Here is a 113,648-nt window from a genome sequence, read left to right as displayed (position 1 = left end):
GGTCGGTGCTGCGATCTTCGCTTTCAGCCTATATGCCATGGCGCTCGGTGCGCCGCGCTGGCTTGGCGCCATCACCCCCATTGGCGGGACGCTGCTGATCATCGGCTGGCTGGTTGCCGCGATCGCCTTCTGGCGCGGGCGGGAAAACGGCGCCTGAACGCGGCTCCCCGCCTCACACCCGATCAACAGGAACAATCAGCGGGCCGTCCTGCGTTTCCTGATAGAAAGCCCGGATGCCGAAGCCGGCGGCGAGCCTCTCGGGCGTCAGCACCTTGGCGGGCGGGCCATCGGCGGCAATTTTCCGCGCATTCAGCAGCACCAGCCGGTCGCAGTGACGCGCCGCGAGCGTGAGATCATGCATCACGACAACGAGGCTCATGCCGCCTTTCGCGAGCGATTGCAGCTTCTGCATCACATCAATGGCATGGCCGGGATCGAGGCTGCTTGTGGGCTCGTCGGCAAGGAGGAGCGACGGTTCCCCCGCAAGCGCCCGGGCGAGCAGCACCCGCGCCCGCTCGCCGCCCGAAAGCTGCCCGATCGGGCGATCACGAAACGCCAGCACATGGCAGCTTTCCATCGCGCGGGCAATCGCGGCGTGGTCCGCCGGCGTCGGCGTCTGGCGCCATTTGAGATGCGGCAGGCGACCGAGCGAGACCAGCATTTCCACCGTAATATCCCAGAAAACCGGGCTGTTCTGCGGCAGGTAGGCGAGGCGCTGGGCCCGCGCCCGCGCCTCCATCCGGCTCGCGATCTCGCCCTGAAGCCGGATTTCGCCGCCCGAAGGCTTCAGCAGCCCGGCGATAGCTTTCAGAAGCGTCGTTTTGCCCGAGCCGTTGGCGCCGATCAGCCCGACAATCTCCCCCTTTGTGATATCGAGATCAATCCCATCCAGCACGGATTTTCGCCCATAGCCGGCCTTGAGCGCGCGAATGCTGAGCTCGCTCATGTGATCCGCCCCCTCTCGCGCAAGATAAGATAGAGAAAGAAGGGCGCGCCGATCAGCGCCGTGAGGACGCCGAGCTTCAGCTCCCGCTCCGGCGAGAGGAGGCGCACCGCGACATCGGCAGTCAGCAACAGCGCCGCGCCGCCAAGCGCGCTTGCAGGAAGCAGCGCGCTCGGCCGGTTGCCGACGAAGCGGCGAAGAAGATGCGGCACCACCAGCCCGACGAAGCCGATCGCGCCTGCAACCGCCGTCGCCGCCCCAACCGACAGCGCCGTGCCGAGGATCAGCCGGTTCTGCACCTTCGCGAGGTCGAAGCCGAGGGTCGCCGCCGTCGCCTCGCCAAGGGTCAGGGCATCGAGCGCCCGCCCGGTGGTGAGCAGCAGTGCCCAGCCCGCCAGCATGAAGGGCGCGGCGAGCCAGACATGATCGAAGCTCCGGTCATTCAGCGAGCCCATCAGCCAGAACATGATCTCCATCGCCGCGAACGGGTTTTCCGCCATATTGAGGGCAAGCGCGGTCAGCGCGCCGGCGAAACTTGTCACCGCAACACCGGCGAGGATGAAGGTGAGCGGGCTGCCGCCTCGCCCGGCGAGAAGCTGCACGGTGAGGACGCCAAGCCCCGCCCCGATCATGCCACCGAGCGGCAGGGCGATAGGAAAAAGGCTGGCAAGACCGAAATAGAAGGCGACCACCGCCCCGAAGGATGCCGAGGCGGAGACGCCGACAATCCCCGGTTCGGCCAGCGGATTGCGAAGGAACCCCTGCATCGCCGCGCCGCATAGGCCGAGTGTCGCGCCGATCATCAGCGCGAGAAGCGCCCGCGGCAGGCGCACCTCCTGAAAGATCAGAAGCTCGATTGCATCGCCGCCTTCAAAGAGAAGGGCCAGAAAATCCGCCGCCGACCCGAGCGTACGCCCAACCAGGAGCGAGGCAACAAATGCGAGCAGCACGGCCACGCCGAGGACCGTCAGCAATAGCGCGTCAGCCGGCGCACCTCTCGCCTCTGCTTTCGTCACTCAAGGTCCTCCCAACTGACGCGCGGGGCGGAAAAATGCTCCAGCCGGAACGCGTGAAGGCTCCGGATCGCTTCCGCGACGCGCGGCGTGCCGCAGACCCAGGCGGTACTGCTTATATCGCCCGCGAGCTTGCCGGCAAAGGCTTTCTTGAGCGCCGGATGATGCAGCTTTTCGGTCGCGAGCGAGGGGGTCCGCGGACTCTCCCCCTCCCCCGTGATGACGACATCGGGATCGGCGCGGATCAGCCGCTCAAGCGGGATCTGGCCGTTGCCGGGAATGTCAAGGACGCCGGCGAGATTGCGAAAGCCGGCGGCGCGAAGGATTGCGCCGGCGAGCGTATCATCGCCGGAGGTGAGGCCATTCGCCCAGTAAAGCGCGGCGATCGGCGCGTCTTTGGGCGGCGCTCCGTCATGCCCGGGCGGCAGCGCCCCCTCGAACGATGCGATCAGCTGATCGCCCCGCGCCTCTTCGCCAATGGCATCGGCAAGGCGGCGGATAGCCGTGCGGACATCGGCAAGCGTATGGGCGAGCGGGAATTCCAGCACGTTTAGCCCGAGCTTTTTCAAAAGCTGGATGGTCGCGCGGGTCGTATATTCGCCGGCGAGGACGAGATCAGGCCGGAGGCGGATGATTTCCTCGGCCGAACCATAATTGACGGGAAAGCGCATCGCCTCCTCCGCCATGGCGGAGTTTTCCGGATCCCGCGCAAGGAAGCTGAGCGAGAGGATCGCCTCCGGCTCCGCCATCTGCATCAGCAACTGATCGGTGCAGACATTCGTTGAGACAATGCGCGCGGGCTTTGCCTCCCCGGCGCGCGGCAGCAATGCCGCCCCGAGGAGGAGGAGAAGCCCGCCAAGGCGGGATATGCGACCCCGCCCCGCCATCTCAGTAGGGCCCGAACTTCAGCTTGAAGCCCGCATAAACGGCCGCCCCCGGCGCGCCGTAGCCGTAAATCTCCTGATATTTCTCATTCAGCAGATTTTCGCCCCTGACATAAAGCTCGGCGCCGTCCGCAACCTCATAGGATGCGCCAAGGTTGACGAGCGTATAATCACCGAGGGTGACGGTACGCATCGCGACGGGGAAGAAGCTGTCGAACACCGTATCCTGCTGCGCCCCGTTATACTGGATGCCGAGATTGATATTGGCGGGGCGTCCCGCCACATCGAAGCGGTAATTGCCGGTCAGGCTCGCGATATGCCGCGCCCGGCGGGGCAGCTCAATGCCGTTCGCATCCTTGCCGTTGGTGAAGGTATAGCTGGCATCCAGGCGAAGGTTTTCCACGGGCTCGGTCGAGGCGGTAAATTCGATGCCGTCGATATGGCTCGTGCCCGGAAGGTTGACGGCGGTATTGCCGCTCCCGGTAATCAGGTTCTTGATGCGGTTGTTGAAATAGGTCACATCCAGAATAAGCCGGTCATCCAGCAGCGACTGCTCAACGCCCGCATCCCAGCCGAGCCCCTCCTCTGGTTCGAGATTGGGGTTGCCGGTAAAGCCCGGCGTCGATCCGTAAAGATCGAACAGAGTCGGGTTCTTCACGGCGCGCCCGATGCTCGAATGCAGCCGCGTGCCGCTGCTGTCGAAAAGATAGGCGGCGGTGCCGCGCCAGGTCACCTGATCATCAAAGAGATCGTCATTGTCGTCATAACGCAGCGAGCCCGAGAGGAACAGGCTGTCCCACAGGCTGACGCGATATTCGCCGGAATAGCCGTAATTGACGACGCTCACCGTATTGGGGCCGGAGAAGCCGCTCCAGGTATACATCTCCTCCTTCTCGCGCTCGGCGGCGAAGCTTACCGTGTGGCCGGCATTGGCGACATCGGGCGTCGCGAAGGTGAAGTTGGTGAGATAATCATATTTGATGCGCGTCCCGTCCGAGACGAAGTTTGTGACGCTCGCGCCGTCCTTGAAATCGGTGTTGTCGCTGCTGTAGGCGGCGCGCAGCATATGATCCCAGGCGCCGTCCAGCAGCTTGAGCTTGCCGCTCGCCATGCCGTATTTCTGCGTCGAGCTGGAGCGATCCCCGCTATCCACCGCGCCAACCACCGCGGCCGAGCCGTCAAGATTGGAATCACTCTCGATCAGCATCCCGCTGAGGTTGAACTCAAGCGCCTCGATCGGCGTGAAGCGCGCCTTCAGCTGCGCCGTGGTGTTGGCGTATTTGTCCTTCTCCCAGTTGCCGGCGCGCTCATCGGCGACCGAAATCCCGTCGGTCAGCAGCCGCTCGATGCGGCCCGTAACGGCGAATCTCTCCGCGCCATAGCCAAGGCTTGCCTCCGCGTTTTTGGTATTGAACGAGCCGAGTTCCGCCCGTGTCGCCGCCGTAAAGCCCATCTCCTGCTCTTTCGTCACGATATTGACGACGCCGCCGATGGCGTCGCTGCCGTAAAGCGCGCTTTGCGGGCCGCGCAGTACCTCGATGCGGCCAATCCCGGTGGTGAGCAGGTTGTTGAAATAGAATTCCGAAGTGGAGGCCGGGTTGTTCATCTCGATCCCGTCGATCACGACAAGGGTCTGGTTGCTTTCCGCGCCGCGGATCCGCACCTGCGTGATCTGCCCGAGGGGACCGCTCCGGCTGACGGCAACACCGGGAACAGTGCGGAGCGCATCGGATGTTGCCCGCACCTGCCGCTCTTCCAGCTCCTTCGCGGTAATCACGGTGACGGCGCTACCGACCTCTTTCGCCGCCGTTGGCGTACGGCTTGCCGAGACGACGATCCCCTCCTCAAGCGCAGCGGCGATGGTCTCTTCGGCAAGCGCGGCGGCGGGGCTGAGCGGGAGAAGCACCGCGCCCGCGATCAGCGCCATCCGGGAGACGGATTTCAGCAGATATTCTTTTCTTTTTTCATCTTTGAAGACGGTCTTCATAACTGGTTCCTCTTGCGTATCAACGACTAGGCAAGGGCAAACAGCAAATGCCGCTTGCGCCTGACGACGAAGAAATGAGAGGCTGCGCGGACGGCACAATGCTCCCGCAGGGAGCAATGAATGACCACAATGGCTCAGGAGGAAAAAGGACGCCCGAACCCGACAGCAACGCATTTCTGCGCGTCACCACAAACGGGTATCCGTTCCGCTGGCACACCCCGTACCGCGGTCGAGCGACGCTGGCAATGGCAGGTCTCCTGGCTCGCAGGTCCCAGCGCGTCCCAACCTTCCCAGTTTCCCAGTGGTTTTCGCGGGCGCACTCTCTGCTTACAGTTGCGGGGGCAGCCAGGGCTTCGGCGAGGCATCAAACCGCCGCGCCGTCCCTGTTCCCTTTCTCATCCCTTGCGGGGAACCATCGCTGCCGCCAAACTGCCTGAGCGGCGATTTGAAGTCAAGCGCACTTTGCGACGCGCTTTGGCGTTCGGCCCGGCGCATCGCCGCTTGTCGATTTTGTCATGACTGTGTTAAGACGAGGCGATATATATCGCAATGCGGCGTCAGATCGCCCGGCAAGCCGACCGGCGCGGCTTTTCTCCAATCGCCCTGCTCCGTCACCTCGCGGCGGGTATGCGCGCGGACCGAACAAAACTCTATCGGAGGTTTAAGATGATGTGTGAGCGGAACCTATTGCAGCCCCTGTCCGGCGTCCTCGTGGCCGCGCTTCTCGGCCTTGGCGGCCTTGCCCTGCCGGCGCAGGCGCAAACAGCCGAGACGGGCCGACAGCTCACGCTCGAGCTCAACAACGCCAAGCAGGTGGAGAGCGGCTGCCGCGTCAGCTTCATGTTCCATAACGAGCTTGGGCAGCTGGTCGAGGATATCAGCATGGAGGTCGCCATCCTCGACAAGATGAGCATGTCGCAGAATTTCCTGCTGATCAGCACCGGCCGCCTCACCGAAGGCAAGCGCCGCGTCCTGCAATACGACCTGCCGGAGCAGTCCTGCGATGAGATCGGCACCATCCTGATCAATGATGTCTCCTCCTGCGAGGTCGGTGAGATGACGCCGGCCGACTGTCTCGATGCGCTCCGGCCGTCGAGCCGGGTTGACATCAAACTCAGCCTCTAAGGCGCTGATTTTAAAAGGCAAAGCGCCATGCTCGATTATGTTCTGTCGCTGAATGAAAAGGGTGGGCCCGTCGTCACGATTCTGCTCGTCCTCTCGGTCGCGGCGCTCGCCATGGCGCTCTACAAGCTCTGGCATTTTCACCGCCTCGGCATCGGCCGGCATGACGCCGCTCGCGATGCGCTTACCCTTTGGCAGACGGGCGGTCCCTCGCCCGCGGCGCTCGCCAAAATCGACGGCAGGCCGGGCCCCCTTCCCGTCGCCCTCGCCCATGCGATGCGCGGGATGCTCTACCATCCGGAGAAGGGCAAGCTGGTGCGCGAGGATATCGACGCCGTGGCCGGGCGCGAGATTGCCGCCGCCCGGCGCGGTCTCCGGCTGATCGAGACGGTTGCCCAGGTTGCGCCGCTGCTTGGCCTTTTCGGCACCGTGATCGGCATGATCGATGCGTTTCAGGCGTTGCAGGCGGCGGGCGCGATGGTTGATCCCTCGGTGCTCGCGGGCGGCATCTGGGTCGCGCTGCTGACCACCGCCGTCGGCCTTGCCATCGCCATTCCCTGCTCGCTGATCGCCACCTGGTTCGATGCCCGCATCGAGCGGGAGATCGAGACGATCGAGGAGATGGCGACCGCGATCCTGACCGGCAGCCTGACCGCGACGGGCGGAGCGGCCGAGCGCCGCAGCGAGCGCATCGCGGCGGGATGACGGGGCCGGTATGCGGATCGAACGGCCGAGACGGCGCGCGACCCTGATCAGCCTGACATCGCTGATCGATGTGATCTTCCTGCTGCTGCTCTTTTTCATGCTGAGCACCACCTTCACCCGCTTTACCGCCTTCGATCTTTCCGCCGCCGCGACGGGCGAGGAGGCGCCGCCCGCCGAGGCCGTGCTGATCATCCGCGTGATGGAAGACGGCGCGCTCCTTGTGAACGGGGAGCCCGTAACCCCGACCGGCATCGAGGCCGCGGTTGACCGCTTTATCTTGCGCGGTGCGACCCATGCCGTCTTGCAGCCGCGCGGCGATGTCAGCGTAGAGACCCTTGTCGAGACGCTGGAGCGGCTTCAGAAAACGCCGCTCCGCTCGGTTTCGCTGGCGCGGTGAGCCATGAAACTCTCGATCCGAAAAAAGCCGGCAACGCTTGCTGAAAACACCATCCCGCTGATCAATGTGGTGTTTCTGATGCTGATCTTTTTCCTCATCGCCGGCAGCCTCGCCGCGCCGCTCGCGCCGGGTCTCGCGCCGCCCGAAACGGCGAGCTTGCCGCCCGCGCCTGCCCGCTCCGACGTGGTGCAGATCGCCGCCTCGGGCGAGATCTACTATCTCGGCGAGACGCTCGGGCGGGAGGCGCTGCTCGCGCGGCTCGCAGAAATCGGCCCGCCCGACATCCAGCTTATCGCCGACAAGGCGCTGCCGGCCGACGACCTGCTTGCGCTTCTCGAAGCACTTCGCGCCGCGGGGCATGGGAAAATCCGCCTCATGACGCTTGCGGTCGCGCCATGAGGCGGCTGTCGCAAGGCCTGCTTTTTATCGGCCTCTCGCTCGGCCTGCATTTTGCCCTGCTCGCACTCTTTCAGGCATTCACCCCCCCCGAGGCGCGGCAGGAGCGTTCCATCGGCGGCGTTGCGCTGCATGTCGGCTCGCTTGCGAGCATGAGCCGCCCCGTCGCGTCGCCGCCGCAATCCGCCCGGCCGGTTCCTGCGGATGCCGTGCCGATTGCCGCCCCGAGACCAGTCGCGCGAAAGAATGTTGTGAGCGCGCTTCGGGCGCCGGAGGCGGTGCTCCCCTCCCGCCCGGAACGCACGCACATCGCTGAAGCCGCGCCGCTTGAAGAAGCGGTAAAAGCACCGCCGCCGCCTGTTCCCGCCCAGAAAGAACTTGCGCCGCCCCGCACCGACATGGCGCACGAGGCACCGGCGCCCGCAGAGACGCGCTCGGTTGCGGCAGCGGCCGGCGGGCGCATCGCTGATCCCTCCGGCGCGGCTGATCGCATGTCCGGCAGCGGCGGCGTTCGCGCCACATCCGGCGGCGGCGATGCGATCAGCGACTATCGCGGCCGCGTCCGCGACAGGCTGGTGCGTAACAAGCATTATCCCGCCATGGCGCAGCGCTTCAACATCCAGGGGGTGGTGACTTTCACCTTCAGCCTGACGCGGGACGGGGCGGTCAGCGACCTTCGCATCACGCAGTCCTCGGGCCATGCGATGCTTGACAAGGCGGCGATCCGGACGGTCGAGCTTTCCGCGCCGTTTGAGCGTTTTCCCCCAGAATTCACCGCCGAGCGGATGGAATTTCAGTTTCCGATGACCTTCTCGCTTGATTGAGCGCAGAGGCTCCCGCCATCCGGGTCCTTGCCGCGCGACAATTCTCCTGTCATGATCGCGAGAGCATGAGGGAGGACGCGATGACGGGGGAGATTAGCGAGCATTATTTTGCAACGGCGCGGCACGGGAGCTTTTATCTCGCGGCGGGGCCGGAGGATGGCCCGCTGATCATTTTCCTTCACGGCTGGCCGGAGCTCTCAATCAGCTGGCGGCATCAGCTGCCGCTTTTCGGCCATCTCGGCTTTCGCGCCATTGCTCCCGATATGCGGGGCTACGGCCGCTCCCGCGTCCATTCGCATCCCTCGGATTACGCGCAAAGCGCAATCGTCGCCGATATGCTGGAGCTGCTGGATGGACTTGGGCGCTCCTCCGCCATCTGGGTCGGGCATGACTGGGGCAGCGCGACGGTCTGGGCGCTGGCGAGCCATTACCCCGAGCGCTGCGATGCTGTTTTGAGCCTTTGCGTCCCTTACGCGACGCTCGAGCGCGGGCTTGACGCCTGCCTCCCCCTTCTCGACCGGGACATGTATCCGGAAGATGAGTTTCCCGTCGGGCAATGGGATTATATCCGTTTTTATGAGGAGCATTTTTCCCGCGCGACCGAGGTATTCGACGCCGATCCCCTCCGCACCGTGAAGGCGCTGTTCCGCGCCGGGCGCGCCCGCGCAACGCCGCGCCCCTCACCCACCGCCTTCATCCGCCGAAACGGCGGCTGGTATGGCGGCGCCGATGCCGCGCCCGACCTGCCGCTCGATACCGCCGTGCTTAGGCCGGCGGACCTCTCCGCATATGCGGCCGCGCTTGCCCGGAACGGCTTTGCGGGGCCCGATTCCTACTATATGAACAACGAAGCCAACGCCATTTACGCGGCCAAGGCCGTGAACGGCGGCAGGATCGACATGCCGGTGCTCTTCCTCCTCGCCGAATATGATGAGGTGTGCGAATGCGTCCGCTCGCGCCTTGCCGAGCCGATGCAGGAACTTTGCGATGATCTCACCATCCGCCGCATCGCCTCCGGCCATTGGATGGCGCAGGAGAAGCCGCGCGAGGTGAATGCCGCCCTGCTCCGCTTTCTCGCGGTCAGGCTGGCGCATCTCTGGCCCGGCGAGGGCGCAAGTTAACGTAAAGGTTTAAGTTAAATCTTGGGTTTCAGGGACGACAAGTCGTCGCCGTATCGTTCGACTTTGCGCGCTCACGGCGGATCGGGTCGCCCTTCTCGGTAACAATGATATCCATTGGAATATCATGGGGTTGCGGGAAAATGCTGGAAATCTTCGTCAGTGAATAGCCAACGCCGATCGTCATCGGCCGCGGGCTCATCAGCGACAGGGTCCGGTCATAAAAGCCGCCGCCATTGCCGAGGCGGTAATTCTCCGCATCGAAGCCGACAAGCGGGACAAGTATGATCTCGGGCGTGAGTTCGGCGCCGTCCGCGGGGACAGGTATCCTCCATATTCCGTCCACCATCACGCAATCAGGCGTCCATTCACGAAAGAGAAGCGGCTCATTCTTTCCCGTCACCACCGGGAGAGCCACGCGGGCGCCGCGCGCAACGGCGCTACGCATCCAGGGTTGCAGGTCAAGCTCGTTGCCGAGCGGCGAATAACAGGCAATGATGCGGCCGGGCGCAAGGTCGATCAGCTGATCGAGCCGTTGCTGAACCGCCTCCGCCGCGGCGCGTCGCGCGGCCGCGGGCAGATTGAGGCACGCTTTTCTCAGCTCCTGCCGCTTCGCTTTGCGGAACCTCGCAACATCAAGGGCCGTCTGGGCATCAACGCCCGAAAAACCGCCATATTCATTGTATTCAAGTTCGTGAGCGAAACAGGGAGGGGAAGAAAATCCGCGTATAGAGCCGCCATCGTTTCCCATGCCCAATATTGTATCAGCAAAGCGCTATATTTGCAATCGATTTTTACAACCGGCATATGTGGGCAAGAGCCTCCGGCCGATTTTTCCGCCGCGCCGCCCACCGCCCATTGCGATGCATTATGTGACGGGCACCCCTATTTGCCGCCAATTTGTTTGCTTTCTAACAAGCGTTTGCTTATGCCTCAGGGGAGCGCGTCGGGCGCGCCCATGTTTTTGAGCACAATGTCATAATTTTGAGGATAGAAGTCACATGTCGGAGCTTACAATCGGTATCATCATCGGCAGCGTTCGCGAGAAATCGGAATCGGCCCGCATCGGCGCCTATGTTGCAGCACGCCTTCGCGCGCTTGAGCCTGAGATTTCGATCGAGATGTTTGATCTGCGCACCCTGTCCGTCCCGCTCTGGCATGAGGATAAATGGACCGCAGGAAGCGAGATGCAGTCCTTCTGGAAACCGCTCTCAACGCGGCTGAAAACGTGCGACGGCTTCGTTGTCATCAGCCCTGAATGGGCCGGCATGGCGCCCGCGCATCTCAAGAATTTCCTGCTGATGTGCGACGGCGGCGAGCTTGCGCACAAGCCCGCGCAGCTGATCTCCATCAGCTCCGGCATGGGCGGCGCCTACCCCGTCGCTGAACTCCGCATGAGCGGTTACAAGAATAATTTCCTGATGTGGCTGCCCGATCATATGGTGCTCCGCCAGGTGGCGAGCCTGTTCGCGAGCGAGACGCCGACGCCGCTCGATGTGGAACTCACCGCGCGCATGGACTATGGCCTCGCGTTCCTCACCGAAACGGCGAAGGCGCTCGGCCCGGTGCGGAACCGGCTGCAAAATATCAAGCTCTACAAAACCGGAATGTAAGATATTAAAAACGGTGTTTAACCTGTTGCGTTATCAGGATAAACACCGTTTTTTTAAAGCGTGCCTAGAAGCCTGCCGCCTGCATGCCGTCGTCAACCTCGATCGAGGCGCCGGTCATGAAATCGGAACCCGGTCCCGCGAGCAGCAGGAGCGGCGCATCCAGCACCGCGGGGTCGCCGACCCGCTTGCCCGGCAGCTTCGCGATCAGCCGCTTGCCGCCGTCGGTTTCCCAATAGAAATTATTCAGCTCCGTCACGATATAGCCGGGATTGAGGCAGTTGACCTGGATGTTATAGCGGCCCCATTCATTGGCGAGCGAGCGCGTCATATGCTCGACGGCGGCCTTCGACATGTTATAGGCGACATTCTGCTTGAGAACGCGCTTGGCGGCGATGGAGGCGATGTTGATGATCTTGCCGCCCTGCCCGTGGCGGATCATGCTCTGCCCGACGGCCTGCGCGACGAAGAAGGCACCGTGCGCATTGGTCATCATCACGGCATTGAAATCCTCGGGCGTGACATTTTCCGCCGCCGCCTGGATGCTGATGCCGGAGTTGTTGACGAGGATATTGATCGGGCCGAGTTCGGTCTCGGCGGCCTTCACCGCCTCCTGAACGCTTGCAACGTCCGTAACATCCATGCGCACCGGTAGCGCGCGCCCGTCGAACGCCGCGATCTCGCCCGCGAGCGCCTCCAGCCGGTCCGTCCGCCGCGCCGCGAGCGTGACTTTTGCGCCGGCGCGGGCAAGGACTTCGGCAAAACGCTTGCCAAGCCCCGATGATGCGCCGGTGACAAGCGCGTGTTTACCCTCGAGTATGTGAGGTGCGGTCATAAAAAAACTCCTGATCCCTTACCGATAAATCCAACTTTGCGGTGCCCATGATTTCGCGTTCACCCGCTAAAATCAAGGCGGCATTTGCCGCCATCGGCGATTTCGCGGCATCCCCGGGCGGGATGATTTTTCGGAAAATGCCCCGCTCCTCACCTATTTTTAATCTTTGGGGCGTAAGTTTCGGGAACGCTAGGGAGGTTTTGATGCGCTATATCGCCACACTTTTGCTTGTCTCGGACAGCGCGTCCACGGCACTGGAGCCGCTTCTGATCTCGGCGGGCTATGGCATCATTCGCTGCCGCTACGGCGAGGTGATGGGCTCGAAAGTCGATGATCAAACGTTTGATCTGATGATTTTGGACGGCGAGAATAATTCGCATGGCGTCGATGTCCGCGATATCGCCCGCAAATTCCGCCGCCGTGACTTTCCCCTGCTGCTGGTGAGCGCCGCGGATATCCGCTGCCGTATCCAGACCATTTCGCCGGGCTATTGCCATGACGAGCTGCTGGCCCGCGTCGGCGCGCTCATCCGGCTTCGCCATATGGAACAGGAGCTTAACCGCCGCATCCATACGACCGAGAGCTACGGCGTCGATATCTCCAGCGTCTCCGCGCCCGAAGCCGAGATTGGCGATGCCAATGTGCTGATCGTCGGGATGCAGACGATGCTGCTCGGCAATGTGCTGCTCAGTCTCGATACCCGCACCAATATCCACATCTGCAAGCATTCAGGCCGCGCGATCGAGGAATTGCGGCGCGGCACGTTCGATGCGGTGATCCTGTCCGGGGTCGGGCTCGATGACAGCAACCTTCGCCTTTGCGCCGATATCCGCGCCGATTCGCGCCTTTTCAATCTGCCGGTGGTGATGGTTCTCGAAAATCCCGGGCAGCGCGCCGCGGCCTATCAGCACGGCGTCTCGGATATCGTGCTGCATGGCAGCGAGATGGACGCCCTGCCCAACCGGCTTGGCCTGCAGATCCGCCAGCACCGCTACCGTCTTGCCATCCAGACGCTGTTTCGCGTGGCCAAGCCCTTTCCGGTGGTCGACGGGCCGACGGATCTTTATTCGGCGGGCTTTATGCGGGCCCATCTTGCGTTGCAGTTCCGCGACTGCGCGGCCCAGAACAAGGTTCTCAGTATCGCCTCGCTGATGGTTGAAAATCTCGCCGAAGTGACGGAGGAGCATGGCTTTCCCGCCGCCGATCAGCTGCTGCGCCAGGTCGGCTCGGCGCTCGGCAGCCTGATCCGGGGCGAGGATTTCTGCGCCTCCCTGACGCGCGGGCAGTTCCTGATCTCGCTCCCCGGCGCCCGGCGGGCGGAGGCCGATGTCGTCCTTCGGCGCCTCGAAGGCGTGCTGCGGAGCACCGATTTCGCGCTTGTTCATGCCGCCGCCCCCGCCCCGACGGCCGTTCGCGCCGCAATCCTCACGGGCGTTGCCGAGGTGCGCCCCGGCGATGATATCGAGAGCGTCATCGCGCGCGGGCTCAGTGAGCCCTCCCGCGCCGCCTGAGCGATCGCCGCCGGATTAATTTCCAACGCTTCTTGCCGCGCCCGCGCGCCGGCCCTATAGTCAGGAGATGAAAATAGATATTATCTCCGATACCGTTTGCCCGTGGTGCTTCATCGGCAAGCGCAAACTTGAAGCGGCGCTTGCGGCGCGGCCCGATCTTGCGGTCGAAATCGCCTGGCACCCGTTCCAGCTCAATCCTGAAGTGCCCGAAGGCGGGGCCGACCGGGAAACCTTCACGGCCCGGAAATTCGGCAGTGCGGAGCGCGCGAAACAGATCTATGATAACGTCAAGATCGCCGGTCAAGCCTTTGATATTGATTTCAAATTCGATGATATCAAGCGCACGCCGAATACGCTGAATTCGCACCGGCTGATCCGCTGGGCGCATACCGCCGGTTGTCAGGATGAGGTGGTCGAGATCCTGTTCCGCCGCTATTTCCTGGAAGGTGAGGATATCGGAGATGCGGAGGTGCTGGTCGCAACCGCGCGCGAAGCCGGCATGGACGCCGATCTCGTCGCCGAGCTGCTGGCAAAAGACGCCGACAAGGATCTTATCCGCACCGAGGACAGCCGCGTCCGTGAGATGGGGATCAGCGGGGTTCCCTTCTTTATCATCGATGGCCGCTACGCGCTCTCGGGCGCGCAGGATCCGGACGTTTTTCATTCCGTGTTCGATAAAATCGCCGCCGAGGATCTGGCGGGCGGCGCGCCGGAATAGGCCGCCTCAGGCGGCTTTCGCGACTTTCACCAGGTTTTCGGCGAGCCAGAGCACGCCTTTCAACCGGTCTTCCGGGTGGCGCCAGTCGCGGCTGTGGACGAGCTTGTGATCGCTCCTGAGCTTGGTTGAGCCGGGCGCGCGCGAGATGAACTGCACAAGACCGGCCGGATTGTCGAAGCGGTTGCCGCGGAAGCTCAGCACCGCGCCCTTCGGCCCGGCCTCGATCTTCTCGATATTCGCCTCGCGGCAGAAATGCTTGATGGTCATCACCTCGATGAGGTGGGAGACCTCATCCGGCAGCGGGCCGAAGCGATCGACAAGCTCGGCGGCGAAGGCGTTGATCTCGTCGAGCGTCTCCTGCGCGGCGATGCGCCGGTAAAGTTCCATCCTGAGATCGAGATCGGCGACATAGCTTTCGGGGATCAGCACGGCCGCGCCGATATTGATGCTGGGCGACCATTTGTCCGCCGTCTCCACCGCCGCGCCAAGGCCGCTGTCGCGGGCGTTCGCAACCGCCTCCTCCAGCATCTCCTGATAAAGCTCGAAGCCCACCTCGCGGATATGACCCGACTGTTCATCGCCAAGGAGATTCCCGGCGCCGCGGATATCGAGATCGTGGCTCGCCAGCGTAAAGCCCGCGCCGAGAGTGTCGAGCGACTGCAGCACGCGAAGGCGCTTCTCCGCCGCGTCGGTCAGGCGCTTTCTCGGTGGCAGCGTAAGATAGGCATAGGCCCGCGTCTTGGAGCGGCCGATGCGCCCGCGGATCTGGTAGAGCTGGGCAAGGCCGAACATATCGGCGCGGTGCGTGATCAGCGTGTTGGCGGACGGGATATCAAGGCCGGATTCGACGATATTCGTCGCCACCAGCACGTCATAGGCGCCGTCATAGAAGGCGTTCATCACGCTGTCGAGCTCTTTTGCGGCAAGCTGGCCATGGGCGGTGACATATTTCACCTCCGGCACATGCTCGCGGAGGAAATTGCCGATATCGGGTAGATCCGCAAGACGCGGGCAGACGATGAAACTCTGCCCGCCGCGATAATGCTCGCGCAGCAGCGCCTCGCGCAGCACGACGGGATCGAACGGCAGAACGAAGGTGCGGATGGCGAGGCGATCAACCGGCGGCGTCGCAATGATGGAGAGATCGCGGATGCCGGTCATGGCAAGCTGCAGCGTGCGCGGGATGGGCGTTGCGGTGAGCGTCAGCACATGGACATTGGCGCGAAGCTCCTTCATCCGCTCCTTATGGGCAACGCCGAAATGCTGCTCCTCATCAATGATGACAAGGCCGAGATCCTTGAAGCGGATGGATTTGGCGAGCAACGCGTGGGTGCCGATGACGATATCAACCCGCCCGGCGGCGAGATCGGCCTTTGTCTGGCTCGCCTCCTTCGCCGAGACCATGCGCGAGAGCTGCGCGATGCGCACCGGCAGATCCTTGAAGCGCTCGCGAAAGCCCTTGTAATGCTGACGCACCAGCAAGGTGGTCGGCGCGACGATTGCGACCTGCTTCCCCGTCATGGCGACGGTAAAGGCGGCGCGAAGCGCAACCTCGGTCTTGCCAAAACCGACATCGCCGCAGATCAGGCGATCCATCGGCTGCCCGCTTGCGAGATCATCCAGGGTATCATCAATCGCTTTCTGCTGATCCTCCGTCTCCTCAAATGGGAAACCGGCGCAGAATTCGGCATACAGCCCATCGGGCGGCGTGACCACCTCGGCCTTGCGAAGCTGCCGTTCGGCGGCGATGCGGATCAGCTGATCGGCCATTTCCATGATCCGCTTTTTCAGCTTGGCTTTCCGCGCCTGCCAGCCGGAGCCGCCGAGCTTGTCGAGCACCGCGGCGCTGTCGCTGCCGCCATAGCGCGACAGCATCTCGATATTTTCGACCGGCAGGTAGATCTTGTCGCCCCCCGCATAGAGCAGCGTCACGCAGTCATGCGGCGCGCCGGAAATTTCGATGGTGGTCAGCCCCTCATACTGCGCGATGCCGTGATCGACATGGACGACATAGTCGCCGGGCGAGAGCTGCGAGGCGGCGGCAATGAAATTCTCCTGCCGCTTCGAGGATTTGCGCGGCCGCACCAGCCGGTCGCCGAACACATCCTGTTCGCCGATGACGACGAAACCCGGGGCTTCAAACCCCGCTTCGATGGGCAGGACCGCGAGCAGCGGCACATTTGCGCCGGTCGCCTCATCAAATGTGTCGATCTCGCGAAGCGGCGAAATCCCGTGATCGCTGAGGACAATCTTGTTGCGGGCCCGCGATCCGTTGCTGAAGAAGCTGAGGATGACATGCTTGTTGTCGCCAAGCTGCGCAATGATATGGCTTTTCAGCGCGGCATAGAGGCCGCCGTCCTGATGCGCCGCGCGCTCGGGCGCAAAATCGCGGCCGGCGCGGCCGCCGGCATCGATGACCGTCTCCTCCGCCGCGCCGCTCGCAAAGGGCGAGAGCTGGCCGACGCCGCGCGTCGCCAGGGCCGCCTGCCATTCGTCACGGGTGAGATAGAGATATTCCGTCGGCAGCGGCTTGTAGTCGCCGCCCTGCGCCGCGCGCGCTTCCTCGCGCGCCTCGAAATGATCGCGGATCGTCTCAATGCGCGCCTCTTTCGCCTCCTCCAGCATATGATCGAGGAACAGCACTGCCTCGGGCAGAAAGTCGAAGAGCGTCGCCATATGCTCGTGAAAGAGCGGCAGCCAATGTTCCATGCCGGCATGGCGGCGCTTCTCGCTGACCGCCTCATAGAGCGGATCGTCCCCCGTTACCGCGCCGAAAAGCTGACGATAGCGGGAGCGGAAGAGCGCAACTGACGTATCGCTCAGGAGGAATTCAGACGCGGCGGTGAATTCGAGCTTATCGAGCGTGCCGATGGAGCGTTGAGTGAGCGCATCGAAACTGCGGATGGCATCGACGGTATCACCGAAAAGATCGAGCCGGACGGGATTTTCCGCGCCCGGCGGAAAAATATCGATGAGGCCGCCGCGCACCGCGAATTCGCCCGGCTCCATCACCGTGCCGATGCGCGAAAAGCCGTTGGCCACCAGATAATCGATGAGCGCCTTTGCCTCGATCCGTTCACCGACGCGGACGCTCAGGCGGCTTCCCGCCACCATGGCAACCGGCGGCACGCGCTGGGTCAGCGCGTTCAGCGTGGTGAGGAAGATGCGGGGCTTTTCGCTTTTCTCGGTCATGCGGCCGAGCGCAGTCATGCGCCGCGCGACGATCTCGGCGTTTGGTGAGACGCGGTCATACGGCAGGCAGTCCCAGGCCGGAAAGCTGATGACCTCGACATCGGGGGCGAAGAAAGCGAGCGCCGCCTCGCTTGCTGCCATGCGCACGTCATCACGAAGGACGAAGAGAAGATCGCGATCCGCGCTTCGCGCAAAGGAGCCGAGCAGCCAGGCGTCATAGCCCTCTGGCACCGACTCCAGCCGGAAGGCCGCCCTCTTCTCCGCCAGAACCTGAAGGCGGCGGCAGAGATTTGCAAGATCGGGTCCGTTCATCAACTCTCAGCTTTTGCGCGCCAGATTGTTCTGGCCGTAATCCATCAGCTTGTCCATGACGCTGGAACGATACTCCGCCGGCACCGGCTCGCGCCCGACCGCCCAGACATAGATATTGGGGTCCCCGGCATCGAGCAGGGATTCGTAAATATCAAGCTCATCAGCCGTGAAACCGTCCAGATATTTGCGGGCGAAACCGCCGAGCAGCAGGTCCGTCTCCTTCATGCCGGTATAGAGCGAGCGGTGAATGAGGCGTTTACGGCGGATGGCAATATCTTCGGTCATGGGCTTCTTTATCTCATTGGGATGGGTAGCATATAGCCTGTCTCGCCGGCCCTGTCAGCAGTTAGTCGCAATTTTCCAGCGATTTCGATGCGGCATTGACCTTGCCGGGCGCGGCCCCCACAATGGCGCCAAACAGCAGCGGCGGGGGATGCGTGCGACCTGAGATTCTGTATCAGCTTTTTTCTCCGGCAACCCGGCTGAACGGCATCGGGCCGCGCACGGGCGCGCTGATCGAGAAGCTCGCCGGGCCGAATATCGTCGATCTGCTCTGGCACCTGCCGAGCGGCCTGCTGACGCGGGAGCGGGTCGATCATCTCTCGGCCGATTATCTTGAGCGGCAGATCGTGATCCGCGTCACGGTGGAGCAGCATTTCCCCTCCCGCAATCGCCGCGCGCCCTATCGCATCAGTACCCGCGCCGGGGGCGATGCGCTCACCCTCACCTATTTCAACGGCCGGGAGCAATATCTCCGCCAGCAGCTCCCGGAGGGGGCGGAGCGGCTGGTGAGCGGGCGGCTTGAGGAATATGGCGGCGCCTACCAGATGACCCATCCCGATCATGTGGCGCCAATTGAAGCGGCGGACAGCATCCCGCTCAATGAGCCGGTCTATCCGCTGACGGCGGGGCTGGTGAATGCCACCTTCGTGAAGGCGGCGCGGCAGTTCCTTGCCACCCTTCCCGAGCTTCCCGAATGGCTCGATCCGGCGCTGCTGGCGCGCGAGAAATGGCCGGGCTGGAAGGAAAGCCTTCTCGCCGCGCACCATCCCAGGAGCGAGGAGGATCTCGCGCGCGATGCGCCGGCGCGCGCCCGCCTTGCCTATGATGAGCTGCTCGCCAACCAGCTTGCGCTCGAGCTGGTGCGGCGGCGGATGAAACGCAAGCCCGGGCGCGCCATGGCGGGCGATGGCCGGCTGTATGACAAGATCAAAAGCGCACTCCCCTACCGCTTGACGGGCGCGCAGATGCAGGCGCTCACTGAAATCACGGGTGACATGGCCGCGCCGCACCGCATGCTGCGGCTCCTTCAGGGCGATGTCGGGAGCGGCAAGACGGTGGTCGCGCTCCTTGCCATGGCGGTGGCGGTCGAGACCGGCGCGCAGGCCACGCTGATGGCGCCGACGGAAATCCTCGCCCGCCAGCATTTCAATGCCATCCAGCCGCTCGCCGAAACGGCAGGGCTGAAAACAGAGATCATCACCGGTCGGCTGAAGGGCAAAAAACGGAGCGAGGTGCTGGAGCGGCTGGAGCAAGGCAAGATCGATATCGTCGTCGGCACCCATGCGCTTTTCCAGGAGGATGTCCGCTTTCACGATCTCGGCCTTGCCATTATTGATGAGCAGCACCGCTTCGGTGTGCATCAGCGCCTCAGGCTCAGCGCCAAGGGGCGCGAGGGCGGCGGCGTCGATGTGCTGGTGATGACCGCAACGCCGATCCCGCGCACCCTCGCCCTCACCGCCTATGGCGATATGGATATTTCGGTGATCGCCGAGAAGCCGCCGGGCCGCCAGCCGGTGGAGACGCGCGCCATCGACCTCTCGCGCCTCGACAGCGTCGCCGAAGGGCTCGAGCGCAAGCTGGCGGCGGGGGAGCGCATCTATTGGGTCTGCCCGCTGGTGGAAGAATCGCAGCTTCTCGACGTCGCCGCGGCGGAGGAGCGTTTCGAGATGCTGCAGCATCTTTACGGCGATCGCGTCGGGCTGATCCACGGCCGCCAGAAGCCTGAGGAAAAGGATGAAACCATGCGCCGCTTTATGGCGGGCGAGATCAGTATCCTGGTCGCAACAACGGTGATCGAGGTTGGCGTCGATGTGCCGGAGGCGACCGTCATGATCATCGAGCATGCGGAGCGCTTCGGCCTTGCCCAGCTCCATCAGCTGCGTGGCCGGGTCGGACGCGGGCAGCTTCCCGGTGTCTGCCTGCTGCTCTATGCCCCGCCGCTCGGGGCCACGCAGAAGGCGAGGCTTGCTATCCTACGCGAAAGCGAGGACGGCTTTCGCATTGCCGAGGAGGATTTGCGCCTTCGCGGAGCGGGCGAGCTTTTGGGCACAAAGCAAAGCGGCCTTCCCGAGTTCCGTCTCGCCGATTTGCAGGCCCATTCGCGGCTGCTTGCCATCGCCCGCGACGATGCGCGGCTGATTTTGGAGAAAGACCCCGAGCTTAAATCGCCGCGCGGAATCGCGCTTAAATTCCTGCTTTATCTTTTCGAGCGCGACGCGGCGATCCAGAATCTCTCAGGCTGAGGGGGAATCGGGCCCGTCCGCTGCGGGTTCCGAAGGAACCCTGGCGCTCTCCGCTTCCCTTTCGCGCATTTTTTCCGTCACATTTTCCGGCCAGATCATGCCGGCCGAGATAATCAGCTTGATCCCCGCCTCCACCGTCATGTCGAGAAAGATAATGTCGCGCCGTGGCATGAAGAGGAGAAAGCCCGAGGTCGGGTTCGGCGTCGTCGGCAGGAAGATGCTGATCACCTCGTCATCGCTGATATCACTGATCTCACCCCGCGCGCTGCTGGTGACGAAGGCAAGCGCCCACAGCCCTTTGCGCGGATATTCGATGAGCACCACCTCGCGGAACGAGGTGCCGGATTGCGCCATCATGGTTTCCATGATCTGCTTCAGCGCATTGTAGATGGTGCGGATGATCGGCATGCGACCGACGATCCGCTCGCCGAACGAGAGCAGCGTCCGGCCAAGAAAGTTGGCCGTAAGAAAGCCGATCAGGATGAGCGCGACCGCCGAGATGACAACACCGAGCCCCGGCACGCTGAAGGGCAGATAAGTCTCCGGGTTGTACCGCGCCGGGATGAGCGGCGTGATATTGGCATCGACGAAGGTTACGAAGGCGTAGATCAGGTAGATGGTGATCGCAATCGGCGCGGTCACGACAATGCCCGTCAGGAAATAGGTTCGCAGTCGCGTGAGCGGTCGGACTTTCTGCGGCGGATCAACGAGAATGGTTTTTTTGCCGCCGCTACCGGGGGCGTCGTCGGGATTGGATTTTTTAAACATTTGTCCAGAACTGATTTAAAAAACGGCGAAAAATCAGGGCGATAGCCCATATCCGTCAGCAAGGGGGAGAGTATCACGAAGAGGTAATGCTGTCTTATGAAATTTCTGTAAGATGAGAGAAGCGCTTCCTTCCCGGACCGGACGCGGCGGGCGCGAGAGGGCGATCGCCCCGCGCCTCCTCCTTCCGCGCGGCAAATATTTGCAGAAATTTTGCCCGCCGCTCTTGCCAATTGCAGTTGAAAGTTGAACTATCTCGCGATCAAACGGGAGAATTTGAGATGCGATTAAAAGATAAAGTAGCGATCATCACCGGCGCAGGCTCGGGCTTTGGCAAGGCAATGGCGGAGCTGTTCGCGAGCGAGGGCGCGAAAGTCGTGGTGAGCGATCTGAACGGCGCAGCGGCAACTGCGGTCTGCAAGGGCATTACGGATGCCGGCGGCAGCGCCATTTCGGCGGAATGTGATGTGACGAGCGTGGCCGATCTCGACGCGATGACAGCGGCGACGCTGAAGGCGTTCGGCAGGGTTGACGTGCTGGTGAACAATGCGGGATTCCCGCAGCGCAACGGCTCGATGTTCGATGTCGATGAGGCGACATTCGACAAAATCTTCAACGTCAATGTGAAGAGCCTCTATCTCACCACGAAGACGATTGTGCCGCATATCCTTGAGACGAAAGGCAATATCGTCAACATCGCCTCGACGGCGGCGCTCAGCCCGCGGCCCGGCCTCACCTGGTATAACGCGAGCAAGGGGGCGGTGGTCACCATGTCGAAATCCATGGCGCTCGAGATGGCGCCGAAGCAGGTGCGGGTCAACGCCCTCTGCCCGGTTTTTGCGAGCACCGGTATGTCGGTCGAATTTATGGGCGGCGTCGATACCGAGGAGATCCGCGCCAAATTCGTCTCCTCCATCCCGCTCGGGCGCGAAAACACCCCGCGCGATCTGGCTCACGCGGCGCTCTGGCTGGCCTCCGACGATGCCTCCTTCATTACCGGCGTTGCGCTTGAAGTGGACGGCGGGCGCTGCGTCTGATCCCTGCCCGTTCGGGAGATAAAAGATGAGCGAAGTAAATGCGCCGCGTCAGAAAGTGATTTTCCTCCCGCCCGGCGGCGGGCGGCGCTATGACATGGGCGGGATGCAGAGCATTTTCTTTGCCGATGAAGCGGAGACGGGCGCGGAATACTCCATCTCCGAATGGCGGCTCGAGCCGCAGACGGAAGGCTCCGGCCCGCATGCCCATGAGACGGAAGATGACATCTTCTTCGTGCTGGAAGGGGTGACGACCTTCTGGCTCGATGGGAAGCGGCAGGATGCGCCGGCCGGCAGCTTCATTCGTGTGCCCGCAGGCGTGACGCATGATTTCGCCAATCTCACGGACGCGCCGACGCGCTTTCTCAATCTCTATATCCCGGGCGGGTTTGAGCGGGACATGCCCGCGATTGTCGACTGGTTCGCGAAAAATCCGCCCGCGAAAGGGTGAAAAGGATAAAAAAGACGGCGGGCCTTGTGGGCGCGCCGTCCTTATTTTAGCGAGTAGCTGCCCTACTCTTTCACGTCAGCGGCAACCTGCATTTTCACGATGATGTCCGGCTCACCCGGGACCATGCCGCTTTTGCCGACGCCCTTCTTGATGAGATCGACATATTCCATCCCCTCAATCACCGTGCCCCAGACGGTGTATTTGCCGTCGAGGAAATGGGAATCGGCGGTGACGATGAAGAATTGGCTGTCGGCGCTATGCGGGGAGTTTGCCCGCGCCATCGAAACCGCGCCCCGGACATGCGGCGCGTTGTTGAACTCCGCCCGCAGCTTGCGGCCCGAGCCGCCCGTGCCCGTGCCGGTCGGATCGCCGGTCTGGGCCATGAAATCCTCGATCACGCGATGGAATTTGACGCCGTCATAAAAGCCCTCCCGCGTCAGCTCCTTGATCCGTGCGACATGGTTGGGGGCAAGGTCGGGGCGCAGTTCAATGACCACCCGGCCGTAAACGAGATCGAGATAAAGCGTGTTTTCAAGGTCGGCGGCGCTCGCCGTGGAAAGCGGCAGCGCGCCGGCAAGGGCAAGCCCGAGAAGCATAAAGATCCGCGACAGGAATTTTGAAATCATCCGTTCCCTCGTTGGTTTGACTTGATTGCTCCGCTTTTTGCCATTTTGCCGCCGGGGCGTCCATAATTAAAACCGTCAAATGCTAAATAACGGCTTTTTTAAAAGCGCTTAAAAAATGAAAAACTGTGTTGACCATTGGCGGCAACGACCCTATGTTGCAGCCGCATTGCGACGCTTTCGGCCGCTTCCCGGCCGGCATCCTCGCATCCTGCATATGGGGGCCCGTAGCTCAGTCGGTAGAGCAATTGACTTTTAATCAATGGGTCACAGGTTCGAATCCTGTCGGGCTCACCATTTTTGCAGAACCGGTATTTATCCAGACATCACGGCAGGCAACGGCGATCTTTCGCAGCGCATCGCGCGCGCCCTTTCGCGTCAATATGAGCGATGGTGCCCGCACCCGGACTTGAACCGGGAAGCCCTTGCGGGCGGCAGATTTTAAGTCTGCTGTGTTTACCATTTCACCATGCGGGCGGCGAGTGAACCCTAGCGAAAGCACTGTGCGGAAACAAGGAATTAATGCGCCGCGGCGTCTTTTCATGACGGCCCCTGGCGGGCATGACGGCGGCGGCGATCAGCTTGTCTCGACGGCGACGACGCCCTCACGGGCCAGCCAGTCAAAGAGCGCCTCAAACGCCGCATCAAGCGCTTCCCTGTCGACCGAGCGCAGCACCAGGTTGGTGCCGACGGAACCTTCCTTGAAATAGGGATAGGAGCCCATGGAGACGGTCGGATAACGCGCCTGCAGCTCGCCGAGCTTTGCCGCGACACGCCCCTCCGGCAGCCCTGCGCCAATCGTCCGGCTTAGCATCTTCGCCCCGCCCTTGAGGTCCGGCGCAATCTCTTCGAACATCGCCTGCATGATGGTCGGAACGCCGGCCATGACATAGACATTTTCAATATTGAAGCCGGGCGCCTTACTGACCGGATTGTTGATGAGCGTTGCACCAAGCGGAATGCGCGCCATGCGCTTTCGCGCCTCGTTAAACTCGATGCCGCTGATCTCATAGTGACGGGTCAGGATCGCCATCGCCTCTGGGTGATAGTCGATGCCGACGCCAAACGCGGCGGCGATGGAATCGGCGGTGATATCGTCATGCGTCGGGCCGATGCCGCCGGTGGTGAACACATAATCATAGCGGGCGCGAAGCGCATTCACGCCCGCGACGATCTCCGCCTCGATATCCGGAACGACGCGCGCCTCACGCAGCTGCACGCCAAGCTCGTTCAGCCGCACGGCGAGCCACGCCATGTTTTTATCCTGCGTCCGCCCCGACAGGATCTCGTCGCCGATGACGAGGATGGCGGCGGTGACGATCGTTTGCGGGCGGGTGTCAGTTGGGCGCGACATGGAGGTACCTAGCGAAGACTGTTGCTGCCGGGGGCTTGCCCCCATCATAGCAAAGCGATTACAAAGAGCATCAGCAAATTTCAAATCCTGAAAGCCTATTATGTCTCTTAAATTCCCGGCGCCGCTTCAAGAAGCGACGCTGATCAAGCGCTATAAACGTTTTCTCGCCGACGTCGAACTTGCCGATGGCCGGGTGGTGACCGCCCATGTCGCCAATTCCGGCTCGATGATGGGGCTGAATGAACCGGGCCTCACCGTCTGGCTGTCGCGCTCCGACAATCCGGCGCGGAAGCTCCCCTATAGCTGGGAATTGGTGGCGGTCGGAGATGCGCTCATCGGCGTCAACACGGCGCACCCCAATGCCATCGTTGCGGCGGCAATCAAGGACGGCCGGGTGCCGGAGCTTGCCGGCTATAGCGAGCTTCGCCGCGAAGTGAAATACGGCGCAAACTCGCGTATCGATATCCTGCTTCAGGAGCCCGAACGCTCCGACTGCTATGTCGAGGTGAAGAATGTGACGCTGGCGCGCGAGCCGGGATACGGTGAATTTCCGGATGCCGTGACGGCGCGCGGCACCAAGCATCTTCACGAGCTTGCGAATGTCGCGGCGCGCGGCGCGCGGGCCGTCATGTTCTACCTGATCCAGCGGACCGACTGCCATTCCTTTCGCCTCGCGGACGATATCGATCCTGCCTATGCCGAGGCGTTCGATCGCGCAAAAGCCGCCGGAGTTGAAATTTTATGCTATGACTGCCACATATCGGCCGAAGAGATAAGGCTCGGATCGCCGGTTCCGATCATTCCCAGGTTTCCTTGCGATCCGCTTTGACGTATAATTTCCAAAAAATGATGTGTCCTGATGAAATATGAAACAAGTATAACCGCGCCGGAGCGCAATACCGGCGTGATCAAGCTGCATGGTCCCGAGGCGTTCGAGGCAATGCGCAAGGCCGGCCGTCTGGCCGCCGAGACGCTTGACATGATCACCGAATATGTCGTCCCCGGCATCACGACGGAGGAGCTGGATCGCATCTGCGCGGAATTTATCGCCTCTCGCGGCGCCATCTCCGGCCCGCTCAACTATCGCGGCTATCCGAAATCGGTGTGCATTTCCATCAACCATGTTGTCTGCCACGGCATCCCCGGCCCGAAGAAGCTCGAAGATGGCGATATCCTGAATATCGACGTGACGCCGGTTCTTGACGGCTGGTATGGCGACAGCAGCCGCATGTATGTCGCGGGCAAGCCGAAGATCAAGGCGCAGCGGCTGATCGACATAACCTATGAATGCCTGATGCGCGGCATCGAGGTGATCAAACCCGGCGCAACGACAGGCGATATCGGCTATGCGATCCAGAATTACGCCGAAGGCAAGCGCTGCTCGGTGGTGCGCGATTTCTGCGGCCATGGCGTCGGGCGCGTCTTTCATGATGTTCCGAACATCCTCCATTACGGCACGCCCGGCGAAGGAATTGAACTGAAAGCGGGCATGATCTTCACCGTCGAGCCGATGATCAATCTCGGCACCTGGCAGGTGAAAGTGCTGGATGACGACTGGACGGCGGTCACGCGTGATCGCTCGCTCTCCGCCCAGTTCGAACATTCCATTGGCGTCACCGAAACGGGGTATGAGATTTTCACCCTGTCACCGAAGGGACTGGACAAGCCGCCGTATGACATCTGAGACCAAATCTTTGCAGGCCGCCTCCGGCCAGTCGGACACCGCGATTGACGCCTTCGCTGAAAGGCCCGCGCCCGACATCAAAGATCTGGATCGCAAGATGGACCCGCGGGCGGGACACCGCGAAAGGATGCGCGCGCAGGTGTTGAGCGCCGGTGCACGCTCCCTCGCCGATTATCAGCTGCTCGAATATCTCCTCTTTGCCGCCTCGCCCCGGCGCGACACCAAGCCGCTCGCCAAAGCCCTCCTCGCCCGCTTCGGCTCGCTCTCGCGGGTGATGAAGGCGGAGGTCGAGGAGCTGCGTAAAGTGGAGGGCGCAGGCGATGCGGTGATTGCTACCCTGAAGGTCGCCGAGACGCTTGGCGAGAAGCTGCTCCGCGCCGAGATCGAGAAGAAAAACGTCATCGGCTCGTGGCAGGCGCTGCTTGAATATTGCCAGGGCGCGATGGGCCAGCAGAAGATCGAGCAGTTCCGCCTCCTCTTCCTCAACAACAAGAATCACCTGATCGCCGATGAGGTGCAGCAGACCGGCACGGTCAATCACACCGCCGTTTATCCGCGTGAAGTAGTCAAGCGCGCGCTTGAGCTTGGCGCGACCTCTATCATCCTCGTCCACAACCACCCCTCGGGCGATCCGACGCCCTCAACCGCCGATATCGACATGACGCTTGAGATTGTTAAGGCGGCGGCCGCGCTCAATATCCGCGTCCATGATCATCTGATCGTCGGCCATTCGGAGGTCTTGAGCTTCAAATCGCGCGGGCTGATCTGAGCAGGATACTGGCGCGCCGCAATTTAATCTGGCCGGGGCTGTCCGTCTGCAATAGCTTCGTCTAGGCGTCAATGGCGCCGAATCGTTTTTTAAGGAGGCAGAGATGGCAGGAGAAAAAGTTGCGGTCCTCACGGCAGGCGGGAGCGGCATGGGCGCGGCGTCGGCGCGCCGGCTCGCGGCGGATGGCTTCAAAATTGCGATCCTCTCCTCCTCCGGCAAGGGCGAGGCGCTGGCGAGTGAGCTTGGCGGCTTCGGCGTTACCGGATCCAACCAGTCGACGGACGATCTGAAGCGGCTCATCGATGGCACGCTTTCGCGCTGGGGCCGCATCGACGTGCTCGTGAACAGCGCCGGTCACGGGCCGCGCAAGCCCATCCTGGACCTTACCGATGAGGACTGGCATGCGGGGCTTAATACCTATTTCCTCAATGTCGTGCGGCCGACGCGGCTGGTTGCGCCTGTCATGCAGACGCAGAAAGGCGGCGCCATCATCAATATCTCGACGGCTTGGGCGTTCGAGCCAAGCGCCATGTTCCCGACCTCGGCGGTCGCCCGTGCCGGCCTCGCCTCCTTCACCAAGATTTTCGCCGACGACTATGCGGCCGACAATATCCGTATGAATAATGTGCTGCCGGGCTGGATCGACAGCCTGCCGGCGACCGATGAACGCCGCGACAGCGTTCCGATGAAGCGCTACGGCACGGCGGATGAGATCGCGGCGACGGTTTCCTTCCTCGCCTCAAGCGGCGCCGCCTATATCACCGGTCAGAACATCCGGGTTGACGGGGGCATTACCCGCTCCGTGTAGATTCCGAAGAATACGGCCTGCTTCGCCGTTTGCGACTTGAGATTCTGCGCCGGCTCTGCTAGGTCAGCCTTCTTCCATTCTTCGATGTCAGAAAGTTATAGCCACCATGATTCCCCGTTATTCCCGCCCCGAAATGACTGCGATCTGGGAGCCGCAAAGCAAATTCCGTATCTGGTTCGAGATCGAGGCGCATGCCTGCGATGCCCAGGCGAAGCTCGGTGTCATCCCCGAAGCCGCCGCAAAAGCGGTGTGGGAGCGCGGCAATTTCGATATCGACCGGATCGACGAGATCGAACGCGAGACCAAGCATGACGTCATCGCCTTTCTCACCAACCTTGCCGAATATGTCGGCGATGAGGCGCGCTTCGTGCATCAGGGCATGACCTCCTCGGACGTTCTCGATACCTGCCTCTCCGTACAGCTGACGCGCGCCGCCGATATCCTGCTTAAAGATCTCGACGCCCTGCTCGCCGCGCTGAAGGCGAAAGCCTATGCGCATAAAGATGATGTCTGCGTCGGCCGCTCGCACGGCATCCATGCCGAGCCGGTGACTTTCGGCCTCAAGATGGCGCAGGCTTATGCGGAATTCGCGCGCAACCGCGAACGCCTCGTCAATGCCCGCAAGGATATCGCGACCTGCGCCATCTCGGGCGCGGTTGGCACCTTTGCGAATATCGATCCCTTTGTGGAGGAGCATGTCGCGGCGGCGCTTGGCCTGACGCCCGAGCCTGCCTCGACGCAGGTTATTCCGCGCGATCGCCATGCGATGTTCTTCGCGACGCTGGGCGTTATCGCAAGCTCGATCGAACGGCTCGCCGTCGAAATCCGCCATCTGCAGCGCACCGAAGTTCTGGAAGCGGAAGAATATTTCGCGCCGGGGCAGAAAGGCTCCTCCGCCATGCCGCATAAGCGCAACCCTGTGCTGACCGAGAACCTCACCGGTCTTGCCCGGCTTGTCCGCATGGCGACCATCCCGGCGATGGAAAACGTCGCGCTCTGGCATGAGCGGGATATCTCCCACTCCTCCGTCGAGCGCGGCATCGGCCCCGACGCGACGATCACGCTCGATTTTGCGCTCGCCCGCCTCACCTCGGTGATCGAGAAACTGGTGGTCTACCCTGAAAACATGCTTCGCAACATGAACAAGCTCGGCGGCCTCATCCATTCGCAGCGCGTGCTGCTGGCGCTGACGCAGGCCGGCGTCAGCCGCGAGGACAGCTACCGCCTCGTGCAGCGCAACGCCATGCGCGTCTGGCGCGAGGGGGCGGATTTCATGGAGCTTCTGAAAGCCGATGCGGAAGTGATGGCGGCATTGACCGCGGAGCAGATCGAGGGCGTGTTCGATCTTGAATATCACACCAAGCATGTGGATACGATCTTCCGCCGCGTGTTCGGCGACTAGGCGACAATCGGCTCCCATACGGACAAAATAAAAGAGGCGCAGGAAATTGCGCCTCTTTCAGTTCGAGGAGTTCATGCAAAGGAGCGCCGCGCGGCCTGCCGCCGCCGCAGCCCGATCAGTTGCCCGACTTCACCTGCTCGCGCGCGACCGCCAGCAGTTCTTCCATCTGGCGGCGGATGCGATGATCGGACATTTCCACATTCTTCGCATCGAGATCGGCGCGAATCTTGCGGAACACATCCTCATCGCCCTTCTCTTCCATATCGGCGATCACAACTTCCTTGGCGTAAGCCTCGGCGTCCTCGCCGCTCAGGCCAAGCAGCTCCGCAGCCCACAGGCCGATCAGCTTGTTGCGACGCGCCATGATGCGGAACTCCTGCTCCTGCTCATGGGCGAATTTGTTTTCGCGTCCCTTTTTACGATCGTCGAATCCTGACATATGTTTCCTGTCCCTATCCTGTTTCAAACAAACAATCCGTAGCCCGGCAGAGCCTTATAGCGAAGATGGGGCGCTCCGCCTAGCCCTGCAAGAAAAATTCTGCCCGCTGGCCGCCCCGCAGCCGTAAGGAGATGTTGTCTTTGCCGCAGTTCTGCATTATGTTCCGCTTGCCTTTGCAATGACGCATCGGCACATGGGTATGACGGCGCGATGCACAACCTGCAGTGACGCCGCCTGATATTTATCTCCGGCGGAAGACCGCCTTTTCGATGAGTTGGAGTTTTTCCATGACCCGACGTAGACGCGTCTACGAAGGCAAGGCGAAAGTTCTTTTCGAAGGACCCGAGCCCGGCACGCTGGTGCAGTATTTCAAGGACGATGCCACCGCCTTCAACGGCGAGAAGAAAGCGACCGTCACCGGCAAGGGAGTGCTGAACAACCGCATTTCCGAGCATCTGATGATCAAGCTTGCGGAAATCGGTATTCACAACCATTTCATCCGCCGCCTCAATATGCGCGAGCAGCTGATCCGGGAGGTTGAAATCATCCCGATCGAGGTGGTGATCCGCAACGTTGCGGCCGGCTCGATCTGCAAGCGGCTCGGTATTACCGAGGGCACGCCCCTGCCCCGCCCGATCATCGAATATTACTTCAAATCGGACGAGCTGAACGACCCGATGGTGACGGAAGAGCATATCACCGCCTTCGGCTGGGCCAATCCGCTGGAGCTTGATGATATCGTCAACCAGTCGCTGCGCATCAATGATTTCCTGCTTGGCCTGTTCGCCGGCATCGGCATCCGCCTGATCGATTTCAAGCTGGAGTTCGGCCGCCTTTACGAGGGCGATGAGATGCATATCATTCTCGCCGACGAGATCAGCCCCGATAACTGCCGGCTGTGGGACAGTGCGACCAGCAAGAAGCTCGACAAGGACCGCTTCCGCCGCGATCTCGGCGGGGTTGAGGATGCCTATCAGGAAGTCGCACGGCGGCTTGGCATTATTCCCGAAGGCGGCCCCGGCGATCTTCAGGGCACCACGGCCATTCAGTAAAACGCGCCCCGCGGCACGCTTCTTTTAGTCAGGGGCCCGGCGCCCCCGTATGAGGATCAGATGAAAGCACGTGTGTATATTTCCTTGAAAAACGGGGTTCTCGACCCCCAGGGAAAAGCGATTTCCCATGCCCTGCAGGGGCTGGGCTTTGACAAGGTTCTGGACGCCCGCCAGGGCAAGACGATCGATCTCGATCTCGCCCCCATGGATGCGGCGAGCGCGAAGGCAGAGGTTGAGAAGATGTGCCAGCAGCTTCTCGCCAACACCGTGATCGAGAATTACAGGATCGAGATTATTGACTGATTCAGAAAGGTTTGGGCGATGAAGGCGGCCGTTATCGTATTTCCGGGCTCCAACTGTGACCGGGACCTGAAAGTCGCCCTTGCGGCGGCGACGGGGCGGGATCCGGATATGGTCTGGCACGGCGACAGCGAGATGCCGCCGACGGACCTGATCGCCATTCCGGGCGGCTATTCCTACGGCGATTACCTGCGCCCGGGCGCCATGGCTGCGACCTCGCCGATCATGCGCGAGGTTGTCAAAAAGGCGGCCGCCGGCACGCCGGTCCTCGCCATCTGCAACGGCTTTCAGGTGGTGACCGAGGCCGGGCTCCTGCCGGGCGCGCTGCTGCGCAACGCCAACCAGAAATTCATCTGCCGCGATGTTTACCTGAAGATCGCCGCGAAGAATGATCTCTTCGTTGGCGGATATGGTGATCAGGATGTTGTCCGCTTCCCGATCGCCCATATGGATGGCAATTTCTTCACCGATCCGGATACCCTTGCGGAACTGCAGGACAACAACCAGATCGCCTTCCGCTATGCAACGGCCGAGGGTGAGGTCACGGAGGCCGCAAACCCCAACGGCTCCCTCGACAATATCGCCGGTATCTATAACAAGGCGGGCAACGTGCTCGGCCTGATGCCGCATCCCGAGCGGCTCATCTCCGAAGAACTTGGCGGCACCGACGGCAGACGCTTTTTCGATCATCTCGTAACATCTATTCTTTGAGATCATGACTGAAATTACCAGGGAAATTGTCGCCGAGCACGGCCTGAGCGACGGCGAATATGAAGAGCTGCTGAAGGTCCTGGGGCGCACCCCCAACCTTACGGAACTTGGCATCTTTTCGGTGATGTGGAGCGAGCACTGCTCCTATAAATCGTCAAAAAAATGGCTGAAAACCCTGCCGACGGAAGCCCCGTGGGTGATCTGCGGACCTGGCGAAAACGCCGGAATTATCGACATCGGCGATGGCCAGGCGGCCGTCTTTAAGATGGAGAGCCATAACCACCCCTCCTATATCGAGCCCTATCAGGGCGCGGCGACCGGGGTTGGCGGCATCATGCGCGACGTTTTCACCATGGGCGCGCGCCCCATCGCCAATATGAACGCGCTCCGCTTCGGCCGGCCGGATCATCCGAAGACGCGCCATCTCGTCGCCGGCGTCGTTGCCGGCATTTCGGGCTATGGCAACTGCATGGGCGTGCCGACCGTGGGCGGGGAGACGAATTTCCACAGCTCCTATGACAACAACATCCTCGTCAACGCGATGACCGTCGGGCTTGTCGATGCGGACAAGATCTTCTATTCCGCCGCCGGCGGCATCGGCAACCCGGTCGTCTATGTCGGCTCCAAAACAGGGCGCGACGGCATTCACGGCGCGACCATGGCCTCGGCCGAATTTGATGACGACAGCGATGAGAAACGCCCGACCGTGCAGGTCGGCGACCCGTTCACCGAAAAGCTGCTGCTCGAGGCCTGCCTGGAGCTGATGGCGACCGATGCGATCGTCGCCATTCAGGATATGGGCGCGGCCGGCCTCACCTCCTCATCATTTGAGATGGCGGATAAGGGCGGCGTCGGCATCGAGCTCAATCTCGATCAGGTGCCGATGCGCGAAGAAGGCATGACGCCCTATGAGATCATGCTCTCGGAAAGCCAGGAGCGGATGCTGATGATCCTGAAACCCGGCCGGGAAGAGGAAGCACGCCGCATCTTCGAGAAATGGGAGCTCGATTTCGCGGTCATCGGAAAGGTCACCGATACCGGCCGCATGATCCTCACCATGCATGACGAGGTGGTGGCGGACCTGCCCGTCGCGCCACTCGCCGATGCCGCGCCGGAATATGACCGGCCGTGGGTGAAAACCCCGCCGCAGGCGAAGATTTCTGCCGATGACGTTCCCTCCCCCAACGACCTTGGCGAAGTGCTGCTGAAACTGATGGGCTCCTCCGAGATCGCGAGCCGCAAATGGATCTGGGAGCAGTATGACCATATGGTCATGGGCGACACGCTGCAGCGGCCGGGCGGCGATGCCGCGGTGGTCCGCGTGCATGGCACGAAAAAGGCGCTCGCCATCACCACCGACTGCACGCCGCGCTACTGCTACGCTGATCCCGAGACGGGCGGCGCGCAGGCTGTTGCGGAAGCCTGGCGCAATATTACGGCGACCGGCGCGCTGCCGCTTGCGATCACCGACTGCATGAATTTCGGCAATCCGCAGCGCCCGGAGATTATGGGCCAGTTTGTCGGCTGCATCGAAGGCATGAAGAACGCCTGCCTAGCTCTTGATTTTCCTGTCATTTCCGGGAACGTCTCGCTCTATAACGAGACCAACGGCGTTGGCATTCACCCGACCCCGGCGGTTGGCGGTGTCGGTATCCTCAAAGACTACAGCGTAATGACCACGGTGGCCTTCAAATCTGCCGGCGACGTGGTGCTGCTGCTCGGCGACCTGACCGGGGAGATGGGGCAGTCGCTCTACCTTCGCGAGATTGAGGGCCGCGAGGAAGGCGCGCCGCCCGTGGTCGATCTCGCCCGCGAGCGCAAGCATGGCGACTATCTCCGGTCGATGATCGAGAAGCGACTGGTGACGGCCGCCCACGACCTCTCCGATGGCGGCCTCGGCGTTGCTCTTGCCGAAATGGCGATTGCCGGCGATCTCGGCGCGGATCTCAATATCCCGACCGATCTGCCGCCCCACGCGGCGCTGTTCGGCGAAAGCCAGGCGGCCTATGTGCTGACCGCAAAGCCCGGCGATGTCGAGCGCCTGCGGGCATTTGCCGCAGAGCAGGATATTCCCCTACACATTCTTGGAACGATCGGTCATACTGATTTGAAAATCGGTGACTGGCTCACCATATCTGTGGCTAAGCTGCGAAAAGTACATGCAGAATGGCTGCCGGCCCTAATGGCGGAACCCGGCAGTTGAAGGAGAAAAAAGTCCATGGCAATGGATGCGAATGAAATCGAACGGCTGATCAAAGAAGGTATTCCGGACGCAAAGGTCGAAATTACCGATCTCAGGGGTGATGGCGATCATTACGCCGCCCTGGTGGTCTCCGCCCAATTCATTGGCCTGCCCCGCGTGCGCCAGCATCAGATGGTTTACGAGGCGCTGAAGGGCAATATGGGAGAGGCGCTGCATGCCCTCGCCCTGCAGACTGCCACGCCGGACGACGATTGATCCGAATTTATATTGAGAGGATTTCTAAATGCTTGATCAGGCAATCAAAGACAGAATTTCCGACGAAGTGACATCCAACGATGTCGTGCTGTTCATGAAAGGCACCGCGATCTTCCCGCAGTGCGGCTTCTCGGCAACGGCTGTACAGATCCTGTCCCATCTCGGCGTCAAATTCAAAGGCATCGACGTGCTGACCGATCCCGGCATTCGGGAGGGCATCAAGGTGTACAGCGAATGGCCGACCATTCCCCAGCTCTATGTGAAGGGCGAATTTATCGGCGGCTGCGATATCATGCGCGAAATGTTTGAAACCGGCGAGCTTCAGCAGCTTCTCGAAGAGAAGCAGATCGCCCGCGTCTCCGCCTGAGGCCATGCGCTGCTGCGACGAAGCCGCCGAATATGATTGAACGGCTGATCGTCGCGGCGCTCAAACTTCTTCCGGCGTCCTTTTTCAATCTTTGCTACGGCCTGAAGCCTGTCGTTATCGACGGGCAGACGCTCGATTCGAAGGCGCGCTTTCTTGCCGATCTCGATCGCAAAAGCGCCGCGCCGGTGACGCTTGAAAACGTGCCCGAGACGCGTGAGCGGCTCGCGAGAACCGTTCGCCTGCTCGCCGGAAAGCGCCCGCGCCTTCACGTAGTGGAAGATCTTATCCTCAAAACATCTGCGGGCGAGATACCAGCCCGCCTCTATCGCCCCAGCAAGGCGGCCGGATTGCCGCTGCTCGTCTATTATCACGGTGGCGGCTATATCCGCGGCTCCGTCGCGACCCATGACGGGCTCTGTGCACGGCTTGCCGCCTATGGCGGTTTCGGCGTCCTCTCGGTTGACTATCGGCTGGCGCCCGAACATCGCTTTCCGGCCGCGGTGGAGGATGCCTGTGCGGCCTTTCTCTGGGCGGCGGAACATGCGGCGGACTATGGCTTTGATCCGGCGCGTATCGGGGTCGGCGGCGACAGCTCCGGCGGCTGCCTCGCGGCGGCGGCGGCGCAGCAGACAAAGCGTGCGGGCGGCCCCTCGCCCATGCTTCAGCTTCTCCTCTATCCGACGCTCGATGCGCATCTTTCCGCGCCGAGCCACACGACATTTGCCGACGGCTTTTTCCTCACGCGTTCGCGCATGGAAGGCTACCGCGATCTTTATCTCAATAGCCCGCGCGAGAGGGATGATGTGCGCGCATCGCCCGCGCTCGCGACGGATCTTGAAGGTCTGCCGCCCGCCCTTATCATCACCGCCGGCTTCGATCCGCTTCGCGATGAGGCGGAAAGCTACGGCAAGGCGCTGAACGCGGCGGGCGTTCGCGTCGGCATGGTGCGCTTTCCCGCCATGGTGCATGGCTTCATGTCATTGACAGGCGTTTTTCCTGATGCGGAAAAAGCGCTCGCCCAGGCAGGCGATGCGCTCTCTCACCTCTTCAATAAGAGTGACGCGGAAGGTTAAGCCGCGCTTTCCTCGCCGCCGATTTTCTGGGCGAGCGCCGCGGCGAGATAATCATCGAGATCGCCGTCCAGCACACCCTGCGCATTGCCTTTTTCAACGCCGGTCCGCAGATCCTTCACCATCTGGTAGGGATGCAGCACGTAGGAGCGGATCTGATGGCCCCAGCCGATATCGGTCTGGCTGTCGCGCGTCTCCTGCGCTTCCGCTTCGCGTTTTTGCAGTTCCAGCTCATAAAGGCGCGATTTCAGCATCTTCATGGCCTCGGCCTTGTTCTTGTGCTGCGAGCGGTCATTCTGGCACTGCACGACGACGTTGGTCGGGATATGCGTGATGCGAACCGCCGATTCCGTCCGGTTGACATGCTGCCCGCCGGCGCCGGACGCGCGGTAAACGTCGATGCGCAGATCCTTCTCCTCGATTTCGATATCGATCTCGTCATCGATGACGGGATAGACGCCGACGGAGCAGAAGCTGGTATGCCGCCGCGCGTTGGAATCAAAGGGCGAGATGCGGACAAGTCGATGCACGCCGCTCTCGGTCTTGAGCCAGCCATAGGCGTTTTCGCCCGCAATCTCGATGGTGACGGATTTTATCCCCGCCTCTTCGCCCGGGCTTTCTTCCAGCACCGTCACCTTATGCCCATGCTGATCGGCCCAGCGCATATACATGCGAAGGAGTATCTGCGCCCAGTCCTGCGATTCCGTGCCGCCCGCGCCCGCGTGAATTTCAAGATAGCAGTTATTGGCGTCAACCTCGCCCGACAGCATGCTTTCAAGGCGGCGGCGGTTGACGTCCGCCAGCAGCTCTTTCAGCGCCGTCTCGGCCTCGGTCAGCGTCTCCTCATCGCCCTCTTCGATGGCAAGTTCGATCAGGTCGGTGTTGTCTTCAAGTTCCTGCTGAATGCGGTTGTAGGCGGTCAGCGCGTTATCGAGGCTGGTGCGTTCGCGCATCAGGCTTTGCGCCTTGGCGGCATTGTTCCAAAGATCGGGATCCTCGACGAGGGCGTTCAGCTCCTCAAGGCGGCGCGTGGCGTTATCCCAGTCAAAGATACCTCCTCAGCAGGGACATGCCCTGCTTGATTTCATCGACCAGTGACTGATGTTCTGCACGCATGTTTCACTCCACGCTATTCATAAATGTCGCCGGAAAGTAATCTGAAAAAGCGGATCAGTAAAGCCCGCCCGTACCGGAGCGGATCGCGCTGCCGGGAGAAAGCGGCGTCTCCTCCCTCTCGGTGACCGCAGGCGCAAAGCCGTCCGCTTCCGATCCGTCGAGAACGCCGCGCCGGGCGATATTGCCGGTTGTCGCCTTGAAGGCTTCAAGGATGACATTCTTGTCGCCCCGTCCCGCCGGCTCGCCGGTCTGCTCATTGATGCGGACAAGGCGAATGCCTTCCGGCACGCGGAACGGCGTCGCCGGCTGATTTTTCAGCACGGCGGCCATGAAATCACGGAAGATGGGCGCGGCGACGCTTGAGCCGGTCTCCCGCTGGCCAAGGCTCTGCGGGGTGTCGAAGCCGATATAGACGCCGACCGCGAGATCGGGCGAGAAGCCGACGAACCACGCATCATTGCTCTCGTTGGTGGTCCCGGTCTTGCCGCCGAGCGGCTTGCCGACGACCTTGATCGACTGGCCGGTGCCGCGCTGCACCACGCCTTCCAGCATCGAGACGATCTGATAGGCGGTCGTCGCCGGCAGGATCTGCTCGCGGTTATCGAAAAGCTCGGGCACCTTCTGGTCTTCCCATGCCGCGACATTACAGCCGGCGCAGGGGCGATTGTCATGGCGATAGATGGTGTGGCCGCGGCGGTCCTGCACCCGGTCAATCAGCGTCGGCGTGATCTTCTTGCCGCCATTGACGAGCTCGGCATAGGCCGTGGTGAGGCGAAGCAGCGTTGTCTCGCCGGCGCCAAGCGCCATCGAGAGCGTCGGCATCAGATTGTCGGTAATGCCGAAGCGACGGGCGTAATCGACGATCGGTTCCATGCCGATGGCGCGGGCGAGCCGCACCGTCATCAGGTTGCGCGATTTCTCGATCCCGAGACGGAGCGTGCTCGGCCCGTAAAAGCGGTTCGAATAGTTGCTCGGCTTCCATCGCTCGCCATTCGGCTGGGTCAGCACGAAGGGGCCGTCCATCACCTTGTCGGCGGGCGTAAAGCCGTTATCGAGGGCGGCGGCATAGACGAAGGGTTTGAAGGCCGAGCCCGGCTGGCGATAGGCCTGAATGGCGCGGTTGAAATGCGAGACATCGGCGCTCCAGCCGCCGACAAGCGCATAGACGCGCCCGGTATGGGGATCCATCGCAACGAGACCGCCCGAAACTTTCGGGATCTGTTCAAGCGCAAAGAGACGCTGCCCCGACTCCGCGCCGGCCTTTGCCGACACCGCGATCACATCGCCAACCTTCAGCACGTCCGACGGCGCGGCGATGGCGGGCCCGCGCTTGTCCACGCCGAGATATTCGCGCGCCCATTTGAGGTCTTCCAGCAGGATTTTTCCCTCGCTCCCGTCGGAAAAACCGATATCGGCCGCCGCGTCATCGACCCCGAGGACAAGCGCGAGATGCCAGTCGCCGAGCCCCTTCGGACGCGGGAATTCGGCAAGGCGCGCGGCCCATCCCTCGCCCGTCTCGATATTCGAGAAGACGCCGCGCCAGCCGTGGCGGCGATCATAGTCGCGAAGGCCGGCGCGCAGCAGCTTCTCGCCGATCTGCTGCATATCGGTCTGCATGGTGGTGCGCACGGAAAGGCCGCCATCATAAAGCGCCTTCTCGCCGTAAAGATCGTAAATCTCGCGCCGCACCTGCTCGGTGAACCACTCCGCCTTGATAACCTGCGCATCGCCGCCCTCGCGCGCAAGCAGCGGCGTCGCATAGGCCTCTGCGGCCTGCTCTGGCGTGATATAGCCATCCTCGAGCAGCCGGCCGATCACATAGTTCCGCCGTTCCACCGCCCGCTCGGGAAAGCGGAAGGGGTTGTAGTTGTTGGGCGCTTTCGGGAGCGCCGCGAGATAGGCCGCCTCGGCAATCGTCAGCTCATCGAGCGACTTGTCGAAATAATAGAGCGCCGCCGCCGCAACGCCATAGGCGCGGTGGCCGAGGTAAATCTCGTTGAGATAAAGCTCAAGCACCTGATCCTTGCTGAGCGCATTGTTGATGCGAAGGGCGAGGATCGCCTCTTTCGCCTTGCGCTCATAGGAGACCTCGTTCGTCAGCAGCATGTTTTTCGCCACCTGCTGCGTGATGGTGGAGGCGCCGACCGGCCGCCGTCCCTGCCCGATATTCTTGAGGTTGGTGACAACGGCGCGGGCGATACCCTGGAAATCGACACCGGGGTGCGCGTAGTAATTCTGATCCTCCGCCGCGACAAACGCCTGCTTGACGATATCGGGGATGGTCTCGATGGGAACGAACAGCCGGCGCTGATGCGCATATTCCGCGATCAGGCTGCCATCGCCCGCATGGACGCGGGTCATCACCGGCGGCTCGTAGCGCGTGAGCTGGTCATATTCAGGCAGGCCCCTGCCGAAATGATAGAAGCCATAGACCACCGCGCCCGCCGCTACAACACCGAGGAAGAGCAGCAGGGAAAAGCTGAGGAGGAGGAATTTTGCCAGGCGCTTCATAAAATCGGATCTCGATACGGATATGTTCTGTCAATATAGAACAGATTTAAATTTTTTCAGACGAAAAGAGCGTAGATAGGGCGCGCCCTGCGCCCGCGCAATGCTCAAGGATCGACTGTCTTGAAATATTTATCGACCGCCCGGGCGATCGCCTCCGCCAGCTTCTGCTGCCCGTCGGCGGATTTCAGGATGCGCTCATCCTCGCGGTTCGAGAGATAGCCAAGCTCGACCAGCACCGAGGGCACATCGGGCGCCTTGAGAACGCGAAAGCCCGCGAAGCGGTGCGATTTGCCGCGCACGGTCATGCCGGAGCGGGCAATCTCGGGCGTCAGCATTTCCGCGAATTTGACGGAGAAATTCTTGGTCTCGCGCTGCGCAAGGTCGATCAGGATACCCTGCACGGTATCGTCCTGCGCACTGAGATCGACGCCGGCGATCAGGTCGGATTTATTTTCCTCCTTGGCAAGTTCCGCCGCTTCATCGTCCGAGGCGTTCTCCGAGAGGGTATAGACGGCGGCGCCGCGGAAACTCGGCCGGCTGATCGAATCGGCATGAACGGAGATAAAGAGATCCGCCTTCGCGCTCCGCCCGAATGTCACCCGTTCGCGAAGGCTGAGGAAGGTGTCATCATCTCGCGTCATCAGGACATTGTATTTCTTGTCCTTTGCGAGGATATCGCGGATCTTGCGCGCGACCGCGAGGGTGATTTTCTTCTCATAGACGCCGCTCTGGCCGATCGCGCCGGGATCGATGCCGCCGTGCCCCGCATCAATGACGACGGTATATTTGCGCACCAGGCTCGGCGGTGGCGGCGCGACAAGCGCAACCTGCGTCGCCTCGCCGCCGCGGCGCTGCGCATCGACGGTGTTGCGGAAGGCCGTATTGTCGGTCTCCTGAATATCCATGAAGAAGCGCCACGGCATGCCCGATGAGGGCGGCAACACCGCGGTCTGGAGGATTTTCACCGGTCCCGTCACATCGAGCACGACGCGCGACGTGCCCTTCTTGAAGAGGCCCCAGCGGAAATTCCGCACCACGCCCTTGCGGTGCAGGCTGGTATCGCCCGCCCGCCAGGTCAGTTCCGGCAGGTCAATGACGATGCGGTAGGGATCGGCGAGCAGAAACACATCGAACGTCGGCGCGGCGTTCAATTCCATGACGAAACGTGTCTTGGTCTCATGCTGACCGAGACGGACGGCGGAAACTTCAAGGCCGGGGGCGGCAAACGCCGTAACGGATAGCGACATCCCCAGAAGCGTCAGCAGCAGTAAAGGGAGTCGGAAAAATCGACTGACCATATCCAGATCCGGATCAAATAAATTACGCTACGCAGGTGCGGCAAACGCCGCCGAATGACCTAAATTAACGGCTTTACCGGCGCTAATCAATGCGCAGAGGTGCGGATCACGAATATTTTTCGCCGCCGGTCATTATTCACTTGGTATCAAAGTGGCAATGGCGCTATTATATGCACGTGAGTTTCTGTGGTCAGTTCCCCCGCCATATATATTTGGGGTCGGGACGGCGCCGTAACCGACAGCTTTTGCAGGCATTGACAATCATCAATCCCCGGAGCGTCAGGCTACAGCGCTTAAGACAATGCAGTAAAAAGGTGAAACAGAAATCGTTCCCGTTTTCATTGGCGAAGACGGGTTACGGCAGCCGGAATTTCAGCCGCCTCGGCAAGGCGTTTTTTTTCAGACCTTCGTCGAGAGAGAAGCGGGCGGCGCCGACGATTTCCTCAAAAATTGGCTCATGCCCTCTCGACTCATAACGAGGGCCTGCAGTCCTGGAGCTGATGTATGGCTACGCGTATGCTGATCGACGCGTCTCACGAGGAAGAGACACGCGTCGTAATAGTAAAAGGTACCCGTCTTGAAGAATTTGATTACGAGACGGTTTCGAAAAAACAACTTAAAGGCAATATCTATCTCGCAAAGGTGACCCGGGTCGAACCCTCGCTGCAAGCGGCCTTTGTGGAATATGGCGGTAATCGCCACGGCTTTCTCCCCTTCAACGAAATTCATCCCGACTATTACCAGCTCCCCATCGCGGATCGTGAAGCGTTGATCGAGCAGGAAACGGCGGAGGAACTCGAGGCGAGCGATGCCGATGACGGCGATCCCGTCAAAACGGACCCTCCAGAAGAAGCTTCCGATGGTGAGAGTGCTGCGGACGATGCGGATGCCGATACGGAGACCGCGGAAGCCGCCGGTGACGGCTCTGACGCTGACGCCGACGACAACGGCAACGGCGATGACGGCGCGAATGGCAATGGCGACAGCAATGGCGGTGGCCGCGTCGAAGTCATTGACCGGGGCGATGACGATTATGTCGAAAGCGTTGGGGGCGATGATGATATCGATGATCCCCGTCCGGCCCCGCGGCGCCACTATAAGATCCAGGAAGTCATCAAGCGCCGGCAGATCCTGCTGGTGCAGGTTGTCAAGGAAGAGCGCGGCAACAAGGGCGCGGCGCTCACGACCTATATCTCCCTCCCCGGCCGTTACAGCGTCCTGATGCCGAACAGCGGGCGCGGCGGCGGGATCAGCCGCAAGATCAGCGCCCCGGCCGACCGCAAGCGGCTGAAGAAGATCGCGCAGGAGCTGGATGTTCCCAAAGGCATCGGCGTCATCATCCGCACCGCCGGTCTCTCCCGCACCAAGGTCGAGATCAAGCGCGACTATGAATTCCTCATGCGGCTCTGGGATGATATCCGCGAACTGACGCTGAAATCCATCGCGCCTTACTGCGTCTATGAAGAGGCGAACCTCATCAAGCGCTGCATCCGTGATCTTTATGACAAGGATATCAGCGAAGTCCTCGTCGAAGGCGAGGAAGGCTACAAGGTCGCCAAGGACTTCATGCGCAAGCTCATGCCGAGCCATGCGAAGAAGGTGCAGCCCTACAAGGACAAGATCCCCCTCTTCCACCGTTTCCAGGTCGAGCAGCAGTTCGCCTCGATGTATCATCCGGAAGTGCAGTTGAAATCGGGCGGCTATATCGTCATCAACCCGACGGAGGCGCTCGTCTCCATCGACGTCAACTCGGGCAAGGCAACGCGCGAGCGCAATGTCGAGGATACCGCCGTCAAGACCAATCTTGAAGCGGCCGAGGAAATCGCCCGCCAGCTCCGCCTGCGTGATCTTGCCGGACTGATCGTCATCGACTTCATCGATATGGACGACAACCGCAACAACCGCGCGGTTGAGCGGCGGATGAAGGACTGCCTCAAATCCGACCGCGCCCGCATCCAGGTTGGGCGGATCAGCCCGTTCGGGCTGATGGAGCTGTCGCGTCAGCGGCTGCGGCCGAGCTTCCTTGAAAGCAGCACCACGCCCTGCCAGATCTGCGGCGGATCGGGCTTTGTCCGCTCCATTGAATCGACGGCGCTTCTCATCATTCGCATGCTCGAAGAAGAAGGCGTGCGCGAGCGGAGCAGCAAGATCACGGTGAGCGTGCATACCGAAGTCGCCATCTATCTTCTGAACCAGAAGCGCGCCGTCATCCAGAATCTGGAAAATCTCTATGGCATGACGATCCTGATCCTCGCCGATCCGACGATCAATATGAATGACTATAATATGGAGCGCGAGAAAGGCCGTCCCGGCGATCTCACGCCCATCACCCGCGAACTCCCGACGAGCTATGCCTCCGCCGCACCCGAGGAGGAGGATGAGGACGACGAGCATGATCATGACCATGATCAAGAGAACGGCCACGCGCGGAGCCACGATGACGATGAGGATGGTTCCTCCTCCCGCCGTCGCCGCCGCCGTCGTCGCCGCAAGCCGCGCGAGGAAAATGGCGTTGCCGCACAAAGCTCTGAAGACCAACCCGCCACCGAGGCGGAAAGCGACAGCACGGAGCATGGCGAGGGCGAGGAAGGAACGCATGAGCCGAAGCGTCGGCGGCGCGGCAAGCGCGGCGGGCGTCGCCGTTCTCGCGGGGCTGGCAGCGATGATCAGCGCTCATTTGCGGAAGGATCCGCGGAAAATGGCGATGACGTGACCGCTGACACTTTGAGCGCGCCGGATGACACTGCGTCGGATGAAACGGCCAGCGATGCGCCCGTCACTATTCCGATTACGGTCACGTCTGAGGACGCCGAAGCGACGCTTGATGATGCCGAAGCGCCGACAGATGCGGAAAGCGACGGCGCGGACAGTGATGCTGCCGAGCCCTCACCGGAGGAGGCCGCTGAGGCCGAGGTGAAGAAGCCCCGCCGCACCCGCCGCAAGGCCCCGGTGAAGTCTGACGAGGCGCCGGCTTCGGACGAGACGGCAGATGAAACACCCGAAGCTGCTGCCGAGACCGCAGAGGAAGCCCCGGCTGAGGCGGCTGAGGCGAAGAAAAAGGCGCCGGCGCGCCGGCGCCGGGTGACTAAGAAAGTTGAAGCGGAGACGGCGGATGCGGACGCACCGGCGGAGGCCGCTCCGGAAGAAGCACCGGTCGATGATCAGCCGGCTCTGGCAGCAAGCGAGGCTGACGCCGCCCCTGCCGCTGACGAGGATGCGACGGCTGAGCCTGCCGCCTCGGAAGAAGAGGTTGTCGACAAGCCCGTCTCCGTCACCGTCATCAGCGAGGATGCGCGCGAGGAAGTCGTCATCGCGGACGCCAAACCCAAGCGCGGCTGGTGGCGACGGAACTGACCAGCGGCAGAATGAAGGAAAAAGGGAGCGTATCGCTCCCTTTTTTTATGTCGATATTCCCGCCGATCCGGCTAGCGTCAGCGCGCTTTGAGCACCGGCCAGCTTTTCAGGGCCGCAACGGCCCGTTCCATCGCTTCGGTCGTCCCGGCGAAGGAAAAGCGCACATAGACATGGCCGCGATGCGGATCGAAATCGACGCCGGGCGTTGCCGCAATGCCCGTCTCGGCGAGCATACGCCGACAGAAATCGACCGAGTCATTGGTGTAGTCGCGCACATCCGCATAGATGTAGAACGCCCCGTCCGCCGCGGCGAGGCGGCTGAGGCCGAGCTTTGGAAATTCCCGGAGCAGCAGGTCGCGGTTGCGGGCGTAAACGGCGATATTCGCCTCAATCTCCTCGCGGCAGTCAAAGGCGGCAACCGCCGCATGCTGGCTGAGCGCGGGCGGCGAGATAAAGAAATTCTGCGCGAGCTTCTCACAGAGCGGCAGCAGCCGCTCCGGCACGACCATCCAGCCGAGCCGCCAGCCGGTCATCGAAAAATATTTCGAGAAGCTGTTAATGATGATCGCCTCATCGGTGAATTCGAGCGCGGTGACCGCGGGCGCATCAAACGTGATGCCGTGATAGATCTCATCGGAGATAAAATGCAGGCCCCGCCCCAAAGAGTAATCGACCAGCGCCTTCATCTCATCATGTTTGATCATCGTTCCCGTCGGGTTCGACGGGCTGGCGACAAGCAGGCCATGAAGCGGCCCCTCGATCCGGTCGAGCAGCGCCGGCGTCGGCTGGAAATTTGTATCGGCATGACAGGGCAGCCCGACCGGCACGCGGCCAAGCGCCGTCAGGATATTGCGATAGGCCGGATAGCCCGGCTCCGCCATAACGACGCGATCGCCCGCATCAAAGGCGGAAAGGAAGCTGAGGAGAAAGGCGCCAGACGAGCCGGTGGTGACGATAATGCGCGCGGCCGGCACCTCGATCCCATAAAAATCGCCATAGTGCCGGGCGATGGCGGCGCGAAGCTCCGGGATGCCGAGCGCGCCGGTATAGCCGATCAGCTCCTGGTCGAGCGCCGCCTGTGCCGCCGCCAGCACCTTGGCGGGCGCCTTCGTGCCGGGCTGGCCGACCTCCATATGGATCACGTCACCGCCAGCGGCCTCGCGCTCGGCGGCGGCCTTCATGACTTCCATGACGATGAACGCGCTGATATCAGCGCCCCGGGAGCGATTCATAATGTATTCTTCCTTCAGTTGCCGACGAGTGACAGGCCATAGCCGCGCGGATCATGGCGGGAGACGCAGTTGAAGGGCTTGCCATCGCGGCAATAGATGGCATTGACGGAGGCCAGCCGGTCAACCTCGACGGTGACGGGAAACTGCGTCTTGAGGGCGGCGACATCGGCGGCCGGCATCGCCGTCTCATGCAGCAGCGGCAGGTCCGCGCCCATCGTGAAAAGCCGCGGTGCGTCGATGGCGGTATCCAGCCCCTGCCCCTGCGCCAGCACATTGAGCGCGGTCGAGACCGCGGCAACCGTCGCCGCCGCACCGCCCGTCGCCGCGCCCGCGAAATAGAGATCCTTGTTGGCCATATTCGCCATGATCATCGGGGATGCGGCGAACTCGCGCGCTTCGGCGACCTGGTTTTCCGCCATCACGATGCCGGTGATCTCCCCCATCTGGCCGCTGCCGAACGGAAAGCCAAGCCCGACGACGCAGGCGACGGCGTTGCCCTGGTTATCGGCGGTGACGAAGGAGGACGTCCCGTAGCTGATGAAGGGTGAGCTGTCGCGGATCGAGGCAAGCACGTCGCCGGCGGCGCGGGCGACATCGATCTGCGGGATCGAGACATTGAGACCGAGGACGCCGCGTCCCTGATAGAGCGATGTCCAAAGCTCCTCGTAGCGCGCGCCGGCGCGCCCCGTGGAGACGCCGACCATATTGTTATCGACCCGGAAACTGCGCGCCTCCTGCCACTGGGGGCGGTAGTTCAGCATGTCCGAGACGGCGACCTTGCCGCCGGCGATGCGGGCATCTTCAACGAAGGTGCGGGCCCAGTTGCCGCTGTAAAATGCCGCCCCGCCCTCGGAGCGGAGCGCCGAGAGCAGGCTGGCGAGACGGATCTGGCGAAGCCGCGTCCCTTCGGCCACAAAATTACCGTCATTGTCGATGAAAATTGACTGGATATTATAGTCGAGGAAGAGCTGGTCGCGGTTGACGACCATCGCCATATGCTGGGCGCGCGAGAGCGGCTGGCCGAAGGCGGCAAGCTGTTCGGCCGGCACCAGAAGCTGCGACCACGGCAGCTTGCCATAGCGCGCATGCAGGGCGGCCATGCCGCGGATGTTGCCGGGAATGGCGACATTGCCCCCCTCCGCCGGCGACTGGTTGAAGAACTGCAGGTTTTCGAGCTTGTTCGCCTTGACGTCATAGACGATGCACTCCCCGCCGCCGCCGAGGGACGCGGCAATCGGATAGGTGACGGCGAGGGTGAAATAGAGCGCGGTTGCGGCATCGGCGGCCGTGCCGCCGGAGGAGAGGATATCCTCTGCAATCAGGGTCGCACGCGGCTCGTCAGAGGCGACGCCGCCAAGCGCGCCGGTCACATTGCCGATCTGGCCGAGCGGCACCGCCGGCCCGCCGCAGGCCGAAAGCACGAGCGCAGGCGCGGCAACGGGCAATAACAGGCGGACAATCCATTGACGCAGGCCATCCGACTTCCTAGTTTTAGGATGAAGCAAGGGGATGTATTTTTTGATCAAACGCATCATAACGCCGTTACTCATATTTCTTGTCCTGTGTCTGCCGCCGCACGCGGCGGGTGCCAAACAGACGGGACCCTCCTTCATTCGTGACGCAGAAATTGAACATACCCTGCGGTCTTACGCAAGGCCTCTGTTCACGGCGGCCGGGCTGAATGGCGACGATGTCCGTCTATATATCATTAACAGCGATGATTTGAACGCCTTTGTCGCCGGCGGGCAGCGAATGTTCATGTTTCGCGGCCTGCTGGAGCGGGTCGAGACGCCCTCGCAGCTCAAAGGCGTGATCGCCCATGAAACCGGCCATATCGCGGGCGGCCATCTTGCGCGGACGCATGATGCGCTGAAAAATGCCAGCATCAAAAGCATCGTCGGGATGATCCTCGGCCTCGCGGCGGCGGTTGCGGGCGGCGGCGATGCGGGCATGGCGATGATGATGGGCTCGCAGGACGCGGCGACCAAATCCTTCCTGCAATACAGCCGCACGCAAGAATCCTCGGCCGACCAGGCCGCCATCACCTATCTCGACCGGACGCAGCAGTCGGGGCGCGGCATGATGGAGTTTCTCGAGATTATCGGCCGCGGCCAGTACCAGCCGCAGAGCACGATTGCTTCCTACTACCGCAGCCACCCGGTCAGCAGCGACCGTGTCTCGGCCCTCACGCAGCGGGTCAACGCCTCCCCCTACCGCGACACCCCCGACAGCGCCGAGGATGTGATTGCCCTCAAAAGGATGCAGGCAAAGCTGTTCGGCTATACCCGGCCGCTGCCGCGGGTGCTCCGCGAATATCCCGTGAGCGACACGAGCGTCGAGGCGCGCTATGCCCGCGCCATTGCCTATTACCGCTATCCTGACATGACCAAAGCGCTTGCCGAGATCGACAGCCTGATCGCGGACTTTCCCGGCGATCCCTATTTCTATGAGCTGAAGGGACAGGCGCTTTACGAGACGGGGGATATTATGGGCGCGATTGCGCCGCTCGAAGCGGCGGTGCGTCTTGCCCCCGATGAGCCGCTGATCCTGACGCTTTATGCAACCGTCCTCAATGCGACGGGCAATTCGGAAAAGGCGCTCGATATTCTGACGGAAAGCCGGCTTCTCGATCCCAATAACGGGCAGACCTGGGATCAACTCGGGATTGCCTACAGCCGGCTTGGCGATACCGGGATGCTGGCCTATTCAAGCGCCGAGCGTTACCTGCTGGAAGGCGATGCGGCGAAGGCAATTTTCCATGCCGAACGGGCGCTTGATTTCTTTAAGGAAGGCAGCCCGCTTTACCTGCGCACGCAGGATATCATCACCATCGCCAAGCAGCAGCAGCAGACGGCCCGGGGCTGACCCGGACCGCTCGCTTATCGTAATGCGCGCTTATTTCTGCTTCAGAATGTCGCGGATCTCTTCAAGCAGGACTTCCTCGCGCGGCGGGGCCGGCGGCTCGGCCGGAGCGGCTTCTTCCTTCTTGATGATCCGGTTCATCTGCTTGACCAGAATAAAAACCGCAAAGGCGACGATCAGGAAGCTGATCACCGTATTGATAAAGGCGCCGTAATTCAGCGTCACGGCCCCCGCTTCCTTGGCGGCGGCAAGTGTCGCGTAATCCCCGCCGGAAAGAGTGATGAAGAAATCGGAAAAGTCGACGCCGCCGAGAAGCAGTCCGATCGGCGGCATGATGACGTCATCAACCAGTGACTTTACAATGGTGCCGAACGCGGCGCCGATGATGATACCGACGGCCATATCGAGCACGTTGCCGCGCATGGCAAATTCTTTAAATTCCTTTAGCATCACTAACTACCCCTCGCTTCAAAAACCGGACGCGTTTCTTGTTTCTCGGCGAACCACCGCGCCCAATGATCGCGACGCTACTATAAACCAGTAAAAGACAGCCCGACAATCGCGATTGTTGAGGGCGGCGAAGAAGACGACTGAATAGAGCCGTCGCTCACGCCAATGTTTATTTGCTTTTACCGGCGCGAGACGCATAATCGCCGTCCCTTTTAACTGGAAAGCCATTTTATGTCAGATCGCCGTAAATCGAGTGCCCTCGCCCTCTCTCTCCTTGCCCTTGTCGTGGCCGTCGGGGTCGGCCTCTACAGCCATTTTGCGCCCCGCCCCGAGATGGATGACGCCGCCTTCGGCGAAAAGGTGCGTGCGTATTTGCTGGCGAATCCCACCGTCCTTCGCGATGCCATGATCGCCTACAGCGAGCAGGAGGAGAATCTGGCTGCAGCCGAGCGCGAGGCGCTGCTTGCGCAGTTTGGCGATCAGCTTCTCAATGACGGCTACAGCCATGTCGCCGGCAACCCGTCGGGCGATGTCACGATCGTTGAATTTTTCGACTATCGCTGCGGCTACTGCAAGGCCGCCTTTCCAAACCTGATGAAAGCGATTGAGGAAGACGGCAATACCCGGCTTGTGCTGAAGGAACTGCCAATCCTCGGCCCCGGCTCGACCCTCGCCGCTCAGGCGGCCATCGCGGCCGGGCAGCAGGGCGGCTACATGGCGCTGCACAATGCGCTGATGGAAAGCCGCGGCGAGCTGACGATGGAGCGGATCCTCAATATCGCGACCGACGCCGGGCTTGATCCGGCGCGGCTCAAGGCCGACATGGGAAGCGAGCGGACTGCTGAGATCATCACGAAGAATCTCATGCTCTCGGACGCACTCGGGATCAGCGGCACGCCCGCCTTCATTATCGGCAATAATTTTATCCCGGGCGCCATTTCGCTCGACGAATTCCGTGAAGTGATCGCCTATGTCCGCGCGCAGGCGGCAGCGAAAGGAACACCGCCCGCGGGGCGCGCTTCCTGAGTAAACTCGCCCCCTAGAACGGCTCGATCCGCCCGAACCCGGGGAGTTTCAGCGCGAGATCGTCGATATCGACCCCGAGCGTGAGGCCGAGGAAGTGCAGCTCGGCGCCCTCAACCGGGCTCAAACTGAAGCCGCCAAACCCGAGCAGCGAGACCTGCAGGCCGCGGCCACTGACCGCACGGCCGACCGCCCGGCCGTTGGTCAGATAATCCTTGCCGATGGCGGTCGGCGGCAGGTCTAGGCCAAGCTCGGGCACGGCCCGGCCGATATGGGCGATGAAGCTGTTCGAATTCGGTCCCGGCCAGGCGCGATATTCGTTTTTATGTGGGTAATCACTGATTGCCTGCTCGATGCGCGGGATCAGCGCGGCTGCCGCCTCCCCCGTCACTTCCGCCAAAAGCGCAGGCGAGCTGCCGAACCAGTAGTTGTCGGGATTGCCGCGCTGATGGACGAGCGCGTTGCCGCCATGTCGCGCCCGCCAACCGACGATCTCATAGCGCTCATAGCTGCTGTCATTCGCCTTTTTGAAAGCGATCCAGCTATGGACCGCGAAATTGCCGCGCCAGCCCCACGCCTTCGCGCCGTAAACCTGTATGATGGCTTCCGGGTGGGCGTCCGGCCTGGGCGCAAGGCCGCTCGCATCCCGGCGCGCCGCCGACCAGCTTGTCGCCTCCGTCTCGCTGGTCATATCCGCCGCCATTGACAGCATCTGCGGCAGGCCGAAAAGGAGAAGGGCCGCCGTGAGGATCATCAGAAGTCGTCGCAGCATCCGCCCCTTCGCTTCCCGCGTTTAAAAAGATGGCGCGATTATATTACAGTTGCCGCCGCGCCCGCATCAATCAAATGTGAGCGAATGAGCGCTCTTGCAATCGCGCATCGACTAATTTTCACAACTACTTTAAACTCCCCGCGAACTTAAGTATAAGGGGGCAGTCCGGGCGCATCGCCTACATTTGCGGGAACGGTATGGGTAAGTCAGTCATCATTATCAACGGGCCGAATTTGAACCTGCTCGGCACGCGCGAGCCGGAGATTTACGGGCGCACGACGCTTGCCGATATCGAAGCGCTGGCGAGAGACCACGGACGGCGCCTCGGCGTTGATGTCAGCTTCGTGCAGAGCAACCTCGAAGGCGAACTGGTCGATGCGATCCAGAAAGCGCGCGGCGTGCATGACGGCATCATCCTCAACGCCGCCGCCTATACCCATACCTCCGTCGCGCTGATGGACGCGCTCAAGGCGACCGGCGTGCCGGCCGTCGAGGTTCACCTCTCCAACATCTTTTCGCGTGAACCTTTCCGTCATCACAGCTATATTTCGCCCGTCGCCATCGGCGTCATCTGCGGATTTGGCGCAAAGGGCTATGTGCTCGCCCTCGATGCGCTTGTTGCGACCTTTGATTAGAGTAACCGAGACTTGGACATTATGAAAAACCTGAATATCGATAAAGAGGTGATCCGGGAACTGGCCGAGATCATGAATGAAACCGGCCTCGGCGAGATCGAGATCGAAAGCGACGATTCCCGCCTCCGCCTGTCGCGCGGCACCTCTGCGGCGCCGGTCATGGTCGGCGCCCACGCCGCGCCGGCGGCGGCAGCGCCCGCTGCGGTCGCGCCGACGCCCTCCGCCGATGATCATCCGGGCGCCGTCAAATCGCCGATGGTCGGCACCATCTATCTTGCGCCCGAGCCCGGCGCCGCGCCGTTCGTGCGACCGGGCGATATGGTCAGCCAGGGCCAGACGCTGCTGATCGTCGAGGCCATGAAAACCATGAACCCGATCGGCGCGCCGAAAGCGGGTAAAGTCGTCAAAGTCCTCGTCGAGAATGAGGAGCCGGTGGAATTCGGGCAGCCGCTCGCCATCATTGAGTAAAGTAGCAGGTTCGATGTTTGAAAAAATCCTGATTGCCAATCGCGGCGAAATCGCGCTCCGTATCCATCGCGCCTGTCGTGAGATGGGAATCAAGACGGTGGCCGTGCATTCCTCCGCCGATACCGACGCCATGCATGTCCGCCTCGCAGACGAGAGCGTCTGCATCGGCCCGCCGAGCTCCGCGCAGAGCTACCTCAATATCCCGTCGATCATCGCGGCGGCCGAGGTGACGAACGCGGACGCCATCCATCCGGGATATGGCTTCCTTTCGGAAAACGCCAAATTCGTCGATATCGTCACTGCGCATGGCATCAAATTCATCGGCCCCTCGGCCGAGCATATCCGCATGATGGGCGACAAGATCACGGCCAAGGAAACCATGCGCAAACTCGGCGTGCCCTGCGTGCCGGGATCGGAGGGCGAAGTCCACGATCTCGATGAGGCGATCCGCGAGGCCGAGCGCATCGGCTATCCGATCATCATCAAGGCCTCGGCCGGCGGCGGCGGGCGCGGCATGAAGGTTGCGGCAACCCGCGAGGCGCTCTCGGAAGCCTTCTTCTCCGCGCGCTCCGAAGCCAAGCTCGCCTTCGGCGATGATGCCGTCTATATGGAGAAATACCTGAGCGGCCCGCGGCATATCGAAATCCAGATCCTCGCCGACGGTCAGGGCAATGTCGTGCATCTTGGGGAACGGGACTGCTCATTGCAGCGGCGCCACCAGAAGGCGGTCGAGGAAAGCCCCTCCCCCGTCATTACCGCGGAGGAGCGCGCGAAGATCGGCAAGACGGTGGCGGATGCGATCCGCGACATGCGCTATGAAGGCGTCGGCACCATCGAATTTCTGTATGAAAATGGCGAATTTTATTTCATCGAGATGAACACCCGCCTGCAGGTCGAGCATCCCGTGACCGAGATGATCACCGGCATCGATCTTGTCCAGGCGCAAATCAATGTCGCGGCCGGCAAGCCGCTCACGCTGCGCCAGGAGGATATTCGCTTCGACGGCCATGCCATCGAATGCCGCGTGACAGCGGAGGATCCGCACACCTTCGCGGCGAGCCCCGGGCCGATTACCGAATTTCACGTCCCCGGCGGGCTTGGCGTGCGCGTCGATAGCGGACTTTACACCGGCTACAACATTCCGCCCTATTACGACAGCCTGATCGCCAAGCTGATCATTCATGCGCCGAGCCGGGAGGAATGTCTGATGCGGCTCGACCGGGCGCTGCAGGAGTTCGTCGTCAGCGGTATCAAGACGACGCTGCCGCTGCATCAGGAAATCGTCCACAACGAGGATTTTCGCGCCGGTCGCTATGATATTCACTGGCTGGAAAAATTTATTGCGGCGCGCTGACGCGCCGCGCCTCTCATGTCGGTAATCTCGATCGAGACCCTGCTTGCCGCCTATCATGTCGGGATCTTTCCGATGGCCGACAGCGCCGACGATCCCAACGTCTACTGGGTGGAGCCGGAACGGCGGGGCATTTTCCCGCTCGATGCCTTTCATGTGCCGCGAAGCCTTGCGAAAACCGTCCGCCGCATGCCCTTCGAGGTAACGATTGATCGCGCCTTTCGCCGCGTCATGCGCGAATGCGCCGCCTCGCGTCCCGGCCGCCGCGCAACCTGGATCAACCGCACTATCCTCGATCTCTTTACCGAGCTGCATGAGGCGGGCTTTGCCCACAGCATCGAATGCTGGCGGGAGGGTGAGCTGGTGGGCGGGCTTTACGGGGTGTCTTTCGACAGCGTCTTTTGCGGCGAAAGCATGTTTTCAAAGGCCACCGACGCGAGCAAGGTCGCCCTCGTTCATCTGGTGGCGCGCCTGATCCACGGCGGCTATACGCTGCTCGATGCGCAGTTCCTCACGCCGCATCTCGCGAGCCTCGGCGCCATTGAAATCGATCGCCGGGAATATCTGGAAAGGCTTGACGCGGCGCGCGGGAAACGCGGCGATTTCTACCGGCTGCCCTCGGATCTTTCAGGCGCGGAGATCCTGCAGTCGATCACCCAGACGTCATAAACCGGATGCTCAAGCGCGTTGATGGCAGGGCTGGAGGCGAACATCCAGCCGGTAAAGAGATGGATCAGCCCATCATCGCCCGCGGCCGCCTCTCCGCCCGCTTCGGCGGCTTTCTCATCCGCCGCGCCCGCTGACGGCGCGGCGCTTCTGTCTTCCAGCGGCGGCAAGCTTTCAACGCGGGTCTCTTCCGAAGGCGGCACCGCCGGCGCCGGCGTCCCGGTCTCCTCCACCTCCGTAATCTCAAGGAATGCGGTAACTTCCGGCGTCTCCTCCGGCGGCCGTTTGACGCATTTTCTCGGGGTGATGGTGATTGATCCGAAGGTCACGCTCTCGCCGATGGGAACCGCAAGATCGCTCGTGCGCGCCGTCACCTTGTCAAGCGCCCGGAGGATGACGGTATCGCCGACAATCGGCTCGGCCGCGGCCGGATTGCTCCCGCCGAGCAGCAGCACGAGCGCCGCCGGCAGCAGCAGCGCCGAACGGCGGAAAAGCGGATATCGGATATACTTCGCCTGGACAGTTACCAAAATAAAAACGCCTGTTGACTGTTACTTTCCGGCGTCCGGCGCGCTGCCACTCTTGCTGGCGCCGCCGCTACTGCTTGAGAAAATCGCCTGCGCGATGAGATCCTGGATATTCACCGCCCCTTGCGTATAGCTGATGGAATCGCCGTCCTTCAGCATGTCGTCCGATCCACCCGGGGTCAGCAGCAGGTAGTTGCTGCCGAGCAAGCCGCTCGAGGTGATCTTCGCGGAGCTGTCGTCGGGAAGTTCGATATCCTCATTGAGGCTGATCCGGAGTATCGCGCGATAGCTCTTCGGATCCAGCGACTGCGCGGTGACGGTGCCGACCTTGATGCCGCTCATGCGCACATCACTGCCGATCGTCAGCCCGTCGACACTGTCGAAGGACGCCGTCAGATTGACCCCGCCGCCGCTCGTGCCGACATCGGCCGTGCGATAGGCGAATACCAGGAAGATCGCCGCAAAGGCGAGAACCACGGCGCCGATCACGGTTTCAACGATATTACTGCTCATTCACTTCTCCATCGCTCCAGACCATCCCTTGCGCCAGGGTCCGTTGCCGGATCAGGGGCGCCACGGCTCGTAATCGCCGGTGCCCCGCTGCCGCTTGCCGGTTTTCAGGATCGATCCCTCCGGGCGGTAGGCAAGATCGGTTCCCGTCAGGTTCGGCACATGTTCCTCGATCCACGGCGCCTGCGGCATCTCCTGCTCGCCCGGCAGCAGGTCGGTCGTGTAATGCAGCCAGATATGCCAGGCGGGCGGTACTTTCGACGCCTCGGGCTTGCCTTTATAGATCACCCAGCGCCGCTCGCGGCCGACGGGACCGGTCGGCTTGCCTTTCTCACGGTAATAGCGATTGCCGAACTGATCTTCGCCGACCAGCTCGCCGCGCAGCCATGTAAATAATCTTGTACCAATCGTCGCCATGTCACTCTTCTCTTGTCATCGGGCAGAGCCGCCCGGGCGTCTTTATATTGCAACGGAATATGGCACTCAAGGCCGCATTCGTCCAGTGTAAGTTTCTGGGGCGGCCCGCTCAGCCGGCCGCGCCGCCGGCGATGCAGCCCTGCGCGCCGTATTGCGCCCGCCGCGCCTGATTCTGTCGTTTCGCCCCGAACAGACCCTGCCGTGTGATGTTTTGGCAACCGGACACAAAAATATGTTAACCATAAAATCCTCACCCTCGACGGGGAGGGCCTTGGATTTCCCCCACATCTCGCTATCCGTAAAATTTTAGCCACCACATCTGGTGTGTTTTCATGGTTGACAGTGACGAAATGCAGCACCATGATCCTACGCTGACAAGGGGGACTACCTACCATATGTTGTAGGTGATGGGGCGAGGAAAACGGCAGTTTTCCTGACGTTTCCGGCGGTGCAGTCGTCGTCCTCCGCCCAGGGAAAAGCAATATCACAAGAGTAAATGGAAGGTCTGCCATGCGTATCGAGAGACGGTTCACCACACAAGATTCATCCCCCTATGCGCGCATCAAATTCCGTCAGACCACGAGTGAAATCCGCAATCCCGACGGCTCGATCGTCTTCCGGCTGGAGGGCATCGACGTTCCCGCCGATTGGTCGCAGGTCGCCTGCGACATCATCGCCCAGAAATATTTCCGCAAAGCCGGCGTCCCAGCCCGCCTGAAACCGGTGGCCGAAGCCGATATCCCCGAATGGCTGTGGCGCCAGACGGCGGATCTTGAGGCGCTTGAGGAGCTGCCCGAGGCCGAGCGCTATGTCGGCGAGACCTCCTCGACCGAAGTTTTTGACCGCCTCGCCGGGACCTGGACCTACTGGGGCTGGAAAGGCGGCTATTTCGATACCGAAGAGGATGCCCGCGCCTATTTCGATGAAATGCGCTACATGCTGGCCTGCCAGATGGGCGCGCCCAATTCGCCGCAGTGGTTCAACACCGGCCTGCACTGGGCCTATGGCATCGAGGGACCGGCGCAGGGCCATTCCTATGTCGACTTCAAGACCGGCAAGCTGAAGAAATCTGAAAACTCCTACGAGCATCCGCAGCCGCACGCCTGCTTCATCCAGTCCGTCGATGACGATCTCGTCAACGAGGGCGGGATCATGGATCTCTGGGTGCGCGAGGCGCGGCTTTTCAAATATGGTTCGGGCACCGGCACCAACTTCTCGAACCTTCGCGGCGAAGGCGAGAGCCTCTCGGGCGGCGGCAGGTCATCGGGGCTGATGAGCTTCCTTAAAATCGGCGACCGGGCCGCCGGCGCCATCAAATCCGGCGGCACGACGCGGCGCGCGGCGAAGATGGTGACGCTTGATATCGATCATCCGGATATCGAGGAGTATATCAGCTGGAAGGCCGTCGAGGAGCAGAAGGTCGCCTCCCTCGTCGCGGGCTCGAAGCTCTGCAACCTGCATCTTGGCAACGTCATGCGCGCCTGCCACGAGATCAAGGGCGATGAGGCGTTCATCCCGGCCGAAAACCCGGCGCTTCGCAAGGCCATCATCGGCGCACGCAAAGCCATGGTGCCGGAAAATTACATCCAGCGGGTGATCGAATTCGCCCGTCAGGGCTATACCGAGATCGAATTCCCGACCTATGACACGGACTGGGATTCGGACGCCTACCTCACGGTCTCGGGCCAGAACTCCAACAACTCCGTCCGCGTCACCGATGAATTTATCGAAGCGGTGCTGAAGGACGGCAACTGGGACCTCATCCGCCGCACCGACGGCAAAGTCGCCAAAACCGTCAAGGCGCGCGATCTGTGGGAACAGATCGGCGAGGCCGCCTGGCAGTCGGCAGATCCGGGCCTGCAGTATGACACCACCATCAACGACTGGCACACCTGCCCCGAGGATGGCCGCATCAATGCGTCGAACCCCTGCTCGGAATATATGTTCCTCGACGATACGGCCTGCAACCTTGCCTCACTCAACCTGATGACCTTCCGCCGCGCCGACAAGAGCTTCGATGTCGCCGCGTTCGAGCACGCCGTAAGGATCTGGACGGTCACGCTGGAAATTTCCGTCCTGATGGCGCAGTTCCCGTCCGAAGAAATTGCGAAGCTCTCCTACAAGTTCCGCACCCTCGGCCTCGGCTACGCCAATATCGGCGGCCTTCTGATGGCGCGCGGCCTGCCTTACGACTCCGATGAAGGGCGCGCCCTTTGCGCCGCCATCACCGCGGTCATGACCGGCGTCGCCTACCGCACGAGCGCGGAGATGGCGGCCGAGCTTGGCGCCTTCCCCGGCTACAAGAAGAACGCGAAGCATATGCTCCGCGTCATCCGCAACCATCGCACCGCCGCCTATGGCCTCAGCGACGGCTATGAGGAGCTCAACGTGCTTCCCGTCCCGCTCGATGTCATCAACTGCCCGGAGGCGGAGCTTGCCGATGCGGCGAAGCGCGCCTGGGATGCGGCGCTCGAGCTGGGCAAGGAGCACGGCTATCGCAACGCGCAAGTCTCTGTCATCGCCCCGACCGGCACGATCGGCCTCGTCATGGATTGCGACACCACCGGGATCGAGCCGGATTTCGCCCTCGTCAAATTCAAGAAGCTGGCGGGCGGCGGCTATTTCAAGATCATCAACCGCACGGTGCCCGAAGCGCTGCAGCAGCTCGGCTATACCCGGCTTGAAGCGAAAAGCATCATCGACTACGCGGTCGGCCATGCAACGCTCGACGGCGCGCCCGGCGTCAATCACGAAGCGCTCCGCGCCAAGGGCTTCACGGACGATGTTCTGGAAAAGATCGAGGCGGGACTTGCGAGCTGCTTCGATATCAAGTTTGTCTTCAACAAATTCGCGCTCGGCGAAGAATTCTGCCGCGATGTCCTCGGCTTCCGCGACGATCAGCTGAATGACTACAGCTTCGATATGCTGGCCGCGCTCGGCTTCACGCGCGATGAGATCGAAGCCGCCAACACCTACTGCTGCGGCGCGATGACGCTGGAGGGCGCGCCGCATCTTCGCGATGAGCATCTGCCGGTGTTCGATTGCGCCAACCCGTGCGGGCGGATCGGCAAGCGGCTCCTCTCGGTCGAGAGCCACATCCGCATGATGGCGGCGGCGCAACCCTTCATCTCGGGCGCCATTTCCAAGACCATCAACATGGCGAACGCGGCAACCGTGGAGGATTGCAAGAACGCCTACCTCCTCTCCTGGAAACTTGGGCTGAAGGCCAACGCGCTCTATCGCGACGGCTCGAAGCTGAGCCAGCCGCTCTCCGCCCTCGCCTTTGATGACGAGGATTTCGAAGAGATCGAAGAAGAAGTCAGAACCTCGCCCGCCGCGGCCAGCAACGTCATTGCCGAGCGCATCGTCGAGCGCATCGTCTCGGAGCGCAAAAAGCTGCCGACACGGCGCAAGGGCTATACCCAGAAGGCCACCGTCGGCGGCCACAAGGTATACTTGCGCACCGGCGAATATGACGACGGCAGCCTCGGCGAGGTGTTTATCGACATGCACAAAGAAGGCGCCGCCTTCCGCAGCCTGATGAACAACTTCGCCATCGCCATCTCGATCGGCCTGCAGTATGGCGTGCCACTTGAGGAGTTTGTCGAGGCCTACACCTTCACGCGCTTTGAGCCGTCCGGCATCGTCGAGGGCAATGACGCCATCAAGATGTCGACCTCGATCCTCGACTATCTGTTCCGCGAGCTCGCGATTTCCTACCTCGGCCGCAATGACCTTGCCCATGTCGCGATCGATGACCTGCGCATGGACACCCTCGGCGGCGGCGTCGCGCAGGCGAAGATCACCGACGACGAACTGGCGCCCCGCCCCGCGGCGCTCAACAACGTCATCAACCTCGCCTCGACCGGCTATCTGCGCGCCAATAATTTCGAGGTGCTGCAGGGCGGCCTCTCGACCATGAACCTCGCGGTCGGTGCGGCGGCGGGCCAGCCGCAGATGAGCGCGGCGGCCGCCGGTGTCAGCGTCGGCGGCAGCGTCGCCGCGGCGAGCGTCAGTGTGACCGCGACCACGGCGTCCGGCGAGGGATCAGACCGTCTCAGCCGCGTCATGGAAGCGCGCATGAAAGGCTATGAAGGAGATAGCTGCGGCGAATGCGGGAATTTCACGCTCGTGCGGAACGGGACCTGCATGAAATGTGACACCTGCGGCGCCACCAGCGGATGTTCGTAAAGCGTACCCGGGCAGTTGCGTACAGTCGTTGCCATCCGGCGGATGAAGATTTCGTCGCGTAACCAGTAGAGTAAAAGAGTTGCGTAGCCTGTAGCGTACCTGAGTGCATTTGTTTGAGTATAGAGGCTGATTGCTTGCCTTGTCATTGCTCCCATGAAGGGCCTGTTCTTCGAGCAGGCCCTTTTCTTTGGGGGCGTTACGCCCAGGTCGTGGCGAAGCCTTTGCGCTTCAGATTCTGCGTGATCGAGCGATTTTTGCGCTTCGTCTGGATATCGCTCTGGGGCTTGCCGAAATACCAGCCCTGCCCGTAATTGACGCCGAGCACATTCAGCACATGGAGCTGTTCTTTCGTCTCGACCATCTCCGCAATGGTGCCGATGTTGAGCTCCTGGCAGAGACGCGAGAGCGCCTTCAGGATCGCGGCGTCGCGCTTGTTCGTCAGCACTTCCTTGATGTAGGTGCCGTCAATCTTGATGTAATCGACGGTAATTGCGCGAATATACTGGAAGGACGCCGAGCCCGAGCCCATGTCATCGAGCGCGATCTCGATCCCGGCCGAGCGGATCGACTGGATGACATTCTCCGCCCGCTCAAGATCCTTGATGCGGCTCGTCTCGGTGACCTCGAGGCTGATATGTTCGCGGATCTCGTCATTGTCGGCAAAGAGCGCGAGCAGGCTGTCGATGAAACTGTCCGATTCGAGCGAATAGCCGGAGAGATTGACGGCGAGCCGCGGCAGCTCATCGCCGCGCTTCTGATATTCGAGCAGCTTCTGCTTCACCTTCTGGGCGACGCCGAGATCGAGATCCTGAACGATCCCCGTCTCCTCGGCGAACGTCACCGTGTCATAGGGGCTCTCCCCGTCCTTGAAGCGCGACAGCACTTCATAGTGATGAATTTCCCGGTCCGAAAGCTGAACTATGGGCTGGTAGGCGAGATTGAACTTATAGTTCTGGAACATCGACTTCAGGGCCAGCATCCGGTTCATGGTCTTCTCGAGCCGGTTGTTCATCCCCTCGGCCAGCGATTTGATCGTGAATTCCTCCGTGTCGCTTTCCACGAAATGATTGATGACATACATCAACGCCTGCGTCGCGTGGTTCGCCGAAAGCTGCCCCTTCATCAGATCGACGGTGCTGTGCCAGATGGAGAGGCCGCCCTTGCCGTCCTCATCGGCGAGCGAGGTGATTTTATCCTCCAGGATGCGCGCATCGATCGCCGGGCTGTGGACCATGCCGTATTTGTCGGAATCAAGCCGTCCGGCGCTGTCGCCGCCGAGCGAATAGCGGCGCAGCAGGATGCCGATCCGGTCGAAGAAATTGCCCATGCCTTCCTCGCCGAGCCGCTCCTGCAGATCGGAGAGACCATTGAGGCGCAACAGCGTGAGTTCCGTGCGCTGGCCCGCATTGGCGGCAAGCGTCATCTGCTGATCGGCAAGTTTGAGGAAATCCGTGCGGCTGAGAAGCCCCGTGTCGGCATCGCGATACTCCGACGTTGTCCGGATCGCCGCCATGCTCGAAATGTTAATGGCAAGAAAGATATGCTCGTGCGTGCGCGGCAGCTTGCAGGCGCCGACGATCGCCGAGATATGCGTATTCTCCATACGGATGACGACGGGCGCGATGCGGTCGCCAACCTGCATATTCTCCAGAATGCCCGCGACGATGCGCCGGTCCTGCTCGGCGACCAGCTCAATAAAGGGCAGATTTTCAAGCTCGGAAATCTCAAGGCCGGTCAGACCCTTGGCAGCACCGGAGGCGAAGACGACGACACCTTCCCTGTCGAGTTCGAGAAGCAAATCCGCCGCCGCAAAAGAAAAGGCAACAAAGCGCTCTTTTTCCGTGCGCAGGCTATCCAGTCTGTTTTCTGCCGTCACCGTGCAACCTTTTGGTTAATGTAGCCGTAACTCTACGCATCCATTTGTTAAAAATTCGGAAATATGTTCCCCCGCGCATAAAAAAACCCGCCGGGATGCGGCGGGTTTTAGATCAGGTTTTGGCGATATTCGTTATCCGCCTGATTTCGGCTGCGGCGGCACGGTGCGGATATGCAATTCGCGCAGGTTCTTGAGCGGCACTTCGGCCGGCGCCTGCATCATCAGATCCTGCGCCTGCTGGTTCATCGGGAACAGGATCACCTCGCGGATATTCGGCTCGTCCGCGAGCAGCATGACGATGCGGTCTACACCCGGCGCGATACCGCCATGCGGCGGGGCGCCGTAGCGAAACGCGTTCAGCATCCCGCCGAAACGCTCTTCCACGACGCTCGCATCATAGCCCGCAATCTCGAACGCCTTGATCATGATATCCGGGCGATGGTTCCGGATCGCACCCGAGGAGAGTTCGATGCCGTTACAGACGATATCATACTGATAGCCCTTGATCGCAAGCGGATCCATCGTCTCGAGCGCTTCGAGACCGCCCTGCGGCATCGAGAAGGGGTTGTGGCTGAAGTCGATTTTCTTCTCCACCTCGTCATATTCGAACATCGGGAAATCGACGACCCAGCAGAAGCGGAAGACGTCCTTCTCGCAGATATCGAGCTCACTCCCGATGCGGATGCGCGCCTTGCCGGCAAGCTCGGCGGCGCGGTTCGCCTTGTCGCAGGCAAAGAAGACCGCATCCCCCTCACCCACGCCGGTGATCTCGCGAATTTTCGCAAGCCGCGCGTCATCGAGATTTTTGGCAATCGGCCCGCGCGCTTCACCATCCTTGAAGATGATATAGCCAAGACCGCCCGCGCCTTCTTTGCGGGCCCAGTCATTCATCTTGTCAAAGAAGCTGCGCGGCCGATCGGCGGCGCCGGGGGCCGGAATGGCGCGCACGACCGAGCCCGAAGCGATCGATTTCGCAAAAAGGCCGAAACCGGAGCCATCGAAGGGTTCCGTTGCGTCGCTGAGCAGGATCGGGTTGCGAAGGTCCGGCTTGTCGCTGCCGTATTTCAGCATCGCCTCGTCAAAGGGAATGCGCTCGAACGGGGTGACGACTTTACGCTCGCCCGCGAACTGCTGGAACACGTTGGTCAGCACGGGTTCAACGGCGTTGAACACATCTTCCTGCGTCACAAACGCCATCTCGATATCGAGCTGGTAGAATTCGCCGGGGCTGCGATCGGCGCGCGCATCCTCATCGCGAAAACAGGGCGCAATCTGGAAATAGCGATCGAAGCCCGACATCATGATGAGCTGCTTGAATTGCTGCGGCGCCTGCGGCAGGGCGTAGAATTTGCCGGGATGCAGCCGGCTCGGCACGAGGAAATCGCGCGCGCCTTCGGGCGATGATGCGGTCAGGATCGGCGTCTGGAATTCCATAAAGCCCTGCCCGCGCATGGCATCGCGAAGCGCCGCGATAACGTTGGAGCGGAGCACGATATTCTGATGCAGCCGCTCACGGCGAAGATCGAGATAGCGGTGGCGAAGGCGGATATCTTCGGGATACTCCTGATCGCCAAAGACGGGCATCGGCAATTCCTCGGCCGCCGACTGCACAGTGAAGTCAGAGATATAAACCTCAACCTGCCCCGTGGGGAGGTTCGGATTGACCGCTTCCGCGGCTCTCGCCACGACCTTGCCGGTAATGGTGACGACGCTTTCCGAGCGGACCCGCTCAACGGCCGCGAAATTCGGCACATCCTGCTCGATCACGCACTGCGTAATCCCGTAGTGGTCGCGCAGATCGACAAACAGCAGGTTGCCATGATCGCGCTTGCGATGAACCCAGCCCGACAGGCGGACGGTCTTGCCAACATCACTCTCGCGCAGCTCGGCGCAAGTATGGGAGCGGTAGCTATGCATGATACTCTCTTGAATTCTCGGGATCCTGCGGGATCAATATGGATGACGCGCCTGTCTTACATGGTTTTTCGCCCGTCGCCAACCTTCCTTTACGGAGAATTATGCGCTATTGTGGCCGGAGTTGACTTTCCCGGCACCTCTCCCGTTCAGGTGTCCAATTCATGTGTTGCCTGAAAGGGCAAAAATTTTTTATGCAGATAATTACAACCACGGCCGCTCTTGAAGAGCTGGTCTCCCGTTTCGAGAAGCATCCCTATTTTACCATTGATACGGAATTCATGCGCGAAAGCACCTTCTGGCCGATCCTCTGCCTTGTGCAGATGGCGACCGAGGAGGAATCGGCGATCATTGATCCGATGGCCAAAGGGATCGATCTCGCCCCCCTCTTCCGCCTGATGCAGAATGAAAAGGTCCTGAAGGTCTTTCATGCCGGGCGGCAGGATCTCGAGATTTTCCATCACCTGACCGGCGAAGTGCCAAGCCCGATTTTCGACACGCAAGTAGCGGCGATGGTCTGCGGCTTCGGGGAATCGGTCGGTTACGATACGCTGGTCGCCAAGGTGACCGGCAAGGGCGTTGATAAATCCTCGCGCTTCACGGACTGGTCGCGCCGGCCGCTCTCCGAGCGCCAGCTCGTTTATGCCGAAGCCGATGTGACGCATCTTCGCGATATCTACCGCTATCTCTCAAAGAAACTTGAGGAGAGCGGCCGCGCCGAGTGGGTCGCCGCCGAGATGGATATCCTGCGCTCTCCCGAGACCTATTATATGCCGCCGGAACAGGCCTGGACGCGCATCAAAGCGCGCAACACCCATCCGAAATTCCTCGCGGTCCTGCAAAGCGTCGCCGCCTGGCGGGAGCGACAGGCGCACCGTCAGGACATTCCGCGCAACCGCATCCTACGCGACGAGGCGCTGCTTGAAATCGCCTCAAACCCGCCGAAATCCCCCGAACAGCTTTCGCATGTGCGGGGCATCGGCACAAAATTCGCCGAAGGCAAGATGGGCAAGGGACTGCTGGAAGCCATCGAGGCAGGCGTCAACCTGCCGCCGGATCAGGCGCCGCAGCTGCCGAAAAGGACGCCGCCGCCGCGCGGCATCGGTCCGCTGATGGAACTGCTCCGCGTTCTTCTCAAACTCCGCTGCGAGGAAAATGAGGTGGCGCAGAAGCTTGTTTGCAGCCTCGCCGAGCTTGAACTGATCGCCGCAGATGATAACGCGGACGTGCCGGCCCTCGAGGGCTGGCGGCGGCGCATTTTCGGCGAGGATGCACTGCGCCTGAAAAACGGCGAAATCGCGCTCTCCTGCAAGGACGGTCAGATCAGGATAATTTCCCTGGTATAATCTCGATTTTGGCGTCGCAATTGAGGCTCGCGGCGAGCGCATCAAGCTGGTTGCGGACGTGATGACCGACGAGCGCGGCGAGCGAGGACGGCACTTTCAAGGTGACCGTCGTCGAATTTACCTCGATCCGCGTCTGCGAGAGGATACCGGTGGTGCCCCCCGTCAGGGTGTGGGAGAGCCGCATCGCAAGTCCGGTGATCAGCGCATTGTTGATCTCGTCAGCGGTCAGCAGGCGAAGCGAATCCCGCGTTGACGGGCCGTTCAGGTCACCCTTATAGCGCGCATAGACCGACAGGGCGATGATCGCCCTGGCGCGGTGGCCGACGCCGCTGAACGGCGCGCGGAAGATGCGGCGGAAGGCCTGCGCGGCGCGGTAGTCGGAGTTGGCCCACCAGGCGATATCGGAAAGGGTCGCGGCGGCAAGGATCAGCCGCTTGCTCTTGCGATCGGCAACGCCGAGGATATCCTTTACCCAGTGAAAAATCTCTTCCCCATGCTCAGCGAAGCGCCCTTCGCTCGCCGCCATGTCGCGGCAGGCGTCAAGCAGCGGATCACGCTTGCGCACCGATTTTTTAAGCTCCGAGAACTGCATGCCCTCGCGCAGCCCGTTACCGGAGAAAACCACGTGCTTCGGTCCGACAGCGCTCATCAGCTCCTGCAGGATGATAGCGGCTGTGTGCATGGTATCGGCGCGGGATTTGGGGATGCCGTTGGCGTTGTAGAGGTCCTCAAGCGACATCGCGAGGATTTCATCGATCAGTTCGCTGATCTGGTCGGCGGAGAGGCGGTAGTTGTGGATAATGGTGAGCGGGTGGTTGGTTTTCAGGATGTGATAGCGGGCGAGGACGCGCCAGGCGCCCCCGACCGCATAGAAATTCCGGGCGTCGACCTGTTCCAGCCACGCGATTTTCTCGATTTTTTTGCGCACCATCTTGCGCAGCTTGGCTTCCGTCATGCCCATGTGCGACAGGCGCAGCGCGCCAAGCGGCAGCGTCGCCGTCTCATGGATGCGGAAATCGGAGACCTCGACCAGTTCGAGACTGCCGCCGCCGAGATCGCCAACAAGGCCGTGCGCATGGGGAATGCCGGAGAGAACGCCGAGACCGGAGTAGCGCGCTTCCTGACGGCCGCTCAAGACCTGGACATTGAGATCGCACTGCTGCTCGACCTCGGAGACGAATTCCGAGCCGTTCTCCGCTTCACGCACGGCGGCAGTTGCCGCGACCATGACCCGCTCGATCCCCATATAGTGAACGAGAGCAGCATAGCGGCGGAGCGCCTGGATAGCCTCCGCCATGGCCTTCTCGCCGAGCCGCCCGGTGGTGCCGAGTTCCTGACCGAGACCGCAGAGGACTTTTTCGTTGAACTTGGGAAGCGGCGCCCGCTGGGGACCGTCATACACCACCAGCCGGACCGAGTTCGATCCGATATCTATGACCGCAGTTGACCGGTCCGACACCTTGACGGTGGGGTCCAGTTCTCTATCCCGATCTTCCATATTTTCTCTGGCACCTACAGTAGTCTGTCGCTGTATGTCAGCTTGGCGGAACAAGCTTGGGTACTGGTTCCTTTACAAGCAAAGCCTTACCGCGTCCAGATAAAGACGGGTTGGTCATGAAATAATTGTGCGCCGAGAAGGGTTCGCCCGACACTGCGATCCGCTCATAGTCACCGCTCGGCAGGAGCCGCCAGCTCTGCAGATTGTCTTTCAGGCAGACCACCATGATCTGGTCGAGCACCTGGCGGTGGATGGTCTCGTTGGTGACCGGGACAAGCGTCTCGATGCGCCGATCGAAGCTGCGCTGCATCCAGTCGGCCGAGGAGATAAACACCTTCGCATTGTCCGACGGCATGCGATGACCGTTGCCGAAGCAGACAATGCGCGAATGCTCGAGAAACCTCCCGACGATGCTGGTCACCTGGATATTTTCCGACAACCCCTTCACGCCCGGACGCAGGCAGCAGATGCCGCGGATGACGAGGCGGATATCGACGCCCGCATTGCTCGCCCGGTAGAGCGCATCGATGATGATCGGATCGACAAGCGCATTCATCTTCGCCCAGATCGAGGCGGGCTTGCCGTCCCGCGCAAAGGCGATTTCCTTCTCGATCATCTCGATCAGCGATTTGCGCAGGCTGTAGGGCGACAGCATCAGCTTTTTAAGCCCCTTCGGCTTGGCGTAGCCGGTGATGTAGTTGAACATCAGCGAGACATCGGTGCCAAGATCGGGATCGGTGGTAAAAAGCGAGAGATCGGAATAGATCCGCGCGTTCACCGGATGATAGTTGCCGGTGCCGAAATGCATGTAGGATTTGAGCCCCTTGCCCTCGCGCCGGACGACGACGGAGACCTTGGCGTGGGTCTTCAGATCGATAAAGCCGTAGATGACCTGCGCCCCGGCGCGCTCCAGATCGCGGGCCCATTTGATGTTCGCCTCTTCATCGAAACGCGCCTTCAGCTCGATCAGCGCCGTCACGGATTTCCCCGCCTCCGCCGCCTCGATCAGCGCGCGGACGACCGGCGAGTTGGTCGAGGTGCGATAGAGCGTGTGCTTGATGGCAATGACGTTGGGATCGGCCGCTGCCTGCTGCAGGAACTGCACGACAACGTCAAAGCTCTCGTAAGGGTGATGAACGATGAAATCCTTCGTGGCGATGGCGGCGAAAATATCCCCTGCCGCATCGCGCACCCGCTCTGGATAGCGCGGCGTATAGGGCGGGAAGCAGAGATCCGGTCGCTCCGCCGTGATCAGCGCCTCGGTATCGGACAGGCCGAGAATGCCATCGACGACGATCACCGCGCGGCTATCGAGTTCGAGCTCGCGGCTCAGATATTCGACGAATTCCTCCGGCATGTCGCTGTCGACTTTCAGATGGATGACGCTGCCGCGGCGGCGGCGTTTCAGCGCCGTCTCAAAGAGCCGGACGAGGTCCTCCGCCTCTTCCTCAAGCTCGATATCGCTGTCGCGGACGACGCGGAACATGCCCTTGCTGGCCACCTCATAGCCCGGGAACAGATGGCCGAGAAAGAGGCGCACCGTGTTCTCAAGGCTGATAAAGCGGATTTTCGCGCCCGGCAGCCGGATAAAGCGATCGAGCGTCTGCGGCAGCAAAAGCAGGGCTTTCAGGTTACGCTCGGGCTCTTTTCGGGCGAACTCGAGGAACATCCCGAAGCCGAGGTTCTGGATAAAGGGAAAGGGATGCGCCGGGTCGAGCGCCATCGGCGTCAGGACCGGATAGATCTCCTGCATGAAGTGATCTTCGAGCCAGTTCTTCTCATGACGCGTGAGTTCGTTCGGCGAGAGGACGGCGATGCCGTTCTCGCGCAGCTCCCGCACGAGGATGCTCCACTGCTCATTCTGCTCGTTGATCAGCTTTGTCGCCTTGCGGTCAACCTCGGCAAGCTGCTGCGCCGGCGTCAGCCCGTCATCGCTCAGGGTCTTGATATTGGCCTTGATCTGGCCCCAGAGGCCGGCGACACGCACCATGAAAAATTCATCGAGGTTGGCGGCCGAGATGGAAAGGAAGCGGACCCTTTCGAGCAGCGGGTGCGCCCGGTTCGCCGATTCTTCAAGCACACGCCAGTTAAAAGCCAGCCACGACTGCTCCCGGTTATTGAAGCGTTTCGGGCTTTTCAGCAGGTTGATCTTTTCCTCTTCCACCACTTCCGGCTTTACTGACATGTCAAACCCTGATCCCCTTCCGGATATAAAATGCTTTGACATAGGCTAGGGAATAAATACCGCAGATTTATGACAGATTGAAGAATTCCCCGCCCCGCAGTATAGCCTGAATTGGTAAAAAAATCACTCCACCCGTGTCCAGCTCTGCGTCTGGCAGAACATCAGAACGCAGCCCTTCACTTGAAGCGTATTGGCGTCCACCAGTTCCATCTTCGAGGAATAGGTCTTGCCGTCCTCGGGATTGTAGATGGTGCCGTCGTCCCACTCATTCTCGCCGTCCGGCTCGAAGCCGGCCAGCATCTGCAGCCCGACGATTGGGCGGCTCCGCAGACTCTCATCGATATTGTTGCGATCCGTCTTCGGCTTGCCATCCTCGCCGGTCGGTTCTTTGAGCCAGATGATCTCGCCGCAGAGCCTGTCGCCGCAAGGACCGATCTTCACATGGCTTTTGCCTTCCTTGGTCGCCCAGACCCCGGTCGCATCCGCCGCAATCGCCGGCGCGGCGAAGGCCAGAAACGCGGCGCTCATCGCCGCCAGAATGCCCGCAAAACGCATGTCTCCCTCCTCCGCTGAATATGCCGCTTCTATAATGTACCCGGATAGGACCCGCCGTCCAGCAGGATGTTCTGGCCGGTAATGAAGCCCGCCTTGTCGCCGCAGAGAAAGGCGCAGGCCGCACCAAACTCCTCGATGGTGCCGAATCTGCCGGCCGGGTTCTCCCGCATCCGGGCGGCCTTGACCTCCTCCACCGTCTTGCCGCGCGCCCTTGCGACGGCGGTGAAATTGCTGGTCAGCCGGTCGGTGTCAAACGGGCCCGGCAGCAGGTTGTTGATGGTGACGTTGTGGGCCACCGTCTTGCGGGCGAGACCGGCGACAAAACCGGTGAGCCCGGCCCGCGCGCCGTTCGAAAGGCCAAGGATATCGATCGGCGCCTTGACGGCGGCCGAGGTGATATTGACGATACGGCCGAAGCCCCGCTCCTGCATCCCGTCAACGGTCGCCTTGATCATCTCGATCGGGGTCAGCATGTTGGCGTTCAGCGCCGCCTGCCAGTCATCAAGGCTCCAGTCGCGAAAATCGCCGGGCGGCGGGCCGCCCGCGTTATTGACGAGGATATCGGGTTTCGGGCAGGCCTTCAGCACCTCGCGCCGCCCCGCCTCGGTGGTGATATCGCCGGCGATGGCGATCACCTCGACCCCGTGACGGGCGCGGATCTCATCCGCCGTCTGCTCAAGCGTCGCAGCGGTGCGGGCGGTGATGACGAGATTGACGCCCTCGGCCGCGAGCGCCTCGGCCGAGCCGCGCCCCAGCCCCTTGCTGGAGGCGCAGACAATCGCCCATTTGCCGGAAATTCCGAGATCCATGTTATTCCCCCTCCTCTTTCAACAGGTCGCGAATGAAGGCGACCGTGATGTTCCGCTTCTCGGCGAGGGCGCTCTGGTCAAGGCGCCGCACGAACCGTTCCGCCGCAGCGAAAGATCGCTCCAGCCGCCGCACGATATACTGGACAACCTCGGGCGCGACCGCAAGCTGGCGATCGGAAAAAAACTTGACGACGAGCGCCTGGAAGAGCGCATCGTCCGGCTCGCGAATATGCGCAACCGCGATCGTGCCAAGACGGGAGCGAAGATCAGCAAGGTCCACATCCCACGCCGCCGGTGCGCTCCGCGCCGTCAGCAGCAGGCTGCCGCCCCGCTCCTGCACAAGGTTATAGAGATGAAAAAGCGTGTTTTCATTTGCAGATAAGGAAATCTCTTTATCTACATCCTCAATAAGTAGCGATGTCCCGGCGCGCGCCGTCAGCGCCTCGATTCCAGCGCCGGCAAGAGCGGCGAGTGGAACGCGCGCCGCGCCGCTTGCCGTGCGCCAGACTTCGGCAAGATGGCTCTTGCCGCTGCGCGCCGGACCAACCAGCACGAGGCTCCGCGCCGGCCAGTCCGGCCAGCGGTCGATCCACGCAACGGCGTCGCTGTTGCTTTGGGTGACCAGAAAATCATCACGTCCACGCGCGACGCGCGCGGGAAAATCAAGCGGGATCTGAAACGGCGGCATCTATTTCTCGATCGGCTCCTCGGGCTCCTCGGGCGGCGCACCGCTGTAAATCGGGCTTTGCAGATACTGATCGACGGCAAAGCGGCTCAGCACCCCGACGACGGCCGCCATGGGCACGGCGATCAGGACGCCGACAAACCCAAAAAGCGTGCCGCCGGCCAGCAGCGCGAACATCACCCAGACCGGATGCAGCCCGATTTTGCCGCCGACCATGCTCGGGATCAGAATATAGCCTTCAACGATCTGCCCGACGACGAAAATCGCGATGACAATCCCGATCATGACGGGATCGGGCCAGAATTGCACGAGCGCCACCCCGACGGAGGCGATAAAGCCGAAGATCGCGCCAATGAAGGGAATGAAGGAGATGAGCCCGGTGATGATACCGATAATGAGGCCGAACTCGAGCCCCGTCAGCATCAGCGCAAACCCGTAATAGGTGGCAAGGATCAGGCAGACCAGCGACTGCCCGCGCACAAAGCCCGACAGCACCTCGTCGATCTCGCGCGCGAGGCTGCGGATCCGCTCCTTGTGATTTCTCGGCAGCCAGCCGTCGACCCGCTCGACGATGTGATCCCAGTCGCGCAGCAGGTAGAAGGCCACCACCGGCGTAATCACGAACAGCGCCATCATATTCACGACGGCAACGCCGCCGCTGATGATGTCTTTCGAGACCGAGCCAAGACTTTTCACCGCCTCGCCGATATACTGGCCGAACCCCTTGCGGATCTCCTCGCTTTGCTGAAAGACAGGAATATCGACGAACCGGCCGATCAGCGGCAGCAGGAAATCATGCAGGCTCTGATAATAGACCGGCAGCCGGTCAAGAAGGCCGAGCACCTGTTCGATGATCATCGGCACCAGCAGCGTCAGCGTCAGCGCGCAGAGCACGACGAAGAGCCCGACAATGATGCCCGTCGCTGCGGTACGGCTCAGCCCCGCCTCCTCCAGCCGGTCAGCAACGGGGTCGAGGAAATAGGCGATCGCCATGCCGAGCACGAACGGCAGCAGGATATTGCTCAGCAGCAGCAGGAAAAGGACAAAGACAAGCAGGGCGATCAGCCAGAATTTTATCTGTTGTTTCAGCGTCATTTCGTCCCCGTCTGCGTGCCGTTCTGGCGGAACCATTGTAAAGTATAGGCGATCCCCGAAAGGATGGTCGTGAGTGCAACGACATAGACCAGCCCTGCGACTATCGATCCGACGCCAATCTCCAGCCCCGCATCGGCAAGAACACAGGCCGCGAGCAGAATCTGGCAGAAGGTATTCAGCTTGCTGAGCTTTGATGGCAGGATTGTGACGTTCAGGGACAATAGAAATGTGAGAAGAATTCCACCAACGATCAGAAAATCGCGGCTTACCACCAGAATAACCAGCCAGCTCGGCAGATCCGCCTGAATGCCGAGCGTCACATAGATCGAGACCAGCAGGATCTTGTCGGCGAGCGGATCGAGATAGGTGCCAAGCGGGGTTACCATATCGAACTGCTTGGCTATAAAGCCGTCGAGCGCATCCGTCACCCCTGCCAGCAGGAACACGATGAAGGCCGGATACATCTGGTTCGACAAAATCAGCCAGATGATGGCAGGCACCAGAAGCATACGCAGAAGCGTGAGGCTGTTAGGAATGTTCAAATGTGCGTCCAGACAAAAAATTCGCGCGCTGTTTCAACAGATTAAATGACCTACCTGAAGTCAATTGTCCAGTATCCCTGATGATCGACAAGCTCGATATCGCGCCGCTCGAGCGCGGCCGTCAGCTGTTCGATGCTGCCGATATAGGTGATATTCCAGAAGGCTTCGCCGACCGAGAGATCGCGAAGGCGCACGGCGCTGACGTTCGAGAGGCTTTCGACCTGGCGCTGCAGCCGCAGCCATTCATCGAGGCTCCGCACCCGGCTTGTCACCGCGAGCACCGTTTCGGTGCTGAAATCGAGGACGTTGCGCTGTTTCCAGTCCTCCTGCATCTGACGCAGCAGCTCGAAGACGGCGCTTTGCATCAGCGCGGCGTGATCCACGCTGCCGCGAAAGACCTGCGGCGCGGAATCTGTGCTGCTGCCGCTTTTCTTCCACGTCACATCGAGAAGCGGCGCGCCGTCGGCGCTTTGGCGCGGCCGCGCGCTGATGACATGCACGGCAGCCACCTCATAGTTGTGCTGCAAGGTGGTGATGGCGACCGGATCCATATTCAGCGCCATTTCGGCATCGAGGAGGCGAATATCGGCCAGATCCCCCGCCGGCATAAGGACGGGCTGCACGAACGGCTGCGCCCAGTCATCGCGGAGCGCATCAGGCGCTTTCGGCCGCAGCCCGTAATCCACGACCTCGGTCCAGATCTCGCGCCACGGGTTCGGCATATTCCAGAGATTGGCTTTCTCACCCTCAATATAGACGGGAAGGACGAGAATCGGGCGAGCGATGGCTTCGGAGAAGGGCAATTGCCGGGCACGCAGCAGCGAGCGAACATCGTCGCGCTTGAACTCGAACGTCAGGTCGGCGAGATAGCGCGTTGCCGAACTCCGTTCATTGGCGACCTGAAAGGAGGCGACGAGCGCGGTGATGGACGCATCATCAAGCTGCGGCAGCCGGTTGTGCTCCCCCGCCGGCACGAGGCGGCGGAGCAGCGCCGCAAAGGCGCGCTTCTGCCCGTTGGCGACGGCGACGGTGCGCGCGGTCGTGGCGGAGTCGGCGGTTTCATCAACGGAAATGTTGCGGATCACGTAAAAATCCGCCTCCGCCCGCCCCTCTCCCGGCACGGCAGCGAGGCAGAAAAGCAGCACTGCGAGCCCGAGGGCGCAGGAAAAGAATGATTTTGTCTGTGTTTCCGTCATTGCAAACCACCGGAAAAAAAGTATGTTGACCCGAACATAATCGCTAAACCGGATGCAGCATAACTGATGAACACCGATAGCTCCAAAAAAAGTTACAGCTATAAGGACGCAGGCGTCGACATTGTGGCAGGAAACTCACTTGTCGAGGCCATCAAGCCGCTTGCCGCATCGACCCGCCGGCCGGGCGCCGATGCGGATCTCGGCGGCTTTGGCGCCCTTTTCGACCTGCGCGCCGCGGGGTTCAAGGATCCGCTGCTCGTCTCCTCGACCGATGGCGTCGGCACCAAGCTGAAGGTCGCCATCGACATGAACCGCCACGATACCGTCGGCATCGACCTTGTCGCGATGTGCGTCAATGATCTTGTCGTGCAGGGGGCGGAGCCGCTCCTCTTCCTCGATTATTTCGCGACCGGCGGCCTCGATGTCGCGGCGGCGCGCGATATCATCAAGGGCATCGCCGCGGGCTGCCGCGAGGCGGGCTGCGCGCTGATCGGCGGCGAGACGGCGGAAATGCCGGGGATGTATGCGAAGGGCGACTATGATCTCGCGGGCTTCACGGTCGGCGCGGTGGAGCGCGACGAGCTTCTCAAGCCGGAGAATTTGAAAGCCGGCGATGTGCTGCTCGGCCTTGCCTCGTCGGGGATCCATTCGAATGGCTATTCGCTGGTGCGCCGGCTGGTGGCCGATTTCAATCTCGACTATGCCGCCCCTGCCCCGTTCAATCCGGGGATCACGCTTGGCGATGCGCTGATCACGCCGACGCGGATTTATGTGAAAAGCTGCCTTGCAGCGATTCGCGCCGGCCACGTCCGGGCGCTTTCCCACATCACCGGTGGCGGGCTCTTTGAAAATATCCCGCGCGTGCTGCCGAAACATCTCGCCGCGCATCTTGAGGCGTCCGCCTGGCCGCTGCCGCCGCTCTTCAAATGGCTTGCCGAGCTTGGGAATATCGCGCCGCGCGAGCTAGCCACCACCTTCAACTGCGGTCTTGGCATGGTCGTCGTCGTCCCCGCCGAACGGGCGGAGGCCGCACGGGCCGCGTTCGAAGCGGCGGGTGAGACGGTCTACACCGTCGGCGCCCTCGCCGCGCGCGCGGCAGAGGCGCCGCAGGTTGTCATTTCAGGGTTGGATGAGCTGTGGCAAAGCTGAAAGTAGCGGTTTTTATCTCGTCCCGCGGCTCCAACATGCAGTCGCTGGTGCGGGCAAGCCATGATGCCGACTTCCCGGCGGAAATCGTCAGCGTCCTCTCCAACAATCCGGAGGCCGCGGGGCTGAAATTCGCCGCCGAAAACGGGATTGCGACGCATGTCATCGACCACCGCGATTTCGAGACACGGGCGGATTTCGAAGCCGAAATCACCCGCTATCTGGAATCCGCCGGGATCGAACTGATCTGCCTTGCCGGCTTCATGCGGCTGCTGACCGCGGATTTCGTCAATCACTGGCGCGACCGCATCCTCAACATCCATCCCTCGCTGCTACCGGCCTTCAAGGGGCTGCACGTGCATGAGCGGGCAATCGAAAGCGGCGCGCGCTTCACCGGCTGCACCGTGCATTATGTCCGCCCGGAGATGGATGACGGGCCGATCATCGCGCAGGCCGTCGTGCCGATCCTGCAGGAAGATACCGCCGATGCGCTCGCGGCCCGCATTCTGGAGCAGGAGCATCTCATCTATCCCCTCGCCCTCAAGCTCGTCGCCGCGCGCCAAGTGAAGATCCACGGCAACCGCGTGCTCATTGAAAATCCGGACGAGCCGCGTGCGGCAATGATTTATCCGCATACAGAAGAGGCCTGATCGCTTTCTTGGCGCGGACCGCGTTTGCTGCTACGCTTTGCGAATGAAAAAAGATGCGCGCGCACTGGCGGAAGAGGAATGCGAGGTGGATCCCTTTATCCTCTCCGTCCACCGGACCGAGCTCGCCAACAGGCGCACGCTGCTCGCCTATATCAAGACCGCCATCGCGCTCACGGCGGGCGCCGTCGCGCTCCTTAAATTCTCCGCCGAGACATATCTGCATTTCATCGGCTGGTGCCTGCTGCCGCTCTCCCTGCTCGCGCTCCTGATCGGACTGATCGATTATCATCGGGTCCGCCGGTCGATCAACCGCGAGAAGCGCCTCGCCGCGCGCAAGCCGAAAATCAGGCAATAAAAAAGCCGGAGGCTGGCTCCGGCTTTCTGTTCGGCTCGCAAGTCTTAGCGAGAGTAATATTCGACGATCAGGTTCGGCTCCATCATCACCGGATACGGAACATCGGCGAGCTTCGGAATGGCCTTGAACGTGCCCTTCATGGTCTTGTGGTCCACCTCGATATAATCCGGAACGTCCCGCTCGGGGCTGTCGACAGCCTGCAGCACGATGGCGAGCTGCTTGGATTTCTGGCGAACTTCAATTTCATCGCCCGGCTTGACCATGTAGGAGGCGATATTGACGCGCTTGCCATTGACCAGCACATGGCCGTGGTTGACGAACTGGCGTGAGGCGAAGACGGTCGGCACGAATTTCATGCGGTAGACAACGGCATCGAGACGGCGCTCCAGCAGGCCAATGAGGTTTTCGGAGGTATCGCCTTTCAGACGCTCGGCGGCTTCATAGACGCGGCGGAAGGATTTTTCCGTGATATTGCCGTAATAGCCCTTCAGCTTCTGCTTGGCGCGCAGGTGAATGCCATAGTCGGAGAGTTTGCCGCGGCGGCTCTGGCCATGCTGGCCGGGCCCGTAATCACGGCGGTTTACCGGGCTTTTCGGGCGACCCCAAAGGTTCTCGCCCATGCGACGGTCAATTTTATATTTCGCTTGAATGCGTTTGCTCATGTACTTTATCCAGCTCAAATTTCAGGAAAAAGGCAGTCCGACGAGTCCTGCACAAGGCGCGCATCATAGAAACTACCCGCCGCTTGTCAAGCCTTAGCATGCGCATTTTTGCGCATCTGCCGGGTGAGAAAGTCCGATATCTCGCGAAAGGCCCGCTCCGGCGCTTCATGGGTCACCCAATGGCCGACATCCGGCAAGCGGATGATCTGAAGATCGGGGATAAATTTTTCAAGGCCGTCAAGATTCTCGGTGATGAGCGCCCTGTCCGCCTCACCCCAGAGGACGAGCGTCGGGACATCGACCCTGAACGCCGCCGGATCAAGGCCCGTGCCCTTTCCAAACGTCTCACGCGTTGCCGGACGCAGCGGCGTCGCGCGGTAGTAATTCAGCATCGCCGTCATCGCGCCGGGCCTTTCCCACGCGGCGCGATAGGCGTCAAGATCCTCATCGCGCATCAGCCCGCGGGCGTGAAGATCACGAAACGTCCAGTTCATCAGCCATTCGCAGCCATTCTCGAGCAGCCTCCCCTCGATGCCGGCCTCCTGAAACTCCGCGATATAGCGGCTGCTTTCGATCTGCGCCGGATTGCGATTGAGAAGCTCGGCGAAGATATAGGGATGCGCGCCGTTCAGGACGACGAGGCCCTTGATCCGCTCCGGCTTCGCAATGGCGACGGCATAGGCGATGGCCGCGCCCCAGTCATGGGCGACGAGGTAGAATTTCTCCGCCTTGAAATGATCGGCAAGATCCAGCACATCCTGAACAAGCGCGCGGATGTGATAGGCCTTGAGATCCGTGGGTTTGTCCGAAAGATTGTAGCCGCGCATGTCGGGCGCGACGGCGTGAAACGCCCTGCCCAGTTTCGGCAGGATGGCTTTCCAGCAGTACCAGAATTCAGGAAAGCCGTGCAGCAGGAGAACGAGCGGCGCCTCGCTTACGCCCGTCTCGGCATAATGCAGGCGGAGGGTGCCGAGATCGGCAAAATTATGAGCGATTGCGCCGCTGCTCGCGGGCCGGCTTCCCGTCTCCGTCGCCTTTCCTGTCATCGCCTGTCTCCCGTCGCGGCAGGGCGAGCCCCTTGATCATCCCCTGAAAGGCCCGCACATCCGATTCCAGAAGGCCGAGCCGCTGGAACATATTACGCATGTTTCGCAGCAATGTCTTGCGCCGGTGCTGGATCGGCTCGAAATAACCGCGCAGCTCCAGCTCCGCCTCGATACGGTTGAAGAGATGCGTCAGCTCTTCCTTGTTGGCGGGGCGCTGCTCGCGATGGAGGCGCACGGGCGGCGCGGCGCTCGTTTCCTGGAAATATTCATAGGCCACCAGCAGTACGGCCTGCGCGAGGTTGATCGAGGTGAATTTCGGGTTGAGCGGCACCGAGATGATGGCATCGGCAAGCGCCACATCGGCTTTGGAGAGGCCGACGCTTTCCTTGCCGAACAGAATGCCGCAGCGCAAACCTTCGGCTTCGCGTGCATGCAGCGCCGTCGCCGCGGCGCGGGGCGTTGCGATCTCCTTGATCACATCACGCCGGCGCGCCGTTGTCGCATAGACATAGTTGAGATCGGCGATGGCGGCTTCGGTTGTCGGATAGAGACGGGCATTTTCCAGAACCTCATCGGCGTGCGAGGCCATCGCAATCGCCCGCCCGTTCGGCCAGCCGTCCCGCGGCGCGACAAGGCGCAGGTCTTTGAGGCCGAAATTCAGCATGGCGCGCGCCGCCGCCCCGATATTCTCTCCCATCTGCGGCTCGACAAGAATGATGACGGGCTGCGGATTTCCCTGCCCGTCGCTCATGAGCGGGCTGGTTTCCCGCCTGCCGGCGCGCCGGACCGAAGGAGCTTGTAGGTAATGCTGTCGAGCAGCGCGGCGAATGACGCATCAACGATGTTTGGCGAAACACCGACGGTGAACCAGCGGTTATTCTCCTCATCGATGCTTTCGATCAGAACGCGCGTCACCGCCTCGGTGCCCGACGTCAGGATGCGCACCTTGAAATCGGCAAGGCGGAGGCCGTCAATATATTGCGAATAGCGGCCGAGATCCTTGCGGAGCGCACCGTCAAGGGCGTTGACCGGGCCGTTCCCCTCGCCGACCGACATGATCCGCTCGCCGTCGATCAGCAGCTTGACGACCGCATCGGAGACCGTGAGAAGCTGGCCTTTCGCGTTATAGCGCCGCTCCACCTGAACGCGGAAACTCTCGACATCGAAATATTTCGGAAGCTGGCCGAGGCGACGGCGCGCCATCAGCTCGAAGCTCGCCAGCGCCGTATCGTAGGAGAAGCCGTCGAATTCGCGCTCCTTCACCTCTTCGAGCAGGCGGTCAACCTTCGGGTCTTTGGGATCGATCTCAAGGCCGAAGTCGCGAAGCTGGGCGATGATGTTGGAGCGCCCGGCCTGGTTGGAGACCGGCAGGTGACGCTGGTTGCCGACGATCTCCGGCGCAATATGCTCATAGGTGCGCGGATCCTTTTCGACCGCCGAAACATGCAAGCCCCCCTTATGGGTGAAGGCCGCAGCGCCGACGTATGGCTGGTGGCGGTTCGGGGCGCGGTTCAGGATCTCATCGAGCAGGCGCGAGACCGGCGTCAGATGCTTCAGATTTTCCTCCGTGATCCCGGTATCGACCAATGAGCGGAACGGCTCTTTGAGGACGAGCGAGGGGATCAGCGAGATGATATTGGCGTTGCCGCAGCGCTCGCCAAGGCCGTTCAGCGTGCCCTGCACCTGCCGCACGCCCGCCTTCACCGCCATCAGCGTATTGGCGACCGCGTTTTCGGTATCATTATGGCAGTGAATGCCGAGCTTCGCGCCCGGAATATGCTTTACGACCTCGCCAACGATGCGCTCCACCTCATCGGGCAGCGTGCCGCCATTGGTATCGCAGAGGACGACCCAGCGGGCGCCCGCATCAGCCGCCGCTTTCAGGCAGGAGAGCGTATAGTCGGGGTTGGCCTTATAGCCGTCGAAGAAATGCTCCGCATCATACATTGCCTCGCGGCCCTGGCGGACAATTTCAGCGATGCTCTCCGAGATCAGCTCGCGGTTCTCCTCAAGGCTGATGCCGAGGGCGACATTGACCTGAAATTCCGAGCTTTTGCCGACGATGCAGACAGCCGGCGTTTTCGCCCCCAGAATTTCCTGCAGGCCCGGATCATTGGCGACGCTCCGCCCCGGCCGCTTGGTCATGCCAAAGGCCGTCAGCGTCGCCCGCTTCAGCTTCGGCGGATCGGCGAAAAACGCCGTATCGCCCGGGTTCGCTCCCGGCCAGCCGCCCTCAATATAGTCAATACCCAGCGCATCGAGCGCGCGCGCAATCGTCGCCTTATCCTCAACACTGAAGTCTACGCCCTGCGTCTGCGCCCCGTCGCGCAGCGTCGTGTCAAACAGATAAAGTCTCTCGCGTGCCATTATGCTCTCTTCCATGTCGTTCCACCGGGACCGTCCTCAAGAATGATCCCTTTTGCCGCAAGCGCGTCCCGGATGGCGTCCGCCCTTGCGAAATCCTTTGCTTTACGCGCCGCAAGCCGGGCTTCGATCTCGGCTTCGATCTCCGCATTGCTGAGGCAGCCCCCGGCGTTCGCATCACTCCCGCCCCGGAACCAGTCATCGGCGCTCATTGCGAGCAGGCCAAGCAGCGCGCCGGAGCCGAGAAGCTCGCCTTTAAGGCGCGCTTTCTCCGCCGCATCTGTCGCCTTGTTCGCCTCGCCCGCCAGCGCATTGAGCGCGGCAAGCGCCTGCGGCGTATTGAGATCATCGAGCAGGGCGGCGAGAACCTCAGGCGATGGCACGGCCGGCCCCGCCTCCACCTCCGCCAGCTTCTGCAGCGCCGTATAGAGCCGATCGAGGCTCGCCTTCGCCGCTTTCAGCCCGCTCGCCGTCCAGTCGAGCGGCTGGCGGTAGTGCGTTGACAGCATGTTCATCCGGAGGGCTTCGCCCGGCGCTTCGGCGAGAAGCTCACGCACCGTGTAGAAGTTGCCAAGCGACTTCGACATCTTCTTGCCTTCCACCATCAGGAAGCCGTTATGCACCCAGTAGCGCGCGAACGGCGCGCCGTCATGGGCGCACCGGCTTTGCGCGACTTCGTTTTCATGATGCGGAAATATGAGGTCGCGCCCGCCACCGTGGATATCGAAGGTAACCCCGAGTTTCGCCTTGCTCATAACCGAGCATTCGATATGCCAGCCCGGGCGGCCGCGCCCCCATGGGCTGTCCCATCCCGGAACATCCGCATCCGAGGGCTTCCAGAGAATGAAATCCGCCGGATCCTTCTTATACGGCGCAACCTCAACGCGCGCGCCGGCAATCATCTCGTCGCGGTTGCGCCCCGATAGCGCGCCGTAATCGGCCATGCTGGTCACATCGAACAGCACATGGCCGGACGCCTCATAGGCATGGCCCTTTTCGATCAGCGCCGCGATCATCTCGATCATCCCGCCGATATGTTCCGTTGCGCGCGGCTCAAACGTCGGCGACAGCGCGTTGAGCGCCGCCATATCATCCTGAAAGGCCTTCGCCGTGCGAAGGGTGAGCGCCTCGATGCTCTCGCCATTTTCGCGCGCGGCGGTGATGATCTTGTCATCGACATCGGTGATATTGCGCACATATGTCACGTCAAAACCGAGATGACGGAGCAGCCGGTAGAGCACGTCAAAGACGACCACGGGCCGCGCATTGCCGATATGCGCGAAGTCATAAACGGTCGGGCCGCAGACATACATGCCCGCTTTTCCCGGCTCAAGCGGAACAAACTCTTCTTTCTGCCGTTTGGCGGTGTTGTAGAGATAGAGCGTCACAATAATCCTCGAAGGCTTACGCGGTGCGGCCATTCAGGCGCGCGAGTATATGGGCGCGTCCGATCAGGGGCAACAGATTGTTCATCTCCGGCCCGTGATCGCGGCCGGTGAGCGCAAGGCGGAGCGGCAGGAAGAGCGCCTTGCCCTTCGCGCCGGTCTCCGCTTTAATGGCATCGGTCCAGGCTTTCCAGCTTGACGGGTCAAGCGCGCCTTGGGGGAGAAGCCGCGCCGCGGCGGCGCGGAGGCTCTCGCTTTCCGGCTCAGTGACCGGGGTGATCGGCCCCGTCACCACCTGCCACCAGCCCCGCGCCTCATCAAGCGTTGCGAGATTACCGCGCACAGCGAGCCAGAAGGCCTCCGTCGCGCCGTCGAGATCCAGCCTCTCCCGCACATCCGCCCATTCCATCCGGTGCAGCAGGCGGGCGTTCAGATGCGCAAGCTCGGCCGGATCGAAGCGCGCGGCGGCGCGGCTGAACTGGCTGATATCAAAATGCTCGGCAATCTCATGGAGCGAGGCGCGAAGCTCGACATTCTCCGAGGTGCCGAGCCGGGCCAGCAGGCAGGCAAGCGCCATCGGCTCGATGCCGCTCTCGCGCATCTCCCGCAGGCTCGCGCTCCCCTCGCGCTTAGAAAGCGGCCCGCCGTCAGGCCCGGTCAGCAGCGGGATATGCCCGAAGGTGGGCGCCGGCGCCTTGAGAGCGGCAAAAATCTGGATATGCAGCGCCGTGTTGCTCACATGGTCCTCGCCGCGAATGATATGGGTGATGCCAAAATCGATATCATCGACCACCGAGGGAAGATGATAGAGCGGCCGCCCGTCGGAGCGGATCAGCACCGGATCGGACATGCTCGCCGCATCAACCTCCACCTCCCCGCGCACAAGATCGCGCCAACGGATCACGCCCTGATCCAGCAGGAAGCGCCAGTGCGGCTTGCGCCCCTCCGCCTCCAGCGTCGATCGCTCCTCCTCCGAGAGCGCGAGGGCGGCGCGGTCATAGATCGGCGGCTGCTTGCGGGCGAGCTGGCGCTTGCGCCGGTATTCCAGCTCCTCCGCCGTCTCATAGCAGGGATAGATCCGCCCGGCCGCCTTCAGCGCCTCAAAGGCGCGCACATAGGCATCGCTCCGCTCCGACTGGCGGCGAAGCTCGGACCAGTCCAGCCCGAGCCACAGAAGATCCGCCTCGATCGCATCGGCAAATTCGGGCGTTGAGCGATCACTGTCCGTATCATCGAGACGGAGGATCATCTCGCCCCCGGATTTTCTGGCCATCAGCCAGTTGATCAGGGCAAGGCGGGCGTTGCCGACATGGAGATATCCGGTCGGGCTCGGCGCAAAGCGAAACCGGCCTGTCATCGCTTGTCCCTGAAACCGTTGGTGATGGGATAGCGGCGGTCGCGGCCGAAGTTGCGGATCGAGATTTTGACGCCGGGCGGCGACTGCCGCCGCTTGTATTCCGACGTGTAGAGAAGGTTCTGCACCCGGCTGACCGTCGCCACGTCAAAGCCCGCGTCGATCAGCTCGCCGACCGATTTCTCCTCCTCCACGAGCCCGTGCAGGATCGCATCAAGAATCTCGTAGGGCGGCAGGCTGTCCTCATCCTTCTGGTTGTCGCGAAGCTCGGCCGAGGGCGGCTTGGTGATCACCCGCTGCGGCATCACCGGCCCGGCAGGCCCGCGAAAGAGCGGCGAGTGATGCGCATTGCGCCATTCGGAAAGCGCAAAGCAGGTTGTCTTGTAGACATCCTTCAGCACCGAATAGCCGCCGCACATATCGCCATACAGCGTCGCATAGCCGACCGACATTTCCGATTTGTTGCCCGTCGTCAGCACCATCGAGCCGAATTTGTTGGAGATCGCCATCAAGGTGATACCGCGAAGGCGCGACTGGATATTCTCCTCGGTCGTATCGACATTCTGGCCGCGGAAGATGTCGGCGAGCATCACATCGAACGCCTCGACGCCCGGGTTGATCGGAATGCTGTCGAGTCGGACGCCGAGCATTTTTGCGCAGGCCGCCGCATCATCGAGGCTTTCGCGCGAGGTGTATTTCGAGGGCATCATGACGCAGTGAACACGGTCCGCGCCGAGGGCATCGACGGCGACAGCGGCGCTCAGCGCACTATCAAGCCCGCCCGAGAGGCCGAGGACGACGCCCGGAAAGCGGTTCTTCTCCACATAGTCCTTAAGGCCCAGCACCATCGCGTGATAGATCCGCTCGAGCGCGCTGCCGGGATCCACCAGCTCCTCCGTCTCACAGGCCCAGCCGCCATCCGCCTGCCGCCGCCAGTCGGTGACGACAAGGCTCTCTTTCCAGCCCGCCATCTGCACTTTCAGCGAGCGGTCGGCATTGAGAACGAAAGAGGAGCCGTCAAAGACCAGCTCATCCTGCCCGCCGATCTGATTGAGATAGACAAGCGGCAGCCCCGTCTCGGTGACCCGCTGCACCGCGTGATTGAGACGGATATCGGACTTGATATAATCATACGGGCTGCCGTTCGGCACGATCAGCATCTCCGCCCCCGTCTCGGCAAGGCATTCGGCCGCATCGGGAAGCCACATATCCTCGCAGATCATGACGCCGAGGCGGACGCCCTTGAAGGGGATCGGCCCCGGCAGCGGCCCGGCCTCAAAGACGCGGATTTCATCGAAAACGCCGTAATTGGCGAGCTTCGATTTATAGCGCACCGCGCTCACCTTCCCGCCTTCGAGAAGGCAGGCGGCGTTGTAGACTTTGCCCCCGTCGACAAGCGGTGCCGTCATCAGCATCGCCGGCCCGCCGTCGAGGGTCATCTCGGCAAGTTCCGTCATCGCGGCCGCCACCGCGCGCTGGAACGCCCCCTTCATCACCAGATCCTCGGGCGGATAGCCGGTCAGGAACAGCTCGGGGAAAATGACGATATCCGCGCCGAGGGCTTCCGCCTCGATGCGAAAACTGCGGGCAAGCGAAACATTGCCGGAGATATCCCCAAGCGTCGGATTGGCCTGCGCCAGTGCGATTTTCAAATGATCGGTCATGCCGAATATCTACCCCGCCTTTAGCCGCGCAGCAAGCATCCGCGGCTGCATTTATTGGAAAAATGAATGATTTTTCCGGCCGCTAGGAACTGTTTTCGCCAAGCGCCGGGCCGTCATCGAGAATTTCGGGGATTTCATCGCCCTCCTCAAGGGGCGCGGCGCCATCCGCATCGGAAGCGGCGCGGGCGTCATCGCCCTCGTCCCACTCCTCGGTTTCCGGATGCAGGGCGACGACGATGCTCGCGTTGCGGACCGGCACGGCCACGAACGGGCTGTGGGTATCCATCGGCTGGCTCGGCTTGACGCGCATCCGATAGAGCGCGAAGAGGCCGATGCCAAGATGGCCGAAGGCAAGCCAGGCGAAGAAGAAGGCGCTCCCCGCGATCGACATCATCGGGCCAACGACAATCGGGCCGAAAATCGCGCCGGTACCGTTCACCAGAATAAGCCCGCTCGATGCCGCCACCATTTTGGAGGGTTCCAGATGGTCGTTGGTATGGGCGATACAGAGCGAATAGATCGGCACCGAGAAGCCGCCGAACAGCGCCGCCGCAACGAGGAATAACGTGAAATTCCCCGTCTCCCCGGCATAGAGCGCAAGCAGCGCCGCGACGCCGCCCGACATCGCCGAGATGCTCAGCACCCAGCGGCGGTCGAAATGGTCCGAAAGCCGCCCGATCGGCCATTGCAGCAGCACGCCGCCAAGGATCATGATACTGATGAAGCCGGAAATCTGCGCCACCGTGAGGCCGATCCGGTCGCCATAGACGGCCGCCATGCCGTAAAAGGCGCCGCCCGAGATCCCTTGCGCGAATATCCCTATCATGCCGAGCGGGGAAATCCTGTAAAGCTGCTTCAGCTTGAGGCGGGTGCTGGCGGTGAAATTGGGCGCCGGGCTCGCCGTCAGCGCCATCGGAATAAGGCCAAGCGAAATCAGCACCGAGATCAAGATAAAGAGATCATAGCCCGCCGGGTCGGCCATATTGAGGAACAGCTGCCCGACTGCCATTCCGCCCATCATGATGATCATATAGATCGAGAGAAGCTGACCGCGCGTCTCGTTCGTTGCCGCATCATTCAGCCAGCTTTCACAGACGATATAAAGCCCGGCGAAGCAGAAGCCGGTGAGCAGCCGCATCAGGCTCCAGACCACCGGATCGACAAAGACGGCGTAAAGCAGCGCCGCCGAGGAGGCGAGCGAGGCGAGCGCGGCAAAGACCCGGACATGGCCGACGCGGCGGAGGATTTTCGGCGTCACCACCGAGCCCGCCAGAAAGCCCATGTAATAGGCGGACATGACAAGGCCGATGACCCCTGTCGGGAAGCCCTCAAGCGAGGCGCGGATACCCATCAGGGACCCCTGCAGGCCGTTACCCAGCATCAGGAAGGCGAGCCCGAGCAACAAAGCCCAGGAGTTTTTCATCGCCACATACATGGACTCTCCCGCGAAAAAAGGCGATCGTCTCCGTCACCTCCTAGTATTAGCGGGGATGGCCGTGCTTTGAAACCGATGATTTGGATTTTTTACGCGCCGCCCTTGTCTTTGCGGAACAGGAATTCGCGTCCCATCTTCACGGTCGGCTTGCCGTCATAGGAGATAATGTCGGCGGTTGCGTAGGTTTCAGGCCAGATTTCCGGAAGGAAACTTCCCGTCCCCACCACATCGATCGGCGCTTTCATATTGCCCATGATGCGACATTTCTCGGGCGAGAATCCGGAGGAGGCAACGATCTTCACATTGGGAAAGCCGGCTTCGTCAAGCTTTTCGCGCATCAGATAGATGGCGGCCGCCGAAACGCCAGTGCCAACCAGCCACCGCAGCTCCTGCTCCGAGCGATACTGGCGGATGCCGCGCGGCATATGCCGCTCGAGCACCGCATAGGAGGTTGCGGGATCCAGCCCCTCGATAAAGCGCCCGCCATGGGTGTCAAGCCGGACCGAGAGCCGCCCCGCCGCCGCCATTTCCGGGAAACGTCGGCAGACGGCAAGCGCATCGCTGATCTCGCGCCCGAAATAGTCGACGAGCACGGTCAGCGGCTCGTCGGGAAAGCGCTCGTGAAACATCTCTGCCGCGCGCACCGTATCGCCGGCATAGCCGATCAGCGCATGCGGCATGGTGCCGAGCCCCTCCTCCTTGCCGAAATAGCCAGCAGTCGCGGTATTGGCGTTGCCGATAAAGCCGACGACGCCAAGCTCGCTTTGCGCGGCGCGGCTGCCGACCGAGGCGGCATAAGCCATCATCACCGCCATTTCGCTGCCGGCGCAGTGGCGCGCATCCATGGCAAGGAAGGCCGTCTCCGGCATATGGCTGCACATGGTATAGGCGTTATAGGCGGCAACGCAGGCGGGCCCGAGCTTCTGCAAATAGAGCGTTTCCAGATCGACGAGATCAAAGAAGCTGCCGGTGATATAGACAAGCGGCTCGCCAGCGCCGACCCAGTCGCCTTCCTCAAAGCAGGGCTCGATGATGAATTTCTGATCGCGGAGCGCCGCAATCTCATACATCCAGTCGAACATCAGGCGCGGACAGAAAAGGACCGGCCTTCGCATGAAGATCGCGTAAGTGACGGTCCGGTTGCCAAACTGCCCGATCACGCTTTTCGTTTTGTTAAAATACTGATCCGTGTGGTCGGCGATGGCTTTATCCACCGCCGCCCGCGTGTCAACTGGCTTCTGGCTGTTCATGGGCGTCGGGCGTTACGAGGCAGCAGCGACAGCGGCCCCGTTGCTCCTTTCCTGTTTGATCATTTCGGAGATCAGGAACGCGAGTTCCAGCGCCTGGTTAGCGTTAAGGCGCGGATCGCAGGCCGTGTGATACCGATCGCTGAGCCGCTCCTCCGTCACTTCAAAGGCGCCGCCGATGCATTCGGTGACATTCTGCCCGGTCATCTCGAAATGAACGCCGCCCGCATAGGTGCCCTCGCTCTGATGCACATCGAAGAACTGCCGCACTTCGGTCAGGATCTTGTCCACCGGCCGGGTCTTGTAGCCGGTCGAGGATTTGATGGTGTTGCCATGCATCGGATCGCACGACCAGACGACGGTGCGCCCTTCGCGCTCGACTTTACGGATCAGGGCCGGCAGATGCTTCTCCACCTGATCGGCGCCGAAGCGGCAGATCACGGTGAGACGGCCGGCCTCGTTCTTCGGGTTGAGGGCATCGATCAGGCGCAGCAGCCCGTCCGGCGTCTGGCTCGGACCGGCCTTGACGCCGATCGGGTTGGCGACGCCGCGCAGGAATTCGACATGCGCCTCATCCGGATCACGCGTGCGATCCCCGATCCACAGCATATGCGCGGAGGTGTCGTAGTAGTCGCCCGAGGTGCTGTCGACGCGGGTCATGCTCTGCTCATAGGGCAGCAGCAGCGCCTCATGCGAGGTGTAGAAATCGGTCCGCCCCATCTCCGGCGTGTTGGCCGAGGTGACGCCGCAGGCTTCCATGAAGGCGAGCGCGTCATGGATGCGATCGGCCATTTCCTGGTAGCGTTCCCCTTGCGGGCCGCTGGCGACAAAGCCCATGTTCCAGCTGTGCACCTGATGGAGGTCGGCATAGCCGCCCTGCGCAAACGCGCGCAGCAGGTTCAGCGTCGAGGCCGCTTGCAGATAGCCTTTCAGCATCCGCTGCGGATCGGGAACGCGGGCGCTCTCGTCAAATTCAAAGCCGTTGATGATGTCGCCGCGATAGCTCGGCAGTTCGACGTCGTCGATCACCTCGGTATCGCTCGAGCGCGGCTTGGCGAACTGGCCGGCAAGACGGCCGACCTTGACCACCGGGCAATTGGCGCCGTAGGTCAGCACAACGGCCATCTGCAGCAGCACCTTGAAGGTGTCACGAATGGTGTTGGGGTGAAATTCGGCGAAGCTCTCGGCGCAGTCGCCGCCCTGCAGCAGAAATGCCCGCCCGGCGGCCACATCAGCCAGCTTTTTCTTCAGGCTGCGCGCTTCCCCTGCGAATACCAGCGGCGGAAAGGACTGCAATTCCTTTTCGACCGCGGCCAGCGCCTCGGCATCCGGATAGGTCGGTAGCTGGCGCACCGGTTTTTGTCTCCAGCTATCGGGGGTCCAGACTTTAGACATCTCTCTACTTCCTTAAATTTCGACTGTTTCTAAAGGTATATCTACAGCCTTTTGACGATTTCGCAATAATAACCCGCGCTTTTTCATCCGATTCGTTGGCAATCGGAGAAAAAACGGGGAAATGTTGCGCCTCGTTTCGGACTGTTCTCAATCTCCGGTATATTTCTCGCGCATCGTTACAATCTCCTCGGCAAGCGAGGGATGCACGCCGACAGTGGCGTCGAACTGCGCCTTGGTCGCCTTGCATTTGAGCGCGATGCCGACCGACTGGATAATCTCCGCCGCGTCGCCGCCGACGATATGCACGCCGACGACCAGATCGGACTTCGGCTCAACGATCAGTTTCACAAAGGCCTGCTCGCTACTTCCCGAAAGCGTCATTTTCATCGGCCGGAACTGCGATTTATAGATATCGACCGCGCCATATTTCTCGCGCGCCTGGGCTTCGGTGAGCCCGACGGTGCCAACCTGCGGCTGGGAGAAGACGGCGGAGGGCACATTCTCGTGATCCGCCGCGCGCGGCCGGCCACCGAACACCGTCTCGGCGAAGGCCATGCCTTCATGAATGGCGACGGGGGTCAGCGCGATGCGGTCCGTCACGTCGCCAACGGCATAGATATTGTCCACCGTCGTCTGCGACTGCGCCGTGACCTTCACCGCGCCGTTCTCTTTCAACTCAACGCCGAGCGCTTCAAGCCCGAGGCCCTTCGTGTTGGGATCGCGGCCCGTCGCATACATGATGGCGTCGCATTCAAGCGTGCGGCCGTCCTCAAGCGTGACGGTAAGGCCGTTCGCGCGCTTCTCGATTCGCGCCGGATTTGCGTTGGTCTCGATCTTGATGCCCTTTTTCGTGAGCTCGCCGCTCAGGAACGTCCGCACATCGTCATCGAAACCGCGGAGGATCAGGTCGCGCCGGTAAAGCAGCGTCACGTCGGAACCGAGGCCGTTAAAAATCCCGGCAAACTCCACCGCGATATAGCCGCCGCCGACGACGATGATGCGCTTTGGCAGCTCGTCCAGATGAAACGCCTCGTTCGACGAGATGGCATGCTCGATCCCCGGCACATCCGGCATGACGGGCGTCGCCCCGGTCGCGATCAGGATATATTTCGCGGTGATCGTCCTGTCGCCGACCTTGACGGTATTTTTATCAACCAGCGTCGCCCGCCCCTCATAGAGCGTGACATTGTTGTTTTTCAGGATGTTGTGATAGATGCCGTTCAGCCGGTTGATCTCGCGATCCTTGTTCTCGATCAGCGTCTTCCAGGAGTGGCTGCGCTCGCCCACCGCCCAGCCATAGCCTTCGGCGTCTTTAAAGTCCTCGGCGAAATGGCTCGCATAGACCAGCAGCTTCTTCGGCACGCAGCCGCGGATAACGCAGGTGCCGCCGACGCGGAATTCCTCGGCAATCGCGACGCGGGCGCCAAGGCTTGAGGAAATGCGCGAGGCGCGAACGCCGCCAGAACCTGCGCCGATAACAAACAGATCATAATCAAATGTCACAACGAACTTCCTATGATGGATGCCTGCCGGCATCTGGTTGGTGCGGCCCCGTCCGTGCAGAGCAGCTATGTATCAAGGCCGCCGATGCACATGTATTTGATCTCCAGATAATCATCAATGCCGTATTTTGAACCCTCGCGGCCAATCCCCGACTGCTTGACGCCGCCAAAGGGCGCAACTTCGGTCGAGATAATCCCCGTATTGATGCCGACAATGCCATATTCGAGCGCCTCGGAAACGCGCCAGATGCGGCCGATATCGCGCGCGCAGAGATAGGCGGCAAGGCCAAACTCGGTATCATTCGCCATACGGATCGCCTCCTCCTCCGTCTCAAAACGGAAGACCGAGGCAACGGGGCCGAACGTTTCCTCTTTAGCGACACGCATTCCTTGCGTTGCGCCGCTCAGAACCGTCGGCTCGAAAAAGGTGCCGCCGAGCGCATGGCGCTTGCCGCCGAGAAGAAGCTTCGCGCCTTTACTCAGCGCATCCTCGATATGCGCCTCGACCTTTTGAACCGCCTTTTCGGTGATCAGCGGGCCTTGCGCGACCCCCTCCTCCAATCCGTTGCCGACTTTAAGCGCCTTCGCCCGCTCGGTCAGCTTTGCGACGAAGGCGTCATGGATGCCGGCCTGCACATAAATCCGGTTGGCGCAGACGCAGGTCTGCCCGGCATTGCGGTATTTCGAGGCAATCGCCGCCTCCACCGCCTCGTCAAGATTGGCGTCATCGAAGACGAGGAAGGGCGCGTTGCCGCCAAGCTCGAGTGAGAGTTTTTTCACTGTTGGCGCCGATTGCTCCATCAGCAGGCGGCCAACCGCGGTCGATCCGGTGAAGCTGAGCTTCGCGACCGTGGGGTTTGATGTCATCTCACCGCCGATAGCCGATGAATCGCCGGTCACCACACTCAAAATCCCGGCCGGCACTCCGGCGCGGGCCGCGAGCACGGCCAGCGCAAAGGCCGAATAGGGTGTGAGTTCAGAGGGTTTGATGACCATCGGGCAGCCGGCGGCGAGCGCGGGCGCGGCCTTTCGCGTGATCATTGCAATCGGAAAGTTCCAGGGCGTAATCGCGGCGGTGACGCCAATCGGCTGCTTGATGACGACGATGCGCTTGTCGCTCTGATGCTCGGGGATGGTGTCGCCGTAGATGCGTTTCCCCTCTTCGGCGAACCATTCGATGAAGGAGGCGGCATAAGTCACCTCGCCTTTTGCTTCCGTGAGCGGTTTGCCCATCTCGATGGTCATGAGCCGCGCAAGGTCATCGGCGTTCTCCAGCATCAGGTCGTGCCACTTTCGCAGGATCCCCGCCCGCTCCTTCGCCGTCTTGCGGGCCCAGCCCGGCATCGCCGCCCTGGCCGCCTCGATCGCGCGGCGCGTCTCCGCCGCTCCCATATCGGGGATGGTGCCGATCACCTCGCCTGTTGCCGGGTTGGTGACATCGTGGGTTATACCGCTATCCGCATCAACCCATTTGCCGCCGAGAAACCCCTGCATTCGGAAGAGATCGGGGTCTTTCAGGTTGAGCGGGTTCGAGCGTCTGTCATGCATGGCGTCCTCCTTGGGCCTGGCCGGATTTGAGTGCGCGCAAAGGGCGGATCGGGGCCCTTCCGTGCCCCTGCAGAGGGTTTGGAGTTTAGAACAGAACGGCGGATAGTCAATCACCTGCCGCGAAAGAAACCTTGATTTTACGCGCCAGGTTATCGAGTTTAAAAAAGACGCCGATGAGCGCAATGACGGGGGCAGGGATGGCAAGCGGATCAAAGAAGGTAATTTACGCGGCCCTGATCGGAAACAGCCTGATTGCCGCCTCCAAATTCACCGCCGCCTTTTTCACCGGCTCCTCGGCGATGCTGAGCGAGGGGGTGCATTCGCTGGTCGATACCGGCAACCAGATCCTGATGCTGCACGGCCTTCGGCGGGCGCGAAAGGCGGCGGACGCCAATCATCCCTTCGGCTACGGCATGGAGCTTTATTTCTGGGCGTTTGTCGTCGCCATCCTGATCTTTGCGCTGGGCGCCGGGATCTCGCTCTATGAAGGCATCAAGCATATCCAGCACCCCGAGCCGATCACCGACCCGACGTGGAATTATGTTGTTCTCGGCCTCGCGATCCTGTTCGAAGGCTGGGCCTGGACCGTCGCCTGGATCGAGTTCAAGCGCGGCATCGGGAAAAACGGCCTCTGGCAATCGGTGCGGCTTAGCAAGGATCCGACCATCTTCACCATTTTGTTCGAGGATACCGCCGCCGTGCTCGGCCTGATCGTCGCGCTGGTCGGCATTTTCTTCGCGCAGTATCTCGGCATTCCCGAGCTCGACGGCATCGCGTCGGTCGTTATCGCGATGATCCTTGCGGGCGTTGCCGTGCTGCTCGCCATCGAATGCAAGGGGCTGCTGATCGGCGAGAGCGCCGATCCGCTGGTGCAAAGCGGGATTGAAGCAATTATCGGTCGCGAAGCGCGGATCGAGGCGGTCAATGAGCTTCTCACCATGCATCTCGGGCCGCATGATATCCTCGTCAATCTCAGCCTTGATTTCAACGACACGCTGACCTCGGCCGAGGTGGAGGACACCATCACCGATCTTGAGCGGCGCATCAAGGCGGAGTATCCCGATATCCGCCGCGTCTTTATCGAGGCGCAGAGCTTCCGCTCGCATGAAGAGACGATCTCGGCGGAAGATATCTACAAAAGGTAGCATTCTCTAATAGAATCGCACCGGCGAAAGCGATCCCGTCCCCGTATTTGACGCCATTTGCCGCGCCGGATGCCGGATAATAGGCGCCGCTGCACATAAATGCGTGCATTTCAGCGAAACGCGGCGCGGCTCCGCCCGCCTCTCTCCCTATATAAGAAGAAGTCGTTTTATGCCGCGGAATTTTGCGGTTCCCGGGTCTCTTTGCGCCGCTGCGCCCGCCGCTAAGATTGCTCGAAAACCCTTGTTTTCAGTCGTTTTTCTGCAAAAGCGATAAAAGAAGGGACTTGATTTTGCGCCAAACCCGTCCCAAGATTATGGCAGTGTTTGAACGAGAATGAGTTGAAGACGAACGTCGGCGATCGGCCCGGCTTGCGTCATGAGACGCGAGAGACACTTCAATCGGATCGACGCCCGCCCGTTATGAGCGGGAATGCTCTTTAGTCCTCCCCGCTCGAGACCCCGGTTCAGCCGGCCGCTCGCCGGGCAGCAAGGCTTCAGCTTGCAAGCTGGAAGGAGTTCAGATGTTCCTGTTGTCGCAAATACTGAAACGCATCATGTCCAAGGGAACGCTGACGGTTTTTGACTCCACAGGCAAGGAGCATTATTTCCGCGGCCGCGAGGATGGTCCCGTTCTTACCCTGCGCATCCATTCAAAGGCGGCGGAACGCAAGCTCGCGCTCTATCCGAAGCTGTTTCTTGGCGAAGCCTATATGGACGGCGATATCACGGTCGAGGGCGGCAGTATCTATGACTTCCTCGATCTCATGACGCGCAATCTCGGCTGGGGCTCGCGCCACCCGCTCGCCAGCCTCGGCGATGCGCTCTTCGAGATCTACTGGTTCTTCCGGAAATTCAATCCGCGTGGCCGGTCACGGCGCAATGTCGCCCATCACTACGACATCGGCGAGGACCTTTATGAACTTTTTCTCGACGAAAACCGGCAATATTCCTGCGCCTATTTCAAGACGCCGGGGGATTCCCTCGAGCAGGCGCAGCGCCAGAAAATGGCGCATATCGCCGCCAAGCTGGCGCTGAAGCCGGGGCAGAAGGTACTCGATATCGGCTGCGGCTGGGGCGGCCTCGCGCGGTTTCTCTCAACGAGCACCGAGGTGCAGGTCACCGGCGTCACCCTCTCGACCAACCAGCATGCCTACGCGGTACAGAAAGCGAAGGAGACGGGGCTTGAGGGGCGGGTCGATTATCGTCTGACCGACTACCGCGATGTCACGGAGAAATTCGACCGCATCGTCTCGGTCGGCATGTTCGAGCATGTCGGCGTGCCGCATTACGACAAATTCTTCCGCAAAGTGCGCGATATCCTGACCGACGACGGCGTCGCGCTGATCCATACTATCGGCACCGCCGATCGCCCCTCGCCGACCAATGCGTGGATCGACAAATATATTTTCCCCGGCGGCTATATCCCGCCGCTCTCGCAGGTGACGCCCGCGATCGAGAGGGCCGGGCTTTACGTCACCGATATCGAGATCCTCCGCCTCCATTACGCCGAGACGCTGCGGGCGTGGCGGCAGCGCTTTCTCGCCAACATCGAGCGGGTGCGCGAGATGTATGACGACCGCTTCTGCCGCATGTGGGAATATTACCTGGCGGCGAGCGAGGTCTCCTTCCGCAACAGCGGCCTTGTCGTCTTCCAGATCCAGCTCGCCAAACGCGTGGCTGACCTGCCGCTGACCCGCGACTATATCCACCAGATCGAGGAAAACGACCTCTCCCCCCGCATCGCCGCGGAATAGGATGCGGGCGTTGAAAACGGCCGGGGAGATTGAAAAAGCTGCTTTCCCGTCTTATCTGAAGGATGAAAGACGGGCGCAAAGAGCGCGGTATTCGCGGACGGGCCGCTTTTTTATTTCGAAAATCGGCAATTCCATATAAAATAACCGCGTTGCGTCTATTCGCGAGGACGAGATGTCGAATACAGCAAAGATCGCACTGACTGAAAAGCAGCGTAAATCCATCTTTAAGGAACTCAGCCGCTTTGATCTTTTCAAGGACAGCCCGCACGTCCCGGTCAAGGGGATCAGCGACTGGCCGCCTGCTGAAAAAGCAGATAGCGAAAAGCGAGAGGCCGTCAGGGAAAAGGATTGATCCGCTTCTGAACGGCGATTTGCGCTGGGGGGCGCATTATCCGGATGCTTTGGGTTTACGACAAGCTTGTAGCAGGTAGAGACGATATTCCCGGGCAATTTGCCTATCTCTTTTATAAATCCGAAAAGCGAAAACTGGCCGATTCCCTGAAAACCAGCGGCAAGACGGATGCCGAAATTCTTGAGACCCTGAAAAACTATCAGCAAAATGTTGCCGCTGATAACAATGCGCTCGCCATCTACAAGGCGGAAGGCGAAAAGGTTCTCAAAAATTTTCTTGAGGTGACGGAGCGGGAAACCCTTGCCCGCGCCGAAACCAACTTTGCCAAAAAGCATCAGGAAATCGGTCAGGCAATCGGCGATCTTTACAAGCTCGCCGGCCAGAAACGCGGGCCCCTGCAACGTTTTTCAAGCTGGCTGATGGGCGGCGTTCGCGCCTGGCTTGCGACTGCCGTCTGGGCCGTGATCATCGCGAGCACGCTGCTCTTTCTGGCCTGGGCGGTTGAGCCGGAGGATACCGGCAACGACGCGCGGGGCTTCTGGGACCGCAATATGGAGAGGCTGGCGAATTTCATCGAATGCCAGAAATCCGCCGCCCCGCCTGAATGTAAAAACTAGTCCCTACTCCACCGTCACCGATTTGGCGAGGTTGCGCGGCTGGTCGACGTCGGTGCCTTTCAGCACGGCGACGTGATAGGCGAGGATCTGCACCGGGATGGCATAGAGGATCGGCGCGACGAAGGGATCGACGCTCGGCAGCTCGATCGAGCCAAGCGCGCGGTCGCCAAGCTGGCTGATCCCGGCGGCGTCCGAGAGGAAGATTACCCGCGCATTCCGCGCCATCACCTCCTGCATGTTGGAGGCCGTCTTTTCGAAATAGGGATCCGACGGCGCAACGACGATCACCGGCACCGTCTCGTCAATCAGCGCAATCGGCCCATGCTTCAGTTCGCCCGCCGCATAGCCCTCGGCATGGATATAGGAGATTTCCTTTAATTTAAGCGCGCCTTCAAGGGCGATCGGATAGCCTGTGCCGCGGCCGATATAGAGTACGTCGCGGGCCTCGAAAATGGCTTCGGCGAGCCGCTTGATATCCTCATCGCTATCCAGAATATCGGCGGCGCGCGCCGGCACTTCGGCAAGCGCTGCGCAGAGCCTCGCCTCCTCCGCATGGTCGATGACGCCGCGTTGGACGCCCGCATCAATCGCGATGCAGGCGAGCGTCACAAGCTGGCAGGTAAAGGCTTTCGTCGAGGCGACGCCAATCTCGGGGCCGGCCTGGGTGTGGAAGACGAAATCGCTCTCGCGCCCCATCGAGCTTTCCTCGACATTGACGATGGAGGCGATATGCTGCCCGTTCGCCCTGGCATAGCGCAGCGCGGCGAGCGTGTCCGCCGTCTCGCCCGACTGCGAGATGAAGAGCGCGAGCCCGCCCTTTTTGAGCGGCATCTGGCGATAGCGGAACTCCGAGGCGATATCCACCTCGACATTGAGATCGGCGATCCCCTCGAACCAGTATTTGGCGATCATCCCGGCGTAAAAGGACGTGCCGCAGGCGACAATCGTCACTTTCGGCAGTTCGTTCCAGTCAAACGGCAGGTCGGGGAGCGTGATCGTCCGGCTTTTCGGGTTGAAGAAGGCGTTCAGCGTCTCCCCCATCACGGCCGGCTGCTCGGCGATTTCCTTCATCATGAAGTGGCGGTGATTGCCCTTGCCGATCATCGCGCCCGAAAGCTGCGTCTGCTTGATGGCGCGTTCAACCCGTTTCCCGTCCTTGTCGTAAAAGGTCGCGCCCTCGCGGGTCAGCACCGCCCAGTCGTCTTCTTCCAGATAGGAAATGCGCACCGTGAGCGGCGCAAGCGCAAGGGCGTCGGAGCCAAGGAACATCTCGCCGTCGCCCCAGCCGACCGCGAGCGGCGCGCCGCGCCGGGCGCCGATCATCAGATCATCATGACCTTTGAAGATCACCGCGAGCGAGAAGGCGCCGTGCAGGCGCTTGAGGCTCGCCTTCATTGCCTCCTCCGGGGAAAGGCCTTCGTCGATATAGCTGCTGATAAGCTGCGCGGCGATCTCGGTATCGGTCTCGCTCTCGAAGCTGTAGCCCTTCTTCGTCAGCTCTTCGGCCAGCTCGCGGTAATTCTCGATAATCCCGTTATGGACAAGCGCGATCCGGCTCGTCATATGCGGATGGGCGTTCACCTCGTTCGGGACGCCATGCGTCGCCCAGCGGGTATGGCCGATGCCGACCAGTCCCGAAAGGCTACTCGATTGCAGCACCTTTTCAAGATTTTCAAGCTTGCCCTCGGCGCGGCGGCGGTCGAGGCCGCTCTCGGTCAGCGTCGCGATCCCCGCGCTGTCGTAACCGCGATACTCAAGCCGTTTCAGCCCGCCGATGAGCGAGGGTACAACGTCTTTCTTGCCGAGCACACCGATAATACCACACATATCGCAAACACCTTCCAAGACTGATTAATGAGTTACTTTACAACTTTCTGTTTGAGCGCGCGAAACCGCGCCGCCCAGCCCGGCTTTTGCGCCTCCGGCGCCCGCTCGATCGCGAGCGCGTCGGCGGCGACGTCTTTCGTGATCGTGCTGCCCGCCCCGATAATCGCGCCGTCGCCGATTTTCACCGGCGCGACCAGCGCGGTGTTGGAGCCGACGAACGCCCCTGCCCCGATATCGGTCACGAATTTATCATAGCCGTCATAGTTGCAGGTAATCGTGCCCGCGCCGATATTCGCCTCCGCCCCGACGCGGGCATCCCCGATATAGGACAAATGGCTGACCTTTGCACCTTGCTCGAGCCTGGATTTCTTGATTTCGACGAAATTGCCGATTTTCACCTCACCGGCGATGTCCGCGCCGGGGCGAAGCCGCGCGAACGGTCCGATCTGCGCCGCGTCGCCGATCGTCGCGCCTTCGATATGGCTGAACGCCTTGATGCGGACGTTATCGCCGATGCGAACGCCCGGGCCGAAGAAGACGCCGGGCTCAATCACCACATCCCGCCCGAGTTTGGTATCATGGCTGAACCACACCTGCTCGGGATCGATCAGCGTCGCGCCGTCCCGCATCGCGCTGGCGCGCCAGCGCATTTGCGCAATCTTCTCGGCCTCGGCAAGCTGGGCGCGGTTGTTGACGCCGAGAAGTTCCGTCTCCGCCCCGCGCACGAAAGCGCAGGTGAGGCCGCGGCCAATCGCCAGGCCGACGAGATCGGTCAGGTAGTATTCGCCCTTCGCATTGCGGTTGTCGATGGCGGAAATCAGGCTTTCTAGATGTCCGCCGCTGATTGCCATAACGCCAGAATTACAAAGCCCTATCGCCTTCTGCTCAGGTGTCGCATCAGCAAATTCAACAATTTCCGTAAGATTCCCCGCCGCATCGGTGACAAGGCGGCCGTATTCCGCGGGGTCGTCCGGCTCGAAGCCGAGCACAACGGCAGCGCAGGTCTCGCTCGCGCGGCGTTTCTCGATCATGCGCCGGAGCGTCGCCGTCTCGATCAGCGGCGTATCGCCGTAAAGGATCAGCACATCGCCCGCAAAGCCCCGGAGCGCGGGAAGCGCGGCCGCGACGGCGTGGCCGGTGCCAAGCGCCTCCTGCTGGATCGCGATCTCGGCCGGCGCGACGGCGCGCTGCACGCTTTCCATCTTCGGCGCGGTAACAACAACAACTTTTTCCGGCGAGAGTTCACCGACACTCGCCAGCAGGTGGCAGATCATCGGGCGGCCGCCCAGCTCATGCATCACCTTTGGCTTGGTTGATTTCATTCTGGTGCCGGCCCCGGCTGCGAGGACGACGACGGCGATTGACGACATATGTTGATCCGTTTCCCAAATTCCTGCTAATACTCTGGACTTTCGCCTGAATTAGCCCTAACCCTACCGTAAAACAAATAAAATTATGTTACCGGATTTTACATATATGCAGGAAATCGCCGTTATTTTCGATCTTGACGGCACGCTGGTCGACAGCGCGCCGGATTTGCATGCCGCGCTCAATCATGCGCTGGCAGTGGGCGGGCGCCCCCCGGTGAGCCTGGAGGATGTCCGTCATATGGTCGGGCGCGGCGCGCGTCTCCTGCTTGAGCGCGCCCTTGAAGCGACGGGCGGCCTGCCGACGCAAAAGAGGCTCGAGGAGCTGGTCGGCGAGTTTTTCACCTATTACGAGCGGCATCTCAGCGATCACACGCGGCCCTTCGAGGGGGTCCGGGAGGCGCTCGATATCCTTCGCGGCAGCGACGTCCTGATGGGCGTCTGCACCAACAAGCCGATGCGCTTCACCACCCCGCTGCTGGAAAATGTCGGCCTCGCGCCCTATTTCAGCGCCATCGTCGGCGCCGACAGCTATCCCTTCCGCAAGCCCGATCCCCGGCATCTGACGGCGACGCTGGAAGCGATGGGCGCAGGCGCACGGCGCGCCGTGGTGGTCGGCGACAGTTTTTACGATATCAGCGCGGCGAAAGCAGCGAACCTTCCGGTCATCGCCGTCAGCTTCGGCTATACCGAAACACCGGTCGCCGAGCTCGATCCCAATTACATCATCGATCATTTTGATGAATTGCTGCCGCTGCTTCGCCGCCTTGCGGGCGAGACGAAAAGCGCGTCCTAATCGGCCGGCAGTTCGGCAATGCGTTTGCCGGACGGGATATCGCGGGCCAGGATCCAGTCTGAAATATCGCGCCAGACCATTGGCCCTTGAAGGTCTCGCATCAGCATATGCCAGCCGTTCTCGTAATAGACGATATCGGCGCGCGGCGGCAATTCGGCGGCGATTTTCGCAACCGGCTCCTTCGGCACAAGCTGGTCATGCGCGCCGTAGAGCAGAAGCAGCGGCACATCGGTGAGATCCCTCGCGCGGTCATAGGCATCATCCATCAGGTTGACGAGGCCATAAATCGCGTCAATCCGGGTTTCCTTGATAAACAGCGGGTCGGCCGAGAGGGCGCGCAGGATCTCGATATTATCGCTCGCCTGAATGCCCGTCCCCTCACCCGTCAGCGTGACCGCCGGGATGCTGTGCGCCGCCGTCCAGAGAATAAGCTGGTAGAAGGGGTTCATCGCCTGCCAGCCCCAGACAGCGGGCGCCGAGAGGATCACGCCATCGACCTCGGGAAAGCCGTCGTGGGAGAGCGCATTGATGACTACCGCGCCGCCCATGCTCTCGCCGATCAGGTAGAGCGGTGCGCCCGGATATTCGTTTCGCACGGCGCCCACCATCTCGGCAAGGTCGCGGATCAGCAGCTCTTCGCCGGGCCAGATGCCGACATTCGGCGCCTCCCCAAAGCCGCGCTGGTCATAGGCGATGGTGGTGATGCCCTGCCCCTGCCACCATTGCGCCGGTAAATTGTAGGAATAGCTGTAGTCGTTAAAGCCATGCACGGCGATAAGAACCGCTCTCAGCGCCCCCTCCGCCGGCCAGGCGCGGACGGGAAGGCGCATGCCGTCGCCTGTCAGCAGGTAATCGCGGCCAAGATGGGCGCTGCCCGTGATCTCGCCGCTTTCCTGCACCGTGGGCGCGCAGGCGCCGAGGAAGGAGATCAGCCAGAAGCTCGCGACAAAGCGGACAATCGCGTTCATTCGCCGCTCTCCGCGAGCAGCGCGTGAACCCGCGCCCGGAGCTCGGGCAGCACGTCGGCCTCGAACCACGGGTTGCGTTTCATCCAGCCGACGACCCGCCAACTCGGGTGCGGCAGCGGAATGACGCGGGGAGCATATTCTGAATACGCCGCGACCGTCTCGGTCAGCGTCTTTTTCCGCGCCGCCCCGAGATAGTATTTATGCGCATACTGCCCCGCGGCGATGATCAGACGGATGTTTTTAAGCTCTGGGATCAGTTGCGGATGCCAGGTGCGGGCGCATTCGGGGCGCGGCGGCGCATCCCCGCCGCTTGCGAGTTTGCCGGGATAGCAGAAGCCTTGCGGGATGATGGCGAATTTCTTCGGATTATAGAAAACCTCCGGCGTGACGCCGAGCCAGTCGCGCAGGCGCTCCCCCGACGGATCATCCCACGGCACGCCGCTTTCATGCACCTTCGTGCCCGGCGCCTGCCCGGCAATCAAAATCCGCGCGTTGATATCGGCAATCAGCACCGGACGCGGACCGAGAGGCAGATAGGCCTCGCAAAGGCGGCAGGCCCGGATGTCTTTCAGAAGGCGGACCAGGGACGCGGGATTTTCCGTCATCACAATCTCCGTTGCCGGCGTGGGCTCCGTTGCCGGCGTGGGCGGGCGGGCGGTCGCGATCACCCGTCAACCGACGTCGCAAAAAACCTGCCGAGCTGCTGCGCTTGCGTCTTTGAAAGGCGGTGCAGCAGCAGGCCGTCCGGCGTCATCTTTTGCCAGTTTTCTTCGGTATTTTCCGTTATTTTCCTGCCTCTTACAAGGCAGATATGATTGTTGACCTTAAATATTTCATCGCCCGGATCGGCTTGTGCATAAGACGCCGGGCTGGCCAGCCCCACCAGATGGCCGGCGGCCGCAAGCCAGCTTGCGGCGCGCCGTCCTTCCAGAATGAGAAGCGGCTCGCTCACCGGTTATTCGCCCGTATAATTCCCGGGGCGCTTGTCAAAGAAAGCGGCAATCGCTTCGTCATGGTCCTTGGTGTGGTGGGAAATTGCCTGCAGCGCGGCCGACATCTCAAGCACGGTTTCAAGCCGGCCGTGCTCGCCCTCGCGCATCAGCTTTTTCGCCATGCGGAGCGCATGCGGCGGGTTGGCGGCGATGCGCCGCGCGAGGTCGCGCGCCGTATCCATCAGCTTGGCATCCTCGACCACCTCGGAGACGAGGCCCCACTCCAGCGCCTTGTCGGCGTTGATCATGTCGCCCGTGAAGGTGAGCTCGGCGGCGCGGCTCCGGCCGATCACACGCGGCAGGAAATACGCCCCGCCGTCGCCCGGAATGATGCCGAGCTTGACGAAGCTCTCGGCAAAGAGCGCCGATTTCCCGGCGATGCGGATATCGCACATGCAGGCAAGGTCGCAGCCCGCGCCGATCGCCGGGCCATTGACGGCGGCGATGGTCGGCACTTCAAGGTTATAGAAGGAATAGGGGATTTTCTGGATGCCGAAGCGGTAGGAATTGCGGATTTCCGCAGGCCGCCCTGCGAACAGCCCTTCCTTGTCGCGCATATGCTTGACGTTGCCCCCGGCGGAGAAGGCCTTGCCCGATCCCGTCAGAATGACACAGCGGACGCTGTTGTCCTGGTTGATCCGATCCGCAGCCTCGATAAAGGCGGCGAAGAATTCATCTCCGGCAAGGGCATTGCGCTCCTCGGGCCGGTTGATGGTGAGGGTTACAATTCCCTCATTCTGTTCGTATATGAGTTCGTTTGTCATGATGGCACAAGCTACCTAATCGGCCGCAAAATAGAAAGCGGGAAAATTGCCCCGCGAGACGGAAATCGCAGAAGCGCGGCGCTTGACTTTCCGCGCAAGGCGGAGAATTCTGTATCTCTGAGAGGACGGTCCTCAAAAATAACAATAAGGCTCAAAGATGTCGACTGCCGCCCTGCCCGCCAAACCGCAATCCGCCTATAAAGGCATCTTTCTCTTCTGTATCGCCATTTTCCTTTTCGCCGTGATGGATGCGGTGGCGAAATATGCGGCACAGGAATTTCCGCCGATCCAGGTCGTCTGGGCCCGCTGCTTCTTCCACATCGTGCTGATGATCATCGTGCTCGGGCCGACGCACGGGCGGCGGCTGATCCGCACCAACAATCTGAAGCTGCAGGTGGTGCGCTCGATCCTGCTGCTCGGCGCGACCGTTTCGGTGTTTACGGCGCTGAAATATATTCCGCTCGCGGAAGCGGGCGCCATCGGGGCGACGGCGCCGCTTTTTGTCATTATCCTCTCGGCAATCCTGCTGAAAGAAAAGGTCAGCGTGCAGCGCTGGATTGCCGTCGCCTGCGGCTTCGGCGGGGCGATGATCGTGCTCCGCCCCGGCATGGCGGAGATGCATCCGGCGATGCTGCTGGTCCTCCTCATGGCGCTATGCTATGCGCTTTACCAGCTCACCACGCGCTTCCTCTCGACGGTCGATGATTCGCTCACCACCGCCTTCTACTCGGTCTCCGTCGGCACGATTGTCGTCAGCTGCATCGTTCCCTTCTTCTGGGTCCACCCGGCGGGGATCATGAGCTGGCTGCTGCTCGCCTTCGTCGGGCTGCTCGGCGGCGTCAGCCATTTCATCATGATCAAGGCGTTTGAATATACGACCGCCGCGACGACCGCGCCCTTCAACTATACGCAGTTGATCTGGATGACGCTGATCGGGCTGTTCTTCTTCGGGAATTTCCCCGACGGCTTCACCATCCTCGGCGCGGTGATCATCGTCATGAGCGGGCTCTACGTGCTCTATGAGCAGCGCCGGCAGAGGTAAGGGGTGACGCGCCGGGCTAGTTCCCGGCGATCTCCTCGGCGAGAAGCTCAAGCTCCAGCCAGCGGGTTTCCATCGCGTCCCTTTCGGCTTCCGCCGCCGCAAGCTCGGCGGCTTTTTTATGGAACGCATCGGCATCGCGGGCGAACAGCCCCGGATCGGCAAGCGCGGCTCCGAGGGCGGCGATCTTCACTTCTATCTCGGCGATCCGGCCCGGCAGCAGGTCGAGATCGCGCTGGTCCTTGTAGGAGAGTTTCTTGCGCGCCGCATTGGGGCGCTCGGCCGCTTCTTTTGGTTTCGAAGGCGCTTTCGCCGCCGCTCTCTCCGGCTGCGGCTGGCGGGCGCGGAGGTAATCGCTGTAGCCGCCGACAAATTCGGTGACCCGCCCGCCCGGCTCGATAACGATGGTCGAGGTCACCAGCCGGTCAAGAAAATCGCGATCATGGGAGACGATCAGCAGCGTGCCGTCATAGCCGTCCAGCATCTCCTGCAACAGATCGAGCGTTTCCATATCGAGATCGTTGGTCGGCTCGTCGAGCACGAGAAGGTTGCTCTCGCGCGCCAGCAGCCGGGCCAGCAACAGGCGGTTCTTCTCGCCGCCCGAGAGCGCGCTCACCGGGCTTTTCGCCTGCTTCTCCTCGAACAGGAAATCGCGAAGATAGGAGACGACATGGCGCGTCTCGCCCTGCACGATGAGCTGCCCGCTCGCCGGATCGGCGAGCGTATCCCAGAGCGAGAGATCGGGATCGAGCGTGTCGCGGTGCTGGTCGAACACGGCGGGCGTCAGGTTGCTGCCGTGGCGGACGGTGCCGGTGGTCGGCTCCAGCTCCTTCATCAGGATTTTCAGGAGCGTCGTCTTGCCCGCGCCGTTCGCCCCAATGATGCCGACGCGATCGCCGCGCTGGATCCGGGTCGAAAAATTTTTAAGGACCGTGCGCGGCGCGCCGTCAGCTTCCGTGTAGGTCTTTGAGATATCGACCGCCTCGATCACCAGCCGGCCGCTTCTCTCACCGCTCTGCACGGCGAGTTTGACGCTGCCCGCCGGCCCCGTCCGCGCCGCCCGCTCGGCCCGCATTTTATGCAGCGCCCGAAGCCGCCCTTCGTTGCGGGCCCGCCGCGCGGTGATGCCCTTGTGCGACCATTCCGTCTCCTCGGCGATTTTCTTGTCGAGCTTCTTTGTCTCCACCGCTTCACGGCGGTAAATCTCCTCGGACCATTCCTCGAACGCGGCAAAGCCCTTGCCGTGGGTGCGCAGCCTGCCGCGATCGAGCCAGAACAGCCGGTTGGTGAGATTTTTCAGGAACTGCCGGTCGTGGCTGATGATCATCATCGCGCCGCGAAAGGCCTTTAGCGTCTCTTCGAGCCAGAGGATGGTGTCGATATCGAGATGGTTGGTCGGCTCATCGAGCAGCAGGATATCAGGGTTTGAAACCAGCGTTCGCGCAAGATCGGCGCGGCGCAGCTCGCCGCCCGAGAGCGTTTCAAGCAGCCGGCTGCCATCAAGACCGACGCCCTCCAGCATCTGATCGACGAGATAGCCGCTTCCCGCCGCCTCCGCGCCCGCCTCAAGCCCCGCCGCCACCTGCTCGCGCACTGTCCGCCCAGGAGTGATGACGGGCTGCTGGCGGAGATAGCTGACGCGCACGCCCGCCTGCAGGAAGCGCTTGCCGCCATCGAGATCAATCTCGCCCGCGAGCGCCTTCAGAAGCGTCGATTTGCCGGACCCGTTGCGCCCGACGAGCGCGATGCGCATCCCCGGCTCGATACCGAGCGAGATGTCGCTGAAGAGATCGCCGCCGCCAAAGGTGATGCGCGCGTCCTGCAGGGCCAGAAGGGGTGCCGCCATAAATCGTTGCCTTGAATTGCCTGAATTGCGTGAATTTCCGGGATGCTTCTAGCACCGATGCGCCGGCGAACGCAATCCTTCGCAGCCCCTGCCCTGACGGCACCCGCCTATTCCCCGTGACGGACCACGTTGAAGCCTTCCTGCGGCAGCGGCGGCAGGAAGAACAGGTCCGCCTCCTCCCGCCGTTTTGCATCGAGCGGACGGGGCGTCGCACCATTGTGACGGCGCGTATTTCGCGCCTTCAGCCGCGCCTCGCAGATCATCGCCGGCACGTCGAGCAGGTGCAGCTCGTGGCGAACGCCGGCCGCCTCGAACAGCTCGCGCCCCCAGCGGCGGCTCTCGGGCGTATTGGCGGGGAAATCGAGAACGACGGAAATGCCCTGCCGCAGCAGCCCGACGATATGATCCTTCAGCGCATGGCGAAGCCGGATCGAGGCGCCGATATGGCCGCCGGGCGCTTCCATCTCATCGGGGTAAAGCTCGCCGAGCAGCGTCTCCTCGGAGAAGAGACAGACGCCGGGCCGCGCGGCAAGGCGCGCCGCCACAGTCGATTTGCCGGCGCCGCGGCGGCCCGCAATCAGGTAAAGCGTGGCGGGCGACGGTCGCCGCAACGGCTCTTCCATCGCGGGCGGGGTGGATTGATCCTGGGTATCGAGAAACATTGTCGCGTCTCCTGGGGGTTAATGCCCCTCTGAGACGATCCATAAAAAAACCGCCTCATCCGGGCGGTTTATCGGTTGCGTCAGGGCATACGACTTTCCGCCATTCGGGGAATGGAGAGAATCGCCACCACAATAATGTCAAGTGAATATGCCATACGTCCCTATAAAGGCCCCGCTTGCGGCTTTGTCAAGCCCAAAGGCCGAAGAATATTCAGAATTTCCGATAAAGCCCGCCCTAATCTATAATCAGTCTAAATTAATTGCTTTGCAACGCAGCAAGAAGCCTATACAAGACCATTTCCGTCTGTTATAAATTGGTTGAAATCAGACCAATTTAGTACGATATATCTTTTGACATGATAAAGCTCAGCAAAATGACCGACTACGGGGTCGTGATCATGTCCGTGATGGCGCGCCTGCCGGAGCGGATCATGACGGCGCCGGATGTCTCGCTCTATACCGGTCTGCCGGTGCCGACGGCGGCGAAGATCCTGCGCCGTCTTGCGAAAAGCCCGTTCCTGCAGTCGCAGCGCGGCGCGCATGGCGGCTATCGCCTGACGAAAGCGCCGAAGGAGATTTCGATCGCCGACATCATCCGCGCCATGGAAGGCCCGGTTGCGGTCGCGTCCTGCGTCGATTCGGAGCTTTCCGACTGCACCGTGGAGAGCCACTGCCCGATGCGCGGCGGCTGGGAGAAAATCAATCGCGCGCTCAATGCGGCGCTTGAAGAAGTGACGCTGGCCGATATGTGTCAGGATACCGAACAACTGCATGTCAGCCACCGGCCGGGCGTTTCCGCCCCCGCGGCTGCACCCCTACAGACGGAGTAAAGTGATGGCTATTGCCCGCGAAACAATTGAACAGGTCGCCTCGGTTGCGGACCGCTACAAATACGGTTTTGTCAGCGATATCGAATCGGAAACCGCGCCGCTTGGCCTGAATGAGGATATCGTCCGCTTTATTTCCAACAAGAAGGGCGAGCCCGAGTGGATGCTCGAATGGCGCCTCAAGGCATATCGCCACTGGCTGACGATGATCGAGCCCGAATGGGCCAATGTGCATTATCCGAAGATCGACTTTCAGGATATCTATTACTATTCCGCGCCGGTCACCAAGGAGAAGCCGAAGAGTCTCGATGAGGTCGATCCGGAGCTTTTGGAAGTCTACAAGAAGCTTGGCATTCCGCTGAAAGAGCAGGAAGTGCTCGCGGGCGTCGAGGGCGCCTATAATGTCGCCGTCGATGCGGTCTTTGACAGCGTTTCCGTCGCCACCACCTTCAAGGAGCGGCTGGAGAAGGAAGGCGTGATCTTCTGCCCGATCTCGGAAGCGATCCGCGACTATCCGGAGCTGGTGCAGCAATATATCGGCTCGGTCGTCCCCTATACGGATAATTTCTACGCCGCGCTCAATTCCGCGGTCTTTACCGACGGCTCCTTCTGCTACATCCCGAAGGGCGTGCGCTGCCCGATGGAGCTGTCGACCTATTTCCGCATCAACGCGGCGCAGACCGGGCAGTTCGAGCGGACGCTGATCATCGCCGATGAGGGCTCCTACGTCAGCTATCTCGAAGGCTGCACGGCGCCGATGCGCGATGAGAACCAGCTCCATGCGGCGGTCGTCGAGCTCGTCATCCTGAAGGATGCGGAAGTCAAATATTCCACCGTCCAGAACTGGTATCCGGGCGATGAGAACGGCGTCGGCGGCATCTATAACTTCGTCACCAAGCGGGCCGCCTGCCGCGGCGAGAATTCGAAGGTTTCCTGGACGCAGGTCGAGACCGGCTCGGCGATCACCTGGAAATACCCCTCCTGCATCCTGCAGGGCGACAATTCCGTCGGCGAGTTCTATTCCATCGCCATCGCCAATAATCTTCAGCAGGCCGACACCGGCACCAAGATGATCCACCTCGGCAAGAACACGACGAGCACGATCATCTCCAAGGGCATTTCCGCGGGGCGTGCGCAGAACACCTATCGCGGCCTCGTCCGCATGGGGCGGAAGGCGGAGAATGCGCGCAACCACACGGTCTGCGACAGCCTTCTCATTGGCGATAAATGCGGCGCGCACACCATCCCCTATATCGAGAACCAGAGCCGCAGCGCCACCATCGAGCATGAGGCGACCACCTCCAAGGTCAGCGAGGAGCAGCTTTTCTACTGCCAGCAGCGCGGCCTTTCGGAAGAGGAAAGCATGGCCCTCATCGTCAATGGTTTCTGCAAGGAAGTGTTGCAGAAACTGCCCATGGAATTCGCCGTGGAAGCCCAGAAACTCGTCAGCATCAGCCTTGAAGGCAGTGTCGGATAAGGAAGAAGTCAAGTCATGAATATGTTGGAAATCAAGAATTTGCATGCCACCGTCGGCGGCAGGGAAATCCTGAAAGGCCTTTCCCTCACGATCAAGGCGGGCGAAGTTCATGCCATCATGGGCCCGAACGGCGCCGGCAAATCGACGCTCTCTTACGTACTGGCGGGGCGTTCGGGCTATGAGGTGACGGCGGGCGAAGTGCTCTATAAGGGCGAGGATCTTCTCGCGCTCGCGCCCGATGAGCGCGCCGCGAAAGGCATTTTCCTCGCCTTCCAGTATCCGGTGGAGATCCCGGGCGTCGCCTCGGCGACCTTCCTCAAGACCGCCTATAACGCGCAGCGCAAGGCCCGCGGCGAGCCCGAGCTTGACGCCATCGAGTTTCTGAAGCTGGTCCGTGAAAAGACGAAAGCGCTCGATATCCCGAACGACATGCTGAAGCGCGCCGTTAATGTCGGCTTTTCGGGCGGCGAGAAGAAGCGCAATGAAGTGCTGCAGATGGCCCTCCTCGAGCCCGACATGATGCTGCTCGACGAGACCGACAGCGGCCTCGACATCGACGCCCTGAAAATCGCCGCCGAAGGCGTCAACCGCCTGCGCAGTCCCGAGCGCGCCGCGCTGATCATCACCCATTACCAGCGGCTGCTCGATTATATCGTGCCCGATTTCGTGCATGTTCTGGCCGACGGGCGCATCGTCAAGACCGGCGACAAATCGCTCGCGCTTGAACTTGAGGAAAAAGGCTACGCCGCGCTGAGTGCGGCCTGAGGCAGCCATGAGTGAGATGAAAAAACTGAGTCCGCTTGCAAGCGATTACGTGACGCGTTTCGATCGCGCCCACACGGCCCTGCCCGGCAGCGGCAACGAGCGCATCCTCGCCGCCCGCAAGGCCGCGCTGGAAACCTTTGTTGCGCTCGATTTCCCGGGCCGCCGGGTCGAGGAATGGCGCTTCACCAACCTCGCCCCGCTCGCCCGCGGGCTGGAAGCGGAGACGCGGGAGCTTGCCTCGCGCGAGTTGCCGGGGCCGGCCTTCAACGCGGCGCATGTCATGACCTTTGTGAACGGCCGCTTCATCGCCGATGAAAGCAGGCTCAACGAGTTGCCGGACGGCGTTCGCCTCTCCAGCCTCGCCATTGAGCTTGAAAACGGCAGCGCCGCGCTGATCGATGCCTTTGATCCCGGCAAACGCGCTGTCGTCGCCCTCAACACCGCCTTTATGGAAGACGGCTATGTGCTTGAGGTCTCGCCCGGCACCGTGCTGGACGCGCCCATCCTGATCCATATCGCGAGCCTGCCGGGATCGCGCGACAATGCCCGCCATATGCGGAACGTCATCCGCCTTGGCGCAGGCAGCCGGATCACGCTGCTTGAGGAGCATGTCGGCGTTGACGGCCATGCCTATTTCGCCAACCCCGTCACCGATGTGGAGCTTGGCGAGGGCGCGCGGCTCAACCATTACAAATACCAGAGCGAGAGCGACGCCGCATTCCACCTCGCCAATACCGATGTCGATCTCGCCGCCGGCGCCATTTATGAGAATTTTTCGCTGACCACCGGCGCGAAGCTCTCGCGCAATGAGCTGGAGACGCGGCTTCAGGGCCGCGATTCCCACAGCATCCTGAACGGCGCCTATCTCATTCGCGGTCAGCAGCATGCCGACACGACGACGATCACCCGTCACCTCGTCTCGGAGAATGACAGCCGGCAGATCTACAAGGGCATTCTCGACGGCGCCGCGCAGGGCGTGTTCCAGGGCAAGATCCAGATCGTCAAGGATGCGCAGAAGGTCAATGGCGATCAGTTGAGCCGCGCCCTGCTGCTCTCGGATGCGGCCAGCGTCGTCGCCAAGCCCGAGCTTGAAATCCATGCCGATGACGTGAAATGCAGCCACGGCGCGGCATCCGGCGAGCTTGATGAGGACGCCCTCTTCTACCTCCAGTCACGCGGCATTGACGGCGACACGGCGCGCAAGATGCTGATCGACGCCTTCCTGGCCGAGGTGTTTGAGGAAATCTCCGATCTCACCGTGCGCGGCTATTTCCAGACCACCGCCCGCCACTGGCTGGACAGCCTTGGGGGTGCGGCATGAACGAGATGCGCTCCTTCGATGTCAATCGCCTGCGCGCCGATTTCCCGATCCTTGCGCGGGAGGTGCATGGCAAGCCGCTCGTCTATCTCGACAACGGCGCCTCGGCGCAGAAGCCGCAAATGGTGATCGACGCCATGAACCGCGCCTACGCCGAGACCTTCGCCAATGTGCATCGCGGGGTGCATTTCCTGAGCCAGACCTCGACCGAGCTTTACGAGGCGGCGCGCGAGACGGTGCGAAAACATCTCAATGCGAACAGCGTCGATGAGATCATCTTCACCAAGAACGCGACCGAGAGCATCAATCTCGTGGCCTATACATACGGCTGGGCTAATCTTAAAGAGGGAGATGAAATCCTCCTCTCAACCCTTGAGCATCATTCGAATATCGTCCCCTGGCAACTGATCGCGGAAAAGACGGGCGCACGGGTTCGCGCCGTTCCCATCGATGCGGCGGGCGAGCTGCGGATGGATGCGTTTCACGAGATGTTGAGCGAGAAGACCAAAATCGTCGCCATCACCCATATCTCGAACGCCATCGGCACCATCACGCCGGTCCGCGAGATTGTGGATGCCGCCCATGCCGCGGGCGCGGTGGTGCTGATCGACGGATCGCAGGCCGCACCACATCTCGCCCTCGACATGCAGATTATCGGCGCCGATTTCTACGTCTTTACCGGTCACAAGACCTATGGCCCGACCGGCATCGGTGTTCTCTACGGCCGGCAGGCGCTGCTCGATAAAATGCCGCCCTTCCTTGGCGGCGGCGATATGATCAACCGCGTGACTTTCGAGAAGACCACCTTCGCGAAGGGCCATTCGAAGTTCGAGGCGGGAACGCCGCCCATCGTGCAGGCCATCGGCCTTGGCGCGGCGCTCGACTATATGAACGGCGTCGGGCTTGAGCGGATCGAGGCGCATGAACAGGCGCTGCTCGCCTACGCGACTGAACAGCTCAAGCAGATCAACAGCTTAAAGATCATTGGTGAGGCCAAACATAAAGCGGCGATCATCTCCTTCACGCTGGAAGGGGTGCATCCGCATGATATCGGCACCATCGTCGATCGCGGCGGTGTCGCCATCCGCGTCGGCCATCACTGCGCGCAGCCGCTGATGGATCATTTCGACGTCGCGGCGACGGCGCGGGCCTCGTTTGCGCTTTACAACACCCGCGCCGATGTTGATGCGCTGGTCGCAAGCGTTGGCGCAGTACAGGAGATTTTTGGCTGATGCTGGACGATTTACGCGAACTCTATCAGGAAGTGATCCTCGACCATTCGAAACGGCCGCGCAACTTCCGCCATCCCGAAGACGCCAACCACGAGGCGCATGGCTATAACCCGCTCTGCGGCGATACGGTCAATGTCTATCTCACTCTCGGCCCGGACGGGCTGATCGAGGATGCCGCCTTCGAGGGCAAGGGCTGCGCCATTTCGCTCGCCTCCGCCTCGATGATGACGGAAATCATCAAGGGCAAATCGGTGGACGACGCGCGGGAGCTTTTCGCGGGCTTTCTCAAGCTCGTGAAGGGCGAGGATGATTTTATCGATGCAGGGGACGCCAGCGAAAAGCTGATGATGCTGGCCGGCGTGCGCGAATTTCCCATGCGTGTCAAATGCGCGACCCTCGCCTGGCACGCCATGACATCGGCCATCGACAATGAGGAGGAGGTCACCACGGAGTAATCATGACGGCTTTTGATAAAATCGAACGCCCGCGCCCGACCGGCCCTTACGAGGAAGGCGCCTCCGGCTCGGATCTGGAAGCCCCGCTGATCGCGGCGCTGCGCGAGGTCTATGACCCTGAAATTCCGGTCAATATCTTTGACCTCGGCCTGATCTATGTGATTGATATCGCGAAGAATGGCGATGTCTATATCGGCATGACCCTGACCGCGCCCGGCTGTCCCGTCGCCGGCGAGATCCCGCAGTGGGTGCGCGAGGCGGTGTTCACCGTCGAGGGGGTGCGAGACGTCGAGGTGGAAATCCTCTGGGATCCGCCGTGGCGGCCCGACTTCATGAGCGAGGCGGCCAAACTCGACCTTGGAATGTTCTGAGTTCAGCCTTATATTAAGGCAAGAGGTGATGTAATTATGACTACTCAGCTGATAACATTGACAGATAGCGCCGCGAAGCGGGTCAAGTCGCTGCTTGGCAAGGCGGACGGCGCGCCGCTCGGCCTGCGCATCGGCATTACCAACACCGGCTGCAACGGCCTCAGCTACACCATGGACTATGCGCGCGAGCAGAAGCCCGACGATGCGGTGGTCGAGGCGGGCGATGTGCGCCTGCTGATCGATGCCGCCGCCGTGCAGTATGTCGCGGGCACCGAGATGGACTGGCGCGACGAAGGGCTGCAATCGCGCTTCACCTTCGAAAACCCCAATGAAAAGGGCCGCTGCGGCTGCGGCTCCTCCTTCCACGTCTGAGGGCGTGACGCGGCGGTGAGGCAGCGCTCGCGCCCCCTCGCCCGCCGGCCCTCGTCACCCGTCATCCCCCGGCATTTTCGGCCCATGCGGCGCGGAGACGAGGTTCAGGAACGTCCGGTCCTCGCGGAGCAGGAATTTCTCGCGCATCGCAAATTCATAATTCTCCCGGCCGAGCGGATCGCGCGCCAGCCGCGCCCGGTAGGCCTCATAGGCCGCCAAACTCTCGATATGATAAACCCCGTAAGCGAGCGTCGAGGAGCCCTCGCAGGGCGCGAAATAGCCAACGAGATCGGCGCCCGCGCGCGGGATCGCCTCGCCCCAGTTCTTCGCATACTGCACAAACTCGGCGCGCTTCGTTGGATCGATATGGTAGCGGATAAAGCAGGTGATCATCGTCTCTCCTCTCGCATTGCGTCATTCACGGGCGTCACATTACCGCTTGCGCATATTTAATGCTTCGATTACGATCGAACTATGAAAGAAGGACCGGATATCGCGCAGCTTGGCGCCCTGATCGGCGATCCGGCGCGGGCCAATATGCTGACAGCGCTCCTCTCGGGCAAGGCGCTGACGGCGAGCGAGCTTGCCTTTGAGGCCGGCATCACCGCGCAGACGGCGAGCTCCCACCTTGCGAAAATGCAGGCGGGCGGCCTGCTCAGCGAGCGAAAACAGGGCCGGCACCGCTATTTCACCCTCGCCGATGAGGAGGTGGCCGCGCTTCTGGAGGCGATGCTCGGGCTTGCCGCAAAGAAGGGGCATCTTCGCACCCGGACGGGGCCGAAGGATCCGGCACTTCGCCATGCGCGGGTCTGCTACAACCATCTCGCGGGCGATCTCGGGGTGCGGATGATGGACAGCCTGCTCGCCCGAAAGCTGCTGACACCGGAGCCGGACGGCCTCACCCTGACGGCGCCCGGACGCGCCTGTCTCGCTGATTTTTCAATCGATATCGCGGCGATCGAGGCCCGCCGCCGGCCGCTCTGTAAAGCCTGCCTCGACTGGAGCAACCGCCGCAGCCACCTCGCCGGCCCCCTCGCCGCCGCTTTGCTCAACCGCTTCTACACCCTCGGCTGGGCCCGCCGACTTGAAAACTCCCGCACCGTCGCCTTCACCCCTTCGGGCGAAGCGGCGTTTTTACAGATGTTTGTTGTTTGATGCCCTCACCATACGCGTAGCGGAATATCCGACACGACCACCTTGTCCTCATCCACTTCGACCCCCCGCTCCCTTAGCACTTCGACGAATGCTCTATAAGCTACATAAGGATATTGCGTCGGTCCAATAATAATCCGATCCAGCAATGAAGGAATATCCGCGCCAAAGAGACCATTCTCCGGCTCATGTGCCAATCGGAGTTTATAGATTGGCTGCGGCACACCGCGAATTACAGCCACATCTTTCTTCATGCAGGGACTCTCCTGAGCATTCGGACGATGATACAAACGCCATTCGTCCTCTTCCTTAAATCCCGGGTGCTTTGTCGCGATTGCAAGTCGAAGACACATGGAATGGATCGAACCAATTAACCATTCTCTTCCTAGCCCCTTCAAACACTCTCCGTTGGCCTTAACTGCATTTGTTATTTCTGAAAGATGCCGAGTTAATTCTGCTTCGTCAGAATAGCGCACAGGCAGGGAATAAACTCCCAATTTGTCGGTGCTGGCCCTCATCGGGGTATTTTTCACCACAAGGGCGACATCGCCATATGCCCGCCACATAGAAAGGCGGCCTCTCTTGTCCTCCTTGGGGTCGTAGCTTGAAACACATGCGATATAGGTTTCATACTGCCAATCGTTTAGCCAAGCGGAAACCAGCTCATCTGTTTTATGTATCGTGTAAGGAAAAATTGCATTCACTGCTGTCCTAAAATTTTCCCCTTCCGGACCCTTAAATACTTTCCGGATGAGATCAATTCCGTATGAAATTTCGGAAAAGTCATTCATAACTTTCGCATTTCGAAACCACAACTCTCTATTGCGAAGGATGTTTATCGCAGTTTCCGCAGACGTGTAGTAAACAAAGTTACTTTCACTCTTATTTTTCTGCTCATAGTCTTCAAGAAATCCCGGACAGAAGATTTCGAAGAATTTCTTTGTATCAGCACTAAAGTCGGTCTCTAAACCGCCACTTAAATCGTTCATCACCCCTCCAAAATATCAACCATTACGAGATAAATTGTATGTGGGATGCCAGAACCGTGCATACAACCCATACGGTTTTAGAATGCAAAAAAAATAAACTTGACTGGCATGTTCGGATTGATGCCGCCATCGCCCGCGCGCCGTCTCCCCCGCTCCGCCCCCCTTATTCCCGTCTCGCCAGTGCTCGCAAGGGCTGCTATTCTGGCGTGATGAAAGACGGAGCCATCAGTATTTTGCCGCTTGCCATTGGCGTTGGGCTTTACGGTTTTGCGTTCGGGATCCTCGCGGCGCAGACGGGGTATCCGTGGTGGGCGGTGACGGTGATGAGCCTGTCGGTCTATGCGG

Annotated in this window: 106 protein-coding genes, 2 tRNA genes and 1 riboswitch (1 of these 109 running past the window's edge); of the genes, 53 read left to right on the top strand and 55 right to left on the bottom strand. The window is 61.3% G+C overall.

Features of this window, described 5'->3' with window-relative positions; genetic code table 11:
• A protein-coding gene (locus V7Z56_RS09445) for a DUF423 domain-containing protein (RefSeq protein ID WP_443023785.1) crosses the window boundary here: on the top strand, positions 1-157 show its end. The gene continues 185 nt to the left of window position 1, outside the view; only the last 157 of its 342 coding nucleotides appear in the window; its start codon lies off the left edge, out of view; the stop codon is at positions 155-157.
• Positions 158-172: 15 nt separating this feature from the next.
• Here the strand turns inward: V7Z56_RS09445 and V7Z56_RS09440 are convergent, their stop codons facing one another.
• Genes V7Z56_RS09440 through V7Z56_RS09425 form a run of 4 tightly spaced genes read right to left on the bottom strand, consistent with a single transcriptional unit; the run spans position 173 to position 4,827 of the window.
• Positions 173-946: an ABC transporter ATP-binding protein gene (locus tag V7Z56_RS09440; protein WP_334129167.1), complete on the bottom strand. Its 774-nt coding sequence runs from the start codon at positions 944-946 to the stop codon at positions 173-175.
• Positions 943-1,959 (bottom strand): FecCD family ABC transporter permease, encoded by a 1,017-nt coding sequence (locus tag V7Z56_RS09435; protein ID WP_334129166.1) that lies wholly within the window; start codon positions 1,957-1,959, stop codon positions 943-945. Before V7Z56_RS09435 ends, V7Z56_RS09440 begins: the two co-directional genes overlap by 4 nt.
• Complete coding sequence (locus tag V7Z56_RS09430; RefSeq protein WP_334129165.1) at positions 1,956-2,843, bottom strand: ABC transporter substrate-binding protein; 888 nt, start codon at positions 2,841-2,843, stop codon at positions 1,956-1,958. The genes V7Z56_RS09435 and V7Z56_RS09430 overlap by 4 nt, the downstream gene beginning before the upstream one ends.
• A 1-nt stretch (position 2,844) precedes the next feature.
• Positions 2,845-4,827 (bottom strand): TonB-dependent receptor plug domain-containing protein, encoded by a 1,983-nt coding sequence (locus V7Z56_RS09425; protein WP_334129164.1) that lies wholly within the window; start codon positions 4,825-4,827, stop codon positions 2,845-2,847.
• 230 nt (positions 4,828-5,057) lie between these two features.
• Positions 5,058-5,259, bottom strand: a riboswitch (cobalamin riboswitch).
• Positions 5,260-5,514: 255 nt separating this feature from the next.
• Here V7Z56_RS09425 and V7Z56_RS09420 point away from each other — a divergent pair.
• The 6 genes from V7Z56_RS09420 to V7Z56_RS09395 all read left to right on the top strand — a co-directional run bounded on the left by V7Z56_RS09420 (position 5,515) and on the right by V7Z56_RS09395 (position 9,392).
• The gene (locus V7Z56_RS09420; RefSeq protein ID WP_334129163.1) at positions 5,515-5,952 is read left to right on the top strand and encodes a hypothetical protein; all 438 of its coding nucleotides are present in this window, start codon (positions 5,515-5,517) and stop codon (positions 5,950-5,952) included.
• Positions 5,953-5,979: 27 nt separating this feature from the next.
• Positions 5,980-6,654, top strand: coding sequence for a MotA/TolQ/ExbB proton channel family protein (locus V7Z56_RS09415; protein WP_334129162.1), 675 nt, complete (start codon positions 5,980-5,982; stop codon positions 6,652-6,654).
• A 10-nt stretch (positions 6,655-6,664) separates the two neighbouring features.
• Positions 6,665-7,051: an ExbD/TolR family protein gene (locus tag V7Z56_RS09410; RefSeq protein WP_334129161.1), complete on the top strand. Its 387-nt coding sequence runs from the start codon at positions 6,665-6,667 to the stop codon at positions 7,049-7,051.
• 3 nt (positions 7,052-7,054) lie between these two features.
• Positions 7,055-7,450 (top strand): ExbD/TolR family protein, encoded by a 396-nt coding sequence (locus V7Z56_RS09405; protein ID WP_334129160.1) that lies wholly within the window; start codon positions 7,055-7,057, stop codon positions 7,448-7,450.
• A complete protein-coding gene (locus V7Z56_RS09400) occupies positions 7,447-8,271 on the top strand; it encodes an energy transducer TonB (RefSeq protein WP_334129159.1) in 825 nt (274 codons plus the stop codon). The genes V7Z56_RS09405 and V7Z56_RS09400 overlap by 4 nt, the downstream gene beginning before the upstream one ends.
• A gap of 80 nt (positions 8,272-8,351) precedes the next feature.
• Complete coding sequence (locus tag V7Z56_RS09395) at positions 8,352-9,392, top strand: alpha/beta fold hydrolase (protein ID WP_334129158.1); 1,041 nt, start codon at positions 8,352-8,354, stop codon at positions 9,390-9,392.
• Between the two features lie 28 nt (positions 9,393-9,420).
• Here the strand turns inward: V7Z56_RS09395 and V7Z56_RS09390 are convergent, their stop codons facing one another.
• Entirely contained in the window at positions 9,421-10,140 is a 720-nt protein-coding gene (locus tag V7Z56_RS09390) for a 5-formyltetrahydrofolate cyclo-ligase (RefSeq protein WP_334129157.1), read from the bottom strand.
• 250 nt (positions 10,141-10,390) lie between these two features.
• Between V7Z56_RS09390 and V7Z56_RS09385 the strand changes: the two genes are divergently transcribed.
• Positions 10,391-11,002: an NADPH-dependent FMN reductase gene (locus V7Z56_RS09385; protein WP_334129155.1), complete on the top strand. Its 612-nt coding sequence runs from the start codon at positions 10,391-10,393 to the stop codon at positions 11,000-11,002.
• Positions 11,003-11,066: 64 nt separating this feature from the next.
• Here V7Z56_RS09385 and V7Z56_RS09380 read toward each other — a convergent pair whose 3' ends face one another.
• Positions 11,067-11,834 (bottom strand): SDR family NAD(P)-dependent oxidoreductase, encoded by a 768-nt coding sequence (locus V7Z56_RS09380; protein ID WP_334129154.1) that lies wholly within the window; start codon positions 11,832-11,834, stop codon positions 11,067-11,069.
• A 203-nt stretch (positions 11,835-12,037) separates the two neighbouring features.
• Here V7Z56_RS09380 and V7Z56_RS09375 point away from each other — a divergent pair, with 203 nt between their 5' ends.
• A complete protein-coding gene (locus V7Z56_RS09375) occupies positions 12,038-13,345 on the top strand; it encodes a diguanylate cyclase domain-containing protein (protein WP_334129152.1) in 1,308 nt (435 codons plus the stop codon).
• 67 nt (positions 13,346-13,412) lie between these two features.
• Positions 13,413-14,063: a DsbA family oxidoreductase gene (locus V7Z56_RS09370; protein WP_334129151.1), complete on the top strand. Its 651-nt coding sequence runs from the start codon at positions 13,413-13,415 to the stop codon at positions 14,061-14,063.
• A gap of 6 nt (positions 14,064-14,069) precedes the next feature.
• Here V7Z56_RS09370 and mfd read toward each other — a convergent pair whose 3' ends face one another.
• Positions 14,070-17,567 carry a transcription-repair coupling factor gene (mfd, locus tag V7Z56_RS09365; protein ID WP_334129150.1) on the bottom strand — a complete coding sequence of 1,166 codons (3,498 nt, stop codon included), beginning with the start codon at positions 17,565-17,567 and terminating at the stop codon, positions 14,070-14,072.
• A gap of 6 nt (positions 17,568-17,573) precedes the next feature.
• A complete protein-coding gene (locus V7Z56_RS09360; protein WP_334129149.1) occupies positions 17,574-17,852 on the bottom strand; it encodes a succinate dehydrogenase assembly factor 2 in 279 nt (92 codons plus the stop codon).
• Between the two features lie 152 nt (positions 17,853-18,004).
• On the opposite strand from V7Z56_RS09360, the gene recG reads away from it, so the two are divergent.
• Positions 18,005-20,092, top strand: coding sequence for an ATP-dependent DNA helicase RecG (gene recG / locus V7Z56_RS09355; RefSeq protein ID WP_334129148.1), 2,088 nt, complete (start codon positions 18,005-18,007; stop codon positions 20,090-20,092).
• Here recG and V7Z56_RS09350 read toward each other — a convergent pair.
• Positions 20,084-20,860 (bottom strand): DUF502 domain-containing protein, encoded by a 777-nt coding sequence (locus V7Z56_RS09350; RefSeq protein ID WP_334129147.1) that lies wholly within the window; start codon positions 20,858-20,860, stop codon positions 20,084-20,086. The genes recG and V7Z56_RS09350 overlap by 9 nt on opposite strands.
• Positions 20,861-21,138: 278 nt before the next feature.
• On the opposite strand from V7Z56_RS09350, the gene V7Z56_RS09345 reads away from it, so the two are divergent.
• Both V7Z56_RS09345 and V7Z56_RS09340 read left to right on the top strand, forming a co-directional pair.
• On the top strand, positions 21,139-21,894 hold the full coding sequence (locus tag V7Z56_RS09345) for a glucose 1-dehydrogenase (RefSeq protein WP_334129146.1): 756 nt from the start codon (positions 21,139-21,141) through the stop codon (positions 21,892-21,894).
• Positions 21,895-21,919: 25 nt separating this feature from the next.
• Positions 21,920-22,342 (top strand): cupin domain-containing protein, encoded by a 423-nt coding sequence (locus V7Z56_RS09340; protein ID WP_334129145.1) that lies wholly within the window; start codon positions 21,920-21,922, stop codon positions 22,340-22,342.
• A 62-nt stretch (positions 22,343-22,404) separates the two neighbouring features.
• Here the strand turns inward: V7Z56_RS09340 and V7Z56_RS09335 are convergent, their stop codons facing one another.
• A complete protein-coding gene (locus tag V7Z56_RS09335; RefSeq protein WP_443023784.1) occupies positions 22,405-22,938 on the bottom strand; it encodes a peptidylprolyl isomerase in 534 nt (177 codons plus the stop codon).
• Positions 22,939-23,186: 248 nt separating this feature from the next.
• On the opposite strand from V7Z56_RS09335, the gene V7Z56_RS09330 reads away from it, so the two are divergent.
• A tRNA-Lys gene (locus V7Z56_RS09330) sits at positions 23,187-23,262 on the top strand.
• 94 nt (positions 23,263-23,356) lie between these two features.
• Here V7Z56_RS09330 and V7Z56_RS09325 read toward each other — a convergent pair.
• A tRNA-Leu gene (locus V7Z56_RS09325) sits at positions 23,357-23,442 on the bottom strand.
• A 100-nt stretch (positions 23,443-23,542) separates the two neighbouring features.
• Positions 23,543-24,319 carry a competence/damage-inducible protein A gene (locus V7Z56_RS09320; RefSeq protein WP_334129143.1) on the bottom strand — a complete coding sequence of 259 codons (777 nt, stop codon included), beginning with the start codon at positions 24,317-24,319 and terminating at the stop codon, positions 23,543-23,545.
• Positions 24,320-24,419: 100 nt separating this feature from the next.
• Between V7Z56_RS09320 and sfsA the strand changes: the two genes are divergently transcribed.
• The 5 genes from sfsA to purB all read left to right on the top strand — a co-directional run bounded on the left by sfsA (position 24,420) and on the right by purB (position 28,982).
• Positions 24,420-25,148: a DNA/RNA nuclease SfsA gene (gene sfsA, locus V7Z56_RS09315; protein WP_334129142.1), complete on the top strand. Its 729-nt coding sequence runs from the start codon at positions 24,420-24,422 to the stop codon at positions 25,146-25,148.
• 30 nt (positions 25,149-25,178) lie between these two features.
• Positions 25,179-26,003, top strand: a complete 825-nt coding sequence (gene map / locus V7Z56_RS09310) for a type I methionyl aminopeptidase (protein ID WP_334129141.1) — start codon at positions 25,179-25,181, stop codon at positions 26,001-26,003.
• Entirely contained in the window at positions 25,993-26,772 is a 780-nt protein-coding gene (gene radC, locus V7Z56_RS09305) for a RadC family protein (RefSeq protein WP_334129140.1), read from the top strand. The genes map and radC overlap by 11 nt, the downstream gene beginning before the upstream one ends.
• Before the next feature lie 103 nt (positions 26,773-26,875).
• Positions 26,876-27,580, top strand: a complete 705-nt coding sequence (locus V7Z56_RS09300; RefSeq protein ID WP_334129139.1) for an SDR family oxidoreductase — start codon at positions 26,876-26,878, stop codon at positions 27,578-27,580.
• 106 nt (positions 27,581-27,686) lie between these two features.
• Positions 27,687-28,982, top strand: coding sequence for an adenylosuccinate lyase (purB, locus tag V7Z56_RS09295; RefSeq protein ID WP_334129138.1), 1,296 nt, complete (start codon positions 27,687-27,689; stop codon positions 28,980-28,982).
• Between the two features lie 115 nt (positions 28,983-29,097).
• Here the strand turns inward: purB and V7Z56_RS09290 are convergent, their stop codons facing one another.
• Positions 29,098-29,421: a DUF1476 domain-containing protein gene (locus tag V7Z56_RS09290; RefSeq protein ID WP_334129137.1), complete on the bottom strand. Its 324-nt coding sequence runs from the start codon at positions 29,419-29,421 to the stop codon at positions 29,098-29,100.
• A gap of 287 nt (positions 29,422-29,708) precedes the next feature.
• Here V7Z56_RS09290 and purC point away from each other — a divergent pair, with 287 nt between their 5' ends.
• From purC to V7Z56_RS09255, 7 genes are read left to right on the top strand one after another with little or no spacing between them, the layout of a single operon-like run.
• On the top strand, positions 29,709-30,473 hold the full coding sequence (gene purC, locus V7Z56_RS09285; protein WP_334129136.1) for a phosphoribosylaminoimidazolesuccinocarboxamide synthase: 765 nt from the start codon (positions 29,709-29,711) through the stop codon (positions 30,471-30,473).
• 60 nt (positions 30,474-30,533) lie between these two features.
• Complete coding sequence (purS, locus tag V7Z56_RS09280) at positions 30,534-30,776, top strand: phosphoribosylformylglycinamidine synthase subunit PurS (RefSeq protein WP_334129135.1); 243 nt, start codon at positions 30,534-30,536, stop codon at positions 30,774-30,776.
• A gap of 18 nt (positions 30,777-30,794) precedes the next feature.
• Positions 30,795-31,484, top strand: a complete 690-nt coding sequence (purQ, locus tag V7Z56_RS09275) for a phosphoribosylformylglycinamidine synthase subunit PurQ (RefSeq protein WP_334129134.1) — start codon at positions 30,795-30,797, stop codon at positions 31,482-31,484.
• A 4-nt stretch (positions 31,485-31,488) separates the two neighbouring features.
• Positions 31,489-33,687, top strand: coding sequence for a phosphoribosylformylglycinamidine synthase subunit PurL (gene purL / locus V7Z56_RS09270; RefSeq protein WP_334129133.1), 2,199 nt, complete (start codon positions 31,489-31,491; stop codon positions 33,685-33,687).
• Between the two features lie 15 nt (positions 33,688-33,702).
• The gene (locus V7Z56_RS09265) at positions 33,703-33,942 is read left to right on the top strand and encodes a BolA family protein (protein WP_334129132.1); all 240 of its coding nucleotides are present in this window, start codon (positions 33,703-33,705) and stop codon (positions 33,940-33,942) included.
• 28 nt (positions 33,943-33,970) lie between these two features.
• Positions 33,971-34,309: a Grx4 family monothiol glutaredoxin gene (gene grxD, locus V7Z56_RS09260; RefSeq protein ID WP_334129130.1), complete on the top strand. Its 339-nt coding sequence runs from the start codon at positions 33,971-33,973 to the stop codon at positions 34,307-34,309.
• A 32-nt stretch (positions 34,310-34,341) separates the two neighbouring features.
• Positions 34,342-35,382, top strand: a complete 1,041-nt coding sequence (locus tag V7Z56_RS09255) for an alpha/beta hydrolase (RefSeq protein ID WP_334129129.1) — start codon at positions 34,342-34,344, stop codon at positions 35,380-35,382.
• On the opposite strand, the gene prfB is transcribed toward V7Z56_RS09255, so the two are convergent.
• From prfB to V7Z56_RS09240, 3 genes are all read right to left on the bottom strand, one after another.
• Positions 35,379-36,495 (bottom strand): peptide chain release factor 2 gene (gene prfB, locus V7Z56_RS09250; RefSeq protein ID WP_334129128.1). Its coding sequence is split into 2 segments (ribosomal slippage): positions 35,379-36,425 and positions 36,427-36,495, totalling 1,116 coding nucleotides; the frame shifts between segments, so codons are not numbered across the junction. The genes V7Z56_RS09255 and prfB overlap by 4 nt on opposite strands.
• A 54-nt stretch (positions 36,496-36,549) precedes the next feature.
• Positions 36,550-38,997 carry a penicillin-binding protein 1A gene (locus tag V7Z56_RS09245; RefSeq protein ID WP_443023783.1) on the bottom strand — a complete coding sequence of 816 codons (2,448 nt, stop codon included), beginning with the start codon at positions 38,995-38,997 and terminating at the stop codon, positions 36,550-36,552.
• A gap of 113 nt (positions 38,998-39,110) precedes the next feature.
• Positions 39,111-40,304 carry an N-acetylmuramoyl-L-alanine amidase gene (locus tag V7Z56_RS09240; protein WP_334129126.1) on the bottom strand — a complete coding sequence of 398 codons (1,194 nt, stop codon included), beginning with the start codon at positions 40,302-40,304 and terminating at the stop codon, positions 39,111-39,113.
• A 504-nt stretch (positions 40,305-40,808) separates the two neighbouring features.
• On the opposite strand from V7Z56_RS09240, the gene V7Z56_RS09235 reads away from it, so the two are divergent.
• Positions 40,809-43,658 carry a ribonuclease E/G gene (locus tag V7Z56_RS09235; RefSeq protein ID WP_334129125.1) on the top strand — a complete coding sequence of 950 codons (2,850 nt, stop codon included), beginning with the start codon at positions 40,809-40,811 and terminating at the stop codon, positions 43,656-43,658.
• Positions 43,659-43,735: 77 nt separating this feature from the next.
• Here V7Z56_RS09235 and V7Z56_RS09230 read toward each other — a convergent pair whose 3' ends face one another.
• Positions 43,736-44,890: a pyridoxal phosphate-dependent aminotransferase gene (locus tag V7Z56_RS09230; RefSeq protein WP_334129124.1), complete on the bottom strand. Its 1,155-nt coding sequence runs from the start codon at positions 44,888-44,890 to the stop codon at positions 43,736-43,738.
• A 14-nt stretch (positions 44,891-44,904) separates the two neighbouring features.
• Positions 44,905-46,395, bottom strand: coding sequence for a gamma-glutamyltransferase (locus tag V7Z56_RS09225; RefSeq protein ID WP_334129123.1), 1,491 nt, complete (start codon positions 46,393-46,395; stop codon positions 44,905-44,907).
• Between the two features lie 4 nt (positions 46,396-46,399).
• Between V7Z56_RS09225 and V7Z56_RS09220 the strand changes: the two genes are divergently transcribed.
• The gene (locus V7Z56_RS09220) at positions 46,400-47,755 is read left to right on the top strand and encodes a M48 family metalloprotease (RefSeq protein ID WP_334129122.1); all 1,356 of its coding nucleotides are present in this window, start codon (positions 46,400-46,402) and stop codon (positions 47,753-47,755) included.
• A 30-nt stretch (positions 47,756-47,785) separates the two neighbouring features.
• Here V7Z56_RS09220 and mscL read toward each other — a convergent pair whose 3' ends face one another.
• Positions 47,786-48,202: a large-conductance mechanosensitive channel protein MscL gene (gene mscL / locus V7Z56_RS09215; RefSeq protein WP_334129121.1), complete on the bottom strand. Its 417-nt coding sequence runs from the start codon at positions 48,200-48,202 to the stop codon at positions 47,786-47,788.
• A 231-nt stretch (positions 48,203-48,433) separates the two neighbouring features.
• On the opposite strand from mscL, the gene V7Z56_RS09210 reads away from it, so the two are divergent.
• Complete coding sequence (locus V7Z56_RS09210) at positions 48,434-49,228, top strand: DsbA family protein (RefSeq protein WP_334129120.1); 795 nt, start codon at positions 48,434-48,436, stop codon at positions 49,226-49,228.
• A 13-nt stretch (positions 49,229-49,241) separates the two neighbouring features.
• On the opposite strand, the gene V7Z56_RS09205 is transcribed toward V7Z56_RS09210, so the two are convergent.
• Positions 49,242-49,997 (bottom strand): DUF3750 domain-containing protein, encoded by a 756-nt coding sequence (locus tag V7Z56_RS09205; RefSeq protein WP_334129119.1) that lies wholly within the window; start codon positions 49,995-49,997, stop codon positions 49,242-49,244.
• A 197-nt stretch (positions 49,998-50,194) separates the two neighbouring features.
• Between V7Z56_RS09205 and aroQ the strand changes: the two genes are divergently transcribed.
• Genes aroQ through aat form a run of 4 tightly spaced genes read left to right on the top strand, consistent with a single transcriptional unit; the run spans position 50,195 to position 53,120 of the window.
• Positions 50,195-50,632 carry a type II 3-dehydroquinate dehydratase gene (gene aroQ, locus V7Z56_RS09200; RefSeq protein WP_334129118.1) on the top strand — a complete coding sequence of 146 codons (438 nt, stop codon included), beginning with the start codon at positions 50,195-50,197 and terminating at the stop codon, positions 50,630-50,632.
• A gap of 21 nt (positions 50,633-50,653) precedes the next feature.
• Positions 50,654-51,100: an acetyl-CoA carboxylase biotin carboxyl carrier protein gene (gene accB, locus V7Z56_RS09195; RefSeq protein WP_334129117.1), complete on the top strand. Its 447-nt coding sequence runs from the start codon at positions 50,654-50,656 to the stop codon at positions 51,098-51,100.
• A gap of 13 nt (positions 51,101-51,113) precedes the next feature.
• Positions 51,114-52,454, top strand: coding sequence for an acetyl-CoA carboxylase biotin carboxylase subunit (gene accC, locus V7Z56_RS09190; RefSeq protein ID WP_334129116.1), 1,341 nt, complete (start codon positions 51,114-51,116; stop codon positions 52,452-52,454).
• Between the two features lie 15 nt (positions 52,455-52,469).
• A complete protein-coding gene (gene aat / locus V7Z56_RS09185; protein ID WP_334129115.1) occupies positions 52,470-53,120 on the top strand; it encodes a leucyl/phenylalanyl-tRNA--protein transferase in 651 nt (216 codons plus the stop codon).
• Here the strand turns inward: aat and V7Z56_RS09180 are convergent.
• Genes V7Z56_RS09180 through V7Z56_RS09170 form a run of 3 tightly spaced genes read right to left on the bottom strand, consistent with a single transcriptional unit; the run spans position 53,057 to position 54,571 of the window.
• Positions 53,057-53,647, bottom strand: coding sequence for a DUF2155 domain-containing protein (locus V7Z56_RS09180; RefSeq protein WP_334129114.1), 591 nt, complete (start codon positions 53,645-53,647; stop codon positions 53,057-53,059). The genes aat and V7Z56_RS09180 overlap by 64 nt on opposite strands.
• A gap of 21 nt (positions 53,648-53,668) precedes the next feature.
• Positions 53,669-54,157: an outer membrane lipid asymmetry maintenance protein MlaD gene (gene mlaD, locus V7Z56_RS09175; protein ID WP_334129113.1), complete on the bottom strand. Its 489-nt coding sequence runs from the start codon at positions 54,155-54,157 to the stop codon at positions 53,669-53,671.
• A gap of 51 nt (positions 54,158-54,208) precedes the next feature.
• Positions 54,209-54,571: an NADH:ubiquinone oxidoreductase subunit NDUFA12 gene (locus V7Z56_RS09170; RefSeq protein WP_334129112.1), complete on the bottom strand. Its 363-nt coding sequence runs from the start codon at positions 54,569-54,571 to the stop codon at positions 54,209-54,211.
• Between the two features lie 510 nt (positions 54,572-55,081).
• Between V7Z56_RS09170 and V7Z56_RS09165 the strand changes: the two genes are divergently transcribed.
• Positions 55,082-58,762: a vitamin B12-dependent ribonucleotide reductase gene (locus tag V7Z56_RS09165; protein ID WP_334129111.1), complete on the top strand. Its 3,681-nt coding sequence runs from the start codon at positions 55,082-55,084 to the stop codon at positions 58,760-58,762.
• Between the two features lie 196 nt (positions 58,763-58,958).
• Here the strand turns inward: V7Z56_RS09165 and V7Z56_RS09160 are convergent, their stop codons facing one another.
• Together V7Z56_RS09160 and aspS are read right to left on the bottom strand one after the other, a co-directional pair.
• The gene (locus V7Z56_RS09160; protein WP_334129110.1) at positions 58,959-60,638 is read right to left on the bottom strand and encodes an EAL domain-containing protein; all 1,680 of its coding nucleotides are present in this window, start codon (positions 60,636-60,638) and stop codon (positions 58,959-58,961) included.
• Between the two features lie 132 nt (positions 60,639-60,770).
• Positions 60,771-62,555, bottom strand: coding sequence for an aspartate--tRNA ligase (gene aspS / locus V7Z56_RS09155; RefSeq protein ID WP_334129109.1), 1,785 nt, complete (start codon positions 62,553-62,555; stop codon positions 60,771-60,773).
• Positions 62,556-62,746: 191 nt separating this feature from the next.
• Between aspS and rnd the strand changes: the two genes are divergently transcribed.
• On the top strand, positions 62,747-63,898 hold the full coding sequence (gene rnd, locus V7Z56_RS09150) for a ribonuclease D (protein ID WP_334129108.1): 1,152 nt from the start codon (positions 62,747-62,749) through the stop codon (positions 63,896-63,898).
• Here rnd and V7Z56_RS09145 read toward each other — a convergent pair.
• From V7Z56_RS09145 to V7Z56_RS09110, 8 genes are all read right to left on the bottom strand, one after another.
• Complete coding sequence (locus V7Z56_RS09145) at positions 63,876-65,396, bottom strand: Ppx/GppA family phosphatase (protein ID WP_334129107.1); 1,521 nt, start codon at positions 65,394-65,396, stop codon at positions 63,876-63,878. The genes rnd and V7Z56_RS09145 overlap by 23 nt on opposite strands.
• A 37-nt stretch (positions 65,397-65,433) precedes the next feature.
• On the bottom strand, positions 65,434-67,581 hold the full coding sequence (locus tag V7Z56_RS09140; RefSeq protein ID WP_334129106.1) for an RNA degradosome polyphosphate kinase: 2,148 nt from the start codon (positions 67,579-67,581) through the stop codon (positions 65,434-65,436).
• Between the two features lie 123 nt (positions 67,582-67,704).
• Positions 67,705-68,136, bottom strand: a complete 432-nt coding sequence (locus V7Z56_RS09135; protein WP_334129105.1) for a DUF2147 domain-containing protein — start codon at positions 68,134-68,136, stop codon at positions 67,705-67,707.
• A gap of 29 nt (positions 68,137-68,165) precedes the next feature.
• A complete protein-coding gene (locus V7Z56_RS09130; protein ID WP_334129104.1) occupies positions 68,166-68,945 on the bottom strand; it encodes an SDR family oxidoreductase in 780 nt (259 codons plus the stop codon).
• 1 nt (position 68,946) lies between these two features.
• Positions 68,947-69,633, bottom strand: a complete 687-nt coding sequence (locus V7Z56_RS09125; protein ID WP_334129103.1) for an HdaA/DnaA family protein — start codon at positions 69,631-69,633, stop codon at positions 68,947-68,949.
• Complete coding sequence (locus V7Z56_RS09120) at positions 69,634-70,725, bottom strand: AI-2E family transporter (protein ID WP_334129102.1); 1,092 nt, start codon at positions 70,723-70,725, stop codon at positions 69,634-69,636.
• Entirely contained in the window at positions 70,722-71,267 is a 546-nt protein-coding gene (locus tag V7Z56_RS09115; RefSeq protein WP_334129101.1) for a CDP-alcohol phosphatidyltransferase family protein, read from the bottom strand. The genes V7Z56_RS09120 and V7Z56_RS09115 overlap by 4 nt, the downstream gene beginning before the upstream one ends.
• 50 nt (positions 71,268-71,317) lie before the next feature.
• Entirely contained in the window at positions 71,318-72,463 is a 1,146-nt protein-coding gene (locus tag V7Z56_RS09110; protein ID WP_334129100.1) for a DUF2066 domain-containing protein, read from the bottom strand.
• 66 nt (positions 72,464-72,529) lie between these two features.
• On the opposite strand from V7Z56_RS09110, the gene purM reads away from it, so the two are divergent.
• The 3 genes from purM to V7Z56_RS09095 are packed head-to-tail and all read left to right on the top strand — an operon-like array spanning position 72,530 to position 74,614.
• Positions 72,530-73,612, top strand: a complete 1,083-nt coding sequence (gene purM / locus V7Z56_RS09105) for a phosphoribosylformylglycinamidine cyclo-ligase (RefSeq protein WP_334129099.1) — start codon at positions 72,530-72,532, stop codon at positions 73,610-73,612.
• Positions 73,600-74,259, top strand: coding sequence for a phosphoribosylglycinamide formyltransferase (purN, locus tag V7Z56_RS09100; RefSeq protein WP_334129098.1), 660 nt, complete (start codon positions 73,600-73,602; stop codon positions 74,257-74,259). The genes purM and purN overlap by 13 nt, the downstream gene beginning before the upstream one ends.
• A gap of 43 nt (positions 74,260-74,302) precedes the next feature.
• Entirely contained in the window at positions 74,303-74,614 is a 312-nt protein-coding gene (locus V7Z56_RS09095) for a DUF202 domain-containing protein (RefSeq protein ID WP_334129097.1), read from the top strand.
• 44 nt (positions 74,615-74,658) lie between these two features.
• On the opposite strand, the gene rpsD is transcribed toward V7Z56_RS09095, so the two are convergent.
• From rpsD to gabD, 12 genes are all read right to left on the bottom strand, one after another.
• Positions 74,659-75,276, bottom strand: coding sequence for a 30S ribosomal protein S4 (gene rpsD / locus V7Z56_RS09090; RefSeq protein ID WP_334129096.1), 618 nt, complete (start codon positions 75,274-75,276; stop codon positions 74,659-74,661).
• Between the two features lie 86 nt (positions 75,277-75,362).
• The gene (locus V7Z56_RS09085; protein ID WP_334129095.1) at positions 75,363-76,322 is read right to left on the bottom strand and encodes an alpha/beta fold hydrolase; all 960 of its coding nucleotides are present in this window, start codon (positions 76,320-76,322) and stop codon (positions 75,363-75,365) included.
• Complete coding sequence (locus tag V7Z56_RS09080) at positions 76,261-77,073, bottom strand: RNA methyltransferase (protein WP_334129094.1); 813 nt, start codon at positions 77,071-77,073, stop codon at positions 76,261-76,263. Before V7Z56_RS09080 ends, V7Z56_RS09085 begins: the two co-directional genes overlap by 62 nt.
• Positions 77,070-78,689 (bottom strand): citramalate synthase, encoded by a 1,620-nt coding sequence (gene cimA, locus V7Z56_RS09075; protein ID WP_334129093.1) that lies wholly within the window; start codon positions 78,687-78,689, stop codon positions 77,070-77,072. Before cimA ends, V7Z56_RS09080 begins: the two co-directional genes overlap by 4 nt.
• Positions 78,689-80,074 carry a cysteine--tRNA ligase gene (gene cysS / locus V7Z56_RS09070; protein WP_334129092.1) on the bottom strand — a complete coding sequence of 462 codons (1,386 nt, stop codon included), beginning with the start codon at positions 80,072-80,074 and terminating at the stop codon, positions 78,689-78,691. The genes cimA and cysS overlap by 1 nt, the downstream gene beginning before the upstream one ends.
• Positions 80,075-80,090: 16 nt before the next feature.
• Entirely contained in the window at positions 80,091-81,428 is a 1,338-nt protein-coding gene (gltX, locus tag V7Z56_RS09065) for a glutamate--tRNA ligase (protein WP_334129091.1), read from the bottom strand.
• Positions 81,425-83,089, bottom strand: a complete 1,665-nt coding sequence (locus V7Z56_RS09060; protein WP_334129090.1) for an NAD+ synthase — start codon at positions 83,087-83,089, stop codon at positions 81,425-81,427. The genes gltX and V7Z56_RS09060 overlap by 4 nt, the downstream gene beginning before the upstream one ends.
• 82 nt (positions 83,090-83,171) lie before the next feature.
• The gene (locus V7Z56_RS09055; RefSeq protein WP_334129089.1) at positions 83,172-84,524 is read right to left on the bottom strand and encodes an MFS transporter; all 1,353 of its coding nucleotides are present in this window, start codon (positions 84,522-84,524) and stop codon (positions 83,172-83,174) included.
• A gap of 89 nt (positions 84,525-84,613) precedes the next feature.
• Positions 84,614-85,774 carry a hypothetical protein gene (locus V7Z56_RS09050; RefSeq protein WP_334129088.1) on the bottom strand — a complete coding sequence of 387 codons (1,161 nt, stop codon included), beginning with the start codon at positions 85,772-85,774 and terminating at the stop codon, positions 84,614-84,616.
• A gap of 12 nt (positions 85,775-85,786) precedes the next feature.
• The gene (locus V7Z56_RS09045) at positions 85,787-87,166 is read right to left on the bottom strand and encodes a class II 3-deoxy-7-phosphoheptulonate synthase (RefSeq protein WP_334129087.1); all 1,380 of its coding nucleotides are present in this window, start codon (positions 87,164-87,166) and stop codon (positions 85,787-85,789) included.
• A 147-nt stretch (positions 87,167-87,313) separates the two neighbouring features.
• Entirely contained in the window at positions 87,314-88,669 is a 1,356-nt protein-coding gene (gene gor, locus V7Z56_RS09040; RefSeq protein ID WP_334129086.1) for a glutathione-disulfide reductase, read from the bottom strand.
• Positions 88,670-88,734: 65 nt separating this feature from the next.
• Positions 88,735-90,216, bottom strand: coding sequence for an NADP-dependent succinate-semialdehyde dehydrogenase (gene gabD, locus V7Z56_RS09035; protein WP_334129085.1), 1,482 nt, complete (start codon positions 90,214-90,216; stop codon positions 88,735-88,737).
• A gap of 197 nt (positions 90,217-90,413) precedes the next feature.
• Between gabD and V7Z56_RS09030 the strand changes: the two genes are divergently transcribed.
• From V7Z56_RS09030 to V7Z56_RS09015, 4 genes are all read left to right on the top strand, one after another.
• On the top strand, positions 90,414-91,361 hold the full coding sequence (locus V7Z56_RS09030) for a cation diffusion facilitator family transporter (protein ID WP_443023782.1): 948 nt from the start codon (positions 90,414-90,416) through the stop codon (positions 91,359-91,361).
• Positions 91,362-91,882: 521 nt separating this feature from the next.
• Positions 91,883-93,115, top strand: a complete 1,233-nt coding sequence (locus V7Z56_RS09025; protein WP_334129083.1) for a cyclopropane-fatty-acyl-phospholipid synthase family protein — start codon at positions 91,883-91,885, stop codon at positions 93,113-93,115.
• Between the two features lie 172 nt (positions 93,116-93,287).
• The gene (locus V7Z56_RS09020) at positions 93,288-93,467 is read left to right on the top strand and encodes a hypothetical protein (protein ID WP_334129082.1); all 180 of its coding nucleotides are present in this window, start codon (positions 93,288-93,290) and stop codon (positions 93,465-93,467) included.
• Positions 93,468-93,511: 44 nt separating this feature from the next.
• Positions 93,512-94,084, top strand: coding sequence for a hypothetical protein (locus tag V7Z56_RS09015; RefSeq protein WP_334129081.1), 573 nt, complete (start codon positions 93,512-93,514; stop codon positions 94,082-94,084).
• A 3-nt stretch (positions 94,085-94,087) separates the two neighbouring features.
• Here V7Z56_RS09015 and glmS read toward each other — a convergent pair whose 3' ends face one another.
• Positions 94,088-95,911 carry a glutamine--fructose-6-phosphate transaminase (isomerizing) gene (gene glmS, locus V7Z56_RS09010; protein ID WP_334129080.1) on the bottom strand — a complete coding sequence of 608 codons (1,824 nt, stop codon included), beginning with the start codon at positions 95,909-95,911 and terminating at the stop codon, positions 94,088-94,090.
• Between the two features lie 32 nt (positions 95,912-95,943).
• On the bottom strand, positions 95,944-97,281 hold the full coding sequence (glmU, locus tag V7Z56_RS09005; RefSeq protein ID WP_334129079.1) for a bifunctional UDP-N-acetylglucosamine diphosphorylase/glucosamine-1-phosphate N-acetyltransferase GlmU: 1,338 nt from the start codon (positions 97,279-97,281) through the stop codon (positions 95,944-95,946).
• 106 nt (positions 97,282-97,387) lie between these two features.
• Here glmU and gph point away from each other — a divergent pair, with 106 nt between their 5' ends.
• Positions 97,388-98,074, top strand: a complete 687-nt coding sequence (gph, locus tag V7Z56_RS09000; RefSeq protein WP_334129078.1) for a phosphoglycolate phosphatase — start codon at positions 97,388-97,390, stop codon at positions 98,072-98,074.
• On the opposite strand, the gene V7Z56_RS08995 is transcribed toward gph, so the two are convergent.
• Genes V7Z56_RS08995 through V7Z56_RS08980 form a run of 4 tightly spaced genes read right to left on the bottom strand, consistent with a single transcriptional unit; the run spans position 98,071 to position 100,798 of the window.
• Positions 98,071-99,042 carry an alpha/beta hydrolase gene (locus tag V7Z56_RS08995; RefSeq protein WP_334129077.1) on the bottom strand — a complete coding sequence of 324 codons (972 nt, stop codon included), beginning with the start codon at positions 99,040-99,042 and terminating at the stop codon, positions 98,071-98,073. The genes gph and V7Z56_RS08995 overlap by 4 nt on opposite strands.
• On the bottom strand, positions 99,039-99,647 hold the full coding sequence (locus V7Z56_RS08990) for a uracil-DNA glycosylase family protein (protein ID WP_334129076.1): 609 nt from the start codon (positions 99,645-99,647) through the stop codon (positions 99,039-99,041). The genes V7Z56_RS08995 and V7Z56_RS08990 overlap by 4 nt, the downstream gene beginning before the upstream one ends.
• A gap of 59 nt (positions 99,648-99,706) precedes the next feature.
• The gene (locus V7Z56_RS08985) at positions 99,707-99,994 is read right to left on the bottom strand and encodes a hypothetical protein (RefSeq protein ID WP_334129075.1); all 288 of its coding nucleotides are present in this window, start codon (positions 99,992-99,994) and stop codon (positions 99,707-99,709) included.
• Positions 99,995-99,997: 3 nt separating this feature from the next.
• A complete protein-coding gene (locus tag V7Z56_RS08980; protein ID WP_334129074.1) occupies positions 99,998-100,798 on the bottom strand; it encodes a crotonase/enoyl-CoA hydratase family protein in 801 nt (266 codons plus the stop codon).
• A gap of 157 nt (positions 100,799-100,955) precedes the next feature.
• On the opposite strand from V7Z56_RS08980, the gene V7Z56_RS08975 reads away from it, so the two are divergent.
• Entirely contained in the window at positions 100,956-101,840 is an 885-nt protein-coding gene (locus V7Z56_RS08975) for a DMT family transporter (RefSeq protein ID WP_334129073.1), read from the top strand.
• 16 nt (positions 101,841-101,856) lie between these two features.
• Here the strand turns inward: V7Z56_RS08975 and V7Z56_RS08970 are convergent, their stop codons facing one another.
• Together V7Z56_RS08970 and V7Z56_RS08965 are read right to left on the bottom strand one after the other, a co-directional pair.
• The gene (locus tag V7Z56_RS08970; protein WP_334129072.1) at positions 101,857-103,683 is read right to left on the bottom strand and encodes an ABC-F family ATP-binding cassette domain-containing protein; all 1,827 of its coding nucleotides are present in this window, start codon (positions 103,681-103,683) and stop codon (positions 101,857-101,859) included.
• A 107-nt stretch (positions 103,684-103,790) separates the two neighbouring features.
• Positions 103,791-104,345 carry an AAA family ATPase gene (locus V7Z56_RS08965; RefSeq protein ID WP_334129071.1) on the bottom strand — a complete coding sequence of 185 codons (555 nt, stop codon included), beginning with the start codon at positions 104,343-104,345 and terminating at the stop codon, positions 103,791-103,793.
• Positions 104,346-104,701: 356 nt separating this feature from the next.
• On the opposite strand from V7Z56_RS08965, the gene V7Z56_RS08960 reads away from it, so the two are divergent.
• The 8 genes from V7Z56_RS08960 to V7Z56_RS08925 are packed head-to-tail and all read left to right on the top strand — an operon-like array spanning position 104,702 to position 111,162.
• Positions 104,702-105,175, top strand: coding sequence for an SUF system Fe-S cluster assembly regulator (locus tag V7Z56_RS08960; RefSeq protein ID WP_334129070.1), 474 nt, complete (start codon positions 104,702-104,704; stop codon positions 105,173-105,175).
• A 4-nt stretch (positions 105,176-105,179) separates the two neighbouring features.
• Positions 105,180-106,649 (top strand): Fe-S cluster assembly protein SufB, encoded by a 1,470-nt coding sequence (gene sufB, locus V7Z56_RS08955; protein ID WP_334129068.1) that lies wholly within the window; start codon positions 105,180-105,182, stop codon positions 106,647-106,649.
• Between the two features lie 21 nt (positions 106,650-106,670).
• Positions 106,671-107,414, top strand: coding sequence for a Fe-S cluster assembly ATPase SufC (gene sufC / locus V7Z56_RS08950; protein ID WP_443023781.1), 744 nt, complete (start codon positions 106,671-106,673; stop codon positions 107,412-107,414).
• Between the two features lie 7 nt (positions 107,415-107,421).
• On the top strand, positions 107,422-108,735 hold the full coding sequence (gene sufD / locus V7Z56_RS08945; protein ID WP_334129066.1) for a Fe-S cluster assembly protein SufD: 1,314 nt from the start codon (positions 107,422-107,424) through the stop codon (positions 108,733-108,735).
• Positions 108,732-109,964, top strand: a complete 1,233-nt coding sequence (locus V7Z56_RS08940; RefSeq protein ID WP_334129064.1) for a cysteine desulfurase — start codon at positions 108,732-108,734, stop codon at positions 109,962-109,964. The genes sufD and V7Z56_RS08940 overlap by 4 nt, the downstream gene beginning before the upstream one ends.
• Positions 109,964-110,419: a Fe-S cluster assembly sulfur transfer protein SufU gene (sufU, locus tag V7Z56_RS08935; RefSeq protein WP_334129063.1), complete on the top strand. Its 456-nt coding sequence runs from the start codon at positions 109,964-109,966 to the stop codon at positions 110,417-110,419. Before V7Z56_RS08940 ends, sufU begins: the two co-directional genes overlap by 1 nt.
• Before the next feature lie 2 nt (positions 110,420-110,421).
• The gene (locus tag V7Z56_RS08930; protein ID WP_334129062.1) at positions 110,422-110,790 is read left to right on the top strand and encodes an SUF system Fe-S cluster assembly protein; all 369 of its coding nucleotides are present in this window, start codon (positions 110,422-110,424) and stop codon (positions 110,788-110,790) included.
• A gap of 36 nt (positions 110,791-110,826) precedes the next feature.
• Positions 110,827-111,162: a HesB/IscA family protein gene (locus V7Z56_RS08925; protein ID WP_334129061.1), complete on the top strand. Its 336-nt coding sequence runs from the start codon at positions 110,827-110,829 to the stop codon at positions 111,160-111,162.
• 54 nt (positions 111,163-111,216) lie between these two features.
• Here the strand turns inward: V7Z56_RS08925 and V7Z56_RS08920 are convergent, their stop codons facing one another.
• Positions 111,217-111,555: an NIPSNAP family protein gene (locus tag V7Z56_RS08920; protein ID WP_334129060.1), complete on the bottom strand. Its 339-nt coding sequence runs from the start codon at positions 111,553-111,555 to the stop codon at positions 111,217-111,219.
• A gap of 81 nt (positions 111,556-111,636) precedes the next feature.
• Between V7Z56_RS08920 and V7Z56_RS08915 the strand changes: the two genes are divergently transcribed.
• A complete protein-coding gene (locus V7Z56_RS08915) occupies positions 111,637-112,317 on the top strand; it encodes an ArsR/SmtB family transcription factor (RefSeq protein ID WP_334129059.1) in 681 nt (226 codons plus the stop codon).
• A 5-nt stretch (positions 112,318-112,322) separates the two neighbouring features.
• Here the strand turns inward: V7Z56_RS08915 and V7Z56_RS08910 are convergent, their stop codons facing one another.
• Positions 112,323-113,303, bottom strand: coding sequence for a DUF2971 domain-containing protein (locus V7Z56_RS08910; protein ID WP_334129058.1), 981 nt, complete (start codon positions 113,301-113,303; stop codon positions 112,323-112,325).
• Between the last annotated feature and the right edge of the window lie 345 nt (positions 113,304-113,648).

It is taken from the genome of Sneathiella sp. (genome assembly GCF_036844445.1).
GTDB lineage: Bacteria > Pseudomonadota > Alphaproteobacteria > Sneathiellales > Sneathiellaceae > Sneathiella.
Note: the sequence above shows the minus strand (reverse complement) of the source record. Positions and strands in the feature narration are given on the sequence as shown.

Bases quoted from the DNA above. Each gene is read 5' to 3' on its own strand.
- V7Z56_RS09440 (WP_334129167.1), bottom strand. From the start codon at position 946: ATGAGCGAGCTCAGCATTCGCGCGCTCAAGGCCGGCTATGGGCGAAAA.
- V7Z56_RS09430 (WP_334129165.1), bottom strand. From the start codon at position 2,843: ATGGCGGGGCGGGGTCGCATATCCCGCCTTGGCGGGCTTCTCCTCCTC.
- V7Z56_RS09425 (WP_334129164.1), bottom strand. From the start codon at position 4,827: ATGAAGACCGTCTTCAAAGATGAAAAAAGAAAAGAATATCTGCTGAAA.
- V7Z56_RS09415 (WP_334129162.1), top strand. From the start codon at position 5,980: ATGCTCGATTATGTTCTGTCGCTGAATGAAAAGGGTGGGCCCGTCGTC.
- V7Z56_RS09410 (WP_334129161.1), top strand. From the start codon at position 6,665: ATGCGGATCGAACGGCCGAGACGGCGCGCGACCCTGATCAGCCTGACA.
- V7Z56_RS09405 (WP_334129160.1), top strand. From the start codon at position 7,055: ATGAAACTCTCGATCCGAAAAAAGCCGGCAACGCTTGCTGAAAACACC.
- V7Z56_RS09400 (WP_334129159.1), top strand. From the start codon at position 7,447: ATGAGGCGGCTGTCGCAAGGCCTGCTTTTTATCGGCCTCTCGCTCGGC.
- V7Z56_RS09395 (WP_334129158.1), top strand. From the start codon at position 8,352: ATGACGGGGGAGATTAGCGAGCATTATTTTGCAACGGCGCGGCACGGG.
- V7Z56_RS09390 (WP_334129157.1), bottom strand. From the start codon at position 10,140: ATGGGAAACGATGGCGGCTCTATACGCGGATTTTCTTCCCCTCCCTGT.
- V7Z56_RS09385 (WP_334129155.1), top strand. From the start codon at position 10,391: ATGTCGGAGCTTACAATCGGTATCATCATCGGCAGCGTTCGCGAGAAA.
- V7Z56_RS09380 (WP_334129154.1), bottom strand. From the start codon at position 11,834: ATGACCGCACCTCACATACTCGAGGGTAAACACGCGCTTGTCACCGGC.
- V7Z56_RS09375 (WP_334129152.1), top strand. From the start codon at position 12,038: ATGCGCTATATCGCCACACTTTTGCTTGTCTCGGACAGCGCGTCCACG.
- V7Z56_RS09370 (WP_334129151.1), top strand. From the start codon at position 13,413: ATGAAAATAGATATTATCTCCGATACCGTTTGCCCGTGGTGCTTCATC.
- mfd (WP_334129150.1), bottom strand. From the start codon at position 17,567: ATGAACGGACCCGATCTTGCAAATCTCTGCCGCCGCCTTCAGGTTCTG.
- V7Z56_RS09360 (WP_334129149.1), bottom strand. From the start codon at position 17,852: ATGACCGAAGATATTGCCATCCGCCGTAAACGCCTCATTCACCGCTCG.
- V7Z56_RS09350 (WP_334129147.1), bottom strand. From the start codon at position 20,860: ATGTTTAAAAAATCCAATCCCGACGACGCCCCCGGTAGCGGCGGCAAA.
- V7Z56_RS09345 (WP_334129146.1), top strand. From the start codon at position 21,139: ATGCGATTAAAAGATAAAGTAGCGATCATCACCGGCGCAGGCTCGGGC.
- V7Z56_RS09340 (WP_334129145.1), top strand. From the start codon at position 21,920: ATGAGCGAAGTAAATGCGCCGCGTCAGAAAGTGATTTTCCTCCCGCCC.
- V7Z56_RS09335 (WP_443023784.1), bottom strand. From the start codon at position 22,938: ATGCTTCTCGGGCTTGCCCTTGCCGGCGCGCTGCCGCTTTCCACGGCG.
- V7Z56_RS09320 (WP_334129143.1), bottom strand. From the start codon at position 24,319: ATGTCGCGCCCAACTGACACCCGCCCGCAAACGATCGTCACCGCCGCC.
- sfsA (WP_334129142.1), top strand. From the start codon at position 24,420: ATGTCTCTTAAATTCCCGGCGCCGCTTCAAGAAGCGACGCTGATCAAG.
- map (WP_334129141.1), top strand. From the start codon at position 25,179: ATGAAATATGAAACAAGTATAACCGCGCCGGAGCGCAATACCGGCGTG.
- radC (WP_334129140.1), top strand. From the start codon at position 25,993: ATGACATCTGAGACCAAATCTTTGCAGGCCGCCTCCGGCCAGTCGGAC.
- V7Z56_RS09300 (WP_334129139.1), top strand. From the start codon at position 26,876: ATGGCAGGAGAAAAAGTTGCGGTCCTCACGGCAGGCGGGAGCGGCATG.
- purB (WP_334129138.1), top strand. From the start codon at position 27,687: ATGATTCCCCGTTATTCCCGCCCCGAAATGACTGCGATCTGGGAGCCG.
- V7Z56_RS09290 (WP_334129137.1), bottom strand. From the start codon at position 29,421: ATGTCAGGATTCGACGATCGTAAAAAGGGACGCGAAAACAAATTCGCC.
- purC (WP_334129136.1), top strand. From the start codon at position 29,709: ATGACCCGACGTAGACGCGTCTACGAAGGCAAGGCGAAAGTTCTTTTC.
- purS (WP_334129135.1), top strand. From the start codon at position 30,534: ATGAAAGCACGTGTGTATATTTCCTTGAAAAACGGGGTTCTCGACCCC.
- purQ (WP_334129134.1), top strand. From the start codon at position 30,795: ATGAAGGCGGCCGTTATCGTATTTCCGGGCTCCAACTGTGACCGGGAC.
- purL (WP_334129133.1), top strand. From the start codon at position 31,489: ATGACTGAAATTACCAGGGAAATTGTCGCCGAGCACGGCCTGAGCGAC.
- V7Z56_RS09265 (WP_334129132.1), top strand. From the start codon at position 33,703: ATGGCAATGGATGCGAATGAAATCGAACGGCTGATCAAAGAAGGTATT.
- grxD (WP_334129130.1), top strand. From the start codon at position 33,971: ATGCTTGATCAGGCAATCAAAGACAGAATTTCCGACGAAGTGACATCC.
- V7Z56_RS09255 (WP_334129129.1), top strand. From the start codon at position 34,342: ATGATTGAACGGCTGATCGTCGCGGCGCTCAAACTTCTTCCGGCGTCC.
- V7Z56_RS09240 (WP_334129126.1), bottom strand. From the start codon at position 40,304: ATGGTCAGTCGATTTTTCCGACTCCCTTTACTGCTGCTGACGCTTCTG.
- V7Z56_RS09235 (WP_334129125.1), top strand. From the start codon at position 40,809: ATGGCTACGCGTATGCTGATCGACGCGTCTCACGAGGAAGAGACACGC.
- V7Z56_RS09230 (WP_334129124.1), bottom strand. From the start codon at position 44,890: ATGAATCGCTCCCGGGGCGCTGATATCAGCGCGTTCATCGTCATGGAA.
- V7Z56_RS09220 (WP_334129122.1), top strand. From the start codon at position 46,400: ATGTATTTTTTGATCAAACGCATCATAACGCCGTTACTCATATTTCTT.
- mscL (WP_334129121.1), bottom strand. From the start codon at position 48,202: ATGCTAAAGGAATTTAAAGAATTTGCCATGCGCGGCAACGTGCTCGAT.
- V7Z56_RS09210 (WP_334129120.1), top strand. From the start codon at position 48,434: ATGTCAGATCGCCGTAAATCGAGTGCCCTCGCCCTCTCTCTCCTTGCC.
- V7Z56_RS09205 (WP_334129119.1), bottom strand. From the start codon at position 49,997: ATGCTGCGACGACTTCTGATGATCCTCACGGCGGCCCTTCTCCTTTTC.
- aroQ (WP_334129118.1), top strand. From the start codon at position 50,195: ATGGGTAAGTCAGTCATCATTATCAACGGGCCGAATTTGAACCTGCTC.
- accB (WP_334129117.1), top strand. From the start codon at position 50,654: ATGAAAAACCTGAATATCGATAAAGAGGTGATCCGGGAACTGGCCGAG.
- accC (WP_334129116.1), top strand. From the start codon at position 51,114: ATGTTTGAAAAAATCCTGATTGCCAATCGCGGCGAAATCGCGCTCCGT.
- aat (WP_334129115.1), top strand. From the start codon at position 52,470: ATGTCGGTAATCTCGATCGAGACCCTGCTTGCCGCCTATCATGTCGGG.
- mlaD (WP_334129113.1), bottom strand. From the start codon at position 54,157: ATGAGCAGTAATATCGTTGAAACCGTGATCGGCGCCGTGGTTCTCGCC.
- V7Z56_RS09170 (WP_334129112.1), bottom strand. From the start codon at position 54,571: ATGGCGACGATTGGTACAAGATTATTTACATGGCTGCGCGGCGAGCTG.
- V7Z56_RS09165 (WP_334129111.1), top strand. From the start codon at position 55,082: ATGCGTATCGAGAGACGGTTCACCACACAAGATTCATCCCCCTATGCG.
- aspS (WP_334129109.1), bottom strand. From the start codon at position 62,555: ATGCATAGCTACCGCTCCCATACTTGCGCCGAGCTGCGCGAGAGTGAT.
- rnd (WP_334129108.1), top strand. From the start codon at position 62,747: ATGCAGATAATTACAACCACGGCCGCTCTTGAAGAGCTGGTCTCCCGT.
- V7Z56_RS09145 (WP_334129107.1), bottom strand. From the start codon at position 65,396: ATGGAAGATCGGGATAGAGAACTGGACCCCACCGTCAAGGTGTCGGAC.
- V7Z56_RS09140 (WP_334129106.1), bottom strand. From the start codon at position 67,581: ATGTCAGTAAAGCCGGAAGTGGTGGAAGAGGAAAAGATCAACCTGCTG.
- V7Z56_RS09135 (WP_334129105.1), bottom strand. From the start codon at position 68,136: ATGCGTTTTGCGGGCATTCTGGCGGCGATGAGCGCCGCGTTTCTGGCC.
- V7Z56_RS09130 (WP_334129104.1), bottom strand. From the start codon at position 68,945: ATGGATCTCGGAATTTCCGGCAAATGGGCGATTGTCTGCGCCTCCAGC.
- V7Z56_RS09125 (WP_334129103.1), bottom strand. From the start codon at position 69,633: ATGCCGCCGTTTCAGATCCCGCTTGATTTTCCCGCGCGCGTCGCGCGT.
- V7Z56_RS09120 (WP_334129102.1), bottom strand. From the start codon at position 70,725: ATGACGCTGAAACAACAGATAAAATTCTGGCTGATCGCCCTGCTTGTC.
- V7Z56_RS09110 (WP_334129100.1), bottom strand. From the start codon at position 72,463: ATGACGGAAACACAGACAAAATCATTCTTTTCCTGCGCCCTCGGGCTC.
- purM (WP_334129099.1), top strand. From the start codon at position 72,530: ATGAACACCGATAGCTCCAAAAAAAGTTACAGCTATAAGGACGCAGGC.
- V7Z56_RS09095 (WP_334129097.1), top strand. From the start codon at position 74,303: ATGAAAAAAGATGCGCGCGCACTGGCGGAAGAGGAATGCGAGGTGGAT.
- rpsD (WP_334129096.1), bottom strand. From the start codon at position 75,276: ATGAGCAAACGCATTCAAGCGAAATATAAAATTGACCGTCGCATGGGC.
- V7Z56_RS09085 (WP_334129095.1), bottom strand. From the start codon at position 76,322: ATGACAGGAAAGGCGACGGAGACGGGAAGCCGGCCCGCGAGCAGCGGC.
- V7Z56_RS09080 (WP_334129094.1), bottom strand. From the start codon at position 77,073: ATGAGCGACGGGCAGGGAAATCCGCAGCCCGTCATCATTCTTGTCGAG.
- cimA (WP_334129093.1), bottom strand. From the start codon at position 78,689: ATGGCACGCGAGAGACTTTATCTGTTTGACACGACGCTGCGCGACGGG.
- gltX (WP_334129091.1), bottom strand. From the start codon at position 81,428: ATGACAGGCCGGTTTCGCTTTGCGCCGAGCCCGACCGGATATCTCCAT.
- V7Z56_RS09060 (WP_334129090.1), bottom strand. From the start codon at position 83,089: ATGACCGATCATTTGAAAATCGCACTGGCGCAGGCCAATCCGACGCTT.
- V7Z56_RS09055 (WP_334129089.1), bottom strand. From the start codon at position 84,524: ATGTATGTGGCGATGAAAAACTCCTGGGCTTTGTTGCTCGGGCTCGCC.
- V7Z56_RS09050 (WP_334129088.1), bottom strand. From the start codon at position 85,774: ATGAACAGCCAGAAGCCAGTTGACACGCGGGCGGCGGTGGATAAAGCC.
- V7Z56_RS09045 (WP_334129087.1), bottom strand. From the start codon at position 87,166: ATGTCTAAAGTCTGGACCCCCGATAGCTGGAGACAAAAACCGGTGCGC.
- gabD (WP_334129085.1), bottom strand. From the start codon at position 90,216: ATGCATGACAGACGCTCGAACCCGCTCAACCTGAAAGACCCCGATCTC.
- V7Z56_RS09030 (WP_443023782.1), top strand. From the start codon at position 90,414: ATGGCAAGCGGATCAAAGAAGGTAATTTACGCGGCCCTGATCGGAAAC.
- V7Z56_RS09025 (WP_334129083.1), top strand. From the start codon at position 91,883: ATGTTCCTGTTGTCGCAAATACTGAAACGCATCATGTCCAAGGGAACG.
- V7Z56_RS09020 (WP_334129082.1), top strand. From the start codon at position 93,288: ATGTCGAATACAGCAAAGATCGCACTGACTGAAAAGCAGCGTAAATCC.
- V7Z56_RS09015 (WP_334129081.1), top strand. From the start codon at position 93,512: ATGCTTTGGGTTTACGACAAGCTTGTAGCAGGTAGAGACGATATTCCC.
- glmS (WP_334129080.1), bottom strand. From the start codon at position 95,911: ATGTGTGGTATTATCGGTGTGCTCGGCAAGAAAGACGTTGTACCCTCG.
- glmU (WP_334129079.1), bottom strand. From the start codon at position 97,281: ATGTCGTCAATCGCCGTCGTCGTCCTCGCAGCCGGGGCCGGCACCAGA.
- gph (WP_334129078.1), top strand. From the start codon at position 97,388: ATGCAGGAAATCGCCGTTATTTTCGATCTTGACGGCACGCTGGTCGAC.
- V7Z56_RS08995 (WP_334129077.1), bottom strand. From the start codon at position 99,042: ATGAACGCGATTGTCCGCTTTGTCGCGAGCTTCTGGCTGATCTCCTTC.
- V7Z56_RS08990 (WP_334129076.1), bottom strand. From the start codon at position 99,647: ATGACGGAAAATCCCGCGTCCCTGGTCCGCCTTCTGAAAGACATCCGG.
- V7Z56_RS08980 (WP_334129074.1), bottom strand. From the start codon at position 100,798: ATGACAAACGAACTCATATACGAACAGAATGAGGGAATTGTAACCCTC.
- V7Z56_RS08975 (WP_334129073.1), top strand. From the start codon at position 100,956: ATGTCGACTGCCGCCCTGCCCGCCAAACCGCAATCCGCCTATAAAGGC.
- V7Z56_RS08970 (WP_334129072.1), bottom strand. From the start codon at position 103,683: ATGGCGGCACCCCTTCTGGCCCTGCAGGACGCGCGCATCACCTTTGGC.
- V7Z56_RS08965 (WP_334129071.1), bottom strand. From the start codon at position 104,345: ATGTTTCTCGATACCCAGGATCAATCCACCCCGCCCGCGATGGAAGAG.
- V7Z56_RS08960 (WP_334129070.1), top strand. From the start codon at position 104,702: ATGATAAAGCTCAGCAAAATGACCGACTACGGGGTCGTGATCATGTCC.
- sufB (WP_334129068.1), top strand. From the start codon at position 105,180: ATGGCTATTGCCCGCGAAACAATTGAACAGGTCGCCTCGGTTGCGGAC.
- sufC (WP_443023781.1), top strand. From the start codon at position 106,671: ATGTTGGAAATCAAGAATTTGCATGCCACCGTCGGCGGCAGGGAAATC.
- sufD (WP_334129066.1), top strand. From the start codon at position 107,422: ATGAGTGAGATGAAAAAACTGAGTCCGCTTGCAAGCGATTACGTGACG.
- V7Z56_RS08940 (WP_334129064.1), top strand. From the start codon at position 108,732: ATGAACGAGATGCGCTCCTTCGATGTCAATCGCCTGCGCGCCGATTTC.
- sufU (WP_334129063.1), top strand. From the start codon at position 109,964: ATGCTGGACGATTTACGCGAACTCTATCAGGAAGTGATCCTCGACCAT.
- V7Z56_RS08930 (WP_334129062.1), top strand. From the start codon at position 110,422: ATGACGGCTTTTGATAAAATCGAACGCCCGCGCCCGACCGGCCCTTAC.
- V7Z56_RS08925 (WP_334129061.1), top strand. From the start codon at position 110,827: ATGACTACTCAGCTGATAACATTGACAGATAGCGCCGCGAAGCGGGTC.
- V7Z56_RS08920 (WP_334129060.1), bottom strand. From the start codon at position 111,555: ATGATCACCTGCTTTATCCGCTACCATATCGATCCAACGAAGCGCGCC.
- V7Z56_RS08915 (WP_334129059.1), top strand. From the start codon at position 111,637: ATGAAAGAAGGACCGGATATCGCGCAGCTTGGCGCCCTGATCGGCGAT.
- V7Z56_RS08910 (WP_334129058.1), bottom strand. From the start codon at position 113,303: ATGAACGATTTAAGTGGCGGTTTAGAGACCGACTTTAGTGCTGATACA.